This is a genomic window from Streptomyces sp. NPDC055239 (assembly GCF_053606205.1).
In genome coordinates, this window is record NZ_JBSGRD010000003.1 from 745,052 (window position 1) to 829,192 (window position 84,141).

Consider the following 84,141-nt stretch of genomic DNA (forward strand, 5'->3'; position numbering starts at 1 on the left):
GCCTCGCCGAGTCGGAGCTGCTCCTCGGCCTGCCCTGCCGCGACGTCCGCGACGCCCCCGCCGAGCTCGCCGCCTCACCCGACGTGCCGACCCGCATCGTGCGCGGCCACGACCCCGCGCTCGAGGCGGCCGTGACGACCGACGAGGAGCGGGACGCCGATCTCGAGGAGGCGCTCTCGGGCCTCCGCCTGGTCAAGGACGACTGGGAGATCGGCGAGCTGCGCAAGGCCGTCGACTCGACGGTCCGCGGATTCACCGATGTCGTACGGGAGTTGGCCACCGCCGTCGCCACGTCGGAGCGCTGGATCGAGGGCACCTTCTTCCGCCGCGCCCGCCTGGAGGGCAACCACATCGGCTACGGCTCGATCTGCGCGGCGGGCGAGCACGCCACGATCATGCACTGGCAGCAGAACGACGGCCCCGTGCGCCCCGGCGAACTCCTGCTCCTGGACGCGGGCGTGGAGACCCACACCCTCTACACCGCCGACGTCACGCGCACGCTCCCCATCGACGGCACCTTCACCCCGCTCCAGCGCAAGATCTACGACGCGGTGTACGAGGCACAGGAGGCCGGCATCGCCGCCGTGAAGCCGGGCGCCGCGTACCGCGACTTCCACGACGCCGCGCAGCGCCACCTCGCGCACAAGCTCGTCGAGTGGGGCCTCCTCGACGGCGACCCCGAGCGGGTCTTCGAGCTCGCTCTGCAGCGCCGCTTCACCATGGCGGGCACGGGCCACATGCTCGGCCTCGATGTCCACGACTGCGCCCGGGCGCGCACCGAGGAGTACGTCGGCGGCGTACTCGAAGAGGGCATGGTGCTCACCGTCGAACCCGGCCTGTACTTCCAGCCGGACGACCTCACCGTGCCCGCCGAGTACCGGGGCATCGGGGTCCGCATCGAGGACGACATCCTCGTCACGGCGGACGGCAACGAGAACCTGTCGGCGGGTCTGCCGCGCGGTGCCGCGGCGGTCGAGGAGTGGATGAGCGGCCTGACGGCCGGCCGCTAGGCCAGGCGCGACACAGGGCCACGAAGGGCTACGAGCTACGGCGGCACCTCTATACACCCCGTATATACACTGCGTATATACACGCCGTGTACAGTGCTCGCATGTCCGCTGCGAAAAACAAGATGAAGAGTTCCGCCAAAGGGTTCCGTCGAGCCGCGTCTTTGACGGCCATGTCCACCGCGGCCATGGCCGTCGCCCTGACGGGATGCACCAAGGTGGACACCTCGGCGCCCAGTTCCGTCCGCAAGGACGGGGTGTCCCTGAGCGCCGGGGACCAGGGGAAGTTCGGAACCGTCGACTGCCGCAAGGCCAAGTGCGTGGCCCTGACCTTCGACGCGGGACCGAGCGAGAACTCGCCGCGGCTTCTCGACATCCTCAAGAAGGAGAAGGTGCCCGCCACCTTCTTCCTGCTCGGCAAGAACCACATAGCCGAGCACCCCGAGCTCGTGAAGCGCATGGAGGACGAGGGGCACGAGGTGGCGAGCCACACCTGGTCGCACAAGATCCTCACCGACATCACGCCCGCCGAGGCACACCGGGAACTGCGCAGCACCAACGAGGCGATAGAGAAACTGATCGGCCACAAGCCGACCCTGATGCGCCCGCCGCAGGGACGTACGAACCCCGATGTCAACGACATCTCGCGCGAGGAGGGCCTCGCGGAGGTCCTGTGGAGCGTGACCGCCAAGGACTACACGACCGAAGACTCCGCCCTGATCCAGAAGCGCGTCGTCGATCAGACCAAGCGTGACGGCATCATCCTGCTGCACGACATCTACAAGGGGACGGTGCCCGCGGTGCCGGGCATCATCGACGAGCTGAAGAAGCGCGGCTACGTCTTCGTGACGGTGCCCCAGCTGCTCGCGCCGGGCAAGGCGGAGGCGGGGAAGATCTACCGCCCGTAGCGGGCGCCGTTCGCCTCCGGGGCCCCGAAGCCTGGCAGGATCGGCGTGTGGCTCTCTTCCGTATCGACCGGGAATCATCCCTGCCCACCGACGAGGTCTGGCGCAGGATCACCGCGTGGGAGCGGCATGCCGACGTGGTCCCGCTGACGCGGATCTCCGTCCGGACGCCGCCGCCAGGTGGGGAGGGGACGGTGTTCGTGGCCCGCAGCGGGATCGGCCCCGTCGGGTTCGACGACGTGATGGAGGTCGTGACGTGGCGCCCGGCCGTGGAGGGCGGGGACGGGGGCCTGTGCCGCCTCGAGAAGCGTGGGTCGTTCGTGACGGGGTGGGCCGAGATCGAGGTGTCCCCACGGGCGGGAGCGGCCGGTTCGACGGTGGTCTGGCGGGAGGATCTGCGCGTGCGGTGGTTGCCACGGCTCTTCGACGGCCTGCTCGTGGCGGCCGGGCGCCGGATGTTCGGGCGGGCGGTGGACGAGCTGCTCTCCTCTCCCCCGCCCCGGCCTCGCGGCGCGTGACGGGGGTTCGGACCCACTAGGCCCGCGCCCGCCCGTGCAGCGTCCGCGCCACCTTCGGGCCCAGCCACCGCTTCATCCTGCGCAGCGGCTCCAACTGCTCCGCCGCCCGGTCGATCCGGTAGTACAGCTGCGGCGGGATGTGCGGCAGGAGCGGCGAGTGGCGCTGGCCCAGGAGCGCGAACATCTGGGCCGGGTCGAGGCCCATGTAGCGCGGCAGGTTCTCGTACCACTGGGCGCTGTAGCGGGCCGCGCTCTGTACGGAGAGGAGGGCGGACCTGCGCTCCCGTTCGTAGCGCGCGAGGGCAGGGCCGAGCTCCGAGCTCCGGGCCGGGCTCCCCCGCAGCGCGTCCGCCAGGGCGATCGAGTCCTCGAGCGCGAGCGTCGTGCCCGCGCCGATCGAGTAGTGCGTGGTGTGCGCGGCGTCGCCGAGCAGGACCACGTTGCCGCGGTGCCACGTCCGATTGGTCAGCGTACGGAAGTTGAGCCACTGCGCGCTCCCGTCGGCCTGCGCGCGGCCGATCAGGCGGTGGCCGTCGAGCGGCCCCGCGAAGAGCCGCTCCAGGAGGGCGAGTCCGTCGGCCTCGCTCGCCTCGTGCAGGCCGAGGCCCGTCCACACCTGCGGGGAGCACTCCATGACGCAGGTGCTCTGCTCGTCGCTGAAGCGGTAGCCGTAGCACCAGATCCAGCCATGCGGGGTCTCCACGAAGGCGAAGGTGAAGGAGTCGAAGACCTTGGTGGTGCCGAGCCAGATGTACTTGTTCCGCCCGACCGCGACCTCCGTGCCGAAGTGGCCCGCGTGACGCTCGCGCAGCGCGCTTCTGACGCCGTCGCCCGCGACGACGAGATCGGCGTCGGGCAGCTGGGCGGCGTCCGTGATCTCGCTCTCGAACTCGACGCGTACGCCAAGGGAACGGGCCCGCGTGGCGAGGATGTCGAGCAGCCGGTGGCGCCCGATGCCGTGGCCTTCGTCGCCGTGGTGGACGGTGGTGCGGTCGCCCACGTACGCGATGCCGTCGCTCCAGCGCACCGAGTGTTCGCTGACGGCGCGCGCGGACTCGGGGTCTTTGGCGCGGAGCTTCTCGAGCAGGCCGCCCCAGTAGGTGACCCCCCAGCCGTAGGTCGCCCCGGCCGGGTTCCGTTCGTGGACGGTGATGTCGTGGGACGGGTCCTGCCGCTTGAGCAGGATCGAGAGGTACAGGGCGGCGGGACCGCCGCCGACGCAGGCGACCTTCACAGATGCTCCCGTTGCGTCACAAAGTGGTCACTATGTAACGCAACGTAGCAGACCCGATACGTCAGGCCACGGATCCGATACGTCCCGCAGGGCGCCGCGAGCCGTCGTGGTGGATCGGCGTGTGAGCTCCCGTCAGCGAGACCCCGCTGCCGCCCCGCCGGTTCGCGACGATCTCCGCGGCGATGGAGAGTGCCGTCTCCTCCGGGGTACGGGCACCCAGATCGAGGCCGATGGGCGAGCGGAGGCGGGTCAACTCCATTTCGCTCACGCCGACTTCACGCAGCCGGTCGTTGCGGGCCTCGTGCGTGCGGCGCGAGCCCATCGCGCCCACGTAGGCGACCGGGAGGCGCAGGGCCAGTTCGAGCAGCGGCACGTCGAACTTGGCGTCGTGCGTCAGGACGCACAGGACGGTGCGGCCGTCGACCTCCGTCCGCTTCAGGTATTTGTGCGGCCACTCGACGATGACCTCGTCGGCGTCGGGGAAACGCGCCGCCGTGGCGAAGACGGGCCGAGCGTCACACACGGTGACGCGGTAGCCGAGGAACTTGCCGATCTTGACGAGCGCCGACGCGAAGTCGATGGCACCGAACACGATCATGCGGGGCGGCGGGACGCTCGACTCGACGAGGAGCGTGAGCGGCTGCCCGCAGCGCGAGCCGTCCTCGCCGATCTCCACCGTGCCCGTGCGCCCCGCGTCCAGCATCGCGCGGGCCTCGCCCGCGGCGGTGCGGTCCAGCTCGGGATGTCCGCCGAGCCCGCCCTCGTGAGGGGCGTCGGCGTCGGAACGTACGAGAAGGGCGCGGCCCACGAGCTCGGCGGGACCGGAGGTGATGCGGGCGACCGCCGCGGGCTCGCCCGAAGCGGCCGCCGCGAGCGCTGCGGCGAATACCGGCCGCACGGAGGAGTCCGCGCGGACCGGGGTGACGAGGATGTCGATGATGCCGCCGCAGGTCAGACCGACGGCGAAGGCGTCCTCGTCGCTGTAGCCGAAGCGTTCCAGAACGCATCCGCCGTCGTCGAGGGCCTGCTGACACAGGTCGTAGACGGCGCCTTCCACACACCCGCCGGAGACGGAGCCGATCGCCGTGCCGTCGGAGTCGACGGCCAGAGCCGCGCCCGGCTGCCGGGGCGCGCTGCCGCCGACCGCCACCACGGTGGCGACGGCGAAGTCGCGTCCCTGCTCGACCCACCGGCTCAACTCTTCGGCGATGTCCAGCATGTCCGTCTCCTAACGGGTGTGTGTGTACAGGATGGGCTACTTGACGCCCATCCAGTTCTCGATCGGATGGAGCGCGAAGAAGGCGAGGAACACGAGCGCGAGCACCCACATCAGCCAGCCGATCTCACGGACCTTGCCCTGCACGGCCTTGATCAGGACGTGGGCGATGACACCGGCCGCGATACCCACCGTGATGGAGTAGGTGAACGGCATCAGGACCGTGGTCAGGAACACCGGAATGGCGGTGGCCTGGTCGGTCCAGTCGATGTGCCGGGCGTTGCTCAGCATCATCGCGCCGATGACGACGAGGGCTGCCGACGCGACCTGGGTCGGGATGAGCTGGGCGAGCGGGGTGAAGAAGAGGCACAGCGCGAAGGCCAGACCGGTGATGACGCTCGCGAAGCCGGTGCGCGCGCCGTCGCCGACGCCCGCGGTGGACTCGACGAAGACGGTCTGGCCGGAGGCTCCGGCGAGACCGCCGACGACGCCACCTGCACCGTCGATCGCCAGGGCCTTGTTCAGACCCGGCATCTTGCCGTCCTTGTCGGCGAGGTTGGCCTGCTGGCCGATGCCGATGATGGTGCCCATGGCGTCGAAGAATCCCGCGAGGACCAGGGTGAAGACGATGACACCCACGGTGATGCCGCCGATGTCGCCGATCCCGCTGAAGGACACCTCGCCGAAGAGGCCGAAGTCGGGCGACGAGACGACGGAACCGCTGAGTTCGGGGGCGTTCAGGCCCCAGTCCTTCGGACTCATGCCCGCGACCTGGTTGACGATCGCGGCGAACACGGTGCCGCCGACGATGCCGATGAGGATCGCGCCCGGGACCTTGCGGACCTGGAGCAGGAAGATCAGCAGGACGGTGACGGCGAAGCAGAGGACGGGCCAGCCCATGAGCTTGTCGTCGACGCCCAGCTGGATCGGCTTCGAGTACATGTCGCCGTGCTTGGACGGCATGGAGGTGACGAAGCCCGCCTGGACCAGACCGATCAGCGTGACGAACATGCCGATGCCCATGGTGATGGCGTGCTTCAGCGCCAGGGGAATCGCGTCCATGATCAGGGTCCGCAGGCCCGTGAGGACAAGCAGGATGATGATGGCGCCGTAGATGATGCACATCGCCATCGCGTTGCCCCAGGTCATCTCCGGGGCGACCTGGAAGGCCATGACGGCGGAGACGCTGAGTCCCGCCGCGAGGGCCAGCGGCACATTGCCGAGGATTCCCATGACGATGGTGGTGGCGGCCGCCGCGAAGACGGTGGCGGTGGTGAGCTGATCACCGTCGAGGCGGTGTCCCGTGGCGTCGGGCACCGAGAGGATCACGGGGTTGAGAAGGATGATGTAGGCCATCGCCATGAAGGTGGTGACGCCGCCACGCACCTCCCGACCGACGGTCGACCCTCTCTGGGTTATGTGGAAATACCGGTCGAGCCAGGACCTGCCGGCCGGGACGCGTGAGCCGTTGCCCGCGTCCTCTGCCGTGGTCTTCGGCTCCGTTGACTGCTGGGTCATGGTGCCTAACTCCCAAGGTTCAAAGGGGCACCCGCAACAGGCTGGTCGAACAAGGGTTGGGCCTGTGGAGACTGCGGGATTTGGGATGCTGCGTTGGGCGCACGACCCGGGGGACGGCCCGAGACGAACTGGGGCTCCGAAGAGCGTGGGTGCTGCGTGGGTGCTGCTTGAGTACTGCTTGGTCGAGTACTGCTTGGGTACTGCGATGACCGCGAGCGGTGCGGTACTGGGGTTCTCCGGGCGCCGCGGGCGTCGGGAAGTGTGACGTTCCGTGGGAGGCACGCGCCGCCCGGAGAGATCGTGGGATCAGGTGTCGGTCACGTACCGGTCAGGTGCTCCGGACGTACCGGCGTCCTGTTCAGCTCCAGACCCGTCGCGTTCCGGATCGCCGCGAGGACGGCCGGGGTCGACGAGAGGGTCGGGGCCTCGCCCATGCCGCGAAGGCCGTAGGGCGCGTTCGGGTCGGCCAGTTCGAGCACGTCGACCGGGATGGTCGGCGTGTCGAGGATGGTCGGGATGAGGTAGTCCGTGAAGGAGGGGTTCTTCACCTTCGCGGTCTTCGGGTCGACGATGATCTCCTCCATCACCGCGACGCCGAGGCCCTGGGTGGTACCCCCCTGGATCTGGCCGACCACGGAGAGCGGGTTGAGCGCCTTGCCGACGTCCTGGGCGGTGGCCAGCTCGACGACCTTGACCAGGCCGAGCTCGGTGTCCACCTCGACGACCGCGCGGTGCGCGGCGAACGAGTACTGGACGTGGCCGTTGCCCTGGCCGGTCTCCAGGTCGAAGGCCACGGTCGGGCGGTGGCGCCACTCGGCCTCGATCTCGACGGTCTCGCCCTCGAGCAGTTCGCCGAGGTCCGCGAGTGCCTCGCCGCCGTCGGTGAGCACCTTGCCGCCTTCGAGGACGAGCTCGGCGGTGGCCCACGCGGGGTGGTACGAGCCGAACTTGCGGCGGCCGATCTCCAGGACCTTCTCGCGGACGAGCTCGCAGGAGTTCTTGACCGCGCCACCGGTGACGTACGTCTGACGGGACGCGGACGTCGAACCGGCGCTGCCCACCTGAGTGTCGGCGGGGTGGATGGTCACCTGCTGGACGCCGAGCTCGGTGCGGGCGATCTGCGCGTGGACGGTGATGCCGCCCTGGCCGACCTCCGCCATCGCGGTGTGCACGGTCGCGACCGGCTCACCGTTGATGACCTCCATGCGCACCTTGGCGGTGGAGTAGTCGTCGAAGCCCTCGGAGAAGCCGACGTTCTTGATGCCGACCGCGTAGCCGACACCGCGGACGACGCCTTCGCCGTGCGTGGTGTTGGAGAGGCCGCCGGGCAGCGCGCGGACGTCGGCGCCCTCGCTGGACTCCCACTGGCGCTCGGGCGGCAGCGGGCGGGCCTTGACGCGGCGCAGGATCTCGGCGACCGGGGCGGGCGAGTCGACCGGCTGTCCCGTCGGCAGGAGCGTGCCCTGCGACATGGCGTTGAGCTGGCGGAACTCGACCCGGTCCATGCCCACCTTGTCGGCGAGCTTGTCCATCTGGGCCTCGTAGGCGAAGCAGGCCTGGACGGCGCCGAAGCCGCGCATCGCGCCGCAGGGCGGGTTGTTGGAGTAGAGGGCGATCGCCTCGATGTCGACGTCCTCGATCACGTACGGACCGACCGAGAGGGACGAGGCGTTGCCCACGACCGCCGGGGACGCCGACGCGTAGGCGCCGCCGTCCAGGACGATCTTGCACTTCATGTGCGTGAGCTTGCCGTCCTTGGTGGCGCCGTGCTCGTAGTAGAGCTTCGCCGGGTGGCGGTGCACATGGCCGAAGAAGGACTCGAAGCGGTTGTAGACGATCTTGACCGGCTTGCCGGTGCGCAGCGCCAGGAGGCAGGCGTGGATCTGCATCGAGATGTCCTCGCGGCCACCGAACGCGCCGCCGACGCCGGAGAGCGTCATGCGCACCTTGTCCTCGGGCAGGCCGAGTACGGGGGCGATCTGGCCGAGGTCCGAGTGCAGCCACTGGGTGGCGACGTAGAGGTCTACGCCGCCGTCCTCGGCCGGGATGGCGAGGCCGGACTCCGGGCCGAGGAAGGCCTGGTCCTGCATGCCGAAGGTGTACTCGCCCTTGACGATGAAGTCGGCGCGCTTGGCGGCCTCTTCGGCGGCGCCGCGCACGATCGGCTGGCGGTGCACGATGTTGGGGTGCGGGACGTGACCGATGTGGTGGTCGTCGCGGCCCTCGTGCACGAGCACGGCGTCGGGAGCCGTGGCCGATGCCTCATCGGTGATGAGGGGCAGTTCCCTGTACTCGACCACGATCTTCGCGGCGGCACGGCGTGCGGTCTCGGGGTGGTCGGCGGCCACGAGGGCGACCGGCTCACCGTGGTGACGGACCTTGCCGTGGGCGAGGACCGGGGTGTCCTGGATCTCCAGGCCGTAGTTCTTCATCTCGGCCGGCAGGTCGTCGTACGTGAGGACGGCGTAGACACCCGGCGTCTTGAGCGCCTCGACGGTGTCGATCGACACGATCTCGGCGTGCGCGACGGTGCTGCGGAGCGTCTGGCCCCAGAGCATGTCCTCGTGCCACATGTCCGAGGAGTAGGCGAACTCGCCGGTGACCTTGAGGGTGCCGTCCGGGCGGAGCGTGGACTCGCCGATGCCGCCCTTGTTGTGCTTCTGGGTGACTTCGGTGGGCGCGCCCGTGGTGGTCTTGGTTCCAGCCATGATCAGACCGTCTCTTCCTGACGGGCGGCCGCCAGGCGGACCGCGTCCAGGATCTTCTCGTAACCCGTGCAGCGGCAGAGGTTGCCGGAGAGCGCCTCGCGGATGTCGGCGTCCGACGGCGATACGTTGCGCTCCAGGAGCTCGTCGGCCGCGACGAGCAGACCCGGGGTGCAGAAGCCGCACTGGACGGCTCCGGCGTCGATGAACGCCTGCTGGATCGTGGAGAGTTCACCGCCCTCGCCGGTCTGGCCGTCAGTTCCCTTGGCCTGCCACTGGCGGGCCTCCTGAAGGCTGGTGCCGCCGCAGACGGAGCCGCAGGCGCCGCCCGGGTGGGCGTCGTCGCGGTGCTTGGCGTAGTCCGCCAGGCCCTCGACGGTCACGACATCGCGGTCCTGGACCTGTCCGGCGGCCACCAGACACGAACACACCGGTACGCCGTCGAGGCGGACGGTGCAGGATCCGCACTCGCCCTGCTCGCAGGCGTTCTTGGAGCCGGGAAGCCCCATGCGCTCGCGCAGGACGTAGAGGAGGGACTCGCCCTCCCAGACGTCGTCGGCTTCCTGCTGACGGCCGTTGACCGTGAAGTTCACGCGCATTATGCGACTCCCTCAGTGCTGCGGCCCTCGCCGCGGTACGACTCCCAGGTCCAGCCGAGCGTGCGGCGGGCCATGATGCCGACGGCGTGGCGGCGGTAGTTCGCCGTGCCGCGGACGTCGTCGATCGGGTTGGCGGCACCGGAGGCGAGCTCCGCGAACTGCTTGGCGATCGAGGGCGTGATGATCTTCTTGCTGTCCCAGAAGCCGCCCTCGTCGAGCGCCGCGTTCAGGAACTCCTCGGCGGCCTTGGCCCGGATCGGGGTCGGGGCCGCAGAGCCGATGCCGGTCCGCACGGTCCGGGTCTCGGGGTGCAGGGCGATGCCGAAGGCGCACACCGCGATGACCATCGCGTTGCGGGTGCCGACCTTCGAGTACTGCTGCGGGCCGTCCGCCTTCTTGATGTGCACGGACTTGATCAGCTCGTCCTTGGCGAGCGCGTTGCGCTTCACGCCGGTGTAGAACGTGTCGATCGGGATGAGGCGCGAGCCGCGTACGGACTCCACCTCGACCTCGCAGTCGGCGGCGAGCAGCGCCGGGTGGGCGTCACCGGCCGGGGACGCCGTGCCGAGGTTGCCGCCGACACCGCCGCGGTTGCGGATCTGCGGGGAAGCGACCGTGTGCGAGGCGAGTGCGAGACCGGGGAGCTCGGTGCGCAGCTCCTCCATGATCGTGGTGTACGGAACCGAGGCGCCCAGCTGGACCGTCTCCTCACCCACCGACCACTCGCGCAGTTCGGCGACGCGGTTGAGGTCAAGCAGGTACTCGGGACGACGGTGGTCGAAGTTGATCTCGACCATCACATCGGTGCCACCCGCAATCGGCACAGCGGTGGGGTGCTCGGCCTTGGCGGCGAGCGCCTCCTCCCAGCTGGCGGGGCGAAGGAAGTCCATGAGGCTCTCTTCTTCTTCATATCGAGGGTCGTACGTTCGAGAGGATCCAGCCAAGTCGGACCGGAGGCCTCTCGACTGCTCGTTCATGTGCTGTTAACGCGGAGTGGGCCAAGTACACCGCCCCGTCGTCCCATGGGGTCAGTCACCGAAACCATGAAGGAGTTGGCTGGCCAAGCCGCGCGTCTTGTAGATTCGTATGAAGAACGGGCCTCAGTAACCTCGCGGATTCCCCCTGGAAACCGGAGGCACCCCAGGACACGAGGGCCCGGTGCGAAAGTTCGCGACACAGAGTCGACAGACCTGGACTGTCTGTACATCCCATTCGAGACAAGATCGGCGGCGACCACCATGCGGCTGCGCGCACTCCTTGACACCGACGCGCTGGGCCTGCGACTGCTGGGCGGTGACGAAGAGCTCGACCGCACCGTGCGCGGTGTGATGACCACGGACCTGCGCGACCCCAGCCGGTACCTCGCGGGGGGCGAGCTGGTCCTGACGGGCCTCGCCTGGCGCCGCGACGCCTCCGACTCGGAACCCTTCGTACGCATCCTGGCGAGCGCGGGCGTGGCGGCGCTCGCCGCGGGCGAGGCCGAGCTCGGCGCCATCCCGGACGACATCGTCGAGGCCTGCGCCCGGCACCGGCTTCCGCTGTTCGCGGTCAACGAGACGGTCGCCTTCGCGACGATCACCGAGCACGTCGTCCGGCAGGTCTCCGGCGAGCGGGCCGGTGACCTGGCGGCCGTCGTGGACCGGCACCGCCGCCTGATGACCTCGGGCCCCACGGGCGGCGGCCCCGACGTCGTACTAGACCTGCTCGGCTCCGACCTGGACCTGCGGGCCTGGGTCCTGTCCCCCGCAGGCCGCGCCATCGCGGGGTCGAGCGCGGCGGGCCCCGCCCTTTCCGGCCCTGTGTGCACGCGCCTGGCGGCCGAGCACCTGGCCGCGGCCCGCACGGGGCGCCGTGGCCCGCACCGGGTCCAGGTGGACGGCACGACGTACTCCCTGTTCCCCATCCGGAGCAGTGGGCGCGGTCCGGCTTCCGCGGCGGCAGCGGCGAGCACGGCGGCCCTGCGTGACGTGCGCGAGACGGTCCTCTCGGACTGGCTCCTCGCGGTCGAGGCCGACGCGGGCGACTGGCCCGAGGAGCGGCTCGACCTGCTGCAGGGCGTCACCCAGCTGATCGCGGTGGAGCGCGACCGGCGCGACGCGGCCCGCACGGTGCGGCGCAGGCTGGCGCAGGAAGTCCTCGAACTGGTCCAGACGGGCGCGGCACCGGCGGAGATCGCGGCGCGCCTGCGGGTGGCGGCCCCCGTACTCCTTCCCGGCCTGGGCGCGGCACCGCACTGGCAGGTCGTGGTGGCCCGCGTCGAGTGGGACGGCGGCGAGATCGAGGGCGGCCCGGTGGCCCAGTCGCTCCTGGAGGAGATCCTCGTCGACCCCCTGTCGGCGGGCCCCGAGCCTTCCGACCGCATCGCGGTAGCCCATACGGGTGACGAGGCGATCGCGCTCGTACCGCTGCCCGCGGTCTCCACGGAGCACGACGGCTCGGAGACGGGCCTGCTCGCCGACTCCCTCCTGGAGTCCGTCCGCGACCCGCTCTCGGCGGGCCTCGACGGCGACGGCCGCCTCACGCTGGGCGTCAGCGCGTCCGTGCACTCGGCGGAGGGCCTTCGCGGCGCCCTGGAGGAGGCCCGGCACGCCCGCCGGGTCGCGGCGGCGCGCCCCGGCCGGGTCTGCGCGGCGGGCCACCAGGAGCTGGCCTCGCACGTCCTGCTGCTGCCCTTCGTCCCCGACGACGTGCGCCGGGCGTTCACGGCCCGTCTGCTCGACCCGCTGCGGGACTACGACCGGCGCCACCGTGCGGAGCTCATTCCGACCCTGGAGGCGTTCCTCGACTGCGACGGCTCCTGGACGCGATGTGCGGCGCGCCTGCACCTGCACGTCAACACGTTGCGCTACCGGGTCGGCCGTATAGAGCAGTTGACGGGCCGTGACCTCTCGCGCCTCGAGGACAAGCTCGATTTCTTCCTGGCACTGCGGATGAGCTGACGCGAGCGACCTCGGACGATCCACTTTCATGGCCCGCCCTTTGTGAATTCTTTCACCCAGCCCCTTGGCCCGATGCGCCGATCCATGCTGAGATGCGCCCACGACTCAACAGCTCAATGGCGTGCTCGGGGAGGGCAACGTGGCGCATCCCGCCATGTCTGGTACCGGAACGACTGCAGGGGACGATCCACTCCAGACCGCGGTATGGCGGCTGCGTTCGCGCGGCTGCTGGACCGACGCGGCGGCGCTGCTCGCCTCGCGGGAGGGGCCGGGTCCCGCCCTCCAGAGAACCTCACTGCTCGTCGAGCGGTGCCTGTTCACGGGTGAGGGCTGGGCCGAGGCGGAGGACGGACTGCGTACGGCGGAGGCGCTGGCGGTTCAGGACGACGACCGCGGGGCCGCTGCGTGCGAGCGCGGCCAGCTCGCGTACGCCTCCACGGTGCTCGCCGTGCGGGACCGGGCGGACGAGGCGCGTACGGCGCTCGGGCGGGCGGCGGCGCTGCTTGCCCCGAATGCTCCGGGGCGCCCTCTTCTCGACTTCCGCCGGGGCCTGATCGCCGAGCACGTCGCGGACTCGCCCCAGGCGGCGCGGGCCGCCTATCGGCGGGCGCATGCGGGGGCGACGGCGCACGGGGACACCCTGCTCCTGTCCTTCACCTGGCGGCACCTGGCCGGACTCGCCCTGCGGGAGGGGGAGTTGGCGGAGGCACGGCATGGCTTCGCCGAGTCGCTGCGGATTCGGGAGGAGCTGGGGTACTTGGTGGGTACGGCGCCCGCGCTGGCCGCTCTCGCTGACGCGGAGCCTGAGCCGGAGGCTGGGCGGCTTCGGGCTGAGGCGGCGCGGCTGTTCCGGTTGATGGGTGGGGTGCCGTCTTGGCTGGCGCAGCATCTGACGCCGCCGGCACCGGCGGCGTAGGCCTCCGGCTCCTGGTTGCCGTCATCACCGGCTCCGCCGAGTTCGTCCTCAAACGCCGGACGGGCTAAGTGCTTTTAGCCCGGCCGGCGTTTGAGGCCATCTTGTCGGGGGTCCAGGGGGCGGAGCCCCTGGTCTCGGGAAGGGGCGGGATTGGGGAACGCCCCGCAGGGACCGCCCGAACCTCAGCCCCCCGCCCCCGCAAAGTGCTCCCGCACCAAGGTCTGGACGACCGCCAGGTCCTTCGCCACCAACGCCTCCAGCAGAGCCATGTGCTCCGCCGCGTCAGCGACAAGGTCAGCCCGGCGGCTATGGACGGGACCACTCACCAGGGACCACTGCGACCGCCGATGCAGATCATCGGCCACCTGAACCAACTGCTGGTTCCCCGAAAGGGCGAGGACCGCCCCGTGAAAGGCCCGGTCCGCCTCCGCGTAGCGGGCGAGGTCACCCCCCGCCGCCGCCACCGCACTCGCCTCCGCGAGCGGCCGCAACTCGCACCACCGCGCCGCGGGCACCGTACGGGCGAGCCGCAGCATCACCGGCACCTCGATGAGCGCCCGCACCTCCGCAAGCTCCCCCAGCTCGCGCGCGCTGCGCTCGGTGACCCGGAAACCGCGGTTGGGTACGACCTCCACGGCCCCCTCGGTCGCCAGCTGCTGCATCGCCTCGCGCACGGGAGTCGCCGAGACCCCGAACCGCTCGCCGAGCACGGGCGCCGAGTACACCTCGCCGGGCGCGAGGTCGCCGCCGACGAGCGCGGCCCGCAGGGCGTCCAGGATCTGGCCGCGGACCGAGTTCCGCTGCACCGTCCTGCGGGGTGCGGGCAGCTCCACCGCGTCGCCGTGCGTGTGCTCGCCCCGGACCTGGGGCGGCTCCGGAGCGGGGGCCGACGAGGCCCGCACCTGCTCCGGCACACGGACGGCGAGGCGGTACGCGTCATGCGCTCTGGGCTGCTCCACGCGTCCACCCCGATGGTCCGCTCGGTCCGAAAGGTACGAGAGGCACCATAGGCGGACAGCCCCTCAGTTGAAACCTCGATCATTCTGGGTAAGGTTAGGCTTACCTGTAATCGATCGTGATTCGGTGGTCCACCCATGTCCGTTCCCACCTTGGCCGAGCGCGCCCCGAGCGCCCTCGCGGACGCCTACGCCCGCCTCAGCGAAGTGTTCCCCGGACTGAGCGTGACCGAGCTCGGCAACGAGGAGCAGGCCCCACGGGGCGACGGCTGGGTCACCGCATCGCGGCTCGCGGAGGGCGGGGCCGACCTCGACTCGTTCCTCGCGTGGGACGAGGCGCAGGTGCGCAAGGACTACGGGCAGGAGGGGCGTCCCGACGTCATCGCCAGTTTCGCCCTGCACCGCTACGCCTGGCCGGCCACCCTCCTCATCACCGTGCCGTGGTTCCTGCACCGCCGGGTGCCCCGCTACCCCGTACAGAACGTCGCCTACCAGCGCTCCCACGGCCGCCTCGCCGTCCGCAGCGCGGGCTTCGCCTGCCTGCCGGGCGATCCGGCCGCCGCACTGCCCGGTGCCCGCGTCGTGCCGGACGAGGAGGCGCTGCGCGCGGAGGTGCGTGACGCCGTCGCCGAGCACCTGGGACCGCTCCTGGACGCCTTCGGGCCCCGGATGCGACGCCGCTCGCGCGCCCTGTGGAGCCTGGCCACGGACGAGATCGTCGAAGGGCTCTGGTACATCGCCCACCTCCTCGGCGACGAGGAGCGCGCCACGGTCGAGCTGGAGCGGCTGCTTCCGGGTGCCACAAAGCCGTACGTGGGCACGGCGGGGTTCCGTGAGCTGACGGGCCCGAACGGCGAGTCGCTGCCGACGCGGGATCGCGCGAGCTGCTGCATGTTCTACACGCTGCGCCCTGAGGACACCTGTGTGACCTGCCCGCGCACCTGCGACGCGGACCGCGTCTCGCGGCTGAGCGCCGCCGCCGCGGCCTGACCGGAGCCTCGCCCCGTACCCAAATCGCCGCCCCTCTCCCCTTGAACCACCCTTTCGCGTTCGTTTAATCGAACTCAAATCCCTCTACAAAGCGCTGCGTTCGAGCAAACGGCGCGCGCCGCACCCCTTTGCACCCCCCTTGGCGTTCTCTTGCCCCGAAACCCCTCTGGGGGCCATCGGGATTGGGTCACTATGGCGCCCGAACGCCCTACCGCGACGCAAGGGACCCCAGATGAGACTGACCGACATATCGCTGGACTGGCTGCTTCCGGGCGGCGTCCTGCTCCTGGGCATGCTGGTGGCGGTGGCGGTACTCGCACGCGGCAAGCGCGCCGGACAGAAGGTGGCCGCGAGTGCCACCGGCGAAGAATCCTGGGAACGCAGCGAGGAACGCCGCAGGCGCAAGGAAGCCATCTACGGAACGGCCTCGTACGTTCTGCTGTTCTGCTGTGCGGCGGTCGCCGCGGCGCTCTCCTTCCACGGCCTGGTCGGCTTCGGCCGGCAGAACCTCAACCTCAGCGGCGGCTGGGAGTACCTCGTCCCGTTCGGACTCGACGGCGCGGCGATGTTCTGTTCCGTACTCGCCGTGCGCGAGGCGAGCCACGGTGACGCGGCCCTCGGCTCACGGCTCCTGGTGTGGACGTTCGCGGGCGCTGCCGCCTGGTTCAACTGGGTGCACGCGCCCAGGGGCATCGACCACGCGGGCGCCCCGCAGTTCTTCTCCGGGATGTCGATGTCGGCCGCGGTGCTCTTCGACCGCGCGCTGAAGCAGACACGCCGTGCGGCGCTGCGTGAACAGGGCCTGGTGCCGCGGCCGTTGCCGCAGATCCGGATCGTGCGGTGGCTGCGCGCACCCCGCGAGACCTTCGGCGCCTGGTCGCTGATGCTCCTCGAAGGCGTACGCACCCTGGACGAGGCGGTCGAGGAGGTCCGTGAGGACCGGCGCGAGAAGCAGCGCACCCGGATCACCAGGCGCGACCGGGAGAAGCTGGAGCGTGCGCAGCTCAAGGCGATCAGCAAGGGCCAGCGCGGCCTCCCCGGTCGCGGCGGCGGGCGTCAGGTCGACCTGCCGGCCGTCGCGCCGGCCACGGGGTCCGCGCAGGTCACCGCGGACCCTTCCATAGCAACGCAGGAGCAATTGCCCCTGCGTTCCCGTCCCTCCCTCCAGGCCGTGAAGAACGGCTCTGAACCCGTCACCGTCGACCTCACCGCCGAGGACGACACCCAGGCGCTGCCGCGGCTCGACTCCCTCGAGCGCAAGCTCAAGGATCTGGAGCAGCAGTTCGGCTGATGTCAGCAGCGCAGGACGGGAATTGACCGGCGGTCCGGTTCATACCGGGCCGCCGGTTCATGCCTGGCCCCAGTTCATAACGGGCGCCGGCTCATGACGGCCGCCGGTTCACACCGGGCCGCCGTCCAGTTCGAACCACACCACTTTCCCGACCCCGTGCGCCCTTACGCCCCACGCGTCAGCGAGATTCTGCACGAGCATCAGGCCCCGGCCGTGCGTGTCGTCGTCGGCGTTCGGCACGCAGAGCTTCGGGCGACGCCCGACGAAGTCCCTGACCTCGACGCGCAGCTTGCCCGGCCGCACGGTCGCCGTCACGATGGCGTCCCGGTCGGTGTGCACCAGTGCGTTCGTGACCAGTTCACTGGTCAGCAATTCGGCTATATCGGATTCTCCGGGCCTCCCCCAGGTCCGGAGCAGTTCGCGTAGCGCGCCCCTGACTTCGGGAACCGCCCGCAGGTCGGATCGCCCCAATCTGCGCCGGAGCTGGGCCCGATGGGGCTCTGCCGGCTTGCTGTCGATCGGCTCATCCCTTGCTTTCGGCGAAGAGACCCCCAGATAAATGGGGCCGCCCCCTCTTACTTGCCTTTTCATGATCCCCGCCCACAAACGAGTCAATTCCTCCCTGCTCGAACACGCACACGGAATGCATTCCCCGCCCAGTTGGCGGCACTCATGTCCATTCCTCAACGATTGGGGTGGGTGCGCCCCGGCCCGGTGGGGAAGTGAAGCGGTGGACCGTTTCCGCATGATCCCCACCGGGCCCGACCGCACCGGGCAGGGCCCGCCCGAGCATTCCGAGGAGCCGCCGTGCACGACGACCGACTGCTGGTGGAGGGACGCCTGGAGCGCGCCCTGAGGCAGTTCATCCGCCCCGCCCAGTACGCGGACCGCGTGCCGCTCTCCCTCTCCGTCTGGCACGCGCCGGGCGAACCCGTCCCCGTCGCCGAGGCCCTCGACGCCTCGTACGAGGACTTCGAGACGGGCACCGCGTGGGGAAAACCCTGGTCAACCAGTTGGTTCCGGTTGCGTGGTCAGGTACCCGACGCCTGGCGCGGGCGCCATGTCGAGGTGGTCATCGACCCCGGCTTCACCGGCGAGGGGCCGGGCTTCCAGGCGGAGGGTCTGGTGTACGACGCTTCGGGCGTCCCGATCAAGGGCATTCACCCGCGCAACCGGCACATCCCCGTGGCAGCTGCCGCGCAGGGGGGCGAGCAGGTGCACCTCCTCCTGGAGGCGGCCGCCAACCCGACCGTTCTGCATGACTTCGAACCGACACCCCTGGGCGACGTACTGACCGCGGGTGATGGCCCCATCTACCGATTCGCGTCTGCCGACGTAGCCGTACTGGACGAGGACGTCTGGCAGTTGACGCTGGACATCGAGGTCCTTTCCGAGCTGATGTACGAACTGGACGCCGCCCGTCCGCGGCGCCACGAGATCCTGCGCGCGCTTGAGCGAGCGCTCGACGCACTCGATCTGCACGACGTGTCGGGCACGGCCGCGGCGGCCCGCGCCGAGCTGACGGATGTCCTCTCCAGCCCCGCGCATGCCAGCGCGCACCGGGTTTCGGCCACCGGACACGCCCATATCGACTCTGCCTGGCTCTGGCCGCTGCGCGAAACCGTACGCAAGGCGTCCCGCACCTTTGCCAATGTGACGGCTCTCGCCAAGGACTATCCCGAGCTGGTATTCGCCTGCTCACAGGCCCAGCAGTACGCCTGGGTCAAGGAGCACCAGCCGCACATCTGGGAGCGCATCAAGAAGGCCGTCGCGGACGGCAACTGGTCCCCTGTGGGTTCCATGTGGGTCGAGTCGGACGCCAACATGCCCGGCGGCGAGGCCCTTGCCCGGCAGATCACGCACGGGATGCGGTTCTTCCGCGAGGAGCTGGGGATCGAGACGGAGGAGATCTGGCTGCCGGACTCCTTCGGCTACACGGCCGCGTTCCCGCAGCTGGCGAAGCTCGCGGGCGTCCGCTGGTTCCTCACCCAGAAGCTGAGCTGGAACCAGACCAACAAGATGCCGCACCACACCTTCTGGTGGGAGGGCATCGACGGCACCCGCGTCTTCACGCACTTCCCGCCGGTGGACACCTACAACTCCCAGATCCACGGCGCCGAACTCGCCCACGCGGAGAAGAACTTCACCGAGAAGGGCCGCGCCTCGCACTCCCTCGTCCCGTTCGGCTGGGGCGACGGCGGCGGCGGTCCGACCCGCGAAATGCTGGAGAAGGCACGGCGGGTGCGCTCCCTGGAGGGTTCGCCGCGCGTCGAGATCGTGAAGCCTTCGGCGTTCTTCACCGCGGCCGAGGAGGAGTACGGGGCACAGGCGCCGGTCTGGTCGGGCGAGCTCTATCTGGAGCTGCACCGCGCCACGTACACCTCGCAGGCGGCCACCAAGCGCGGCAACCGCCGCACCGAACACGCCCTTCGCGAGGCCGAGTTGTGGTGCACGGCCGCCGCGGTGCGCGACCCCGCGTACGCCTACCCCTACTCGACTCTCGACCGGCTCTGGAAGACGGTGCTCCTGCACCAGTTCCACGACATCCTGCCGGGCTCGTCGATCGCCTGGGTGCACCGCGAGGCCCGCGACACGTACGAACGCGTGCTCGCCGAGCTCGACGAGATCACCGCGGCGGCGGTCCGTTCCCTCGGCCCGGGAGGTCCCGCCGCACTCAACGCGTCGCCGTACCCGCGCAGCGAGGTCGTCACGGCCGACGACGGCACCCTGGTGCACGTCAACGTCCCGGCCCTGGGCAGCAAGGGACTTGAGGAGGCCGCCTCGTACACGCGCGAGACCGGGGCGACCGCGCTGCTCGCCGACGGCGAGATCCAGTTGCTGAACGAGCATCTGCGCGTCGCCATCGACGCGGACGGGCTGCTGACCTCCGTGCACGACATCGACGCGCACCGGGAGGTCCTGTCCCCCGGCTCGCGCGGCAACCTCCTCCAGCTGCATCCCGACCACCCCACGCACTACGACGCGTGGGACCTCGACAAGCACTACCGCAACACGCACACCGACCTCACGGAGGCGGAGTCCGTGGAGCTGGTCGAGGACGGGCCGCTGCGGGTCGCCGTCCGTGTGGTGCGGGCCTTCGGGAAGTCGCGGATCACCCAGGAGATCCGCCTCGCGGCGGGCAGCCGCCGTGTCGACGTCGTCACGGACGTCGACTGGCAGGAGTCGGAGAAGGTGCTCAAGGCCGCGTTCCCGTTGGACGTGCACGCCGAACGGTCCTCCGCCGAGATCCAGTTCGGTCATGTGAACCGCTCCACGCACGCCAACACCGGCTGGGACGCGGCCCGTTTCGAGATCTGCGCGCACCGGTGGCTGCGGGTCGCCGAGGAGGCGTACGGCGTCGCGGTGCTCAACGACTCGACGTACGGCCATGACGTCACGCGTGAGCCGCACGGCGACGGGCTCGGCACCACCGTGCGGCTCACGCTTCTTCGCGCCCCGCACAGCCCGGACCCTGAGACGGACCTGGGCACGCACCGGTTCACGTACGCGCTGCTGCCCGGTGCGACGACGGGTGACGCGGTCGCGGAGGGGCTCGCGCTCAACCTGCCGCTGCGGGTCGCCGCCGCGCCCGTGCTGCCCTCCCTGGTGAGCGTCGACAATCCGGCGGTGACCGTGGAGTCGGTGAAGCTCGCGGACGACGGGAGCGGCGATGTGGTGGTGCGGCTCTACGAGTCGCGGGGCGGACGTGCGGCGGCAGCGCTCACCACGTCGTTCGCGGTGAGCGCTGCCGAGGTGACCGACCTCCTGGAGCGCCCGCTCGAACCGGCCCACACCGACGACTCGGGGGTCGTGCTCGCGTTGCGTCCGTTCCAGATCCTGAGCTTGAGGATGCGACCGGCCTGATCGGACTGATGGGTTCAGGGGCGTGGCACGTTCCGCAGGTTGGAGCGTGCCATCTGGACCATGCGGCCGACCCCGCCGTCCAGGACGATCTTGCTGGCGGAGAGCGCGAAGCCGGTCACCATGTCGGAGCTGATCTTGGGCGGGATGGAGAGGGCGTTCGGGTCCGTGACGATGTCGACGAGGGCGGGGCCCTTGTGCGCGAAGGCGTCCTTCAGGGCGCCGACGAGCTGCTTGGGCTTCTCGACCCGCACTCCGTAGGCACCGGCGGCGCGGGCCACGGCGGCGAAGTCGGGGTTGTGGTTGGCCGTGCCGAACGAAGGGAGCCCGGCCACCAGCATCTCCAACTCGACCATTCCCAGAGCCGAGTTGTTGAACAGGACGACCTTCACCGGCAGGTCGTACTGGACGAGGGTGAGGAAGTCGCCCATCAGCATGGAGAATCCGCCGTCGCCCGACATCGAGACGACCTGGCGCCCCCGGTCGGTGAACTGGGCGCCGATCGCCTGCGGCAGGGCGTTGGCCATCGAGCCGTGGCTGAAGGAGCCGATGATGCGGCGCTTGCCGTTCGGGGTGAGATAGCGGGCCGCCCAGACGTTGCACATGCCCGTGTCGACGGTGAACACCGCGTCGTCCGCGGCGAGATCGTCGACCACGGAGGCCACGTACTCGGGGTGGATCGGGATGTGCTTCTCGACCTTGCGCGTGTAGGCCTTGATGACGCCTTCGAGCGCGTCCGCGTGCTTCTTGAGCATCTTGTCGAGGAACTTGCGGTTGGTCTTGGGTGTGACGCGCGGGGTGAGACAGCGCAGGGTCTCGCGTACGTCGCCCCAGACGGCGAGGTCGAGCTTGGAACGGCGGCCCAGGCGTTCGGGGCGCACGTCGACCTGGGCGATCTTGACGTCGTCGGGCAGGAAGGCGTTGTACGGGAAGTCGGTGCCGAGCAGGATGAGCAGGTCGCACTCGTGGGTGGCCTCGTACGCGGCGCCGTAGCCGAGCAGGCCGCTCATCCCTACGTCATAGGGATTGTCGTACTGGATCCATTCCTTGCCGCGCAGGGCGTGGCCCACCGGGGACTTGATCTTCTCGGCGAACGCCATGACCTCGGCGTGCGCCCCCGCCGTGCCGCTGCCGCAGAAGAGGGTGACCTTGTCTGCCTCGTCGATCATCGCGGCGAGCTTGTCGATCTCCGTGTCGCCGGGGCGCACGGAGGGGCGCGAGGTGACAAGGGCGCTCTCGGCGGACTTGTCGGGGGCGGGCTCGTCGGCGATGTCTCCGGGCAGGGTGACGACGCTGACGCCGGACTGCCCGATCGCGTGCTGGATGGCGGTGTGGAGCAGCCGCGGCATCTGCTTCGGGCTGGAGATCATCTCGCTGTAGTGGCTGCAGTCCTTGAAGAGCCGATCGGGGTGGGTCTCCTGGAAGAACCCGAGGCCGATCTCGCTCGACGGGATGTGCGACGCGAGGGCGAGGACAGGCGCCATGGAGCGGTGGGCGTCGTAGAGGCCGTTGATCAGGTGGAGGTTGCCGGGGCCGCAGGATCCGGCGCAGACGGCGAGGCTCCCGGTGATCTGGGCCTCGGCGCCGGCCGCGAAGGCCGCGGTCTCCTCGTGCCTGACCTGCACCCACTCGATGCCCTTGGTGCGCCTGATCGCGTCCACGACCGGGTTGAGGCTGTCGCCCACGACTCCGTACATACGGCGCACACCGGCGCGGTGGAGGATGTCGACGAACTGTTCGGCGACGTTCTGCTTGGCCATGGCTACACGAACCCTTCAGTCCCCTTGACTCTCTTGTGACTCCTTGGGGTCCATGAATTCACAGGGAGGGCGCTCACGCCTCCCAAACAGCGGCCGCCGTTCGGTCGTCCGCGTATCCCTTGACCCTGACCTGGATGTCCGCGAGGAAGGCCGCGAGGCCCGGCGGACCGCTCTTGGCCCACCGCTGCGTGAGGTGGGCGGCGAGCTCGGACTCTCCGCTCAGGGGCTCGGCGAGGCCGCCGCTGCAGAGCAGCAGGGCATCACCCGGGCGGGCTACGGAGGCGCGGAAGCGGAAGGGTTCGCGGGGCGGGGGCTCGGGGGCGGGTTCGTACGGGCTGGGGGGCGTGATGATCCCCATGTCCATGGTGAGCCGGTCGCCGTCCGGGGTCTGGGGCGGTACGGAACCGAACCCGACGACGGGGATCCCCGTGTCACCGGCGGAGTCGCTGACACGGGGCTCGATGTCCTGCCAGGCGCCGTCCCTGAGCCGGAAGAGTCCGCCGCTCCCGACGCCGAAGAAGACTCGGGTGCGGCACTCGGGGTCGGCGGGCAGGAGGAGGCAGCGCAGGGACGCCGCGTACTCGTCGGGCTCGATGCCGAGGTCGGCGGCGTGCGCGCGGAGCTTGCCGAGGCTGCGGTCGGTGAGCCGGTGCAGGCCGCTCTTGAGGTCCCCGCGCCGGGCGGCCCTGATGTCCTCGGAGAGGCGCTGGTGGCTGCGGCCCACGGCCCGCCCGATCCAGGCGCAGGCCTCGGCGGCGGCGCGATGAGCGCCAGGAGTGGCCCGCGCCCCTGTGGCCATGGCGACCAGGACGAGAGCGCTCTCCCCGGTCCCGAACCGCGCGGTGAGCAGCGAGTCGCGGCGCGGCTCGCCCCGGTAGCGCGCGGAGTCCCCGCGCACGGAGACGGCACGCAGCGTGGAGGTGCCGTACCTGGCGCCGTCGAGCACGGTGTCGGCGACCAGATCGCCGAGGTCGTCGGGGTCGGCGGCGGGCAGGACGGTGGGCTCGGCGTCGTAGGTGGGCGGGCCGTCGCCCACGTACGAGACGGCGCTCACGGCGGGCGCCGTCGCGATGTCTTCCCGAGGTTCGTGCACTGCGCCGGGCGGCCCTGCGGACGCGTCGGGCAGGCGGGGCTCGGGGACGGCGGTGGTGCGGCTGGGGGGTGCTTCCGGCTCGACGGTGCCGGGGGGCTTGGGTGCGTCGGGGAAGGTCACAGGACCCGTGGGCGCGACAGGGGGTTCCCAGGGGGCGGCGGTGGGCCGGGTGCGCGGCCGGGGCGGGGGCTCGGGCACTTGCGGAAGTGCTCCTTCCGCGCTCCTGGCCCCTGGGTGCGGCGGCGCGTCCGGCGGCGCGGGAGCGCCGTCGCCCGCGGACGCGCTGACCGCCGATGCGAACCTGTCGTCGAGGGTGTCGGCCGCCTCGGCCGGACCCGTGTCACGAGCGGAGTCGTCGTACAGCTGACCCCACCAGTCGTCCTCCTGGCCGGCGGCCCCGCCGTGCGTCTCCCCCTGCTGGCTCATGCCCCTATTGTCCACCGCGGAGGCCGAACGAAAACGGTTCATCCGGAAAATTCCGGCCGCCGGAAGAGTGGTGAAGGGCCGCCGGGCGGGCCCACCCCCCACGGGAGGACCGCCCGGCGGTGTCTGTGTGTTTAACGCACGTCGTAGGCGCGAGCCACCGTCTGAGTGACGGAACTTCCGTTCGCATCCGTCAGTTCGGTCCTGAGCCTGACGTGCTTGCCGGAGGCGCCCGCGTGGTTCACGGTCGCGGTCCACTTCCCCCCGGCGACGGACGTCTTGGCCTCGGTCCAGGTCTCGCCTTCGTCGTACGAGTAGGACAGCGCCGCCGACTTGAGCGCGCCGGGCTTGTAGCCCGCGTGTCCCGTGGCCGTGATCCCGATCCGCAGGCCGTCATCGGCGGCAAGGGTCTTCATACCGTCCTCCGGCAGCTGATAGCGCGGGAACAGCATCGGGATGCCCTGCGAGTAGGCCTCCTCGTCGAGGTGCGAACGGAACGCCCACGTGGTCTGCGTGCCCGTGGACCGCTGCCAGACCTTGGAGCCGATCTTCTGGGTGTTCAGGGTCAGTTCGTACGCCGAGTCGGCCGCGGGGACCTCGAACACACCGGACGGCCAGCCGGAATCGCCCACGATCTCGCCGTCCCGCTTCAGCTGGACACTGCCGATGTCGCCGAACCCGCCCTGGATTCCCGCGTGTTCACTGTCGCCCCAGAAGCCGGGCGCGACCCCGATCAGATTGCCCTGCCGCTCCCCCGCGAGAGCGAGCCCGCCCCGCGCGTCACGCGGCGCGGCGGGGGTCAGTACTCCGTCGTACCACTTCTCGCTGCGTCGCTCCCCCTTCTCGTACGTCCGCACCGGGTCGATCATGAACTCCCCGAACGGGAAGCTGCTCGACACCTGGTGGCCCCAGCCGGTCGTGCCCGCCGAGTAGTACTCGGTGCGCTTGCCGGGGGCCGGGACCGATTCGAGGTCGGCGAAGTACACCTCGAGCCCCGAGGGACGGACGGCTGACGGCAGGTCCACGTAGTCCGTGGCCGTGCCCATCGCGCGGTACGTCGCCTCGTTCGCGGCGAGGTCCTTGTCGCGCACCCGGTAGGTGCGGTCGTCGCGGATCTGGCCGGTCTCGGGGAAGGCGAGGTTGTAGACGTAGGGGCTCTTCGCCGTTCCCTTCCACTTCAATTCGACGGGTCCGGAGCCCAGTTGACCGAGCAGGTAGGCCGCCTCGCCCGTCTGGACGCCGAGGACCGGCAGCGGGGAGCCGGTGAGACCGGCCGAGGGGTACCAGCGGCCCGGCGCCGTGCGGTGGGCGATGACCGCGACCGCTCCGGCCGTCTTGGCGTCCCTCGCGACGGCGTTCGCGTTGCCGTCGTCCGCGACCTTGACCAGGGCGATCCTGCCCTTGACCCCGGCGGCTTCGAGCTCCGCCGGTGTACCCGACCTGGCGTCCACGAGAGCCGCCTTGCCCGTGCCGTCGAGGTTGGCCGAGCCGGTGGACGCGGTCACGGGGTGCAGCGACTTGCCGCCCTTCACGCCGAGTTCGGAGAGCAGGGGCGCCGCCGCGCGCCAGTAGCTGCCCGACTCGAAGGTGCCGTCGGTCGCCTTGCCCTCGACGGACTGGTAGAAGCCACGGATGGAGCGCGGCCCCGCCGCGGTGCCGGCGTGCAGCCAGTGGTCGGTGCCCCAGCTGCGGGCGAACCCGAGCGTGGCGCCGCGCACTTCGGACTCCTTGTCCGTCTTCACGGTGAGGCAGTGTGCCTTGCGGGCGTCGAGCGTGACGGTCATGTCCTTCTTGACCTCGACCTGGGGCCGGGCCAGGTGCGTGAGCGAGTCGGTCAGCGTGCCGCCGTCCGCGTCGGGCGTGGCGATGAAGCCGGTCAGGAAGTAGGCGCCGGGGCGTACTTGGTAGGTCTGGTCGTTGGCGCCCTCGTTGAAGCGCCGCTCGCCGCTTGCGTCGTCGGTGCCGATGAGGTCGACGGACGACGCGCCGTCGGCGGGCTTTCCGGCGCGGTCGACGAGCTTCACGCGGAGGCTGACGGTCTGAGGCTGTACGTAGAGGGCGAAGGGCGTGGAGACCGCGACGCCCCCGCTCGCCTTCGCCAGGACGCGGCCGGTCACATCGCCGTACTGTGCCCGCTCGAGGCTCGCGTCGGGGTCCAGCTTCAGCGGGACCTCGACCGTGGCCCCGGCGGCTACCTTCACGGAGCGCTCGCCGAGCTCAGCGATGTCCGACCGTACGGCGGATCCGTCGTTGCCGGTGACGCCCTGCACGGACAGCTTCAACTGCACTGCCTTGTCCGTGGTGTTGGTGTAGGGGACGTCGACGGTCGTGCGGTCCGAGTTGTCCTGGGGCCAGCCGAAGCTGCCGCCCTGCACCGCGGGCGAGCCGAGCACCTTCTGGTCGACGGCCGCCTTCACGTCGAGGCGACCGCCGCCCGTCTCGGTCACGTCACCCGGGATGCCGCTGTCCGCCGACGACACGAGGGCCGACTTGATCTGCTGCGCGCTCCAGTCCGGGTGGCGCTGCTTGACCAGGGCGGCGGCGCCCGCGACGTGCGGGGTGGCCATCGACGTACCGCTCATGGACTGGTAGGCGTAGACGCCCCTGCCGCCCGCCGCCGCGGCGGAGATGTCGACTCCGGGCGCGGCGATCTCCGGCTTGAGGGTGTGCGAGCCGTACGCGGGACCCCGGCTGGAGAAGGAGGCCGTCGAGTCGTCGCGGTCGACGGCGCCTACCGTCAGGACGCTGGGCGCGCAGCCGGGCGAGGAGACGGAGTTGAGGCCCGGTCCCGTGTTGCCCGCGGCCAGGACGAAGAGGGTGTCCGTGCTCGACTGCGCGAGCTCCTCCGTAGCCGTGCTCATCGGGTCCGTGCAGTCGGTCCGCGCCGGGTTGCCCAGGCTCATGGAGACGACGTCGGCCTTCTCGTCGACGGCCCACTGCATGCCCGCGATGATCCATGACGTGGCTCCGGAGCCACTGTCGTTGAGGACCTTCCCGTGCAGCAGTTCGGTGCCGGGTGCGACGCCCTTCTTCTTGCCGCCGCTCGCGGCGCCGGTGCCGCCGACGGTCGATGTGGTGTGGGTGCCGTGGCCCTGGCGGTCCTCGTTGTCCGGGGAGTCGGTGAAGTTCTCGGTCGCGCCGATCCGGCCCTTTAGGTCGGGGTGTTCGGCGTCGGCGCCGGTGTCGAGCACGGCGACCTTGGTGCCCTTGCCGTCGTAGCCCGCGGCCCAGGCCTCGGGGGCGTGCACCTGCTTCGTCGACCGGTCGAGGGTCGCCTGGACCTTGGAGTCGAGCCAGAGCTTCTTCAGCCCCGACATGCCGTACCCCGAACGGGACTTGGCCGACGTGACGTCCGCCCAGAAGTCCGCGGCCTTCTTCTTGTCGGCCTTCAGCGCGACACCGTCGACGGGTTCGAGCACGAGCCCGCGCTCCGCGCCGCGCGGCGTCGCGGGCACCGAGCGCGTCACGTCGACGGACTTGCCGTACACGGCGATGAGCGGCAGCTTCTCGGCGTGCGCGTCGTCGTAGCCCTGGCGGACGAGCCCGGTGACGTTGAAGAGTTCCTCGTCGACCTTGCCGTCGGCGATCGCGTGGACGGCGCCCTCGGGGTAGACGTACAGGTCCTTGCCGGACTGCCTGGTCTGGATGAGCGGCACCGTGCCGTCGGCGCCGGGCAGCGCGCTGGCGCCCGCGCGGTCCTTGCCGTCGGACGTGACGAGGATGCGGTCGCCGGTGACGAGGGTGACGACGGAGCTCCCCTCGCCCCGTGGCGCACCTCCCACCAGCGGACTCGTGTCCGCCGCTGCCGTGCGTGGCTCGGCCACGGACGGGACGGCCGCGGTGACGGCGAGGACGGCGGCGGACGCCGCCCCCAAGGCCGTACGCGATATCGGGCGCATCGCTCTCCCCAGGGTTGTCGGGCATGCGGAACCACAGCCGATACCGACCAGAAGGCCGTATTCGCGGCTGCCGTTGGTGCTGCGGTGGCGTCACCTTGGCAGAGAGGCGGGGGGTGCGGGGATGATGTCCTGGGGCGGGTTTACGCCGTGGCTCTTTTCCGCCATGGAGCCGTCGGAACGGATCTCTGGGGAGGGGCGTCGCCGCATGCTGGCTGCGATAGGTCTGGACGAGACGCACGAATCGGCGTACCGCGCCCTTGTGGCGGTGGGCGCCGCCGACGTGCCCGATCTCGCGCGGCGGCTCTCGCTGGGCGAGCCCGACACGGTGCGCGCGCTGCGCCGCCTGGAACTGCACGGCCTCGCGGCCCAGGCGTCCGGCAGGGCGGGCCGGTGGGTGGCGGCACCGCCGGGGGTCGCGCTCGGCGCGCTCCTGACCCAGCAGCGGCACGAACTGGACAAGGCCGAGCTCGCGGCGAAGCTGCTCGCCGAGGAGTACCGCGCGCAGGCCGCCGAGCCCGCGGTGCACGACCTGGTCGAGGTGGTCACGGGCGCGGGGGCGGTCTCGCAGCGCTTCCTCCAGCTCCAGCTGGGCGCGAGCACCGAGGTGTGCGCCCTGGTGACCGGCAACCCCGTGGCGATCACCGGCATGGAGAACAACGCGGAGGAGCAGGCCGCGGGCCGTGGCGTCACCTACCGCGTGGTGGTCGAACGCTCCGTCCTCGCGCTCCCCACCGGCCTCCTGGAACTGTCGACGGCGATCGGCCGCGACGAACAGGTGCGCGTCGTGGACCGCGTCCCGACGAAGCTGGTGATCGCCGACGGCTCGCTCGCGATGGTGCCGCTGACCTCGCGCAGGGCGGAGCCCGCCGCGCTCGTGGTGCACGCGAGCGGCCTGCTCGAATCCCTGAGCGGGCTCTTCGAGGCGGTGTGGCGGGACGCGCTACCCCTGCGCCTGGGCGAGGACGGCCGCTCGGTCACCGAGGACGCCGCCGAAGGACCCGACGGCGCGGACCTGGAGATCCTGTCGCTGCTGCTCGCGGGCCTGACGGACGCGAGCGTCGCCAAGCAGCTCGACCTGGGCCTTCGGACGGTGCAGCGCCGGGTGAAGCGCCTGATGGAGCTGGCGGGCGTGACGACGCGCCTCCAGCTGGGGTGGCACGCGTACGAGCGGGGCTGGGTGGCGCGCTAGCCCGTGTCGAGGCGACGGGGGCTGACGCGCGACCTGCGCTTTTGCCCCGTTTCCTGCACGCTTGGCAGATGGGAGCGTGGGAACTCCTGCTGGTCGGAGTGGTGCTGCTGCTCGGGATCGGCGGAGTACTTGTCCCCGGAGTGCCGGGGCCGTGGCTGGTGTGGGCCGCGATTCTGTGGTGGGCGCTGAAGGATCCGGAGCCGGTCGCCTGGGGGATCCTGGTCGGCACCTCCGTCGTACTCCTGGTGGCGCAGGGCATCCGATGGCTGCTGCCGCCACGGCGCCTGCGGGAGAGCGGCGCCACGCGCCGGACAGCCGTGTACGCGGGCGCCGGGGCGCTGCTGGGGTTCTGTGTGCTGCCGGTGATCGGCTCGCTCCCGGGATTCGTCGGAGGGATCTACCTGTCGGAGCGGCTGCGGCTCGGCGGGCACGGGGAGGCGGCCACGGCGACACGGACGGCCATGCGGGCGGGCGGCTGGAGCGTGCTGACCGAGCTGTTCGCGTGCTTGTTGATCGCGGGGGCGTGGCTGGGGGCCGTGATCTGGGGTTGAGCCCCGGGATCAGGTTCACATACATGTACCAGCATCGGATCTATCCCGACTCATTGACTGGATGCCGCACTCTCTTTAGCTTTCAACGGAGGTAAAGCTCCGATGACTCGATGGCGCGATGACGCAATGACGCGGGAACTGCTCGGGAGACGCGATGCCAAGACCGTCCAGAAGAACCGTGCTCGCCACCACCGGATCGGCGGTCGGCGGCACGCTGATGGCCGGTGGCCTGCCCGCCCAGGCCACGGCCGCGCCCCGGAAGGCAGTGGACGTCAGCACGCCGGGTGACCCCTGGCGCACCGTCCTGGACGACGCCGACCTCGTCTGGCAGAAGCTGCCGAAGACCTGGTACGAGGGCCCCTACCTCGGCAACGGCTTCCTCGGCTCCGGGATCTACGCGGAACCGAGCACGCGGCCGGACGGCGGGACCACCGCCCTGCGCTTCAACATCCAGCACTCCGAGGTGCAGGACCACCGCCCCGAGTTCGGCTCCCTCTTCGGCCTCGCACGCCTGCCGATCGGCCACTTCACCCTCGAACCCGTCGGCAGGATCACCGGCATCGACTGGCGCCTGCGGCTGCGCGACGCGGAGCTGACCGGCACCCTCACCACGGACAAGGGCACCCTGAAGCTCCGCGCACAGGTGCACGACACGCGCTCCGTCCTCGCCGTCGAGGTCACCCCGAGCGCGGGCGAGCGCGGCTTCCGCTGGGTGTTCCATCCGGCCGACGCGATCAGCCCGCGCGCCGCGTTCAAGCCGCTGCCGGAGGGATACGCGGGCAATCCGCCCGCCGAGATCGAGGAGTACGACGACGGGGTCACGGCCGCCGTGCAGCCGCTGCTCGCGGGCGGCCAGCACGTCACCGCGTGGCGGGAGCGGATGCGGGGCAGCACACGGGGCGGCACGCGGACGCTGTACGTGAACGTGGCGCACTCGCACCCGAGGACGACGGCCCGCGACCGTGCGGTGCGCGCGGTGCGGGGTGCGGCGGCCCTCTCGTACGACGGGCTCGCGGTGTCGCACCGGGCCTGGTGGCACGCGTACTACCGCAAGAGCTTCCTGTCGCTGCCCGACGCCCGGATGCAGCGCTTCTACTGGATCCAGCTCTACAAGACGGCGGCGGCAGCCCGCCGCGACGCCCCGGCGATGGCGACGTGCGGCCCCTGGCTGGAGCCCACCCCGTGGCCCAACACCTGGTGGAACCTGAACGTTCAGCTGGAGTACTGGCTGATCCACGGCTCCAACCACATCGAACTCGACGCCGTGACACGCGCGTTGAGCGAATTCAGGTCCAACCTCACCAAGGAGATGGCGGCCCCCTACCGCGCGGATTCGCTGGGCATCCCGCGCACGACGGACCCGTCCCTGGTGAACGGCGCATCGGTGACGGACGGCGGTTACGGGGTCGGCATCCCCGGCCAGGACCCGCCGACTCCCGAGGTCGGCAACCTCACTTGGGCGCTGCACAACGTCTGGCTGAGCTACCGCCACACCATGGACAAGTCGATCCTGCGAGACGTCCTCTTCCCGCTCCTGCGGAAGGCGGTCAACTACTACCTGCACTTCCTGGAGCCGGGCCCGGACGGGAAGCTGCACCTCCCCGCGACCTTCTCGCCCGAGTACGGCGGCAACTCGCGCGACTGCAACTACGACTTGATGCTGCTGAGGTGGGGCTGCCGCACGCTCCTCGAATCGGCGGAACTCCTGCACGTGAACGACAAGTTGGCACCGCGCTGGCGCGACGTGGCGAGCAGACTGGCCGCGTACCCGACCGACGCGAACGGCTACATGATCGGCGCGGACATCCCCTTCGCGAAATCGCACCGCCACTACTCCCACATGCTCGCGGTGTACCCCCTCTACGAGGTGACGGGCCGCACGGCGGACGAACGCGCGCTGATCGAAAGGTCCTTGGCGCACTGGGTCGGCTTCGAGGGTGCCCTCCAGGGCTACACGTTCACGGGCGCCGCTTCCATGTCGGCGCTGCTCGGCAAGGGCGAGGACGCGCTGAAGTACCTCGGGCAGCTGATGTCCCGCTTCATCCAGCCCAACACCATGTACAAGGAGTCGGGCCCGGTCATCGAGACCCCGCTCTCCGCCGCACAGTCCCTGCACGACATGGTCTGCCAGTCCTGGGGCGACGTCATCCGCGTCTTCCCCGCGCTGCCGTCGGCGTGGGCGGACCTCACGGTGCACAACTTCCGTACGCAGGGGGCGTTCCTGCTCAGCGCGGTGCGGAAGGGCGGGGTGACCCGCTGGGTGCGGCTCGTGAGCGAGGCGGGGGCGCCGTGCGTCGTGCGGCACGGGATCGCGGGGGCGGTCGAGGTGCGGGACGAGCGGGGGCGCCCTGTCCCGTACGAGGATGTGGGCGAGGGCGCGGTCAAGATCGCCCTCAGGCGGGGCGGGTCGGCGCTGATCAGCGCTGAGGGTGACCGGCCTGATCTGCGGATCACTCCGGTAGAACCGAACGAGGATGCGCCGCGATGGGGCCTTCCGGCGGCCTAGACGGGCTGCACGGATCGACTGCCTGGACCGACGTCTGGACCGGCTGTCTGCCGGTCCTGGGGCCAAGATCCGATGCGTGGACGGGGTACGCGTGCGAGGCTCGCGCCATGACCGAATTCAGCGAGGCCGAGCGGGCGTACCTCAAGTCCCAGCGTCTGGGCAGGATGGCCAGCGTCGACGCGACGGGTCAGCCGCAGGCGAATCCTGTCGGGTTCTTTCCGCAGGATGACGGCACGATCCTGATCGGCGGTTACGCCCTTGGCACCACTAAGAAGTGGCGCAACCTCCAGGGGAATCCGAAGGTGTCCCTGGTCGTGGACGACATCGTGAGCGAGAGGCCGTGGAAGGTGCGGGGGGTCGACATCCGGGGGGACGCGGAACTCCTCACGGGGCCGCATGAGTTGGGGCCTCACTTCAGTGAGGAGCTGATCCGGATTCACCCTCGGCGGATCCATAGCTGGGGGCTTGAACAGTAATAGTCCCCAACCCCGCCCCTTCCCGAGAACCCGCTCGGCGCGGGGGCCATGTGCCTTGTGCGTGCCGTCATCACCGGCTTCGCCGAGTTCGTCCTCAATCGCCGGACGGGCTGAAAGATTTCAGCCCGTCCGGCGATTGAGGACATCTTGTACGGGGTCTGGGGCGGAGCCCCAGGTGGCCCCTACCCCGCCGTCAGCAAATGCCGCACCCCATACGACCGCCACGGCCGCCACCCATCCGGAACCGGTTCATCGGGGAACCCCACATCCGGATCCCCAAGCGCCCGCATCCGAACAACCGCCACAACCCCCGCATCCACCCCCGCCAGAGCCGCGAGCCCCGCCCCCGCTTCCTCCCGGTCCGCCCCCGCGTCCAACCGCACCCGCCCATCGGCAAGCGCACCGGCCAACTCCCCCAACGGGCCCGGTTCCCCGGCAAGCGTTCCCGGCTCGGGGAACACATGGGTGAGGGACCCGCACGGCGCGTCCAGCGCCTTCCCGTACCGCTCCACCAGCGAGGAAGCCTCCGCACGCCCCACAAGCGCCCGCACCGCGAACTCCTCGGGATCGGCGGCCCCGGGGGACCGCAGTCCGGGCCGCGCGGCGACCAGCGGAGCGAGCCGGGGATCGGCGCCGAGCCGCTCGTCGACGGCGTACGGATCCGCGTCGAGGTCGAAGAGCCGCCGCAGCCGCTGCACGGCGGTCGTGAGGTCGCGGAGGTCGGTCAGGTGGAGCCTGGCGTCCAGCCACCCGCCGACCCCGTGATCGCTCTCCTCGACGGCCACGATCCCCGTGCCGTACGGCAACCGCAACGTACGCCGATAGGTCCGCGCGCCCACCTCACCGCTGACCTGCTCGACCCCGTCGACGGCCTCGTCGGAGAGCAGATCGAAGACGGCACCGGCGGCATAGGCCCCCCGGTAGGCGAGCCGCAGCGGCACTCCGGCGGCCGGGGTGGCCCGCCCCGCGCCCCTGCCACGCGGCGCGGCGTCCCGCAGGGCGGTGGGAGTCAGGGCGTACACCGCCCTGATCGTGTCGTTGAACTGTCGCACGCTGGCGAACCCCGCGGCGAACGCGATCTCCGTGATCGGCAGCCCCGTGGTCTGGAGCAACACCCTTGCGGTGTGCGCCCGTTGGGCCCGCGCGAGGGCGACAGGCCCCGCCCCGAGCTCGGCGGTGAGCTGCCGCTGCACCTGCCGGGAGCTGTAGCCGAGCCGCACGGCGAGACCGGGGACGCCCTCGCGGTCGACGACACCGTCACCGATCATGCGCATGGCGCGACCTACGACGTCCGCGCGTACGTTCCACTCCGCGGACCCCGGCACGGCGTCCGGACGGCAGCGCCGGCAGGCCCGGAATCCGGAGCCCTGGGCTGCGGCCGCCGTGGTGTAGTAGCGGACGTTCTGGCGCTTCGGGGTGACGGCGGGGCAGCTGGGCCGGCAGTAGATGCCGGTGGTCTCGACGGCGAAGAAGAACTCTCCGTCGAAGCGCGCGTCGCGGCTGCGCACCGCCTCGTACCTGGTCTCTTCATCGATCACATGTCCCAGTGTGCGGCCTCGCAGACCCTTCGGCTGGCGGAATTCGGACACCGCGTTGCGGGGCACGGAAGCGCCCCGCAACACACCGTCACCCCACTCCCACTCCCACTCCCACCCCGCTAGCGGAAGCGGCCCCGCTTGGCCTCCATGGCCGCCTTGCCCTCCGCGCCCCGCAGCTTCCACTCGCGGCGCATGTCCGCCCGGAGCTTCGCGTCCGTCTTGGCGACGATGCGCTGGTTCTCGCGGATCAGCTTGCGGTAGCTGTCGAGGCGGCGGCTCGGGAGCGTGCCGTCATCGACGGCCGCGAGTACCGCGCAGCCGGGCTCGGCGGTGTGGGCACAGTCGTGGAAGCGGCAGTCGGCCGCCAGTTCCTCGATCTCGGAGAAGACCTGGCCCACGCCTGCCTCTGCGTCGAACAGACCGACACCGCGCAGCCCCGGCGTATCGATGAGGACACCACCTGCGGGGAGCACGAGGAGATTGCGGGTCGTCGTGGTGTGGCGGCCCTTGCCGTCCACGTCACGGGCGGCGTTGACGTGCATGACGTCCTCGCCGACCAGCGCGTTGGCCAGCGTCGACTTGCCCGCACCGGACTGGCCGAGCAGCACGGACGTACCGCCGGAGACGACGGCGCACAGGACGTCGACGCCTTCCCCGGTGGTGGAGCTGACCGGGAGCACCTGGACGCCGGGGGCCGATGTCTCCACGTCCTCGACCAGGTAGGACAGGCCGGTGGCGTCCGGGACGAGGTCGGCCTTGGTGAGGACGACCAGCGGCTGGGCTCCGGACTCCCAGGCAAGGGCCAAGAACCGTTCGATCCGGCCGAGGTCGAGCTCGACGGCGAGCGAGATCGCGATGATCGCGTGATCGACGTTGGCCGCGAGGATCTGCCCCTCGGACCGCTTGGAGGAGGTGGAGCGCACGAAGGCGGTACGGCGCGGCAACAGCGTCCGGACGTACCGCGGATCGGCGCCATCGGGGTCGACGGCGACCCAGTCCCCCGTGCACACAACCTTCATCGGGTCACGGGGAACGACGAACTCGGTGTCGGCACGCACCGTGCCGACAGGGGTGGCGACATCGCACTGACCACGGTCGACGCGCAGCACACGGCCGGGCAGTAGACCCTGCGCCGCGTACGGGGCGAACTCGGCTTCGCGGTCCGCGTCCCAGCCGTGGGGCGCGAGAGAGTGCGAAGAAGAGGGAGAAGAAGCCTGCACGGATGCAGAAGATGCGGAGGAAGACAAGGGGGACCCTTCACAGGGGTGGCCCCGGCACCCACGCGTCAGCGTGGGAAGGAAGAGAGGTCAGCCGGAGGCCACGGAGGTGGACTTGATGAACTTCCGGATGCGGGCAGCGCCCATCTCAACGACAGCCATCGTTCACACCTCCCGGACCGAGCCAGATCGAGTCACCCGCGGCCGCCCTTGGGGCTTCCGCTCGAACGACACCAACCTTAGAGACCCACCGGCCGTGACGCCATCCATTTGATTACTGACCGGCTTCCAGCAGTCCCTGAGCGACGGCCAGCGCGTATGCGGACAGGGTGAACGCGTCGGAGATCCGCCGGTCCGCGACCATGGCGCGGAATTCCCCCTGCGGTACGGCCTGGTACGCGTCGATCCCTTCCGCCCTGGCACCCCAGGCGGGGCTGTCCGCCAACTGCGCCGTCCCGATACGGGCGAGGTACAGGTGGTCCGCGCCGGCACGTATGCCGGTGTCGGGAGAGACAGCACCGAGATACGTGAAGTCCGCGACATGGACGCCCAGTTCTTCTTGGATCTCCCGAGCGGCCGTACCGGCACCGTCCTCCCCGGGGTCGCCGAATCCGCGGGGGATCTCCCAGTGCCAGGCCCGGTCGGCATGGCGGAAGTGGTGCAGCAGGACGACGCGTCCGTCAGCGAGCACCGGAAGCACTGCGGCTCCCCCCGACACGGAAACGGGCACGATGCGGATGTACGTTCCCAGCCTGCGCTCCTTGTGGTGCGCGAACCGTACGGCGTCACGCACCAGGCGGAAGTAGGGGTCGCGGTAGACGACGCCGATGTCTCCGGTGCTCTCGGGCAGCCCGGCCGCGACGGCCGCTCGTGAGGCTTCGCCCGATGCCCGTTCCTGGTCGGCGCGGTCGAGGAGGATTTCGAAGGCCGCGCCGGGCGGGTTCTCGAAGAGCTCCGGGCGCTGCTCACGCAGCGCGTCGTAGTCCGTGAGCGCCGCCTGCTTCCTGGCGGCTCGGTCGTGCGCGCTCATGGCTTCCCCTTTGTCTGCGCGCCACGTCGGGGCCGCTGTGGCGGGGACGAACGCACGTCGGTCACAGGTACAGAGCGATGGGGAGACGGTCGACCCGGGCCTCCACCGACGTGTACGTCTCCATGCTCTCCCGGTAATGATCGTGCAATGCCTGAACCACGTCGAAAACGCCGGTGGAGGACGATCCCAGCGACGCTCTGCTCTCGCGGAGCAAGGCACTCACCGTCGCCGCCAACGCCGTGTCGCGCACGGACCACAGCGGCACGCCGATGGCACCGGCTCCGCTGATGATCAAAGAACGCATGAACCCGAGGACGTCACCGCCGTCGGATCCCATGCCCTGCCCGGCCAGACAGGCTCCGAGCACGGTGAGCTTGTTCCTCGGCAGGCTGACGCGCAGGGCGAGGTCGAACTGCGACAGCATGTCCGTCTCTCCCAGGTGGATCAGCGGGCCGGAGACCTCGGGCTCGTTCACGTACACCCCGTGGCCTGCGTACAGGAAGAACTCCGGTTTCACCGCGACCAGTTGCTCAAGTCCGTCCCAGTCGGCGGCGAAGGCGTTCTCGACCTTGCCCACGAGGGCGTCGGGGACTTCACCCGCCACATGGACATGCGCCGCGGGCCAGCCGGCGTCGACGACCTCGCGGCCCGTCGCCCGCGCATCGGTGGACAGCAGCGCGGCGAGGTCGTCGTCGTCCTCCATCAGCTGTTTCTTGAGCAGATGGCGGCCACGGGTGACGAAGGCGGCCACGCTCACCGAGTGCGACAGCGGAACCCGGGCGGCGAGCGGCCGGTCGTCCTGTGGTGCGGTGGCGACGTGCAGCGGGATCGCGAAGATGTCGTCGGTCGGGATCAGAGTGAGGTGGGTCGGCGAGCCGCCCCGGTTGACGCTCTCCCACACCGGCCCGACCAGCAGGTTCCAGATGCGTCGACAGGTCTCTTCCCTCGGTACCGGAAACTGCCGGTCGCCAAGGTCCTCGAAGACCTTGCGGGCGAGATCGGCCACGTCCGTGTAGGGGACGGAGGGCAGCAGGGTCAGTACCCCGTCGCGGCAGACCATGATGCCGAGCGAGTCGGGCTCGGGCGTCTCCTCGCCGTCCAGGGGCACGTCCGACGTACCGAAGCGGAAGTACCGCACGACACAGGAGCCTTGATGGTTGAGGGTGTACTGCACCAGCTGATGGGCGATGTCCTCGTCGTGTGTCGCCGATGTCAGCGGGTGGTGGAGGAAGTGGTCCTCGTACTGCTGCTCCCGCTCGACGAGCAGTTCACGACGCTCCCTCGCCTCCGCAGCCTCGGCAGGGGGATCCGTCCGCAGGGGCATTCGACGCCCGTCGAGGAAGCTTCCCGCTGCCTGCGATCCGCCCGATGCCATGGGCAGCGGGTGGGCGGGGCGGCCGAGGACCGGCGGGCGGGAGGATGCGAGCAGGTCCAGAAGTTCCCGGCCCGATGACTCCTCCACCAGGGACACGACCTTCTCCAGGTCCTCCTGCCGATGGCTGCCCCGTGCCATCTGCGCACCGATGGCCCGCAGATACGCAGGTCTCACGTGGTTGGCGTAGGCGCGTTTGTACACGGGGAGAGCGATCGCCTCCCGCACCGACTCCGCCATCTTCAGCCGGCGGTCCAGGACGTCCCGCGGACGATCGGCCGCGGGAAGGGCGGCAGCCGTCTCCCGGTAGTAGCGCACGGTGTACGCGTAGAAGTCGACGTCGAGACCGGCTCGGCGGCCCGCACCGGTCGCGTCGTCCTCCAGTTCGTCCAGAAGCCGCCCCAGGTCGGCCAGGCCGTCGCGGCCTCCGCCGAGCCGGGCAAGATTCTGGCGGGCGATCCGTCGGCCTCGCTCCCACCCCGGCCCCACGAACCCCGTCCGGCCGTGCACCAACTCACGCAGGGCGGCGAGGCGTTCTTCCGGACGGTCGCGGCAGAACGCCTCGTTCAAGAGCGACTGCGCCGTGCGGTACATGTCGTTCAATCCCTCGGAGATGGCCTTGGAGCGCGCGGTGAAACGCAGCGACCGTTCCCTGTCCCCGGCCTGCCTCAGGGCGATGGCGAGGTTGTGCAGACTGTTGGAGTAGCCGCGCAGGAACTCCCGGTGCCTCAGGGGCGTCGCCTCGTCCGGAGCGGCCTCGACGTCGACACCGTGCTGGCTCGCCTGCTCAAGGATCTTGTCGTGCATCTGCTGCAGCGAGTGGACGAACGCGTCGACGTCCCTGCGTGCGCCCTTCTCCGCCTCCTTCTCCCGCGTCGCCTGGCCGCGTTCTTCGAACTCGGCACGGGTGTAGTTGCTGAGCAAATCCGGCAGCGCCCACCACAGTTGGGACCTCTCGGCCACCTGCACCGCGGTTCCGAAGGCACGGCGTGAGGCGGTGTAACTGCCCAGGCGATAGCGGATCCGGCCGGCTCCGTCGTACCACCGGGCTAGGGCGTAGGCGGGGAAGACGTCATCGGGGTCGGCGGCCCCGTAGGCCGGTAACGCCAACAGCCGTTCGGCGTCCGGCTGTGACGCCTCGATCAGTCGCAGCGCCGAGAGCAACTCGTAGCCGACGTCCGCCTGGACGATTTCGCACCAGTGGGCGCCGATCCGGCGGGCGAGGCCGCGGACGCCCGCCGCCGGGTCCTTCGTGTGCGCTCGGGCCAGGCGCAGCATTCCGGTGGCATCCGCCTGGCGCATCGGGGCGTCGAAGTCGATCTCGAACCTCATGATGAGGTCTTCGACGTCCAGTGCCTCGACGAAGGTCCTGATCATGGAGCTGGGGTCCTGCGGGTGATGTCCATCGGCCTGTGGCATGAGGTGAACTCCTCGCAGGAGAGCTAGCGCGGTCGCGTCAGGAGGTGTGTCGTGAGGAACGTGATCAGACCGGCCACGAGGGCGCCGGTGAGCGTCCACGCGGCGGCAGGCGGCTCCCCTCCTGCGCGAGTTGCCCAGCCGGTGACGGCCAGCCATCCCAGAGCGGCGCCGAACAACCCCGTGGCGCCCGAGTCGAGGCGTCTGTATCGGGGTGTTGTGGGCGCGACGCCCGCCAAGCGCAACATGGCCAGGGGCAGGGCGAGCGCGAGAGCCGCCATCGCGGCGATGACCGGGGACTGGAGGACCGCGCGTAGCGGCAACTCGTAGCTCATCGCCTGAACTGCCGCGAGGGCGGTGAGGACCGATCCCAGAATGGACGTCTGAAGGAGTGTCAACCACCCTCGATGCACGGCCAGTTCGCGCTCAACGAGCACCGATACTGCCGTACGCACGCTGTCCGCCCGCTCACGCACGGCTTCCAGATGCAGCCGGTCCTCCTCGACCTGGTTGATGATCCATTCGGCTGCGGCGAGGTCGGTCACGGTCCAGGAAGCCCCCGTGCCGCGCCTGCGGACTCCCGGAGTGTGCAGGCGCATGTTGGCGACGGCGGTCGAGAGGCTGCCGCTCAGCTGGCGCTGCCGGGTGATCGTCCACAGCAGTCCCTGCGGGCCGAATTGCGCCTCGTCGACCAGCGCCGACGCCTTCAGGACGCGCTCAAGGCGCACAGGACGCCGCGTTGCGGACTTCAACTCCCGCAGGAGCTCCGCGGTCCACTCGTCGCTCTCGTCGATCTGCGCGTGCGACGCCCCCGAGGCCTCGTACAGCCGTGCCTGGTGGCGGATCTTCGAGAGCTGGAGCAGATAGCGTGCGAGCGGCATCAGTCCGTGCCGGCCCTCGACCGCCCAGGCCCACTCGTCGAGGGCCACCTCCTGGCGGGCCGGAGCGAGGACGTAGAGGTCGGTGGGTCCTTCCGGTCCGGCGGTGTCGGCGGACCGCCATACGTCGAATCCCTGCTCCGTGCGGTCGAAGCCGGTCCACCAGGACTCGCTCCCCGTCCGGGGCGCATGCCGACGCACGAGCTCGCACATCGCACGCTCTCTCCGTCCGAACCCGCGTCCGTAGAGAGCCTCGAACACACGGAATTCGCCGAGCATGCCCCAGGGCCGGGGCGGCAGGCCCACGGCCTCCACCGCTGCGCTCCACTCGGCGTCGAGGTCACTCCACTGGGCGAGGTCCGCCGTCGTGTCATTGGGCGCGAGCAGCGCGACGACGCCGACGACGTCATGTTCCGCGAAGGCGAAGGCCGAATAGAGGGAGGCGCCTCCCGTCCGCCGCGCGGCCGCAAGGACCTCGAACTCGACGGTGGTCGAGTGCACCGCGCCGAAGTCGATGTGGTCCGCAGGTGCCGGGATCCCCGGGACCGGCTCGGTCATGCCCAGCGAACGACACGCTCGCCACAGGGATTGGAGATAACTTCGCGAGTGATTGTCGATTTCTGAATCAGCCGGTGCGAACGCCATGACCAGCAGAGCGGGCTTGGTGATTCCGCTCATGCCGCGGGCCCGCCTCGCAGACTTACGGCTCGGACGCAGCCGGTCATTCCGACGCGCCCCGGGCCTCGCGGCCACCCGGGCCACGGTCTTGCGGACTGTGGTCTTGCCGACTGCGTAGATCCGCGGTGAGCCGTTCGATCAAGTGATTGCGCTTCTCGCGCTGCTGCGGCGGGATGGCTATACCTTTCGCGCCCAACTCGGCCCGTGCGCGGCGCGCCTCTTTTCGCTCCAAGGGCTCAAGCGGGGCGAGCGCGCTCCTGACCTCGATGTCGTCCCCTTCGGGGAGCACGGCGCCGAGCCTGTCCAGCACCTCACCGACGGTGCGCCATTCTTCCGCGGTGAGCTGCTGCCAGCCCTCGATCTCTCTGAGACGCTCGATGACTCTCTGTGGATTCACGAAGCTCTCCCCCGACTAGCCGCGCACCCGCTCGCGGGAACCCATCGGCGCCCGCCCCAGACATGAATCTTAGCGCCTGACAGAGCGTCACATCGGGTCTCACCGAGAAGCGATGGGCTGCTCGGCCGCCGCAGCACGAGCCCCCCGCACAGCCGACACCGGCGTCGGCGCCAGCGTCCTGTTCAAGTTGGTGCGCATCGTCGACGCCGCGTCAAGGACGTAGTTCTGCCGGACCTTCCAAGGGCCGCGGTCGCCCTGTCGGGGGAACGCGTCGATGGAGCGCTGGACGTAGCCGGAGGCCAGGTCGAGCAGTGGGCGTTCGTTCAGGGTGCTCGTCGGCCTCGGTTCCACCGCCGCGTAGTCGTGCTCGCGCATGTGGTTGAGCACCTTGCACACGAGGCGGGACGTGAGGTCGGCGCGCAGGGTCCAGGACGCGTTGGTGTAGCCGATGCAGACGGCGAAGTTCGGGACGCCCGTCATCATCGCGCCGCGCCACACGAACTGCCGGTTCAGTTCCACCTGTTGGCCGTCGACGCGCGGGGCGATGCCGCCGAACGCGAGCAGTTGGAGTCCGGTGGCGGTCACGACCACGTCGGCCTCCAGGACGCGGCCGGACTTCAGCCGGATGCCCTCGGGGACGAAGCGGTCGATGTGGTCGGTGACGATCTCGGCGTCGCCCGTCTTCAGGGTCTCGAACAGGTCGGCGTCGGGGACCGCGCACAGTCGCTGGTCCCACGGGTCGTAGGACGGCGTGAGGTGGTCGGCGACCAGTTGGTCGTCCTTGACGATGCGCTTGTTGAGGCCGGTGAGCAGTCGCCGTGCGGCCTTCGGGCTGCGGCGGCAGAACTGGTAGAGACCGATGGCGAAGAGGATGTTCTTCGTCCGCACGACCCGGTGGGCCGCGTTCGCGGGCAGGACGGCCCGGATGCCGTCGGCCAGCCTGTCCCGCGAGGGCAGCGAGCCGATCCAGGTCGGGCTGCGCTGCAACATGGTGACGTGGGCGGCGCTCTGTGCCATCGCGGGCACCAGCGTGACGGCGGTGGCGCCGCTGCCGATGACGATCACGCGCTTGCCCGCGTGGTCGAGGTCCTCGGGCCAGAACTGCGGGTGCACGACCGTGCCGGTGAAGGATTCGGCGCCAGGGAACTCGGGGGCGTGGCCCTGGTCGTAGTTGTAGTAGCCCGTGCAGGAGTACAGGAAGTCGCAGGTGACGGTGGTCAGGGTGCGGGCGCCGGATTCGTCGGTGCGCTCCAGCGTCACCGTCCAGCGCGCCGTCGCGGTGGACCAGTCGGCGCCGACGACCTTGGTCCCGTAGCGGATGTGGCGGTCGATGCCGAACTCCGCGGCCGTGTCCTTGATGTAGCTCAGGATGGAGTGGCCGTCGGCGAGCACCTTCGAGTCGCGCCAGGGCTTGAAGGCGTAGCCGAGCGTGAACATGTCGGAGTCCGAGCGCACACCCGGGTAGCGGAACAGGTCCCACGTCCCGCCCATGGACTGCCGGGCCTCGATGATCGCGTACGAGCGCTCGGGGCACTCGGTCTGCAGCCGGTACGCGGCACCGACGCCGGAGAGGCCCGCTCCCACGATCATGACGTCGATGTGCTCGGGCGGGGCGTCGGTACCGGCAGTACCGGCGGTACCTGACGTGCTGGAGTCTGCGGTGTGCGTCATGCTCCTCAGTGTCCGGAAGCACACCCGGCAGGAATTGACCCGGGACGACAGATCTTTGACCCTGGACGACATGTCCGTGATCAGATCGGCGGGGCTACGCGGTTTCCGCGCCACGGTGGCCGAGCTCGGCGGCGACGCCGAAGCCTATGCCCGGCAGGCCGGCTGCCCCACGGCCGCCCTCGACGGGGACGATCTCCTGGTGCCCGAGGAGGCGATGGCCACCGTACTGGAGCTCGCCGCCGACGATCTCGGCTGTCCGGATCTCGGCCTGCGTATCGCGACCCGCCAGGACCTGGGCATGCTCGGCGCCCTCGCGCTCGCCATCCAGAACTCCGCCACCCTCGGGGACGCCCTGGAGTGCACCACGCGCTATCTGTTCGTCCACGCGCGCTCGCTGAGCCTCAGCCTGGAGCCGGACCCGTACGGCACTCCGGGGGTCGCCGCCCTGCGCTACGGCGTGCGCGAGGGGGTCGAGGCGCCGCCCCAGGGCATCGATCTCTCCCTGGGTTTCATGCACCGGGCCATCGTCTATCTGGTCGGCCCGTACGGCCTCGGCTCGGTCGAGCTGCCGCACCCCCTGCTCGCCCCGCTCTCGGTGTACGAGGACTTCTTCGGTGTCCCCGTGAAGGCGGACCGCCCCGCCGCGCTGCTGCGCGTCCCGCTCAGCCTGGCCGACCGGCCGCTCGGCGGGGGCAACGCGCATCTGCGCCGCCTCGCGCTCGCCTACCTGGACGAGCAACTGCCCACGGAACGCACGGACGTCGTCAGCGGGGTCCGTGCCGTCGTCGCGCGTTCGCTCGGCACGTCGCCGCCCGAGATCGGGACGGTCGCCCGCCTCCTGAACGTCCATCCGCGCACCCTTCAGCGACGGCTGCGCGCGGCGGGCACGACGTTCGCCGAGGTCGTCGACGAGGAGCGGCGCGGCGCCGCCCGCCGCTATCTCGTCGACACCGACCTCCCCCTCGGCCAGGTCGCCCTGCTCCTCGGTCTCTCCGAGCAGTCGGCCCTCAACCGCTGCTGCCGGCGCTGGTGGGGTGCGACACCGCGCGCGGTACGGAGCGGGGACAACGCAGCCGCGGGCTGAGCGGAGGGTCCGATTCCGGCCAGATTCGCCCGCAGAACAGGCCGCCATCTGGCTCATTGTGGAGTGGCCCAAGTAGATGCCCCAGGCATCCAATAGAACAGGTAAAGGGAGCCCCTCCGCTTGTGAGGTAAGTCCATGACGGAATCAGTCGCGTCCGAACCCACCTCAGCTGTCGCGTCCGAACCAGTCGCCTTCCCGCAGGACCGCACGTGTCCCTATCACCCCCCACAGTCCTACGAACCTCTCCGCGAGGCCCGGCCGCTCTCCAGGGTCCGGCTGTTCGACGGACGTTCCGTCTGGGTGGTCACCGGCCAGGGGACGGCCCGTGACCTGCTCATCGACCCGCGTCTCTCCACCGACCGCGAGAACGAGGCGTTCCCCGCGCCGACCGAGCGCTTCGCGAAGGTACGCAACCGCCGTGTCGCCCTCCTCGGCGTCGACGACCCCGTGCACAACGCCCAGCGCCGGATGCTGATCCCCAGCTTCTCGGTCAAGCGGATCGCCGCGATGCGCCCACGGATCCAGGAGACGGTCGACCGGCTCATCGACGCCATGGAGGCGCAGGGGTCACCGGCCGAGCTGGTCAGCGCGTTCGCGCTGCCGGTTCCTTCCATGGTGATCTGCTCCCTGCTCGGTGTGCCGTACGCCGATCACGAGTTCTTCGAGGAGCAGTCGCGCCGGCTGCTCCGCGGCCCCCGCGCCGAGGACACCGAGCGGGCGAGGGACGAACTCGACGCCTACTTCTACGCGTTGATCGAAAAGAAGCGCCGGGATCCGGGGGACGGGCTCCTCGACGAGCTCATCCACCGGCAGCTCTCCGAGGGGGCGCTCGACCCCGAGGAACTGGTCAGCCTGGCGACGATCCTCCTCGTCGCGGGGCACGAGACCACGGCGAACATGATCTCTCTCGGCACGTTCACGCTCCTCCAGCACCCGGAGCAGCTCGCCGAACTGCGGTCCGAGCAGGCGCTGATGCCCGCCGCCGTCGAGGAGTTGCTGCGCTTCCTGTCCATCGCGGACGGAATGCTGCGGGTGGCGAAGGAAGACATCGATGTCGCGGGCAGCACCATCCGCGCGGACGACGGCGTCATCTTCTCCACCTCCCTCATCAACCGCGACGACACGGCGTACGAGGCTCCGGAGGAACTGGACTTCCACCGCGCCGACCGGCACCACCTGGCCTTCGGTTTCGGCATTCACCAGTGCCTCGGCCAGAACCTCGCACGCGCCGAGATCGACATCGCCCTGCGGACGCTCTTCGCGCGCATGCCGGACCTTCGCCTCGCGGTGCCCGCGCGGGAGATCCCGTTCAAACCGGGCGACACGATCCAGGGGATGCTCGAACTCCCCGTCACTTGGTAGGAGATGGACGTGCGGGTTCATGTGGAATCGGAGCGGTGCGTGGGTGCGGGGATGTGCGCGCTCACCGCGCCGAGCGTCTTCACCCAGGACGACGACGGCTTCAGCGAGGTGCTCCCCGGCCGTGAGGACGGGGGCGGCGACCCCTTGGTGCGTGAGGCCGTACGGGCCTGCCCGGTGCAGGCCGTCACCGTCGACGAATCCTGACCGGGCCGTACGAGTCCTGACCGGGCCGTCGCACGGGCTCTAGGCGCGCAGCGTCACCGTGAAGCTGCGTCCGTACGCGTGGTGGGTGTCGACGTCGATCCGGGTCCCGCCGTGGACCCGGGTCACGCGCACCCCCTCGTCGGCCTCGACCTGCCGCAGGGAACGGCCGCGCAGCAGCACGCCGACGCTGTCGCGGTCCATCGTCGGATCGGACACCGCCACGGTCGTCGGGCCCCGCTTCTCGCTCCGTACGAGCACCGAGGCGGGGCCCTCGATCCGCAGCCCGGCGTGCCCCGCGTGCCCGGCGACCTCATGGCGGCCCGCCGCGAACGTGTTCGCGGCGGTCAGGCCGAGGCCCGCGTGGCTGACGGCCTGTAGCCGCACGGTGTTGGCGAGCACCTTCAGCGGCTGCCCGCCCCGGTACGACCTCAGCCCCGCCTCGCCCGCGTTCGGCACAAGCGCGTAGGCCAGGGAGAGCGGCCGGGCCCCGGCCGCCCGGTCCACGCTCACTGCCAGGACCCTGCGCGTCACCGCCGTGTCCGGGTTCGCGGTGCGGACGACCCGGCGGCTGCGCGTGACCTCGTCCAGGGCTACCCGCACCTTCGGCGTGTCCAGGAAGACGTAGCCGACGGAGGTGCTCCGCGTGGCGTTGGCGTAGCGCAGCCACCGGAGGTCACCGGTGCCCGCGCCGGTCCACGGGCGGCCGTCACGCAGTTCCCCCGTCACGGAGACCTGGTCGTCCGGGGCGGCGGTCCGCGCGTCGACCGTCGTCGTCACGGCACGCCCCGCGCCGCCGTCGCCGACCCCCGCCGCGAGCACCACGATCTCGTCGTCGAGCAGGAACCACGACTTCGTCGCCGTCGCACCCCGGTAGACCACGAAGTCGTCCGGCAGCAACTCCCGGTCTTGGAAGGCGACATCGCTCGACTGCACCGCCCCGACCGCGCCGTACGCCCCGAGGACCGCGCCGCCCGAGTGCCGGTTGGTGCCGCGCGGGAAGTAGACGTACTTGTTCTGCGACTCGGAGGAGGAGGTGAAGTTCAGGGGGTGGCCGGGGTTGTCGTAGAACGGCTTCCCGTACAGCTCGGGGATCGTCCGGCGCTGCTCGACGGGGGCGGTGACGCCCGCGAGGCCGTACGGCGAGACCGTGGTGAAGTAGTCGACTCCGTACGCCTGGGTCTGGTCGTGCCCGGAGAGATAGAGGTAGTACGCGCCGTCGCCCTGGAACCACGGCATGAGGTTCTCGCCGCTCATGTACTCGTACTTGCTGATCCGGTCGGAGCTGCGCGCGAGCGCGAAGGCGTAGCCCGCTCTGCGGTGGACGTGCTTGTCCATGGCGTTGAAGGCGACGCTGCGCGATGCGGGGTTCAGGTCCGCGGGCGGCACTGAGGTGTCGGCGATGATGTCGGCGTAGCGCACGATGCTGACCGGTGAGACGAACCCTGTCGGGTTGAGCGCGGCGCGCGAGGTTGACCGGATGTGCTTCACATAGCTCTTCAGGGCGGTGGCGTCGGCGCCGGTGGACAGGGACGAGAGGTCCACGACGGCCTCGACGACGACCGCGACGTCGGTGTAGCCGCTGTCGGGGCGCGACACCGCACGGCCCTTGACGATCTCCATCATCCAGCCCTCGAAGATGAGCGGCGCGAACCCGTCCCGCACCCACCTCTGGACCGTCGGCACCAGCTCCTCGCCGTGCGCGAAGCCCGTGCCGTCGAGGATCTTAAGGGTCTGCACGACACGGGTGAGCAGGCCTTTTCCGTACGATCCCGTGTACGCGACGGAGGCGTGCTGGATGAAGGAGCCGTCGGCGTAATAGCCGTCCGTCACGCCGTGCCGGAGGTGGTAGGGGTCGATGGTGACGAAGACCGTCAGCTGGTCGGTGAGTGCCTTGCGGATGCGGGCCTCGCCGTCCGCGCCGACGAGCGCGCCCTGAAGGATGCGGTTGGTGGTGATGTCGGCGAGGTTGGCGCCGGTGTGGAAGCGCGAGTCGAGGTTCACGTCCCCGGCGGTGCCGTTGCGCAGATAGGCGTCCATCGAGGCGATGTAGGTGGCGACGAGGCCGGGCCTGTAGGTCCGCACCTCGTCGGCGAGGAGCACGAGGGTCTTGCTGACGTGCTGGGAGATGCCGATCTCCCAGTTGAACCAGTTGCCGTAGTAGCCCTTGGACTGGTCGCCGTAGTAACGCTCGTGCAGCCAGCCGAGGCCGTCGATCACGCGGCGCTGCACGGCGGTGTCGTCGTGGAGGTCCGACGGGGTCGGGCTCGGGGTGCGGGTCGCGAGGGCGATCTCGTACAGACGCTTGAAGGCCGTGTTGAGGTTGGCGTCGTCCGTGCCGAGCACCAGGCCCGCGAACAGCTCGCCCGCGCCCGCGTCGTCCATCGACTTCAGGTTCGTCCGCGCCGTCTTGTCGATCGCGAGGAGCTTGGCGGCAGTCTCGGGGCGCGCGTTGGACTCCGTGCTCCCGGCGAAGACCCCCACGGTGTTGGCCAGGAGGCGGGAGCTGTCCGCCGCGGCGTCGGCGGCGCTCACGGGGAGCGCGGGGAGCACCGCCAGGAGACCCGAGGCCGAAAGGGCGGACAGCAGGCGTCTGCGGGTGATATCCATGGCGGCCTCCGCCGGTCGAGTTGGCGTTTCCGTCGTTCTGGCGGGCGGAGTCAAGCAGACGCCCCGAGCGTGGACAAGAGCGAGTGCGCCGCCGCTCCGCACCACGGCATCGATCTCACCGACAGGGACTAGGCTCAATATTGTGAGGTCGGAAGAGCACACACCAGGGCCGTTCGCCATCGTGGCCGTCGCGTCGTCCGCCGGGGGCATCCAGGGTCTCGGCTCGATCCTGGGCGCGCTCGGCCCCGATCTGCCCGTGCCGGTGCTCGTGGTCCAGCACCTCGATCCACGTCACCGCACGCTCCTCGCGGAGGTCCTCACCCGGCGCACGGAACTCACCGTGAAGCTGGCCAAGGACCAGGAGAGCGTCGAGCCCGGGACCGTGTATCTGGCACCGCCCGACCGGCACCTCCTCGTGGGGCCGGAGGGCATGCTCACGCTGTCGAACAGTAAGCTCGTGCACTTCGTGCGTCCCTCGGCCGACCTGCTCTTCGAGTCTGTGGCCGGAGCGTACGGACCGCGGGCCATCGCCTGCGTGATCACCGGCACCGGCATGGACGGCGCCATGGGCGTGGAGGCGGTCAAGTCGCGCGGCGGCACCGTGATCGCCGAGGATCCGCAGAGCGCGCAGTTCGCGGGGATGCCCAGGGCCGCGGTGGAGACCGGAGCCGTGGACTTCGTACTCCGTATTGACGAAATCGCCGCGGCCATCCGCGGACTGGTCGAGGACAAGAGGCAGTGATGGGTGAGTCGTCCGGCTCCGGGGCAGAGCGGAACGCGGAATCGGGTGCGCGGGAGCGTCCGGAACCGGTGAGCGAGATGGATCAGGTGCGTGAGGCCGAGCGGGTCAGTGCAGCAGAGCAGGAGCAGGAGACCGAGCAGGGGCAGGGGCAGGGGCCGGAGACCAGGCAGGGGCGCAAAGCGCAGACCGAGCGGCTCGTCGACCAGGGCCTGGAGGATCTCCTCGCGTTCATCCGCGACGCGCGCGGATTCGACTTCACCGGCTACAAAAGGTCCACCCTGGGCCGCCGCATCCGCAAGCGGATGGGCGATGTCGGCATGCAGGGCTACGCGGACTACCGCGACCTCCTGGAGACCGACGCGGACGAGTTCCGTGCGCTGTTCAACACGATCCTGATCAACGTCACCTCCATGTTCCGCGACCCGGAAGCCTGGGCCCTCCTGAAGCGCGATGTGCTGCCCGAGCTGCTCCAGAGCGTCGGCGCCCAGGGAGAGATCAGGGTCTGGAGCGCGGGCTGCTCCAGCGGCGAGGAGGCGTACTCCCTCGCCATGCTGCTCGCCGAGGCGATCGGCGTCGAGGAGTGCCTGAAACGCGTCAAGATCTACGCCACGGACGTCGACGAGGAAGCGCTGCGCGACGCCCGTTCGGGGCAGTACCCCGCGAAGTCGCTGGAGCCGCTGTCCAAGCAGCTTCGCGACAAGTACTTCGAGCGCAACGGCACGCAGTACGCCTTCCGGACGGATCTGCGGCGCCGCGTCATCTTCGGACGCCACGACATCACCCGTGACGCCCCGATCTCCCGCCTCGACCTGCTCGTCTGCCGCAACACGCTGATGTACTTCAATGTGGAGGCGCAGACCCAGATCCTGGACCGCTTCCACTTCGCCCTGCGCGAGGAGGGCTATCTCTTCCTCGGTAAGGCCGAGATGCTCCTGAACGACACCGAGCGCTTCGAGGCGGTCAGCATCCGTCAGCGCGTCTTCCGCCGCCGCCCCGGCGGCGCGCCGCCGTATCCCACGACGACCCCGCTGAAGGCCAGGGCCAACATGGCCCTGGAGAGGCAGCACGCCACACAGGCGGGGCAGTTGCGCGATCTGATCCTGGACTCGACGCCGGGGGCGAGCGTCGCCCTGGACGGCAACGGAGTCGTCATCATGATCAACCACGGGGCACGGTCCCAGTTCGGCCTCACGCCCAACGACGTGGGTCGCCCCTTCCAGGACCTGGAGATCTCCTACCGGCCCGCCGAGCTCCGCTCCCTGATCGACCAGGCCGTCTACGAACGCCGGCCGATGCACGTCCGCGGCGCGGAGCGTCGGATGGGCAACGACCTGCAGTACTTCGACATCGACATCCAGCCGATCCTGGGCGGGCCCGGCGGGCCGGGTCTGCCGGTCGCCATCAACGTCACGTTCATGGACGTCACGCAGTCCACCCGCCTCAAGGCCGAGGTCAAGCGCGTGCGTGAGGATCTGGAGACGGCGTACGAGGAGCTCCAATCGACGAACGAGGAACTGGAGACCACCAACGAGGAACTCCAGTCGAGCATCGAGGAGCTGGAGACCACGAACGAGGAACTCCAGTCCACGAACGAGGAACTGGAGACCACCAACGAGGAACTCCAGTCCGGCAATGAAGAGCTCGAGACGATGAACGACGAGATGCGTCTTCGCACCACGGACCTGGACGAGGCGCATGCGTTCCTCGAGGGCGTGGTGAGCAGTATCGCGGCGGGTGTGGTGGTGCTCTCCGCGGACATGCGCGCCAAGAACTGGAACCGCGGTGCGGTCGACCTGTGGGGCCTTCGCCCGGACGAGGTGATCGACGAGCAGTTCTTCGCGCTCGACTTCGGTCTTCCCACCGACCGGCTGCGCGATGTCATCCAGCAGTGCGTCGCGTCGGGCAAGCGGTCGGGCCCCGTGGTCATCCCCGCGGTGAACCGCATCGGAAGAAACATCGACTGTTCGGTCATCTGCTCGCCGTTCGACGGGCACAACGGAGGTGTTGTCCTCTTGATGGAAGATGTCGCCGACTCCGGCGGCAGCTGACCCGACAGGTCGTACGCTTATGGACATGAGCGCCATGGAGGGCGGTTCGCCGGAGGCGGCCGGCCGGGCCGACACGGCTTGGCAGCGTGCCGTCCGTGCGGAGGAACGCGCCGCACAGGAGACAGTGAACGCCGAGCGTCATGAGCGGCTCTTCGCAAAGACGGGCCGCGTGCTCCACTCGACGATGGCGGTGCGGCACCGCGCGGTCGCCGAGCGCCATCGCACCACGGCCCGCCTCCAGCATGCGTACGCCCTGCGCCTCGCGGAGGCAGAGAACAGAGGTGGTGGCCTCCGCCCTCTTTTCATGGCGGGGGTAGCGGAGGCCTGCGGGACGCGCAGTGCCGCGCTCACACTCGTCGGGGCCGACCTGAGCCAGCTCGCGGTCGCCGCTTCGGACCGGCCCTCACGCGGCGCCCAGGATCTGGAGTACGTCCTGACGGCGGGCCCCGGAATCGACGCTGTCCGTAACCGGCGAGCGGTGTACGCGTCGGGCCCCACTCTTGAGAGTCGCTGGCCCGGCTATGGCTCCGGTATCGCCGAGCTCGGCCTGAGTTCGGTCGCGGCGCTCCCGCTGAAGGTGTCGTCGGACTGCATAGGCGTGCTGACGGTCTTCGATCCCCCGTCGGCGCTCGCCAGGTCGGGAAAGTTCGGCGAGGTCGCGGCCGCGCTTGCGGACGGCGTTCTGATAGGGCCTGACGCGGATCCCGGACTGTACGGCGGCGCGGACCTGCGGGCCGTGGTCCACCAGGCCGCGGGCGTGCTGTCCGAGCAGGCGGGCAGTTCGATCAATGACGCCCTGGCGCTCATCAAGGCACGGGCGTTCACTCTGGGCGTGCCCCTGGAGTCGGTGGCCCAGCGCATCATCTCCGGGGAACTGAAGCTCCGATAGCGGCGAAGGCGCACGGCTGCGGGGCCCCCGCAGCCGTCAAGCCCTGACCCATCGGGCTCAGCAGCCGTGCCGTGTCCCTTCGCGCACGGCGATGTGCGGCGGGACCGCGATGCCGGGCGGGAGCAGCGGGTCGGCGACCGGGGTGCCCCAGCTTGCCGTCAGGGGAAGGTTCCCGGCCCAGACGCCGAGCGCGGCGTCCGGTCCTTCTCCGTCGTCCGGCGGGCCCACGCTCGTCTTGACCGACGCCTCCTCCAGAGAGAGGGCGAGCAGTGTCGTCGCGGCGAGCTCCTTGCGGCTCGGACGACGGGCGTGGTCCCACTGGCCGGGGGTGGCGTGCTCGGTGAGCAGGCGCAGGCCGGTCAGCTTCTCGTCCGGGTCCGTTACCTTGCGCGGGACGCCGTAGATCATCGCGCTGCGGTAGTTGACGCCGTGCTCGAAGACCGAGCGGGCCAGGATCAGACCGTCGATGTGGGTGACGGTGACGCAGACGGTCGCGCCGGGGTCAGCGGCCAGGCTGCGGCTCGCGACGGAGCCGTGCAGATACAGCAGGGTGTCGTCGCGGCCGTAGACGGTGGGCACGACCATGGGGTGGCCGTCGATCACGACGCCCAGGTGGCAGATGAACCCCGCGTCGAGGATCGCTTCGAGGTCGGCGCGCTCCAGGCTGCCCTGCTCGCGCAGGCGGCTGTGGCGGGTGCGGTCGGTCTGAGAGAGCTGCTGGGAAAGCTGCCGGCTGGTGGTCACGCCTCCGCAAGCTACCGATATCGCGCCCGGAACGCCATGCCTCAACGAATTACTTACGGCGACTCAGCAACGTACGACGAAATCCGCAGCCCGTGCACGATCCGTCCAATTCCCCCGCCGAGAATCCAACAACCCCCGCCGCGTGAGTGTTGTGACGTCCCACCTCCCGGCTGTCTGATGGAGGTCATGGAGCTCCCCTACCTCGAGGACGTATCCCCCGGCACCGGCAGCCTCCCGCCCCGCGCGTGGTACGCACGCTCGGATGCCGTCTCCCTCTCCCTGAACGGCAGTTGGCGCTTCCGCCTCTCCCCCACCGCCGACGCCGCCGACGACTCCTTCGCCTCGGACGGCTTCGACGCCGGGGCCTGGGACACCGTGGCGGTGCCGGGCCACTGGGTGCTGCAGGGGCACGGCGCGCCGATCTACACCAACATGGTCTATCCGTTCCCTGTCGACCCGCCCCGCGTACCCACCGAGAACCCGACGGGCGACCATCTGCGCACCTTCGACCTGCCGGGCGACTGGCCCGCGACCGGCGGCGGCACACTGTGCTTCGACGGTGTCGAGTCCTGTGCCCGCGTCTGGCTGAACGGCACGGAGCTCGGCGAGTTCAAGGGCTCACGCCTTCCGCACGAGTTCGCGGTCGGCCACCTCCTGAAGCCGTCGGGCAACGTTCTCGCGGTCCGTGTCCACCAGTGGTCGTCCGGTTCGTACCTGGAGGACCAGGACCAGTGGTGGCTGCCGGGCATCTTCCGGGACGTGACCCTGCTGCACCGCCCCGAGGGCTGCGCGCTCGACTTCTTCACGCACGCCTCGTACGACCATCGCGCGGGGACCGGGACGCTGCGGGTCGCATCGGACGTGGACGGCCGGGTCACCGTGCCCGAGCTGGGGGTCGATGTCGCCACGGGCGAGCCGGTGACGGTGGCCGTCGAGCCCTGGACGGCCGAGACGCCCCGGCTCTACGACGGGGTCCTGGCCACGGCGGGCGAGCGCGTCCCGCTGCGGATCGGCTTCCGTACGGTGGCCGTCGAGGACGGGGTCATCAAGGTCAACGGCCGCCGGATCCTGTTCCGCGGCGTGAACCGGCACGAGTTCCACCCGGAAACGGGCCGCGCGCTCGACCTCGCCACCATGCGCACCGATGTCCTGCTGATGAAGCAGCACAACATCAACGCGGTCCGCACCAGCCACTATCCGCCGCACCCCGCCTTCCTCGACCTCTGCGACGAGCTCGGCCTGTGGGTCGTCGACGAGTGCGACCTGGAGACCCACGGCTTCACCGAACAGGGATGGCGCGACAACCCCGTCGACGACGACCGCTGGACGCCCGCCCTCCTGGACCGCGCGGCCCGCATGGTCGAGCGCGACAAGAACCACGCCTCGGTGATCATCTGGTCCCTCGGCAACGAGTGCGGGACGGGCCGCGGCCTGAGCGCGATGGCCCGCTGGATCCGCGCACGGGACACAGGCCGCCTCATCCACTACGAGGGCGACCAGTCCTGCGCGTACACCGACATGTACTCGCGCATGTACGCCGACCATGCCGAGGTCGATCGCATCGGCCGCCGCGACGACACGGACGGACCGGCATCACGGCTCCAACTCCCCTTCATCCTCTGCGAGTACGGGCACGCTATGGGCAACGGGCCCGGCGGCCTGAGCGAGTACCAGGAGCTGTTCGATGCGCATGAGCGCAATCAGGGCGGCTTCATCTGGGAGTGGATCGACCACGGCTTCAGGCACCCGGAGCTCGGTTACGCCTACGGCGGCGACTTCGGCGAGGAGCTGCACGACGGGAACTTCGTCTGCGACGGCCTGGTCTTCCCCGACCGGACGCCGTCACCGGGCCTCGACGCGTACAAGCAGGTCATCCAGCCGGTGCGTTTCACATACGACAAGGACGCTGGGACGCTCAGGGTCACCAATCTGCACGACTTCGCGGATCTCTCCCATCTGTCCTTCGAGTGGTCGTACATCAGTGACGACGACGCGGTGTACGAGGTCGGAGAGCTGGCCGTGCCGCCGGAAGTCGGGCCCGGCGAATCCGTCGAACTGAAGCTACCGGGCGCGCCACCCGCGAGCCGCGGTGCCGAGACCTTCCTGCGTCTCACGGCGACGGTGGGTGTCAAGACCAACTGGACGAAGCTGGATCACGTCGTCGCGCGGGCCGAGTTCGCGGTGACGCCGCGTCCCGATGTCCGCGCCGCAGTCGGCGAACGGCCTGTGCGTGACGGCCACTCCATCACCCTCGGACCCGGCACGTTCGACGCCCGCACCGGCGAACTGCACACTCTGAACGCCGTCCCCCTGACCAGCGCCCCGCGCCTGGACATCTGGCGGGCCCCCACCGACAACGACAACGGGGCGTCCTGGCAGGGCGGACAGCGCAACGGTCTGCTGTGGCGCGAGCTCGGCCTGCATCGGATGCAACACCGTCTCGACGCGGTCGAGTTGACCGATGACGCGCTCACCGTCCGCACCCGCGTGGCTCCCGCCTCGCGCGACATCGGCCTGCGCACCACCTACCGCTGGACCTCCGACGGCACCCGTCTTCGCCTCACGGTCTCCGTGGTGCCCGAGGGCGAGTGGAAGGTTCCGCTGCCCCGGCTCGGCATCCGGCTCGGACTTCCCGCCGCGTACGGGTACGCGCACTGGTTCGGCGGCGGCAACGGTGAGGCGTATCCGGACACGGGTGCGGCGTCCGTCACCGGCCGCCACTTCATGCCGGTCGACCGGATGCAGATCCCGTACGTGCGCCCCCAGGAGAACGGCGCCCGTGCGGACGTCCGCTGGGCCGAGCTGCGGGCGGGCTTCACCGGCGAGGGGGTGCGTGTGGTCGGCGAGCCCGCCTTCTGGTTCACCGCGCGCCGCTGGACCACCGAGCAGCTGGACGCGGCCACGCACCGCACCGGCCTCACCCCCGGCGAGACGGTGTGGGTCCATCTCGACCACGGCCAGCACGGCATCGGCTCGCAGTCCTGCGGGCCCGGGGTCCTGCCGCAGTACGAACTCCACGCCACCCCGGCGCAGTTCGCCTTCACCTTCGCGCATCGCGATGCCACGCCGCCGCCAGCCGGGTGAACCTCGCTCTGACCGGGGTTTTCCGGTGACTCAGCACTGGACTGGAAGTCACCGTCGAACGGCGTGCCGCCCTGGGGGGGGGAGGGAGCACCCCGACGCTCGGCAAGTCCATGGCATCCACGTAGCGAGGATTCGCGGACCGGGAGAGTCACCCGATGGGCTCCAGCTCTCCCTGATCGAGGCGGTAGGGCGGATATACGTCCGTGAGCAGCAGTCCGTAGGCCAGGACGCGCGCCACCCAGCGGTGCAGACCGATGTTGAGGTCGTACATCCCACGGGGGTAGCGGCCGGTGAAGAGCAGCGACACGCCCGCGTAGAAGGCGAGGAGCCCGGCGAGGCCGATGCTGAAGCGGTAGCCGCCCACAAGGAGCGCGACCACGATGAGCTGCGGAACGACAAGGAGCCAGCCCTTGACGAGGACGAGTCCCCTGGAGAGGTGCTCGGGGTAGTCGATGTCCAGGTGGGCCGGATAGTCGGCTACGTCGGCCAGGGCGAAGGGCGGATATCGGTCGGTGCCGAGCGATCCGTACGCGTAGTACTCCACGCGCCAACTCCAGCGCAGCACACCGACGTTGTAGTCGAAGAGGAGCCGTGGATAACTGCCGGTGAACAGGACGGCGAAGAAGGCGACGAGGGTGACGAGCAGGAAGCCGATCCACAGGAAGAGCAGAACGATGTAGTGCGGGAGCACGAGCAGCCACTTCACCAGCCAGAGCCAGCGGGAGAGACCGGCGTCGTACCGCGTCTCGAGGCGGACAGGCCCGACCGGACTGACCGGGTCTTTGCCGAGCGTGGTCGGCGTGGGCATGGCGGACATGGCGGTCATCTCCCCTCGTCCACGTGCTTGCCCTTCTCGCCCACATGTACGACCGCACGGGGGCGGCGGCAAGGAGTGGCGCGGCGTCCGTTTTCTTCAAGACGGGCAGGGGGCGGCTGCCTAGGCTGCGAGACATGAACACGAACATCACACCCCGCTTCGATCTGATCGGCATCGTCGTCTCCGACATGGCCGCGACGCTCGCCTTCTACCGCCGCCTCGGCCTGGAGTTTCCCGAGGGTTCCGAGGACCAGCCGCATGTCGAGGCGGCGCTCCCCGGCGGTCTGCGCATCGCGTTCGACACGGAGGAGACGATCCGCTCCTTCACCGAGAACTGGGAGCCGCCGCAGAGCGCGGGCCGCATCGGTCTCGCGTTCCACTGCGAGACCCCCGAGGGCGTCGACGCGGCGTACGAGGAGCTGATCGGCGCCGGACACCACGGTGAGCTGGGGCCGTGGGACGCCTTCTGGGGCCAGCGGTACGCCTCCGTACTCGACCCGGACGGGAACGGCGTCGATCTGTTCGCGCCGCTGTCCAAGGTCTAAGCGCTCCGCCCCGGCCGAGGGCTGAGCAGCTCACTCAACGGCATCCCCGCCAACTCCTTCACGTCACGCGCCAGATGGGCCTGGTCGGCGAACCCGGCCACGGCCGCCGTCTCCGCGTACGCCACGCCCCTCCTGGCCAGGGCGAGGGCGCGCTGGAGCCGTAGGACACGGGCAAGCGTCTTGGGTCCGTAGCCGAAGGCGGCGAGTGAACGCCGGTGCAGGAGACGGGCGTTGATGCCTGCGTCCTCGGCGGTCGCGGCGATGGACCGCCCCGCGTCCAGTGCCTTCACGACGTGCGCGAGCAGCGGGTCAGGGGGATCGGCGGCGCCCGCACGCTCCAGGGCTACGGCCTCCAGGACGGCGGCCGGATCGCGCGCCGCGTCCATGCGCTCGGTCAGGCGGCGGGCGTCGGCGGACGGCCACAGGTCGGCGAGGTCGACGCGCCGGTCGCGGAGTTCGTGCGCGGGCACGCCGAGGAAGGCGGGGGCGGTGCCGGGGTAGAAACGGATGCCGACGTACCGGGCGGCGGCGTTCGACTCGGGCAGGTATGCGCGGGTGTCGGGCCCGGCCACCAGGAGCCTGCCCCCGCTCCACAGCAGATCCATGCAGCCGTCGGGCAGGACGGGGTAGACGCCGTCGGCCTCACCGCCGCCGGCGCGGGTCCACAGAACCGCGCCCGCGACACGGGACGGCCGCTCGGCGTACTCGACGCTCTCGTACGACACGTTTTTAAGGTTACGGCGCTCAGGGGCTACGCGGCCCGTGAGCGGTGCTCCTGCGGGCTGACCCCGTACACCCGCTTGAAGGCGCTGGACAGGGCGAACGCGCTGCCGTACCCGACGCGCCGCGCGATCGCGGCGATCGTCTGCTCGCCGTCCCGCAGCAGGTCGGCGGCGAGCGCGAGCCGCCAGCCCGTCAGGTACGCCATCGGCGGCTCCCCCACGAGCTCGGTGAACCGCCGGGCGAGCGCGGCCCGCGAGACACCGGCCTTCGCGGCGAGCGCGGCGATCGTCCAGGGGTGCGCGGGGTCGTCCTGGAGCAGCCGGATCGCCTGCCCGACGATCGGGTCCCCCATCGCCCGGTACCAGGCGGGTGCCTCCGCCTCCGGCCTGGAGAACCAGGCGCGCAGCGCGGCGATCATCAGCAGATCGAGCAGCCGGTCGAGCACGACGTCCTGTCCCGGCTCGTCCTTGGCGATCTCGTCGGCGAGCAGCGGCGTGAGCGGACAGTCCCACACCTCGGTGGGCAGGACGAGAAGCGGGGGCAGTGCGTCCAGGAGCCGCCCGGTGATCTCGCCGCGCGCCGGATAGGTGCCGATCAGCATCTCGGCGGCGCCGTCGAGCGATTCGCCCCAGGTGCGCAGGCCGAGGTCGTCGTACTGCCCGATCGGCGTGCCGCCGAGGGGTACGCAGCGCTGGCCGGGTTGGATCTCGGCCCGCGGCGGCGTGTCCTTCTCGTCGGCGACGGTGTAGTGGTCGGGGCCGCGCGCGACGGCGACGTCTCCGGGACGGATCAGCTGGGGTTCGGCGTCGTCGGGCACGATCCAGGCGGTGCCGCGCACCATGATCATGACTGAGAGGGGCGCTTCGTCCGCGATGCGGACGGACCAGGGCGGGTCGAAACACGCGCGGATCATGAAGGCTCCTCGCGCGCGCGGGCCCTCCAGCAAGCCTGCGAGTACGTCCATGCCAAAAGCGTAGACGCACGCGTATGGGGGTGAGTCCCTGGCGGATGGTTCCTTGTGGCGGGCGGCAGTTGACTGGAACGCATGACGAAGAACGCGTCGCGGACGCACACCCAGAAGATGACGGTGCTGGTCACCGGCGCGACCGGCAAGACCGGACGCCGGGTCGCGGAGGCCGCGCAGGCGGCGGGGCACACTGTGCGGGCCGCTTCGCGGTCGGGGGCGGTGCGGTTCGACTGGTACGACCCCTCGACCTGGGAGGACGCGCTGCGGGGCGCGGACGCGGCGTACCTCGCGTACATGCCGGACGTCGGCGCGCCCGGTGCGGGCGAGGCGGTGGGGGCGCTGGCCCGGCGGGCGGTGGAGCTGGGGGTGCGGCGGCTCGTGCTGCTTTCGGCGCGGGGAGAGGACCAGGCGGAGCCCGCCGAGCGGGCGGTGCGGGAGTCGGGGGCTCAGTGGACTGTCGTACGGGCGAGTTGGTTCGCCCAGAACCTGAGCGAGGGGCCGCTGCTCGAGGGCATGCGCGCCGGCGAACTGGCGTTCCCCGCCGGGGAGGTGCTCGAACCGTTCATCGACGCGCGGGACATCGCGGATGTGGTGGTGGCGGTGCTGCGCCCTGGCTCGGGCTACGCGGGGCGGGTCGTGGAGATCTCGGGGCCGCGGCTGCTGTCCTTCCGGGACGCGGTGGGGGAGATCTCCGCGGCTGCGGGGCGGGAGATTCGGTACGTTCCCGTTTCCGCTCGGGAGTACGGGGGTGCGCTTGCGGAGTACGGGGTGCCTGCGGAGGAGGCGGAGTTCCTGATCGAACTCTTCGAGACGAATCTGGACGGGCGCAACGCGTATCTCTCCGAGGGGGTGCGGGAGGTTCTTGGGCGGGCGCCTCGGGACTTCGGGGAGTTCGCTCGGGAGCAGGCGGAAGCCGGCGTCTGGAAGGCGTGACTTTCCCCAACCCCGCCCCTTCCCACAAACCGTGCCTGCGCCCCGGACCTACCTGGGGCTCCGCCCCAGACCCCGGTCCTCAAGCGCCGGACGGCTGAATCTTTCAGCCGTCCGGCGCTTGAGGACGCCCCCGCGCAGCGGGTTTTCGGGAAGGGGCGGGGTTGGGGAAAGGAAATGCCTCTACTCCGGCGGCGTCTCCCCGCTTCCCCCCGGCTTCTTGACGTGCGTCCGCAGACGCGAAGAGACGTCGTCCGGGGGCAAGAAGCGCGACCAACGCTCGGGGAACTCGGACGGCATGTCCTGGTCGTCGGGGTCCGTGGAAGCCTCCCGCGCAGCGGCCGCGCGGGCCACCACCTCCACCGCCCGCGCCTCCCGTATCCGGTCATTGGCCGCTCGCGCGGCAGCCGTGGCGACGGACGGCCACACCCGGTCGATCGCGGCGTTCACCGCGGCCCCCACAAGGACCGCGAACGCCGACACCCCTATCCACAGCAGCACCGCGACCGGCGCCGCCAACGAGCCGTAGATCGTCGGCCCTTCGACCGTGCTCGTCAGGTAGATCCGCAGCAGGAAGCTCCCCAGGACCCACATGCCGAGGGCGACGAGCGCACCGGGCATGTCCTCCACCCAGGGCGATCGCACCGGCACGGACACGTGGTAGAGCGTCGTCAGGAACACCACCGAAAGCAGCGTCACCACCGGCCAGTACAGGACCTGCACCACCGTCGTGGAACCGGGCACCAGCTTCACCACCGCGTCGGGCCCCGCCACCATCAGCGGCAGCGCCACCGAACCGATGAGCAGCGCCACGATGAACAGGCCGAACGCGAGCAGCCTGGTCTTCACGATGCCGCGCGCGCCGTCAAGGCCGTACATGACCGTGATCGTGTCGATGAAGACGTTCACGGCGCGCGAGCCCGACCAGAGGGCGAAGAGGAAACCGATCGAGATGACGTCGGGCCTGCCGACGCGCATGACGTCCTCCAGTATCGGCTGCGCGATCTGGCTGACGCCCTTGTCGGAGAGGACGGTTCGGGACGCCTCGAGGATGTTGTTCTCGACGCTGGCGATCGTGTTCGCGCCGGTCCAGCGGTCCACGTACGCCAGCAGACCGATCAGGCTGAGGAGCAGCGGCGGCACCGAGAGCAGCGTGAAGAACGCCGCCTCTGCCGCGAGACCCAGGATGCGGTATTCCACGCACGAGTTGACCGTGTCCTTGAGCAGCAGCCAGGCAGTCCTGCGCTTGGATACGTTGCTGTAGAGAGCGCGCGCCCGGTTCCAGCGGCCCTTGGGCCTCCCGGGTGTTTCTTTTGCCTGGTGCACCTCCTTACCGTAGCGGCATGGCAGCCAGCACCCACACAGTGACCAACCAGGCTCCGCCCCTGGTGGGATATGACGTCTTTACGTCCGACCGCGCCCTCTCCGAGGGAGTCGAGCGGCATCTCGATCCCACCCTTCTCAGTACCGCGCGCGAGCAACTCTCGGAACTCGGGCGCACCGCGGGTTCGGCCCAAGCACGGGAATGGGGGTTTCTGGCCAATGAGAATCCGCCCGTTCTGCACACCCATGACCGCTATGGGAATCGCGTCGACGAAGTCGCCTTCCATCCGGCGTGGCACCGACTGCTCGGCAAGGCGGTGTCGTCGGGTCTTACCACCGCCTGGTCGCGGCCCGGGGGCCATCTGCGGCGCGCCGCCGGGTTCCTGGTGTGGTCGCAGGTCGAGGCGGGGCACGGCTGCCCGGTGTCGATGACGCACGCGGCGGTCCCCGCGCTGCGGGCCGATCCCGCGCTCGCCGCCGAGTGGGAGCCCCGGCTCACTTCTCTGGTCTACGACGAAGGACTTCGGCCCGCGTCCCAGAAGGCCGGAGTGCTCTTCGGGATGGGCATGACGGAGAAACAGGGCGGAAGCGATGTGCGCGCGAATACGACACGTGCGCGTGCTCTCGCGGAAGACGGCGCCTATGAACTCACGGGGCACAAGTGGTTCTGTTCCGCACCTATGTCCGACGGCTTTCTCGTGCTCGGGCAGACCGGTGCGGGACTTACGTGCTTTCTTGTGCCGCGTGTGCTCGATGACGGCACCCGTAACGCCTTCGCCATTCAGCGCCTGAAGGACAAACTGGGAAATAAGTCGAATGCGTCCAGCGAAGTCGAGTTCGACGGGACATGGGCGCGCAGGGTGGGCGAAGAGGGGCGCGGAGTGCGCACCATCATCGACATGGTGGCGGCCACGCGGCTCGACTGTGTCGTGGGCTCGGCGGCGCTCATGCGGCAGGCCGTGGCACAGGCCGTGCACCACGCCACGTACCGCGAGGCGTTCGGCGGCAAGCTCATCGACAAGCCGCTCATGCGCAACGTACTGGCGGATCTGGCCCTGGAGTCGGAGGCGGCCACGACGCTCGCGCTGCGGCTCGCGGCCGCGTACGACGACGGGAGCGAGCAGGAGCGGGCGTTCCTGCGGATCGCCGTGCCCGCCGCCAAGTACTGGGTGACCAAGCGCTGCACGCCGCTCGTGGTGGAGGCCCTCGAGGTGCTCGGCGGCAACGGCTACGTCGAGGAGTCGGGGATGCCGCGGCTGCTTCGCGAGTCGCCGCTCAACTCGATCTGGGAGGGCTCGGGGAACGTACAGGCGCTTGATGTGCTGCGTGCGTTGCAGCGGGAGCCGCAGGCCCTGAACGCCTTCCTCCAGGAGGTCGGCAGCGCGCGCGGCGCCGATCACCGCCTGGACGGCGCGATCAAGGGGCTGCTCACCGAACTGGCCGACCTGGACGGCATCGAGGCGCGGGCCCGTCGTCTCGTGGAGCGGATGGCGCTGGTGCTCCAGGGTTCGCTGCTCGTGCGGTACGCGCCCGCGGAGGTCGCCGACGCGTTCTGTGCCTCGCGGCTCGGCGGGGACTGGGGCTCGGCGTTCGGGACGCTGCCGCACACGCTCGATCTGGCCGCCGTGGTGGAGCGGGCCGCGCCCGGCGACGTCGGGACGGAGTAGCGGGGAGCCATGGAGTAGCGGGGGTGATGCCGCGCCGACACGGCGTCACCCCCGCCCTCAAGCCCCGATGAGGAGCGCCAACGCCGCGTGAACGGCGTTGACATCAGCTTCGGCCGCCGCGCATCTGTCCGCGAGGGTTGCAGACCGTTGCAAGTCGGCGGCTGCGACTGGTCACCCACGGAACTACATCGGTTCATCACTGAATCAATACCCATGCGGGCGCCGAAGGGGCACGATGGTTGGATGCCTCCCCCCGACGCACTGGCTCTGCTCGGGAAGGACCCGGTGATGGAAGCGACTTCGACGCTCGACCTCGCGAGGATCTCCGCCATGGACTGCACGCAGGCCGCGCGACTGCTCGCGAGCGTCCGTCACGCGGCGCTCGCCGGGCGGCGGCCCAGCGTGTTGCCCCGTCCGGTGATCGAGGAGTCCTGGGAGCGCATGCTGCTCGGCGGGGTCGATCCGGACCACGACTTCCGCTCCCGGCTGCTCAGCGTCGAGGAGCTGGAGGAGCGCCGCCGTACGTCGCCGCTGGTCGAGATCATGCCGGTGCTGCGCGACGCGCTCGTCTCGGTGGCGGACGCGGCGCACCACATCATGGTCGTCTGCGACGCAGACGGCCGGGTCCTGTGGCGCGAGGGCCACTCCACGGTGCTGCGCAAGGCGGACTCGCTCGGCTTCGAACTGGGCGCCGACTGGAGCGAAGGCGTCGTCGGCACGAACGGGATAGGGACACCGCTCGTCATACGCCGGCCCTTGCACGTGTTCTCCGCCGAGCACTTCGTGGAGACGCATCACGCGTGGACGTGCATGGGCTCGCCCATCATCGATCCCCGTGACGGCCGCCTCCTCGGCGTGGTCGACATCAGCGGCCCGCTGAACACGATGCATCCGACGACGCTCGCCCTGGTCGACGCGGTGGCGAAGCTCGCCGAGGCCCGGCTGCGGGAGAACCACGTGACGGCGCTCGACCGGGTGCGTTCGGTGGCGGCGCCGGTCCTCGCCCGCCTGGAGGGGCGCGCCGTGGCGGTGGACTCCCACGGGTGGACGGCGGCGGTCACGGGCATGCCGCACACGGACCGGCTCTCCCTGCCCAAGTCCATGGCGGCGGGCCGCACGTGGCTGCCCTCGCTCGGCACCTGCGCGGCGGAGCCGCTGCCCGGCGGCTGGCTGCTGCGGGTGGACGAGGACCCGCAGCCCCTGGCCGCGACCCGCGTCATCCTGGACGTGAGCAGGCCGCGCCGCTGGTCGGTCACCGTCGAGGGCGGTGGCGCGGGCGGCTGGACGCATGAGCTGAGCCCGCGCCACGCCGAACTGCTCTATCTCCTCAGCGCCCACCGCAAGGGCCGCAGCGCTTCGGGCCTCGCCGAGGAGATGTTCGGCGACCCGGCACGCACGGTGACCGTCCGCGCGGAGCTCTCCCGCGTCCGCCGCTACTTGGGCGGCCTCCTGGCCCACCGTCCCTACCGCTTCCCCGAGGACGTGGACGTGCGGGTGATCCTGCCCGAGCACCCGGCGAACCTGCTGCCGCATTCGACGGCACCGGCGGTACGGGAGGCACGGAGAGTGGCGGAGCCTTGAGTGCCGTAACAGAGGCTGTTTGCCCCCATTACGGACGTCCCGCCGTGGACGCCGGTCCCGCCCCATGATTTTCTGACCGCCATGAGCCTCACTGTCACCACCTGGTCCCTGGAGCAGACCGCTCCCGGCGATCTGCAGCCTGCCGCCGCTCCCGACGGCGACGTCACGATCGCGCGGGCCGAGATCCCCTCCCCCGAGTTCAGCCGCTTCCTTTACGCCTCAGTCGGCGGCGACATCCGCTGGACCGACCGGCTCCCCCTCACTTACGCGCAGTGGCAGGAGCATCTGACGCGGCCCGGCGTCGAGACCTGGGTCGCGTACGACAAGGGGACGCCCGCCGGGTACGTCGAGCTGGCGGCGCGGGACGACGGTGACGTCGAGGTCGTGTACTTCGGGCTCATCCCCGCCTTCCGGGGGCGGCGGATCGGCGGGCACCTGCTCTCGTACGGGGTGCGGCGGGCCTGGGACCTGGCCGAACGGTGGCCGGAGCTGCCCTTGACCAAGCGGGTGTGGGTGCACACCTGCTCCAAGGACGGGGAGCACGCCATGGGGAATTACCTGCGGCGCGGTTTCAAGCTGTTCGACACGGAGGTCTCGCAGGAGGCGGATGTGGCCACACCTGGGCCGTGGCCCGGCGCGTAGCGCTCCGTGCGGGGGTGCGTTGTTCGGCTGCGGGTCCGTCGTGGCTGAGCGCGCAGTTCCCCGCGCCCCTGACGGGGCCCGAAGTGAGTGACCGACACCACACCGTCCCGCAATGCGAGACCGACACGTCCACATTCTGGATAATGGTGGACTGGGCCGAAAGTCCCATGACACGCTTCCGTCATGGATCGCACTGGAATTGCCTTGGTGAGTCGACGCCACGTCGATCTCTGCCGCATGTCCAGCGCCATGTGTCCGGCGAGCTGACAGCACCAGCGCCGACGACTTCCCTATCCTGACCACCCTCTAGCGCACCGCCGCGCCTCCAGCGCGAAGTGTGCAGGTCAGCCCAGCCCTCAGCCCGCCTTGAAGGACGTATAGCCATGGCTGCCACCCCTGAAAAACCCACGACTGCCGCGCCCCGGCGCAAGGCGAGCCGTCACCGTGGTGAGGGCCAGTGGGCCGTTGGCCACTTCACGCCGCTGAACGGCAACGAACAGTTCAAGAAGGACGACGACGGTCTCAATGTGCGGACACGCATTGAGACGATCTACTCCAAGCGTGGGTTCGATTCGATCGACCCGAACGATCTCCGTGGGCGTATGCGCTGGTGGGGGCTCTACACCCAGCGCCGGCAGGGCATCGACGGCGGCAAGACCGCCGTCCTGGAGCCCGAAGAGCTGGACGACGAGTACTTCATGCTGCGGGTGCGCATCGACGGTGGACGCCTCACCACCGAGCAGCTGCGCGTCGTCGGCGAGATCTCGCAGGAGTTCGCGCGCGGCACCGCCGATCTCACCGACCGGCAGAACGTCCAGTACCACTGGATCCGCATCGAGGACGTTCCCGCGATCTGGGAGCGGCTCGAAGCTGTCGGGCTCTCCACCACCGAGGCCTGCGGTGACACGCCCCGCGTCATCCTCGGCTCGCCCGTCGCCGGTGTCGCCGAGAACGAGATCATCGACGGCTCCCCCGCCATCGACGAGATCCAGCGCCGCTTCATCGGCAACCCTGAGTTCTCGAACCTGCCGCGCAAGTTCAAGACGGCGATCTCGGGTTCGCCTCAGCTCGATGTCGCCCACGAGATCAACGACGTGGCGTTCGTCGGCGTGCACCACCCCGAGCACGGGCCCGGCTTCGACCTCTGGGTCGGCGGCGGGCTCTCCACCAACCCGAAGCTGGGTGTGCGGCTCGGCGCCTGGGTGCCGCTGGACGAGGTACCGGAAGTGTGGACCGGCGTCATCGGCATCTTCCGCGACTACGGCTACCGGCGGCTGCGTACCCGCGCCCGGTTGAAGTTCCTCGTCGCCGACTGGGGTCCCGAGAAGTTCCGGCAGATCCTTCAGGACGAGTACCTCAAGCGCGAGCTCGTCGACGGGCCCGCGCCCGAGCAGCCGGCCGGCACCTGGCGCGACCACCTCGGCGTCCACAAGCAGAAGGACGGCCGCTTCTACGTCGGGTTCGCCCCCCGCGTCGGCCGCGTGGACGGCGCGACGCTCACGAAGATCGCCGATGTCGCCGCAGCCCACGGCTCGGGACGCCTGCGTACCACCGCCGAGCAGAAGATGATCGTGCTCGACGTCGAAGAGGCGCAGGTCGATTCGCTCGTGGCGGGGCTCGAAGCCCTTGATCTGCGGGTCACTCCCTCCCCCTTCCGACGCGGCACGATGGCCTGCACCGGCATCGAGTTCTGCAAGCTGGCGATCGTCGAGACGAAGGTGCGCGGCTCCACGCTCATCGATGAACTGGAGCGCCGCATCCCCCAGTTCGACCAGCCGATCACCATCAACATCAACGGCTGCCCGAACGCCTGCGCCCGCATCCAGGTCGCCGACATCGGCCTCAAGGGCCAGCTCGTCCTTGACGGCGAGGGCAACCAGGTCGAGGGCTTCCAGGTGCACCTGGGCGGCGCGCTCGGCCTCGAGGCCGGTTTCGGCCGCAAGGTCCGTGGCCTGAAGGTCACTTCGGCCGAGCTGCCCGACTACGTGGAGCGGGTCCTCACGCGCTTCCAGGAGGAGCGCGCGGACGACGAGCGCTTCGCCACCTGGGTGGGCCGCGCCAGCGAGGAGGCACTGAAGTGAGCGAGCGAGCCGCCCCCTTCCACTGCCCCTACTGCGGTGACGAGGACCTGCGCCCCAACGAGACCGGTCACGGCGCGTGGGAATGCGCCGCATGCAATCGAGCCTTCCAGTTGAAGTTCCTCGGGCTGCTCGCCCAGGGAGTTCAGCGCAACAGCGGTGGAGGGGAAGAGATATGACGGCCGTCAAGGTTCAGGAGCAGCGTACGAACGACGAGTTGAAGGCTCTCGCCGAGCAGGCCGGGCGGGATCTGGAGGACGCGTCGGCACTTGAGATCCTCCAGTGGGCCCTCGACACCTTCGGCGAGCGCTTCTGCGTGACCTCCTCCATGGAGGACGCCGTCGTCGCCCATCTCGCCTCGCGGGCCCGCCCCGGCGTGGACGTCGTGTTCCTCGACACCGGCTACCACTTCCCCGAGACCATCGGCACCCGTGACGCCGTCGCCGCCGTGATGGACGTCAACGTCATCACGCTCACTCCGAAGCAGTCGGTCGCCGAGCAGGACGCCGAGTTCGGCGCGAAGCTGCACGACCGCGACCCCGACCTGTGCTGCGCCATGCGGAAGGTCAAGCCCCTTGAGGAGGGCCTGACTTCGTACGCCGCGTGGGCGACCGGCCTTCGGCGTGACGAGTCGCCGACCCGGGCGGGCACCCCGGTCGTCGGCTGGGACGAGAAGCGCCAGAAGGTCAAGGTCTCGCCGATCGCCCGCTGGACGCAGGACGACGTGGACACCTACGTCAACGAGCACGGCGTCCTCACCAACCCCCTCCTCATGGACGGCTACGGCTCCGTGGGCTGCGCGCCCTGCACCCGCCGCCTCCTGGAGGGCGAGGACGCCCGCGCCGGGCGCTGGTCGGGTAACGCCAAGACCGAGTGCGGGATTCACTGATGACAGAGCCTCAGGCAGCGACAGATCCTCAGCAAGCCACCGGTCCCCGGAACGCATCGGAGAAGCACGTGACCACCGGAGCCACCATCTGGCTCACAGGACTGCCCAGCGCGGGCAAGACCACCATCGCGTACGAACTCGCGGACAAGCTGCGCGGTGAGGGCCACCAGGTGGAGGTGCTCGACGGCGACGAGATCCGCGAGTTCCTCTCGGCGGGCCTCGGCTTCAGCCGCGAGGACCGGCACACCAACGTGCAGCGCATCGGCTTCGTCGCCGAACTGCTCGCCCGTAACGGCGTGAAGGTCCTTGTGCCGGTGATCGCGCCGTTCGCGGACAGCCGTGAGGCGGTGCGCGGGCGCCACCAGAAGGGCGGCACGCCCTACCTGGAGGTCCATGTGGCCACGCCGGTCGAGGTCTGCTCCGTACGCGACGTGAAGGGTCTGTACGCCAAGCAGGCGGCCGGTGAGATCTCCGGTCTCACCGGGGTCGACGACCCCTACGAGGCGCCCGAGTCACCCGATCTGCGCATCGAGTCGCAGGACCAGACCGTGCAGGAGTCCGCGGCGGCCTTGCGCGCGCTGCTCATCGAAAGGGGTCTGGCATGACGACCACCGTGGCCACCGTGAGCGAGGGCACCGACAGCCCGTACGCGCTCAGCCACCTGGACTCCCTGGAGTCCGAGGCGGTGCACATCTTCCGCGAGGTGGCGGGCGAGTTCGAGCGGCCGGTGATTCTCTTCTCCGGCGGCAAGGACTCGATCCTCATGCTGCACCTGGCGCTCAAGGCCTTCGCCCCCGCGGCGATCCCCTTCTCGCTCCTTCACGTGGACACCGGGCACAACTTCCCCGAGGTCCTCGAATACCGCGACCGCGTGGTCGCCGAGCACGGGCTCCGTCTGCACGTCGCCTCCGTGCAGGACTACATCGACGCGGGCAAGCTGCGCGAGCGCCCCGACGGCACGCGCAATCCGCTGCAGACCGTCCCGCTCACCGAGAAGATCCAGAGCGAGAAGTTCGACGCGGTCTTCGGCGGCGGGCGCCGTGACGAGGAGAAGGCCCGCGCCAAGGAGCGCGTCTTCTCCCTTCGCGACGAGTTCTCGCAGTGGGACCCGCGCCGCCAGCGCCCCGAGCTGTGGCAGCTCTACAACGGCCGCCACGCGCCGGGCGAGCACGTCCGCGTCTTCCCGATCTCCAACTGGACCGAGCTGGACGTCTGGCAGTACATCGCCCGCGAGGGCATCGAGCTCCCCGAGATCTACTTCGCGCACGAGCGGGACGTGTTCCAGCGCTCCGGCATGTGGCTGACCGCCGGTGAGTGGGGCGGCCCCAAGGACAGCGAGACGGTCGAGAAGCGGCTCGTCCGCTACCGCACGGTCGGCGACATGTCCTGCACCGGCGCCGTCGACTCCGACGCCACGACGCTGGACGCCGTCATCACCGAGATCGCCGCTTCGCGACTGACCGAGCGAGGCGCCACCCGCGCCGACGACAAGATGTCCGAGGCCGCGATGGAAGACCGCAAGCGCGAGGGGTACTTCTAAACATGACAAGCACCACCGAACCCGACAAGGCGCAGCCGCTCTCCAACGAGCAGCTGTCGGCCACCACCCTGCTGCGCTTCGCCACCGCCGGGTCCGTCGACGACGGCAAGTCCACCCTCGTGGGACGGCTCCTGCACGACTCCAAGTCGGTCCTCACCGACCAGCTCGAAGCCGTGGAGCGTGCCTCGCTCGGCCGCGGTCAGGAGGCACCCGACCTGGCGCTGCTCACCGACGGCCTGCGGGCCGAGCGCGAGCAGGGCATCACCATCGACGTGGCGTACCGCTACTTCGCGACGCCCCGGCGCCGGTTCATCCTCGCCGACACCCCGGGCCATGTGCAGTACACCCGGAACATGGTCACCGGCGCCTCCACGGCCGACCTCGCCGTGGTCCTCGTGGACGCCCGCAACGGCGTCATCGAGCAGACCCGCAGGCACGCCGCCGTCGCCGCGCTGCTTCGCGTCCCGCACGTGGTGCTCGCCGTCAACAAGATGGACCTCGTCGCGTACGAGGAGACCGTCTTCGCGGAGATCGCCAAGGAATTCACCGCGTACGCCAGTGAGTTGGGCGTCCCGGAGATCACCGCGATCCCGATCTCGGCGCTCGCCGGTGACAATGTCGTCGAGCCGTCCTCCAACATGGACTGGTACGGCGGCCCCACCGTCCTGGAGCACCTGGAGACGGTCCCGGTGAGCCACGACCTGACCTCCTGCCACGCGCGCCTGCCCATCCAGTACGTGATCCGTCCGCAGACCGCCGAGCACCCCGACTACCGGGGCTACGCGGGACAGATCGCGGCGGGCACCTTCCGGGTCGGCGAGTCCGTGACCGTGCTGCCCTCGGGCAAGACGTCGAAGATCGCGGGCATCGACCTGCTCGGCGAGCCGGTGGACGTCGCCTGGACGCCGCAGTCCGTGACGCTGCTCCTGGAGAGCGACATCGACATCGCGCGCGGCGATCTGATCGTGCCGAGCGGCGACCAGCCGCCGCTCTCGCAGGACCTCACGGCGACGGTCTGCCATGTCGCGGACACCGCGCTCGCCGTGGGACAGCGGGTGCTGCTCAAGCACACCACGCGCACGGTCAAGGCGATCGTCAAGGACATCCCCTCGCGGCTCACCCTGGACGACCTCTCCCAGCACCCCGCGCCCGGAGAGCTCGTCGCCAACGACATCGGCCGCGTCGTCATCCGCACCGCCGAGCCGATCGCCGTCGACTCGTACGCGGCCTCGCGCCGCACCGGCTCCTTCCTCCTGATCGACCCGGCCGACGGCACGACGCTCGCGGCGGGCATGGCGGGCGACGCGTTCGCCACCACCGCCGAGACGGTCGAAGAGGCCAAGAAGGCGGCGGACGACGAGGGCTGGGACTTCTGACATGATCTCGATCGACTATTTCTCGACCTTCGCGAAGGAGGGCGGCCGTGTCGGCAGCGGCGCCCTCGGCAGCGGACAGGGCGGGGTCGGGCGATGTGCATGAAGACGTACGCGCACTGCCTGCGCGCCCACACCCCCCGCGAGTTCGACCTGCGAAGACGAAAACCTGCCGATCTCCCGGCCACGCCCTGAGGGCGTGAGAGCCGGGCCAACGAGGGGACCACCTCCCGTGCCTGCCAGCTTCCGCGCACCACGTACCACCGGCGGCCGCCGTGCCCTTGCCGCCGTCACCGCCCTGCCCCTGCTCGCCGTAGTGCTCACCTCCTGCGGCTACGGATCGGACTCGAAGGACGAGAACGACAAGGCGGAGGTGGCCTCGGGCGCCAAGAAGATCGAGGGCCTGGACGAGGTGAAGATCGGGTACTTCCCGAACCTCACGCACGCCACCGCCCTGGTCGGCGACCAGGAGGGCCTGTTCCAGAAGGAACTGGGCGCGACGAAGGCGAAGTACACGCAGTTCAACGCCGGTCCTTCGGAGATCGAGGCGCTGAACTCGAAGTCCATCGACATCGGCTGGATCGGCCCGTCGCCCTCGATCAACGGCTACACCAAGTCCCAGGGCAAGAACCTGCGCATCATCGGCGGCTCGGCGTCCGGTGGCGTGAAGCTGGTGGTCAACCCGAAGAAGATCAAGTCTCTTGACGACGTCAAGGGCAAGAAGATCGCGACGCCTCAGCTCGGCAACACGCAGGACGTGGCCTTCCTCAACTGGGTCAAGGAAAAGGGCTGGAAGGTCGACGCGGAGAGCGGCAAGGGCGACGTCTCGGTGGTCCGCACCGACAACAAGATCACCCCTGACGCCTACAAGTCCGGCTCGATCGACGGCGCCTGGGTACCCGAGCCGACCGCGTCGAAGCTGGTCGCCGAGGGCGGCAAGACCATCCTCGACGAGTCCGACCTGTGGCCGGACAAGAAGTTCGTGATCACGAACATCATCGTGTCGCAGTCGTTCCTCAAGGAGCACCCGAAGGTCGTCGAGGCCGTCCTGCGCGGTTCGGTGAAGACCAACCAGTGGATCAAGGACAACCCGGAGAAGGCGAAGGCCTCCGCCAACGCGTCCCTCAAGGAGGCGTCCGGCAAGGAGCTGCCGCCCGAGGTCATCGACCCGGCGTGGAAGTCGATCCAGACCACGGACGACCCGCTGGCCGCCACGCTCGACTCCGAGGCCGAGCACGCGGTCAAGGCCGGTCTCCTGGACGAGCCGAACCTCAAGGGCATCTACGACCTGAAGCCCCTGAACAAGGTCCTCAAGGCCGAGGGCAAGCCCGCCGTCGACGACGCCGGTCTCGGCGTCAAGTAACCCCGGAATACGACCAGTTCCCAGGAGGTGACGATCATGGCGACGACCCTCGCCAAGGCGGCCGACGACACCGCGGTGGCCGAGCACGCAGCCCGGATCGAGCATGTCTCGAAGTCCTTCGCCACGCCCGCCGGGCAGCAGCTCGTCCTGGACGACATCACGCTCGATGTCGCTCAGGGAGAGTTCGTCACGCTCCTGGGGGCCTCGGGCTGCGGCAAGTCGACGCTGCTCAACCTGGTGGCCGGGCTCGACAAGCCGTCGGCGGGCGACATCGCCACCGACGGCCGCCCGGCCCTGATGTTCCAGGAGCACGCGCTGTTCCCGTGGCTGACCGCGGGCAAGAACATCGAGCTCGCCCTGAAGCTGCGCGGCGTCACGAAGGCCGAGCGGCGCGAGCGGGCCGAGGAGCTCCTCGGCCTCGTACGGCTCCAAGGGGCGTACGGCAAGCGGGTGCACGAGCTGTCCGGCGGTATGCGCCAGCGTGTGGCGCTCGCCCGCGCGCTCGCGCAGGACAGCAAGATCCTGCTGATGGACGAGCCGTTCGCGGCGCTCGACGCGATCACGCGTGACGTCCTGCACGACGAGCTGACCCGCATCTGGCGCGAGACGAACGTCTCCGTCCTCTTCGTCACGCACAACGTGCGCGAGGCAGTGCGCCTCGCCGAGCGCGTCGTGCTCCTCTCGTCGCGTCCGGGCCGGGTAGCGCACGAGTGGCGGGTGGACATCCCCCACCCGCGCCGCATCGAGGACTCCGCCGTGGCGGAACTGTCCGTCGAGATCACCGAACAACTGCGTGGGGAGATCCGCCGACATGGCCAGCACTGACACTCCGGTCGACAAGACCGAGGTCTCCGAGGCCGAGGTCGACAAAGCCAAGAGCGACAGCAGCCAGGACCTGGCCGGTCTGGAGGCGGGCCTCGACGCCCTGGACGCGGTCCAGACCCGGCGTACGCCCTTCCGTCACACCTTCGTCCAGAAGATCCTGCCGCCGATGACGGCCGTCCTGCTGGTCCTCGTGGTCTGGCAGATCCTGGTGTGGGCGAAGGTCACCGACGCCTACAAGCTGCCGCCGCCCGCCGACGTCTGGCACGAGGTGCAGGACGCCTGGCTCCAGGGCACGCTCCTGGAGTACATCTGGACGTCCGTCTCGCGCGGTCTCCTCGGCTTCCTGATGGCGCTCGCGATCGGTACGCCGCTCGGTCTGATCGTGGCCCGGGTGCGGTTCATCAGGGCCGCGATCGGTCCCATCCTGTCCGGTCTGCAGTCGCTGCCGTCGGTGGCGTGGGTGCCGCCGGCCGTGATCTGGCTCGGGCTCAACGACCAGATGATGTACGCGGTGATCCTGCTCGGCGCGGTCCCCTCGATCGCCAACGGCCTGGTCGCGGGCGTCGACCAGGTGCCGCCGCTCTTCCTGCGGGCGGGCCGCACCCTGGGGGCGACGGGCCTGCGCCACACCTGGCACATCGTGATGCCGGCGGCGCTGCCCGGCTATCTGGCGGGCCTGAAGCAGGGCTGGGCGTTCTCGTGGCGCTCGCTCATGGCCGCGGAGATCATCGCGCAATCACCCGACCTGGGCATGGGGCTCGGGCAGCTCCTCGAGGCGGGCCGCACGAACAGCAGCATGTCGCAGGTGTTCTTCGCGATCCTCCTCATCCTCATCGTCGGCATCGCCATCGACCTGCTGATATTCAGCCCCCTTGAGCGGCGCGTCCTGCGCAGCCGCGGACTCCTCGTGAGGAGCTGACACACCATGTTCGGCAGTCCCGTCCGCACCGTCCGTCCCGTCCTGTTCGTCATCGCTCACGGCAGCCGCGATCCGCGGCATGCCGAGACGGTGCGCGCCCTGGTGCGACGGGTGCGGGAGCAGCGGCCGGGGCTGCGGGTGGAGACGGGCTTTCTGGACTTCAACTCGCCCTCGGTCCCCGAGGTCCTCGAGTCCCTGGACGCCGAGGGCATCCGCGACGTGATCGCGCTGCCCCTGCTCCTCACCCGGGCGTTCCACGCGAAGTCGGACATCCCGGCGGCCCTGAGCCAGGCACCGTCCCGGCTCCGCATCCGGCAGGCCGGGGTGCTCGGCCCCTCGCCGCTGCTCCTGACCGCGCTCGACCAACGCCTTTACGAGGCGGGGCTCTCCCCCGCCGACAAGTCCTCGACCGGGGTCGTGCTTGCCTCGGCGGGGTCATCGGACCCGGAGGCGATCGCAGTGATCGCTGAAATCGCGCGGGAGTGGCGGCACACCGGTTGGTGCGCCGTGCGGCCTGCGTTCGCCTCCGCATCTCTGCCCCGGACGGAGGACGCCGTGCGGGAGCTGCGCGAGCTGGGTGTGGGCAGGGTGGCGGTGGCGCCCTATGTCATCGCGCCCGGTTTTCTGCCGGACCGCATCGCGCGGGGCGCCGCCGACGCGGACGTCACGGCCGAAGTCCTCGGCTCCTCCGACGGGTTGGCGCGGCTGCTCGTGCGGCGCTACGACGAGGCATGTTCCGAGTCCGGTGTGGTCGGGCATATGGCGCGGGTTCCCGTGCTGGCTTAGTTTGTGGGGTCATGACCCTCACCAGATCCCGCACGCTCTGGCTGCGGACCGAGCCCCTGCACGCAGTGATCTACTTCGAGGAGCGCTGCCGCGATCTGGGCAGGTCCCTTGGCCTCAAAGGCTTCTGGATGGGCTACTTCGCGGCCCGGACGGCTCCCATGGGCCCGGTCGAGGCGGGCCCGGCGACGGCCTCGCTCGGTGTCTTCGCCCCCGGCATGGTGGAGCGGGCCCTCCCCTCCGCCTGGCAGTACGTGTCACCCGGCCGGATAGTGGAGGAGCGCGCGGCCTGCACCGCGCGGGCCCTGCGCGCCCTCGTGCCGGGCATCGAAGACCAGGCCGTCGCCCTCTGTCCGCCTCTCGCGGCCATGGTCGAGGACGCGCCGTCACTGTCCCGCCCGCTGTTCGCGGCCAACCGTGACGTGAGCGAGCGGACCGATCCGGTGCAGCGGCTGTGGCAACTGATCACCTGCGTACGCGAGTTCAGGGGCGACGCCCATGTCTCCGTACTCGCCGACCACGGCCTCGACGCCTGCGAGGCGGTGGTGCTCGCCGCCGCCACGGGCCGCGTGGACCCGGACACCATCCGGCACGACCGGGGGTGGAGCGAAGAGGAGTGGGCGCACGCGATGGACCGGATGCGCGGGCGCGGCCTGCTCGACGGGGACGGGCACATCACCGAACACGGCCGCACGGAGCGCGAGTCGATCGAGGACTCGACGGACCGTCTGTCGGCCCGTCTGCTGCGTCCGCTCGCCGCGCGGGACGCGGACACGCTCCTTGCCGCCCTGGAACGCCCGGTGCGGGAGATCCTCGCGGCGGACCTCGTCCCCTTCCCCAATCCGATCGGACTGCCGCGCCCCACGGGCTGAGTGGGTTGAGAGGGTTGAGTGTTTCGAGCGGATTGAGCGGCCTTCGCCAATCCGGTTGCCTAATTACCGCCCGTGGCCCTACCGTCACGCCGATGACCCCCGTACTCCGCTCCGAGCGCCTGAATCTGTCCCCCTATGCCGCCACCGACGAGGATCAGTTCGTCTCGCTGCTCCAGGACGAGGCCGTGGGCCGCTGGTTCGGGGACGGGACGCAGAGCGTGGAGCAGACCCACGCGCTGTTCCGCCGGATCTTCGGCCTCGTGTACGCCGAGAACCAGTTCCCGATCTGGGCGGTGCGGCACGAGGGGCGCTATATAGGCCACGCGGAGATAAAGCCGTCCCCCGAGAGATGGCTCGACGGCCACGAGATCGTCTGCGGGCTCTTCCGGGGCAGCTGGGGGATGGGGCTCGGCACAGAGCTCGGTCAACTGCTCACGTCGTACGGCCATGAGACCTTGGCCCTGTCCGAGGTGCACGCGACCGTGGACTCGGAGAACATCGCGCCCATCACCGTCCTCAAGCGCCTCGGCTTCACCCAGGGCCGCACGGTCGCTGAGGACAACGGCCGCACCACGCTTCAGATGACCTCGGTGCTGCTCAGCTGAAGTCGAGGCCTCCTGTGCGGGTGTGCTTCAGCTCGAAGAAGTCCGGGTAGCCCGCGAAGCCCTCTCCGCTGCCTCCGCCACCAGGCCGAGGAGTTCCGGCACCGGCATCGATCCCGCTTCACGCCGCTCCCGCGCGAACGCGTTCGCCACGCCCTGCAAGGTGTCGTTCACCGGCGTCGGTACTCCGTGCAGGCGGCCGAGCAGCGCGATCTCGCCGTTGAGGTAGTCCGCCTCGATGCTGCCCGTGCCCCGGCTCAGGCTCTGCCAGGACGAGCCGCCGCCGCGCTCCGCGCCGTCGAAGGGCTCCAGACGGACGCGATCGCCGCTGGCCTCCTTCTGTTCCTGCTCGCTCACCGCCTCGATGCCCGCGGCGGCAAGCACCGCCTCGCCCTCCGCGCGTGCCTGCCGGTAGAGCGCGACGGCCTCGTTGCCGACGAGCGGGCCCGTGACCGCCTCGATGGAGTTGGCCAGATTGGCGAGCAGCTTTCCGTACTTCCAGCGCATCACGTCCGCCACGACGGGCGAGAGCAGCTTCGACTTCTCCAGGTCGGCGGAGATGAGACGGGCGGTGTCGTCCGTGCCCTTCGGGTAGCGGCCGAGGTGCAGGATGCCCGTGTAGGGGGTACCCGCCGCGGAGACCGAGCCCGGCTCGACGTGGGTCGCGGGCAGCCAGACGCACATCCCGTACACCCGCCGGAAGCGGCGCAGCGCCCTGCGCTCGCTCTCCACGCCGTTCTGCGCGCAGACCAGCGGAAGGACCTCGGCCGCTGTACCGCCGCCCGCCACCGGACGCCCGCTCCAGGCGTCGAGGGCGGCTTCGCAGTCCTGTGTCTTCACTGCGAGGAAGAGCACGTCGTCCGCCCTCAGCTCGCCGAGTTCATCGGGGGTCCGGACGACGGGCAGCCGGTGGGTCACCGTCCCCTCGGGCGTCCTGACCCGCAGCCCGCTCTCCCGTACCGCCTCGTAGTGCGCTCCCCGCGCCACGAGGACCACGTCATGTCCGCTCTCGGCAAGGCGTCCGCCCACGGTGCCGCCGATCGCCCCTGCTCCCACGATGATGTAACGCATGGAGCCGAGCCTCGCACACGGCACCGAGGAAGATCAGACTTTGGGCGGGCCGACTTCGCTGAACGGCGTCCCCTGGTGGAACCAGAGCAGCCAGGCGCCGTCGCACAGCCGCCACAGCGAACTCCGGTGAGCTCTGCGGCCGTTGCTCTCGGCGTCGAACGTCAGGTGCACCATGTCGTCGGCGAGCTGGACGCCCCGCATCCGGGAGGTCGTGACCGGGGAGTCGGTCCCGCCCGGGTCATCGGACAGGGCCGTGATGATCGACGGGCGGTCCCAGTGGGTGCCGGAGACGCCGAACTCGGTGAACTCCGGGTGCAGCAGTTCCCCGAGCAGCTCGGGCGACGCGCGCACTTCGGGGGCGAGCAGCCGCAGTTCGGCCTCGATGGCCGCGTCGACGGCGGGCGTGCGGTCAGCCACGGGTCGGCTCCTGCGTCAGCTCCACCAGCTTGGTGACGGTGTTCCAGTTGCGGGATGTGGCGATGACGCCCTTGAACAGGGCGGGGCGCGACAGGACCTCGCCCAGTTTCGAGCGGCCTAGCCCGTCCGGCGCGTAGAGGTAGAGCGCGCGGTCGCCGAGCCGGAACTCCTCGGGCAGGAACGCCGCCGGGTCGATTTTGTCGAGCCTGGACGCGTCGACGGGCTCGGAGAAGTACGTGACGTGCAGTTGCTTGCCTTCGAGCGATGCCGCAGGGAAGGGGCAGGCGTCGGCGACCGCCTTCAGATACGCGCCGTCGCGCACCAGGACGTCCACATCGAAGCCGAAGTGCCGCTCGATGGCCTCGCTCACCCGCGCGGCCAAGGCATCCTCGTCGGCGGCCGCACTGGTGAAGACCGCGTTGCCGCTCTGCAGATGAGTGCGTACGTCGTCGAATCCGAGACCGGAGAGGAGGGTGCGCAACTCCCCCATCGGCAGCTTTCTCTTGCCACCCACATTGATGCCGCGCAGCAGCACCGCGTATGCCTTGACCGTCATCCGCACACCATAGGACGACCGCGAGACGGCCGCCGCGCCCCGGGGGGGTGGGCGCGGCGGCCGCCGGTCCGGTGGGTGTTGCTCAGCCGGGTGTTACGGGTCTTACCGGTCTTACGAGTCCTACTCGACGACCTTGAGCAGCTTGTTGGGCGTGCCCGTGCTCGGGTTGGAGATCTTGTCCGCGGTCGCTCCGTCAGTCAGCGCCTTGGAGACGGCGTCCGGCTTGGCGTCCGGGTGGGCGCCGAGGTAGACGGCGGCTGCGCCCACGACGTGCGGGGTCGCCATCGACGTACCGGAGATGGTGTTGGTGGCGTCGTCACCCGTGTTCCAGTCGGACGTGATGTCCGAGCCCGGGGCGTAGATGTCCACGACCTTGCCGAAGTTGGAGAAGTCCGACTGCTCGTCGTCCTTGGTGGAGGAGGCGACCGTGATGGCCTCCTTCACGCGGGACGGGGAGCCCTGACCGGCGTCCGAGGACTCGTTGCCGGCCGCGACCGCGAAGGTGACGCCGGAGGCGATCGCCTTCTGGACCGCCGCGTCGAGCGCTTCGTCGGCGCCGCCGCCCAGGCTCATGTTGGCGACCGAGGGGCCCTTGTGGTTCTTGGTGACCCAGTCGATGCCAGCGACGACCTGCTCGGTGGTGCCGGAGCCCTGGTCGTCCAGGACGCGGACCGCGACGATCTTCGCCTTCTTGGCGACACCGTGCGCCTCACCGGCGATGGTGCCCGCGACGTGCGTGCCGTGGCCGTTGCCGTCGTCCGCGTCGTCGTCGTTGTCCACGGCGTCGAAGCCGGAGGTGGCGCGACCGCCGAAGTCCTTGTGGCTGACGCGGACACCGGTGTCGATGACGTACGCCGTGGCGCCCTCACCGGCCGCGTCCGGGTACGTGTACTTGCCGTCGCCCTTGGTGTCGTCCTGGTCGATGCGGTCGAGGCCCCACGACGGCGGGTCTTCCTGGGTGGCCTTGATGCTGAACTTCTTGGACTGGACGACCTTGCCGACGGCCGGGTCGGCGGCCAGACGCCTGGCGTCGGTCTCGCTGAGGCCCTTGGCCGAGAAGCCGTTGATCGCGGAGGAGTAGTTCCGCTTCAGCTCGCCGCCGTACTCCTTGGCCAGGTCGGACTTGGCGCCCTTGTTGGCCTTCTCGTCGAGCATGACGATGTAGCTGCCGGAGACGGCGCCCTTGGCGTCGGCTCCGTAGACCTTGCCCTCGGCGGGGGTTGCCGCACCGGCGAACGAGGTGGCGAAGACGGTGACGCCGACCGCGGTGGCCGTGGTGGCTATCGCCGCGACGAGCTTCACCGAGCGTGCACGCTTGTGATTTGCCATGAAGAGGGGTCTCCTCGTGGTGCTTGTGGGGGGATGTGGGGGGTTTCAAAACTTCACTGCAACGCCCTTCGAGATCCGGAAGATCTCCGGGCGTTGGGACGAAACCCTGTCTGATTGACGCGCGCAGATCAATACCTACATACACCTGTGACTTGTTCAACAAGCTTCTGTAATAACAAATCGGGCCCCCGTCGGCAGATCGGACATCGCGGGGCCGAATCCCGTAAGTCCTCATAGATGTAAGGGGCTTGTGACGGTCGGGCTCCTTCTTCACGAGGAGGGCGACCGGGTCGGGTCGGTGCTGAAGACCATCGACAAGGTGGCGGACGCGCACGAGCACGGCGCTGAAAGCAGTGTGTCCTCGAACGACGGACGGGCTGAAAGATTCAGCCCGTCCGTCGTTCGAGGACAGAAACGGCGAAGCCGGTGATCCCTACACGCTCGCCGAAGCCGTGGTCGAATTCGCGGTCGTGGTCGTCGTCGGCGACGTGGACTCGGTCGTGGTCGCGGCCAGGGCCGTGCGCTCCTCGAAGGAGTCGATCGTCCGCGTGAAGTCACGCGTCGAGAGCAGCAGCTTGTAGATGATGGCCAGCTCGAAGACCAGGAGCAGCGCGCCAGAGACGATGGTCGCCGGAAGCACCACGTCGAACAGCGGGCCGATCATGAAGACGCCCATCTGGAACTCGATGCCGCTCACCAGGTGCGTACGGATCCGGTGCCGCAGCAGGAAGGAGCGGGCGCGCAGATACGCGGGGAACTTGCCCCGGAACTCCTGGTGCAGGTCGATGATCTGCCGCTTGGACGCGGGCGCGGCCTCCTGGGTCTCCTGGGTTTCCTGGGTCCGGGTCTCCGGAGCCTCCGGGGTCTCCGGAACGCCCATCTCCGAGCGCGTCTTCTGCATGTCCTGCTCGATGTCGGCCTCGGGGTTCTCCCGGAGGAGGTCCTCCATGAAGGCCAGCTCGGCTTCGTTCTCGGCCCGGCGGGCCGCCCTCATGCGCACCTTGATCTGCTTGCGCATGGTGTGCCTGATCTTGAAGATCTCGAGCCCGTTGATGTAACGCAGCGTGTCGAGAGCGACCACAGCGACCGCGGCCCAGATGTAGAAGGCATCCCCGGTGCGGTGGAACTGCCCGCCCATAAGGGCAACCGCACACGCCATCACACGGATGCGGTCGAAGACGAAGTCGAGCCACGCGCCGAACACCGAGCCGGTGCCGGTGAGACGGGCGACCTTTCCGTCCATGCAGTCCAGGATGAAGCTGAAGTGGTAAACGACGGCACCGGCGACCAGCCACTGCCAGTCCCCCAGTGCGAAGAACGCCGCGGAGACGAGCCCCAGCAGGAACGCGCCCCAGGTGATCTGGTTGGGCGTGATCCGGGTCCGCATCGCCGTCCACCGCACGAGCGGCGTGGCGACCGGGTCGACGAGCATCACCGTCCACCAAGCGTCGCGCTTCTTCTGGGTGATGCGGCGCACCTCGTCGAGGGGCGGTATGTCTCGTCGCATGGGGGTCAACTTCCTGGCGTTCGCGGAACGTTCATCTCACGCTAAGAAGATATTGGTTCAACTAACAAGGACCCGGGCGTGCAACCTTTTGGCGGGGGTAATGGTCAAACGGGCAGGACGAGTCAATACCTATGCCAGAACCACCCTGCGTTACCTCAGCGTTATCGAATGACAGGGTCGTAACAAAAATGACCGGGGCGTAACAGAAACACTTCACAGAGCGTCACAACCCCGGCCAATCCAACCCATCGTCAGGCCGCCACCGGCATCACACCCCGGCCCGCCCCGGCGCCTTCGCGAGCTCCTCCTCGATCAGGTCCGCCGCCATTCCCGTGCCGCCCTCCCCCGCCATCCCGGCCCGCACCTCGGCGAGGCGGCGCGCCACCTCCGGGTCGCCGGCCAGGTCGAGCACCGCCGCCCGCAGCGTCTGCGCCGTGGCTTCCTCCATCGGTACGTGCCGGGCCACTCCTAGTCCCTGGAGCATGTCCGCGTTGCCGAACTGATCGACGGCCTGCGGCACCGCGACCATCGGCGTCCCGGTGGCGAGCCCCTCCTGGCTGCCGCCCGCACCGGCGTGCGTGAGGAAGACATCGGCCTGCTTGAGGACCGCGAGCTGCGGCACCCACGGATGCACTTCTACGTTCCCGGGGACATCCCCCAGCTCACTCGCCTCGACGTGCTTGCCGATCTGGAGCACCACGTGCCATCCGGGCAGATCCCCGAACGCCTTGACGCACTCGCGGTAGAAGTCGGGCCGCTTGGTGAAGGACGAGCCGAGCGAGACGAGCAGCACCTTCTCCGCCCCGGCCGGACGCTGCCAGTCGCCCTGTGCCGCGCGGTCGCCCTGGCAGGTGCCGACGAACGTGTGCACCGTCTCGTCGACCCGGTCGGCGTTCGGCTGGAGCGCCTTGGGGATCAGGACGAGCGAGCGCGGCGGGCGGCCGAGGAAGGGATCGGGGTGCTGGGGCACTCCGTTCTCCGCCAGCCAGGCGTGGAAGCGCGCGTAGTAGGCCCGCCCGCGCTCGGTCTCCTTCAGCTCGGCGTACATCGGCTCCGCGACCTCCTCCTCGTACCCGTCCCAGGCCACGAGGTTCGGGGAGAGCGAGATCTCGGGCACGCCCCAGCGGCGGGCGAGGACGCGCGCGGCATAAGAGGTGATGTCGTGCAGGACCAGGTCCGGCTCATCACCTTCGTACGCCGCCGCCAGCTGGGGCAGCGTCTCGATGCCCTCGGTGAGGAAGGGCTCGATGTTGTCGATCAGTTCGGTCCCCCAGGCCTCGGGGTCGTCGTCCGGGCCCGGCAGTGTCGTCTCGTAGAGGACGGGTTCGGCGCCGGTCTCGGCGACCTTCTCGGCGAAGAGCCGCGGGATCGCGTACGTGACGCGGTGACCGCGGGCGACGAGTTCACGGATCACTTCGAGGCTCGGGTTGACGTGCCCGTGCGCGGCGATCGAGAACATGGCGATGTGGGCACGCTGGCGTGAGGTCATGACCGGACCCTAAACGAGACGAGACGTCTCGTGCAACCTTATTCGAGATTCCCGGCGTCACCTTGGGAAGCGGAGTCGTTGTAGCGCAGCAGGCACTCGGCGAACTTCTCCAGATCCGGCCCGCTCCACTCTGTGAGCCGCTCATGGAAAGCGACCCGGCGCGCGTCGGTGACCTGCGCGAGGACTTCGTCGCCCCGGTCGGTGAGGTGCAGCACGTGCACGCGGTGATCGGTCGGATCGAGGCGCCGCTCCACGAGTCCGCTCTTCTCGAGCGCGCCCACCTGCCTGCTGATCGTCGACTTGTCCAGCGTGTAGTGCGCCGCCAGGTCGGTGGCCCGGCATCCACCCTCGAACTCGAGGTGACTCAGGAGCGTGTACGACACGAGCGAAAGCTCGGGGTGCATCCGCGCGGCGGTGGCGCGGGCCCGCCGGGCGAACGCCGTCATCTCCCGCTGAATGATCTCGATGGACCCGTCTCGGTCGGCCACGATTTCTCCCTCTCCACGAATGGTTGTACAGTACAACACTGAGATTGAGTGTATATACCAACTATTCGTCGATCATCTGCCAGCTATCGCGAGAGGTCTCCCGATGACCGCCACCTCGGCGCCCGCCCACAAGGCACACGCCGGCCCGGCACCCGCCTCCGGACCGCTCCGTCACGTCCTGCTCCACCTGCTGACACCCCTGCTGATGTGCCTCGGCATGGGTCTCGCCTACATGGGCGCGTTCGTCACGCCCGAGCCGCACGACCTGCCGATCGCCGTCGTCGGATCGGGCGAGCAGACCCAGGCCCTCGCTCAGACCGTCAAGGACAAGGCGGGCGACGCGCTGGACGTACGGACCGTCGGCTCCCGTGCACAGGCGGTCGACGAGCTCAAGTCGATGGACATATCGGGGGCCTACATCCCCGACGCCAAGACCCCCGAGGTCGTCGTGGCCACCGCGGGCTCCGACATGAGCGCCATGGCGGTCGAGAAGATCTTCACGCCGGTCGCGGCCGAGCAGGGCGTCCCGCTGAAGGTCAGCGATGTCGCGCCGACCGTCGACGACGACCCCACGGGGCAGGGCCTGTTCTTCCTGCTCGTCGCGGTGAGCATCGGCTCGTACGCGTCGGTGGCGGCGCTCGGCGCCGCCGGGGCCGGGATGCGGATGCGGGGCCGCGCGGGGCTCGCCGCCGGTGTCTCGTTCGCCGTGAGCCTGATCGGCGCCGCGCTCGCCGGGCCCGTCTTCCATCTGGCGCACCAGGGCCTGTGGGGCGTCTGGGCCATGGCGTGGCTGTACTCGGCCGGCATCCTCTTCATCGGCATCGGACTGCATACGTTCCTGAAGCGCTGGACGACGCTGACGATGATGGTTCTCTTCGTGATGCTCAACTTCACGTCGTCCGGCGGTCTTTTCAGGCCGGAGCTCCAGAACGGCTTCTTCGGCTCGCTGCACGCCTTCTGGAACGGCGCCGGATTCGTCGAGGGCATCCGCGGCCACCTCTACTTCGGCGGGCACGGTGTCGGCGGGCACGTCTGGACGCTGGCGGCCTGGCTGCTCGTGGGCCTCGCGGTCACGGGGGTCGCGGCGCTGTGGGAGCGACGGCAGCGGGCAGCGGTGGCTCCGTCGTCCGATACCGGGCGGGCGCGGGAGGAACAGGTGGAGCAGGAAGAGGAGATGGAGGAGTCGGTGGCCGTGTGACAGTGGCGGCCTCCGCCTGCGTGACAGTCGTGGGCCCCCGGGTAGGGTGCCGAAACCGGGGGCCCCGCGGTGACCCCCCCGCCAGGCCATGCGGGTGGTTGTAGATCCACGGGCGGTGGGACGAGGGCCGGTGG

69 protein-coding genes (1 of these 69 running past the window's edge) are annotated in these 84,141 nt (G+C 69.9%); 38 read left to right on the forward strand and 31 right to left on the reverse strand.

Annotation, left to right across the window (positions count from 1 at the left end; genetic code table 11):
• The 3 genes from ACWFRJ_RS14110 to ACWFRJ_RS14120 all read left to right on the forward strand — a co-directional run.
• Positions 1–1,010, forward strand: the 3' portion of a protein-coding gene (locus tag ACWFRJ_RS14110; protein ID WP_453528875.1) for an aminopeptidase P family protein. Its footprint begins 463 nt before the window's first position; only the last 1,010 of its 1,473 coding nucleotides appear in the window; its start codon lies off the left edge, out of view; its stop codon occupies positions 1,008–1,010.
• A 122-nt stretch (positions 1,011–1,132) separates the two neighbouring features.
• Positions 1,133–1,915 carry a polysaccharide deacetylase family protein gene (locus ACWFRJ_RS14115; RefSeq protein ID WP_453529662.1) on the forward strand — a complete coding sequence of 261 codons (783 nt, stop codon included), beginning with the start codon at positions 1,133–1,135 and terminating at the stop codon, positions 1,913–1,915.
• A 47-nt stretch (positions 1,916–1,962) separates the two neighbouring features.
• Positions 1,963–2,430 carry an SRPBCC family protein gene (locus ACWFRJ_RS14120; RefSeq protein WP_453528877.1) on the forward strand — a complete coding sequence of 156 codons (468 nt, stop codon included), beginning with the start codon at positions 1,963–1,965 and terminating at the stop codon, positions 2,428–2,430.
• A 16-nt stretch (positions 2,431–2,446) separates the two neighbouring features.
• On the opposite strand, the gene ACWFRJ_RS14125 is transcribed toward ACWFRJ_RS14120, so the two are convergent.
• The 6 genes from ACWFRJ_RS14125 to ACWFRJ_RS14150 form a co-directional block, all read right to left on the reverse strand.
• Positions 2,447–3,664, reverse strand: coding sequence for an FAD-dependent monooxygenase (locus tag ACWFRJ_RS14125; RefSeq protein ID WP_453528880.1), 1,218 nt, complete (start codon positions 3,662–3,664; stop codon positions 2,447–2,449).
• A 61-nt stretch (positions 3,665–3,725) separates the two neighbouring features.
• Complete coding sequence (locus ACWFRJ_RS14130) at positions 3,726–4,883, reverse strand: XdhC family protein (RefSeq protein ID WP_453528883.1); 1,158 nt, start codon at positions 4,881–4,883, stop codon at positions 3,726–3,728.
• 36 nt (positions 4,884–4,919) lie between these two features.
• Positions 4,920–6,398, reverse strand: a complete 1,479-nt coding sequence (locus ACWFRJ_RS14135; protein WP_453528886.1) for an NCS2 family permease — start codon at positions 6,396–6,398, stop codon at positions 4,920–4,922.
• A 317-nt stretch (positions 6,399–6,715) separates the two neighbouring features.
• On the reverse strand, positions 6,716–9,106 hold the full coding sequence (locus ACWFRJ_RS14140) for a xanthine dehydrogenase family protein molybdopterin-binding subunit (RefSeq protein ID WP_453528889.1): 2,391 nt from the start codon (positions 9,104–9,106) through the stop codon (positions 6,716–6,718).
• 2 nt (positions 9,107–9,108) lie between these two features.
• Positions 9,109–9,702, reverse strand: coding sequence for a (2Fe-2S)-binding protein (locus ACWFRJ_RS14145; RefSeq protein ID WP_453528892.1), 594 nt, complete (start codon positions 9,700–9,702; stop codon positions 9,109–9,111).
• Complete coding sequence (locus ACWFRJ_RS14150) at positions 9,702–10,592, reverse strand: FAD binding domain-containing protein (protein ID WP_453528894.1); 891 nt, start codon at positions 10,590–10,592, stop codon at positions 9,702–9,704. Before ACWFRJ_RS14150 ends, ACWFRJ_RS14145 begins: the two co-directional genes overlap by 1 nt.
• Positions 10,593–10,940: 348 nt before the next feature.
• On the opposite strand from ACWFRJ_RS14150, the gene ACWFRJ_RS14155 reads away from it, so the two are divergent.
• Together ACWFRJ_RS14155 and ACWFRJ_RS14160 are read left to right on the forward strand one after the other, a co-directional pair.
• Entirely contained in the window at positions 10,941–12,641 is a 1,701-nt protein-coding gene (locus tag ACWFRJ_RS14155; RefSeq protein ID WP_453528897.1) for a PucR family transcriptional regulator, read from the forward strand.
• Between the two features lie 154 nt (positions 12,642–12,795).
• Complete coding sequence (locus tag ACWFRJ_RS14160) at positions 12,796–13,557, forward strand: hypothetical protein (protein WP_383284668.1); 762 nt, start codon at positions 12,796–12,798, stop codon at positions 13,555–13,557.
• A gap of 182 nt (positions 13,558–13,739) precedes the next feature.
• Here ACWFRJ_RS14160 and ACWFRJ_RS14165 read toward each other — a convergent pair whose 3' ends face one another.
• Entirely contained in the window at positions 13,740–14,516 is a 777-nt protein-coding gene (locus ACWFRJ_RS14165; RefSeq protein WP_453528900.1) for a GntR family transcriptional regulator, read from the reverse strand.
• A 135-nt stretch (positions 14,517–14,651) separates the two neighbouring features.
• Between ACWFRJ_RS14165 and ACWFRJ_RS14170 the strand changes: the two genes are divergently transcribed.
• Both ACWFRJ_RS14170 and ACWFRJ_RS14175 read left to right on the forward strand, forming a co-directional pair.
• Positions 14,652–15,503, forward strand: coding sequence for a (2Fe-2S)-binding protein (locus ACWFRJ_RS14170; protein ID WP_453528903.1), 852 nt, complete (start codon positions 14,652–14,654; stop codon positions 15,501–15,503).
• Between the two features lie 232 nt (positions 15,504–15,735).
• Positions 15,736–16,794, forward strand: coding sequence for a DUF2637 domain-containing protein (locus ACWFRJ_RS14175; protein WP_453528906.1), 1,059 nt, complete (start codon positions 15,736–15,738; stop codon positions 16,792–16,794).
• Between the two features lie 108 nt (positions 16,795–16,902).
• Here the strand turns inward: ACWFRJ_RS14175 and ACWFRJ_RS14180 are convergent, their stop codons facing one another.
• On the reverse strand, positions 16,903–17,385 hold the full coding sequence (locus ACWFRJ_RS14180) for an ATP-binding protein (RefSeq protein WP_453528909.1): 483 nt from the start codon (positions 17,383–17,385) through the stop codon (positions 16,903–16,905).
• A gap of 216 nt (positions 17,386–17,601) precedes the next feature.
• On the opposite strand from ACWFRJ_RS14180, the gene ACWFRJ_RS14185 reads away from it, so the two are divergent.
• Positions 17,602–20,658, forward strand: coding sequence for an alpha-mannosidase (locus tag ACWFRJ_RS14185; RefSeq protein ID WP_453528912.1), 3,057 nt, complete (start codon positions 17,602–17,604; stop codon positions 20,656–20,658).
• 14 nt (positions 20,659–20,672) lie between these two features.
• On the opposite strand, the gene ACWFRJ_RS14190 is transcribed toward ACWFRJ_RS14185, so the two are convergent.
• From ACWFRJ_RS14190 to ACWFRJ_RS14200, 3 genes are all read right to left on the reverse strand, one after another.
• Positions 20,673–22,415 (reverse strand): pyruvate dehydrogenase, encoded by a 1,743-nt coding sequence (locus tag ACWFRJ_RS14190; RefSeq protein ID WP_453528915.1) that lies wholly within the window; start codon positions 22,413–22,415, stop codon positions 20,673–20,675.
• A 73-nt stretch (positions 22,416–22,488) separates the two neighbouring features.
• A complete protein-coding gene (locus ACWFRJ_RS14195) occupies positions 22,489–23,934 on the reverse strand; it encodes a protein phosphatase 2C domain-containing protein (RefSeq protein ID WP_453528918.1) in 1,446 nt (481 codons plus the stop codon).
• Between the two features lie 131 nt (positions 23,935–24,065).
• On the reverse strand, positions 24,066–27,830 hold the full coding sequence (locus ACWFRJ_RS14200) for a S8 family peptidase (RefSeq protein WP_453528921.1): 3,765 nt from the start codon (positions 27,828–27,830) through the stop codon (positions 24,066–24,068).
• 205 nt (positions 27,831–28,035) lie between these two features.
• Between ACWFRJ_RS14200 and ACWFRJ_RS14205 the strand changes: the two genes are divergently transcribed.
• The 4 genes from ACWFRJ_RS14205 (at position 28,036) to ACWFRJ_RS14220 (ending at position 32,552) form a co-directional block, all read left to right on the forward strand.
• On the forward strand, positions 28,036–29,019 hold the full coding sequence (locus tag ACWFRJ_RS14205) for a helix-turn-helix transcriptional regulator (RefSeq protein ID WP_453528924.1): 984 nt from the start codon (positions 28,036–28,038) through the stop codon (positions 29,017–29,019).
• Positions 29,020–29,087: 68 nt separating this feature from the next.
• Positions 29,088–29,570, forward strand: coding sequence for a DUF456 domain-containing protein (locus ACWFRJ_RS14210; protein ID WP_453528927.1), 483 nt, complete (start codon positions 29,088–29,090; stop codon positions 29,568–29,570).
• A gap of 154 nt (positions 29,571–29,724) precedes the next feature.
• Positions 29,725–32,076 carry a glycosyl hydrolase family 95 catalytic domain-containing protein gene (locus tag ACWFRJ_RS14215; protein WP_453528930.1) on the forward strand — a complete coding sequence of 784 codons (2,352 nt, stop codon included), beginning with the start codon at positions 29,725–29,727 and terminating at the stop codon, positions 32,074–32,076.
• 107 nt (positions 32,077–32,183) lie between these two features.
• The gene (locus ACWFRJ_RS14220; protein ID WP_344518655.1) at positions 32,184–32,552 is read left to right on the forward strand and encodes a PPOX class F420-dependent oxidoreductase; all 369 of its coding nucleotides are present in this window, start codon (positions 32,184–32,186) and stop codon (positions 32,550–32,552) included.
• Positions 32,553–32,734: 182 nt separating this feature from the next.
• Here the strand turns inward: ACWFRJ_RS14220 and ACWFRJ_RS14225 are convergent, their stop codons facing one another.
• The 7 genes from ACWFRJ_RS14225 to ACWFRJ_RS14255 all read right to left on the reverse strand — a co-directional run bounded on the left by ACWFRJ_RS14225 (position 32,735) and on the right by ACWFRJ_RS14255 (position 42,749).
• Entirely contained in the window at positions 32,735–34,087 is a 1,353-nt protein-coding gene (locus tag ACWFRJ_RS14225; protein WP_453529664.1) for an AlkA N-terminal domain-containing protein, read from the reverse strand.
• 122 nt (positions 34,088–34,209) lie between these two features.
• A complete protein-coding gene (gene rsgA / locus ACWFRJ_RS14230) occupies positions 34,210–35,337 on the reverse strand; it encodes a ribosome small subunit-dependent GTPase A (protein WP_453528935.1) in 1,128 nt (375 codons plus the stop codon).
• A 244-nt stretch (positions 35,338–35,581) separates the two neighbouring features.
• Positions 35,582–36,337, reverse strand: coding sequence for an NUDIX hydrolase (locus tag ACWFRJ_RS14235; protein ID WP_453528938.1), 756 nt, complete (start codon positions 36,335–36,337; stop codon positions 35,582–35,584).
• Positions 36,338–36,398: 61 nt separating this feature from the next.
• On the reverse strand, positions 36,399–39,128 hold the full coding sequence (locus ACWFRJ_RS14240; RefSeq protein ID WP_453528941.1) for a CHAT domain-containing protein: 2,730 nt from the start codon (positions 39,126–39,128) through the stop codon (positions 36,399–36,401).
• Between the two features lie 23 nt (positions 39,129–39,151).
• Positions 39,152–40,681 carry a CATRA conflict system CASPASE/TPR repeat-associated protein gene (locus ACWFRJ_RS14245; protein WP_453528944.1) on the reverse strand — a complete coding sequence of 510 codons (1,530 nt, stop codon included), beginning with the start codon at positions 40,679–40,681 and terminating at the stop codon, positions 39,152–39,154.
• Positions 40,682–40,724: 43 nt separating this feature from the next.
• Positions 40,725–41,078 (reverse strand): CATRA system-associated protein, encoded by a 354-nt coding sequence (locus ACWFRJ_RS14250; protein ID WP_453528947.1) that lies wholly within the window; start codon positions 41,076–41,078, stop codon positions 40,725–40,727.
• 99 nt (positions 41,079–41,177) lie between these two features.
• Complete coding sequence (locus ACWFRJ_RS14255; RefSeq protein ID WP_453528949.1) at positions 41,178–42,749, reverse strand: flavin-containing monooxygenase; 1,572 nt, start codon at positions 42,747–42,749, stop codon at positions 41,178–41,180.
• Between the two features lie 70 nt (positions 42,750–42,819).
• Between ACWFRJ_RS14255 and ACWFRJ_RS14260 the strand changes: the two genes are divergently transcribed.
• From ACWFRJ_RS14260 to ACWFRJ_RS14270, 3 genes are all read left to right on the forward strand, one after another.
• The gene (locus ACWFRJ_RS14260) at positions 42,820–43,833 is read left to right on the forward strand and encodes an AraC family transcriptional regulator (RefSeq protein WP_453528952.1); all 1,014 of its coding nucleotides are present in this window, start codon (positions 42,820–42,822) and stop codon (positions 43,831–43,833) included.
• Between the two features lie 135 nt (positions 43,834–43,968).
• The gene (locus ACWFRJ_RS14265) at positions 43,969–45,195 is read left to right on the forward strand and encodes a cytochrome P450 (RefSeq protein ID WP_453528954.1); all 1,227 of its coding nucleotides are present in this window, start codon (positions 43,969–43,971) and stop codon (positions 45,193–45,195) included.
• A gap of 9 nt (positions 45,196–45,204) precedes the next feature.
• Complete coding sequence (locus tag ACWFRJ_RS14270; protein WP_453528956.1) at positions 45,205–45,399, forward strand: ferredoxin; 195 nt, start codon at positions 45,205–45,207, stop codon at positions 45,397–45,399.
• A gap of 39 nt (positions 45,400–45,438) precedes the next feature.
• Here the strand turns inward: ACWFRJ_RS14270 and ACWFRJ_RS14275 are convergent, their stop codons facing one another.
• Entirely contained in the window at positions 45,439–48,006 is a 2,568-nt protein-coding gene (locus ACWFRJ_RS14275) for a polysaccharide lyase family 8 super-sandwich domain-containing protein (RefSeq protein WP_453528959.1), read from the reverse strand.
• A 142-nt stretch (positions 48,007–48,148) separates the two neighbouring features.
• Between ACWFRJ_RS14275 and ACWFRJ_RS14280 the strand changes: the two genes are divergently transcribed.
• The 3 genes from ACWFRJ_RS14280 to ACWFRJ_RS14290 all read left to right on the forward strand — a co-directional run bounded on the left by ACWFRJ_RS14280 (position 48,149) and on the right by ACWFRJ_RS14290 (position 51,685).
• Positions 48,149–48,748 carry a chemotaxis protein CheB gene (locus tag ACWFRJ_RS14280; protein ID WP_453528962.1) on the forward strand — a complete coding sequence of 200 codons (600 nt, stop codon included), beginning with the start codon at positions 48,149–48,151 and terminating at the stop codon, positions 48,746–48,748.
• A gap of 77 nt (positions 48,749–48,825) precedes the next feature.
• Positions 48,826–50,796 carry a CheR family methyltransferase gene (locus ACWFRJ_RS14285; protein WP_453529667.1) on the forward strand — a complete coding sequence of 657 codons (1,971 nt, stop codon included), beginning with the start codon at positions 48,826–48,828 and terminating at the stop codon, positions 50,794–50,796.
• 25 nt (positions 50,797–50,821) lie between these two features.
• Positions 50,822–51,685, forward strand: coding sequence for a GAF and ANTAR domain-containing protein (locus tag ACWFRJ_RS14290; RefSeq protein ID WP_453528965.1), 864 nt, complete (start codon positions 50,822–50,824; stop codon positions 51,683–51,685).
• A 57-nt stretch (positions 51,686–51,742) separates the two neighbouring features.
• Here the strand turns inward: ACWFRJ_RS14290 and ACWFRJ_RS14295 are convergent, their stop codons facing one another.
• A complete protein-coding gene (locus ACWFRJ_RS14295) occupies positions 51,743–52,429 on the reverse strand; it encodes a pyridoxamine 5'-phosphate oxidase family protein (protein WP_453528968.1) in 687 nt (228 codons plus the stop codon).
• A gap of 186 nt (positions 52,430–52,615) precedes the next feature.
• Between ACWFRJ_RS14295 and ACWFRJ_RS14300 the strand changes: the two genes are divergently transcribed.
• Positions 52,616–55,513, forward strand: coding sequence for a glycoside hydrolase family 2 TIM barrel-domain containing protein (locus ACWFRJ_RS14300; RefSeq protein WP_453528971.1), 2,898 nt, complete (start codon positions 52,616–52,618; stop codon positions 55,511–55,513).
• A 148-nt stretch (positions 55,514–55,661) separates the two neighbouring features.
• Here the strand turns inward: ACWFRJ_RS14300 and ACWFRJ_RS14305 are convergent, their stop codons facing one another.
• Positions 55,662–56,321 (reverse strand): DUF4389 domain-containing protein, encoded by a 660-nt coding sequence (locus ACWFRJ_RS14305; RefSeq protein ID WP_453529670.1) that lies wholly within the window; start codon positions 56,319–56,321, stop codon positions 55,662–55,664.
• 155 nt (positions 56,322–56,476) lie between these two features.
• Between ACWFRJ_RS14305 and ACWFRJ_RS14310 the strand changes: the two genes are divergently transcribed.
• On the forward strand, positions 56,477–56,875 hold the full coding sequence (locus ACWFRJ_RS14310) for a VOC family protein (RefSeq protein WP_453529673.1): 399 nt from the start codon (positions 56,477–56,479) through the stop codon (positions 56,873–56,875).
• Here the strand turns inward: ACWFRJ_RS14310 and ACWFRJ_RS14315 are convergent.
• Both ACWFRJ_RS14315 and ACWFRJ_RS14320 read right to left on the reverse strand, forming a co-directional pair.
• A complete protein-coding gene (locus tag ACWFRJ_RS14315) occupies positions 56,872–57,600 on the reverse strand; it encodes a DUF6597 domain-containing transcriptional factor (protein WP_453528974.1) in 729 nt (242 codons plus the stop codon). The genes ACWFRJ_RS14310 and ACWFRJ_RS14315 overlap by 4 nt on opposite strands.
• Positions 57,601–57,626: 26 nt before the next feature.
• Complete coding sequence (locus tag ACWFRJ_RS14320) at positions 57,627–58,562, reverse strand: AraC family transcriptional regulator (protein ID WP_453528977.1); 936 nt, start codon at positions 58,560–58,562, stop codon at positions 57,627–57,629.
• Positions 58,563–58,643: 81 nt separating this feature from the next.
• On the opposite strand from ACWFRJ_RS14320, the gene ACWFRJ_RS14325 reads away from it, so the two are divergent.
• Positions 58,644–59,498: an NmrA family NAD(P)-binding protein gene (locus ACWFRJ_RS14325; protein ID WP_453528981.1), complete on the forward strand. Its 855-nt coding sequence runs from the start codon at positions 58,644–58,646 to the stop codon at positions 59,496–59,498.
• Between the two features lie 180 nt (positions 59,499–59,678).
• Here the strand turns inward: ACWFRJ_RS14325 and ACWFRJ_RS14330 are convergent, their stop codons facing one another.
• Complete coding sequence (locus ACWFRJ_RS14330; protein WP_389901197.1) at positions 59,679–60,821, reverse strand: YihY/virulence factor BrkB family protein; 1,143 nt, start codon at positions 60,819–60,821, stop codon at positions 59,679–59,681.
• A gap of 17 nt (positions 60,822–60,838) precedes the next feature.
• Between ACWFRJ_RS14330 and ACWFRJ_RS14335 the strand changes: the two genes are divergently transcribed.
• The 16 genes from ACWFRJ_RS14335 to ACWFRJ_RS14410 all read left to right on the forward strand — a co-directional run bounded on the left by ACWFRJ_RS14335 (position 60,839) and on the right by ACWFRJ_RS14410 (position 75,955).
• Positions 60,839–62,485 (forward strand): acyl-CoA dehydrogenase family protein, encoded by a 1,647-nt coding sequence (locus tag ACWFRJ_RS14335; RefSeq protein ID WP_453528985.1) that lies wholly within the window; start codon positions 60,839–60,841, stop codon positions 62,483–62,485.
• Between the two features lie 288 nt (positions 62,486–62,773).
• The gene (locus ACWFRJ_RS14340) at positions 62,774–64,066 is read left to right on the forward strand and encodes a GAF domain-containing protein (protein WP_453529676.1); all 1,293 of its coding nucleotides are present in this window, start codon (positions 62,774–62,776) and stop codon (positions 64,064–64,066) included.
• Positions 64,067–64,147: 81 nt separating this feature from the next.
• Complete coding sequence (locus ACWFRJ_RS14345; RefSeq protein ID WP_453528987.1) at positions 64,148–64,708, forward strand: GNAT family N-acetyltransferase; 561 nt, start codon at positions 64,148–64,150, stop codon at positions 64,706–64,708.
• A gap of 183 nt (positions 64,709–64,891) precedes the next feature.
• The gene (locus tag ACWFRJ_RS14350) at positions 64,892–64,975 is read left to right on the forward strand and encodes a putative leader peptide (RefSeq protein ID WP_323178717.1); all 84 of its coding nucleotides are present in this window, start codon (positions 64,892–64,894) and stop codon (positions 64,973–64,975) included.
• A 116-nt stretch (positions 64,976–65,091) separates the two neighbouring features.
• On the forward strand, positions 65,092–66,789 hold the full coding sequence (locus ACWFRJ_RS14355; protein WP_453528990.1) for a nitrite/sulfite reductase: 1,698 nt from the start codon (positions 65,092–65,094) through the stop codon (positions 66,787–66,789).
• On the forward strand, positions 66,786–66,965 hold the full coding sequence (locus ACWFRJ_RS14360; RefSeq protein ID WP_344518628.1) for a hypothetical protein: 180 nt from the start codon (positions 66,786–66,788) through the stop codon (positions 66,963–66,965). The genes ACWFRJ_RS14355 and ACWFRJ_RS14360 overlap by 4 nt, the downstream gene beginning before the upstream one ends.
• Positions 66,962–67,675: a phosphoadenylyl-sulfate reductase gene (locus tag ACWFRJ_RS14365; protein ID WP_453528994.1), complete on the forward strand. Its 714-nt coding sequence runs from the start codon at positions 66,962–66,964 to the stop codon at positions 67,673–67,675. Before ACWFRJ_RS14360 ends, ACWFRJ_RS14365 begins: the two co-directional genes overlap by 4 nt.
• Entirely contained in the window at positions 67,675–68,280 is a 606-nt protein-coding gene (cysC, locus tag ACWFRJ_RS14370; protein ID WP_453528997.1) for an adenylyl-sulfate kinase, read from the forward strand. Before ACWFRJ_RS14365 ends, cysC begins: the two co-directional genes overlap by 1 nt.
• The gene (cysD, locus tag ACWFRJ_RS14375) at positions 68,277–69,215 is read left to right on the forward strand and encodes a sulfate adenylyltransferase subunit CysD (protein WP_453529000.1); all 939 of its coding nucleotides are present in this window, start codon (positions 68,277–68,279) and stop codon (positions 69,213–69,215) included. The genes cysC and cysD overlap by 4 nt, the downstream gene beginning before the upstream one ends.
• A 2-nt stretch (positions 69,216–69,217) precedes the next feature.
• Complete coding sequence (locus tag ACWFRJ_RS14380) at positions 69,218–70,591, forward strand: sulfate adenylyltransferase subunit 1 (protein WP_453529003.1); 1,374 nt, start codon at positions 69,218–69,220, stop codon at positions 70,589–70,591.
• A gap of 229 nt (positions 70,592–70,820) precedes the next feature.
• Positions 70,821–71,951: an ABC transporter substrate-binding protein gene (locus ACWFRJ_RS14385; RefSeq protein ID WP_453529006.1), complete on the forward strand. Its 1,131-nt coding sequence runs from the start codon at positions 70,821–70,823 to the stop codon at positions 71,949–71,951.
• Between the two features lie 36 nt (positions 71,952–71,987).
• Positions 71,988–72,776, forward strand: a complete 789-nt coding sequence (locus ACWFRJ_RS14390) for an ABC transporter ATP-binding protein (RefSeq protein WP_453529009.1) — start codon at positions 71,988–71,990, stop codon at positions 72,774–72,776.
• Positions 72,763–73,695, forward strand: a complete 933-nt coding sequence (locus ACWFRJ_RS14395) for an ABC transporter permease (protein WP_453529012.1) — start codon at positions 72,763–72,765, stop codon at positions 73,693–73,695. The genes ACWFRJ_RS14390 and ACWFRJ_RS14395 overlap by 14 nt, the downstream gene beginning before the upstream one ends.
• Positions 73,696–73,701: 6 nt before the next feature.
• Positions 73,702–74,481 (forward strand): sirohydrochlorin chelatase, encoded by a 780-nt coding sequence (locus ACWFRJ_RS14400; RefSeq protein WP_453529015.1) that lies wholly within the window; start codon positions 73,702–73,704, stop codon positions 74,479–74,481.
• A gap of 11 nt (positions 74,482–74,492) precedes the next feature.
• Entirely contained in the window at positions 74,493–75,350 is an 858-nt protein-coding gene (locus tag ACWFRJ_RS14405; protein WP_453529018.1) for an SCO6745 family protein, read from the forward strand.
• A 92-nt stretch (positions 75,351–75,442) separates the two neighbouring features.
• Positions 75,443–75,955, forward strand: a complete 513-nt coding sequence (locus ACWFRJ_RS14410; RefSeq protein WP_453529021.1) for a GNAT family N-acetyltransferase — start codon at positions 75,443–75,445, stop codon at positions 75,953–75,955.
• Between the two features lie 27 nt (positions 75,956–75,982).
• On the opposite strand, the gene ACWFRJ_RS14415 is transcribed toward ACWFRJ_RS14410, so the two are convergent.
• The 7 genes from ACWFRJ_RS14415 to ACWFRJ_RS14445 all read right to left on the reverse strand — a co-directional run bounded on the left by ACWFRJ_RS14415 (position 75,983) and on the right by ACWFRJ_RS14445 (position 82,767).
• Positions 75,983–77,023: a ketopantoate reductase family protein gene (locus ACWFRJ_RS14415; protein WP_453529024.1), complete on the reverse strand. Its 1,041-nt coding sequence runs from the start codon at positions 77,021–77,023 to the stop codon at positions 75,983–75,985.
• A 33-nt stretch (positions 77,024–77,056) separates the two neighbouring features.
• Positions 77,057–77,440 carry a nuclear transport factor 2 family protein gene (locus ACWFRJ_RS14420; protein ID WP_453529027.1) on the reverse strand — a complete coding sequence of 128 codons (384 nt, stop codon included), beginning with the start codon at positions 77,438–77,440 and terminating at the stop codon, positions 77,057–77,059.
• Entirely contained in the window at positions 77,433–77,996 is a 564-nt protein-coding gene (locus ACWFRJ_RS14425; protein ID WP_453529030.1) for a DUF1697 domain-containing protein, read from the reverse strand. The genes ACWFRJ_RS14420 and ACWFRJ_RS14425 overlap by 8 nt, the downstream gene beginning before the upstream one ends.
• A gap of 120 nt (positions 77,997–78,116) precedes the next feature.
• Positions 78,117–79,325: a S8 family serine peptidase gene (locus ACWFRJ_RS14430; RefSeq protein ID WP_453529033.1), complete on the reverse strand. Its 1,209-nt coding sequence runs from the start codon at positions 79,323–79,325 to the stop codon at positions 78,117–78,119.
• Positions 79,326–79,758: 433 nt separating this feature from the next.
• Positions 79,759–80,832, reverse strand: a complete 1,074-nt coding sequence (locus ACWFRJ_RS14435) for a CDP-alcohol phosphatidyltransferase family protein (RefSeq protein ID WP_453529036.1) — start codon at positions 80,830–80,832, stop codon at positions 79,759–79,761.
• Positions 80,833–81,100: 268 nt separating this feature from the next.
• The gene (gene mgt, locus ACWFRJ_RS14440; RefSeq protein WP_453529039.1) at positions 81,101–82,321 is read right to left on the reverse strand and encodes a macrolide-inactivating glycosyltransferase; all 1,221 of its coding nucleotides are present in this window, start codon (positions 82,319–82,321) and stop codon (positions 81,101–81,103) included.
• Between the two features lie 38 nt (positions 82,322–82,359).
• Complete coding sequence (locus ACWFRJ_RS14445; protein ID WP_453529680.1) at positions 82,360–82,767, reverse strand: MarR family winged helix-turn-helix transcriptional regulator; 408 nt, start codon at positions 82,765–82,767, stop codon at positions 82,360–82,362.
• Positions 82,768–82,912: 145 nt separating this feature from the next.
• Here ACWFRJ_RS14445 and ACWFRJ_RS14450 point away from each other — a divergent pair, with 145 nt between their 5' ends.
• Positions 82,913–84,007: a hypothetical protein gene (locus ACWFRJ_RS14450; RefSeq protein ID WP_453529042.1), complete on the forward strand. Its 1,095-nt coding sequence runs from the start codon at positions 82,913–82,915 to the stop codon at positions 84,005–84,007.
• Positions 84,008–84,141 lie beyond the last annotated feature (134 nt).

What these genes read in the sequence shown, in the direction of transcription:
- ACWFRJ_RS14320 (WP_453528977.1), bottom strand. Translation starts at nt 58,562, where the DNA reads ATGGACGTACTCGCAGGCTTGCTGGAGGGCCCGCGCGCGCGAGGAGCC.
- ACWFRJ_RS14260 (WP_453528952.1), top strand. Translation starts at nt 42,820, where the DNA reads ATGTCCGTGATCAGATCGGCGGGGCTACGCGGTTTCCGCGCCACGGTG.
- ACWFRJ_RS14450 (WP_453529042.1), top strand. Translation starts at nt 82,913, where the DNA reads ATGACCGCCACCTCGGCGCCCGCCCACAAGGCACACGCCGGCCCGGCA.
- cysD (WP_453529000.1), top strand. Translation starts at nt 68,277, where the DNA reads ATGACGACCACCGTGGCCACCGTGAGCGAGGGCACCGACAGCCCGTAC.
- ACWFRJ_RS14365 (WP_453528994.1), top strand. Translation starts at nt 66,962, where the DNA reads ATGACGGCCGTCAAGGTTCAGGAGCAGCGTACGAACGACGAGTTGAAG.
- ACWFRJ_RS14410 (WP_453529021.1), top strand. Translation starts at nt 75,443, where the DNA reads ATGACCCCCGTACTCCGCTCCGAGCGCCTGAATCTGTCCCCCTATGCC.
- ACWFRJ_RS14380 (WP_453529003.1), top strand. Translation starts at nt 69,218, where the DNA reads ATGACAAGCACCACCGAACCCGACAAGGCGCAGCCGCTCTCCAACGAG.
- ACWFRJ_RS14395 (WP_453529012.1), top strand. Translation starts at nt 72,763, where the DNA reads ATGGCCAGCACTGACACTCCGGTCGACAAGACCGAGGTCTCCGAGGCC.
- ACWFRJ_RS14340 (WP_453529676.1), top strand. Translation starts at nt 62,774, where the DNA reads ATGGAAGCGACTTCGACGCTCGACCTCGCGAGGATCTCCGCCATGGAC.
- ACWFRJ_RS14245 (WP_453528944.1), bottom strand. Translation starts at nt 40,681, where the DNA reads ATGAGCGGAATCACCAAGCCCGCTCTGCTGGTCATGGCGTTCGCACCG.
- ACWFRJ_RS14155 (WP_453528897.1), top strand. Translation starts at nt 10,941, where the DNA reads ATGCGGCTGCGCGCACTCCTTGACACCGACGCGCTGGGCCTGCGACTG.
- ACWFRJ_RS14140 (WP_453528889.1), bottom strand. Translation starts at nt 9,106, where the DNA reads ATGGCTGGAACCAAGACCACCACGGGCGCGCCCACCGAAGTCACCCAG.
- ACWFRJ_RS14305 (WP_453529670.1), bottom strand. Translation starts at nt 56,321, where the DNA reads ATGCCCACGCCGACCACGCTCGGCAAAGACCCGGTCAGTCCGGTCGGG.
- ACWFRJ_RS14170 (WP_453528903.1), top strand. Translation starts at nt 14,652, where the DNA reads ATGTCCGTTCCCACCTTGGCCGAGCGCGCCCCGAGCGCCCTCGCGGAC.
- mgt (WP_453529039.1), bottom strand. Translation starts at nt 82,321, where the DNA reads ATGACCTCACGCCAGCGTGCCCACATCGCCATGTTCTCGATCGCCGCG.
- ACWFRJ_RS14425 (WP_453529030.1), bottom strand. Translation starts at nt 77,996, where the DNA reads ATGACGGTCAAGGCATACGCGGTGCTGCTGCGCGGCATCAATGTGGGT.
- ACWFRJ_RS14235 (WP_453528938.1), bottom strand. Translation starts at nt 36,337, where the DNA reads ATGAGCGCGCACGACCGAGCCGCCAGGAAGCAGGCGGCGCTCACGGAC.
- ACWFRJ_RS14355 (WP_453528990.1), top strand. Translation starts at nt 65,092, where the DNA reads ATGGCTGCCACCCCTGAAAAACCCACGACTGCCGCGCCCCGGCGCAAG.
- ACWFRJ_RS14220 (WP_344518655.1), top strand. Translation starts at nt 32,184, where the DNA reads ATGACCGAATTCAGCGAGGCCGAGCGGGCGTACCTCAAGTCCCAGCGT.
- ACWFRJ_RS14300 (WP_453528971.1), top strand. Translation starts at nt 52,616, where the DNA reads ATGGAGCTCCCCTACCTCGAGGACGTATCCCCCGGCACCGGCAGCCTC.
- ACWFRJ_RS14150 (WP_453528894.1), bottom strand. Translation starts at nt 10,592, where the DNA reads ATGGACTTCCTTCGCCCCGCCAGCTGGGAGGAGGCGCTCGCCGCCAAG.
- ACWFRJ_RS14175 (WP_453528906.1), top strand. Translation starts at nt 15,736, where the DNA reads ATGAGACTGACCGACATATCGCTGGACTGGCTGCTTCCGGGCGGCGTC.
- ACWFRJ_RS14265 (WP_453528954.1), top strand. Translation starts at nt 43,969, where the DNA reads ATGACGGAATCAGTCGCGTCCGAACCCACCTCAGCTGTCGCGTCCGAA.
- ACWFRJ_RS14115 (WP_453529662.1), top strand. Translation starts at nt 1,133, where the DNA reads ATGAAGAGTTCCGCCAAAGGGTTCCGTCGAGCCGCGTCTTTGACGGCC.
- ACWFRJ_RS14240 (WP_453528941.1), bottom strand. Translation starts at nt 39,128, where the DNA reads ATGCCACAGGCCGATGGACATCACCCGCAGGACCCCAGCTCCATGATC.
- ACWFRJ_RS14195 (WP_453528918.1), bottom strand. Translation starts at nt 23,934, where the DNA reads ATGAGCCAGCAGGGGGAGACGCACGGCGGGGCCGCCGGCCAGGAGGAC.
- ACWFRJ_RS14275 (WP_453528959.1), bottom strand. Translation starts at nt 48,006, where the DNA reads ATGGATATCACCCGCAGACGCCTGCTGTCCGCCCTTTCGGCCTCGGGT.
- ACWFRJ_RS14205 (WP_453528924.1), top strand. Translation starts at nt 28,036, where the DNA reads ATGCTGGCTGCGATAGGTCTGGACGAGACGCACGAATCGGCGTACCGC.
- ACWFRJ_RS14290 (WP_453528965.1), top strand. Translation starts at nt 50,822, where the DNA reads ATGAGCGCCATGGAGGGCGGTTCGCCGGAGGCGGCCGGCCGGGCCGAC.
- ACWFRJ_RS14350 (WP_323178717.1), top strand. Translation starts at nt 64,892, where the DNA reads ATGGATCGCACTGGAATTGCCTTGGTGAGTCGACGCCACGTCGATCTC.
- ACWFRJ_RS14255 (WP_453528949.1), bottom strand. Translation starts at nt 42,749, where the DNA reads ATGACGCACACCGCAGACTCCAGCACGTCAGGTACCGCCGGTACTGCC.
- ACWFRJ_RS14210 (WP_453528927.1), top strand. Translation starts at nt 29,088, where the DNA reads ATGGGAGCGTGGGAACTCCTGCTGGTCGGAGTGGTGCTGCTGCTCGGG.
- ACWFRJ_RS14180 (WP_453528909.1), bottom strand. Translation starts at nt 17,385, where the DNA reads ATGAAAAGGCAAGTAAGAGGGGGCGGCCCCATTTATCTGGGGGTCTCT.
- ACWFRJ_RS14335 (WP_453528985.1), top strand. Translation starts at nt 60,839, where the DNA reads ATGGCAGCCAGCACCCACACAGTGACCAACCAGGCTCCGCCCCTGGTG.
- ACWFRJ_RS14130 (WP_453528883.1), bottom strand. Translation starts at nt 4,883, where the DNA reads ATGCTGGACATCGCCGAAGAGTTGAGCCGGTGGGTCGAGCAGGGACGC.
- ACWFRJ_RS14430 (WP_453529033.1), bottom strand. Translation starts at nt 79,325, where the DNA reads ATGGCAAATCACAAGCGTGCACGCTCGGTGAAGCTCGTCGCGGCGATA.
- ACWFRJ_RS14215 (WP_453528930.1), top strand. Translation starts at nt 29,725, where the DNA reads ATGCCAAGACCGTCCAGAAGAACCGTGCTCGCCACCACCGGATCGGCG.
- ACWFRJ_RS14135 (WP_453528886.1), bottom strand. Translation starts at nt 6,398, where the DNA reads ATGACCCAGCAGTCAACGGAGCCGAAGACCACGGCAGAGGACGCGGGC.
- cysC (WP_453528997.1), top strand. Translation starts at nt 67,675, where the DNA reads ATGACAGAGCCTCAGGCAGCGACAGATCCTCAGCAAGCCACCGGTCCC.
- ACWFRJ_RS14145 (WP_453528892.1), bottom strand. Translation starts at nt 9,702, where the DNA reads ATGCGCGTGAACTTCACGGTCAACGGCCGTCAGCAGGAAGCCGACGAC.
- ACWFRJ_RS14390 (WP_453529009.1), top strand. Translation starts at nt 71,988, where the DNA reads ATGGCGACGACCCTCGCCAAGGCGGCCGACGACACCGCGGTGGCCGAG.
- ACWFRJ_RS14400 (WP_453529015.1), top strand. Translation starts at nt 73,702, where the DNA reads ATGTTCGGCAGTCCCGTCCGCACCGTCCGTCCCGTCCTGTTCGTCATC.
- ACWFRJ_RS14435 (WP_453529036.1), bottom strand. Translation starts at nt 80,832, where the DNA reads ATGCGACGAGACATACCGCCCCTCGACGAGGTGCGCCGCATCACCCAG.
- ACWFRJ_RS14160 (WP_383284668.1), top strand. Translation starts at nt 12,796, where the DNA reads ATGTCTGGTACCGGAACGACTGCAGGGGACGATCCACTCCAGACCGCG.
- ACWFRJ_RS14405 (WP_453529018.1), top strand. Translation starts at nt 74,493, where the DNA reads ATGACCCTCACCAGATCCCGCACGCTCTGGCTGCGGACCGAGCCCCTG.
- ACWFRJ_RS14345 (WP_453528987.1), top strand. Translation starts at nt 64,148, where the DNA reads ATGAGCCTCACTGTCACCACCTGGTCCCTGGAGCAGACCGCTCCCGGC.
- ACWFRJ_RS14190 (WP_453528915.1), bottom strand. Translation starts at nt 22,415, where the DNA reads ATGGCCAAGCAGAACGTCGCCGAACAGTTCGTCGACATCCTCCACCGC.
- ACWFRJ_RS14285 (WP_453529667.1), top strand. Translation starts at nt 48,826, where the DNA reads ATGGATCAGGTGCGTGAGGCCGAGCGGGTCAGTGCAGCAGAGCAGGAG.
- ACWFRJ_RS14445 (WP_453529680.1), bottom strand. Translation starts at nt 82,767, where the DNA reads ATGACGGCGTTCGCCCGGCGGGCCCGCGCCACCGCCGCGCGGATGCAC.
- ACWFRJ_RS14415 (WP_453529024.1), bottom strand. Translation starts at nt 77,023, where the DNA reads ATGCGTTACATCATCGTGGGAGCAGGGGCGATCGGCGGCACCGTGGGC.
- ACWFRJ_RS14325 (WP_453528981.1), top strand. Translation starts at nt 58,644, where the DNA reads ATGACGAAGAACGCGTCGCGGACGCACACCCAGAAGATGACGGTGCTG.
- ACWFRJ_RS14200 (WP_453528921.1), bottom strand. Translation starts at nt 27,830, where the DNA reads ATGCGCCCGATATCGCGTACGGCCTTGGGGGCGGCGTCCGCCGCCGTC.